A 115,343-nucleotide genomic window follows, 5' to 3' on the forward strand; every position below is an offset into this window, starting at 1 on the left:
CTATCTCTAATAGAATACGAAGAAAAGTGGCTGTGATGCTTCCTTTTCAGTTACAAAAAGCATCAGATTCTATTTCCTCAAATGAAGAGCTCTTAAAAAAGAATAACACTATACGCATTGCGCTAGATTTTTATAGTGGTGTTTTAATGGCTGCGGAGTTTGCGAAAGATAAAGGTATTTCAGTAGAATTAGACATCTATGATACACAGGGAAGTACTAGTAAGGTTTCTAGCATATTATCGCAAAATAATTTTGAAGAAACCCATGCAATTGTTGGGCCTTTACTTAGTAAAAATGTAGTACAAGTTGCTTCGAAAGTAAAAAGTAAAGATGTTCCTGTGTTTTCTCCATTGAGTAATAAGAATATTAAAATGACATCAAATTTATTTCAAACTTTGCCTACAGATGCAATGCTTGAGGATAAAATGATGAATTTTATTACCGAAAATACTGTTGGTAAAAACGTATTGCTTATCACAGATGCCACAAGGAATACTCAAAAACAACGAATACTTTCTGCATTACCAAACACTAAAACAGTTTCTTTACGAAAAGACTCTTTCTTGTATGTTGCAGATATAGAGAACAAGCTAGATAAACTAGGTGAAAATTGGATATTGCTAGAAGCAACAAATCCAGTTTTAGTAAGTAATGTGGTTGCTTTACTTAATGGTTTGCCTAGTCGTTATAAGGTTAGGTTATTAACTTTAGATAAAAACGATTCTTATGACTATCACGATGTTTCAAACCTTCATTTAGCAAAATTAAACTTCACATTTCCTTCAGTAAATAAGAGTTATAATTATAAAGATAAAACACCATTTTTGGTGAGTTATAAAAATAAATATGGAGTGCTACCAAACAAGTATGCAGTTCGTGGTTTTGATATTATGTATGATGTTTTACTTCGATTAGCATCAGCAGATGATGTTTATGACGCTTCTAACAACGAATATGAAACAGAGTATATAGAAAATAAGTTTATGTATAGTAAAAAGTTATTTTCTGGCTATCAAAACAATGCATTGTATATACTTAAATATACTAACGACTTACAATTTGAAGTAGTAAAATAATGAGCACCTCAAAAGTCACTTACTTAGGAAACCTCCGAACGGAAAACGAACATCTTAAATCTGGAAATACCTATTTTACAGATGCCCCTACAGATAACAATGGAAAAGGAGAAGCTTTTTCTCCTACAGATACGGTTGCAACTGGATTAGCAAATTGTATGCTAACGGTAATGGGTATTAAAGCAAATAGTATGGATGTAGTATTAGATGGTAGTACTGCAGAAGTAACTAAAACTATGGCTTCAAACCCCCGTAGAATTTCAAAAATTGAAATTGTACTTTCTTTGCCAATTGGGATTGATGCAAAAATTCAGAAAATTCTTGAGAATACTGCTAACTCATGTCCTGTGCATCATAGCTTACATCCAGATATTGAAAAGGAAATTACTTTTAATTGGGGGTAATCTTTTTCATTCAACTCTTAAGAGAGGAGTAAAAAATAAACCTAACTATTTTCCGTTATTATTACCATGAAGTTTTTGGTAGTATTATTTTGTTTGCTCTATGCATTACCAGCTCCTAATGACAATATTAAAATGCGATGGAGAGAAGACCGGAAGTTAACTTGGGATGATTTTAGAGGGCGTCCATCCGGTAGTCCAGAGTATGTTGCAAGCACCAATTCTGGTATCTCATTCTCTTATAGTTACTCGACTAGAAATGGCGATATAATTTTAGAGTATAGTGTGCAAAGTAATTTTTATCCAGAACTTTCTTGGTACCGTAGCGGAATTGTTACAGACTACATCTTACAACACGAACAAACGCACTTTGATATTTCAGAGTTATATGCTAGAAAACTCAGGCAGAAGATAGAAGAAGCTACATTTACCAAAAATATTAAATTGGAGTTAGAGGCAATTTATTCTGAAAACGAAAAACAAAGGCAGCAAACCCAACATAAATACGACAAGGAAACAGAACATTCTAAACTTGCTGAAAAAGAATTCCAATGGCGCTTGTTTATTGCTCAAAAATTAAAAAAACATGAATATTGGAAATAGTATAGAGTATAAATTTATTAGTAATTAAAGACATAATATTTATATCAAAGCGAAGCTTTGAACTCCTTTTCAGCAGAATAGAGAGATAAACTCTGAGATTCAGGAGTTCCAAAATTGGAACGACGCAGAGTTTATTGATTGGTTTTTAGCTTTGCTGAAAAATTCCTCAGAAATCGAAGATTCACGAATACTTTATTTGTATTTTATTAATGAATGAGTAAAAGGTGTCTTTTCTTTTGTTTCATTTTCTTTGGACAAGCAAAGAAAATGAAAATCAATAAACCATTCTCAATGAAACCTAACAACAAAGCACACCTTGTAGAACTTGCCAATTATAAAATGCCCTTTGGGAAATATAAAGATCAATACCTTGTAAACCTGCCAGAGGCTTATTACATATGGTTTAAACAAAAAGGATTTCCCGACGGTAAGCTAGGTAGACTTATGCAAGAAATGTATGAAATAAAAATTAATGGTCTAGAACATCTTATAAAACCATTAATACAATAAGCAACCAAATATATACTTTCACATCTATTTTTAAATTAACTCTATGAAAGCCTTAAAGAAAATTTTAAAAATTTTCCCTGAACTATTTTTAATTTTATCTACATTATTTTATTGGATAAGTGCTGGGCTAGCCATTAATTATATTGCTATTGTATTAATTACAATAGTAGTTTTGCAGCTCATTTACAAGAAACAAGGAACAGGTATTGCACTAGGAGTTATCTTTTCTCTCATTTTTTGTTATATGTTTTTAGCATTACTATCTGATGTAGTAAAACTAGAATCAATCTCTTCAAAAAAGTGGCAAACTATACTAGCTTTTGTGCTTTATTTTGGTAGTGGTCTTGTAGCTGGGATTGTAATGACAATAAAATACATTAGCCAAAATAGAAATAATAAAGAATTATCATTTTAAAAAGAGACTCTTCTTAAACGACTTTTATAATTTTATGTATTGCCATTGGTAATAAATCCCTAACTTTGCATCCCGTATAGCTAACAAAGCAAAGTCACTCATGAGTACTACAAAATACATCTTCGTTACGGGCGGGGTTTCATCATCTTTAGGAAAAGGAATTATCGCGGCCTCTCTCGCTAAGTTATTGCAAGCTAGAGGATACCGAGTGACCATTCAAAAGTTAGATCCATACATTAACGTAGATCCGGGAACACTTAACCCTTATGAGCATGGTGAATGTTATGTAACCGATGACGGAGCAGAAACCGATCTTGACCTAGGCCATTATGAACGTTTTCTAAATGTCAATACTTCACAAGCTAATAATGTTACTACAGGACGTATTTACCAAAGTGTAATAGATAAAGAACGTCGTGGTGAATTTCTTGGCAAAACAGTTCAAGTAGTACCTCATATTACCAATGAAATTAAAGAACGAATCCAAATCCTCGGGAATAGTGGTGATTACGATATTGTTATTACTGAAATTGGAGGAACTGTAGGAGATATTGAATCGTTACCTTACATAGAAGCTGTACGTCAATTAAAATGGGAATTAGGCGATGACAATGCACTTGTAATTCACTTAACATTAATACCTTACTTATCTGCGGCAGGTGAATTAAAGACAAAGCCCACACAACACTCTGTTAAGACATTAATGGAAAGCGGAATTAAAGCTGATGTTTTAGTTTGTAGAACCGAACATGAGTTAAGTGAAGATTTAAAAGTAAAACTTGCATTATTCTGTAATGTAAAGAAAGAAGCTGTGATACAGTCTATTGATGCTTCTACTATTTACGATGTCCCTAATATGATGTTAGAGGAAGGACTAGATAAGGTAACATTAGAAAAATTAAAACTTTCTGATGCATCTGAGCCTAACTTAGAACGATGGAATCAGTTTTTAAATCGACATAAAAACCCAAAAAGTGAAGTTACTATTGGGTTAATAGGAAAATATGTTGAACTCCAAGATAGTTACAAATCTATTTTAGAGGCTTTTATTCACGCTGGTGCAGAGAATGAAGTAAAAGTACACGTGGAGTCTATTCATAGTGAATATATCAACGAAAAGACTATTAAAAATAAGTTTACCAAACTTGATGGTATCTTGGTTGCTCCAGGTTTTGGAGAACGTGGTATTGAAGGTAAAATAGACGCAATACAATATGCAAGAGAAAACAAGATTCCATTTTTGGGTATTTGTCTAGGTATGCAAATGGCTGTTATAGAATACAGCCGAAATGTTCTAGGATTAAAAGACGCAAACTCAACGGAGATGAATGCAGATACTCAAAACCCTGTAATTGGGCTAATGGAAGAACAAAAGAGTATTACAGATATGGGTGGAACTATGCGTTTAGGCGCATGGGCGTGTGAGTTAAGTGAAAATAGTATTGTTTACGAAGTGTACAAAAATAAAAACATCGAAGAACGCCACAGACACCGCTACGAGTATAATAATGAATATAAAGAACAACTTGAAAAGGCTGGACTAATCGCTACAGGAATAAACCCTAAAACTGGGTTAGTAGAAATTATTGAAATCCCTACACACCCTTGGTTTGTAGGAGTGCAATATCATCCAGAGTATAAAAGTACGGTAGCAAATCCACATCCATTATTTGTGGCTTTTGTAAAAGCAGCACAAGAGCATGCTTCAAAATAAATAAGACAATTTGGCGTATTGCATTTGCAAGGCGAGATTGTTGCTTAAGACTAATTAATAAATTACTTCGGAGAAAAAAAATCCGAATCAAAATATATGGAACAAAAAAAGTTTGACTTAAACTCATTAATCGGGTTTTTATTAATTGGAGGAATTTTAATTTGGATGTTATATCTAAATAAGCCTTCAGAAGAAGAAATTCAAGCAGAAAAAGCAAAAACTGAAGCAGCTGCTAAGGAGAAAGAAAAGGAAGTAGAACAAGGAGCAGACAGTAAAGATGTTACCCTGACAGAAGCTACTACAGAGCTTGCTAATACAAACCCAAACGATTCTTTAGCACTTGAAGGTCTTAAAAATAGATTAGGTTCTTTTTCATACTCAAGCACACTACCTTCGGCAACCGATGCAACTACTGTTTTAGAAAATGATGTAGTTTCACTTACAGTTAGTAATAAAGGAGGATATATTTCAGAAGCAAAACTAAAAAACCATACAACCTATACAGGAGAGCCTGTATATCTTATTAAAGATGGGAATGCTTCTTTCAATCTTCAGTTTACTTCAGAAAACAGATTATTAAATTCTGAAGAACTTTATTTTGAACCTTCTTTAACAAAAAATGGAGATAATAACGTATTAACTATGCGCTTAAAAACATCTCCTACTGCTTATGTTGAGTATCGTTATGAGGTTTCTCCTGGCGAATATATGCTAGATTTCAGCATTAAATCGCAAGGGTTAGAAGGTGTTATGAACACTTCGCAACCAATATACTTAGATTGGAATTTAAAAGGCTATCGCCATGCAAAAAGTATTATGTACGAGAACCGTTATACGCGGTTAACGTATGAGCATGAAGACGAAGACTTTAGTAAACTTTCTGCTACGGGTGAAGATGATGAGGTAGAAAAAAATGTAGATTGGATGAACTTCCGTCAGCATTTCTTTAGTTCTATGTTATTAACAGATACTCCATTTAAAGAAGTTTCATTTACTTCAACAGACTTGGTGGAAGATGAAGCAATAGATACAGTCTATACTAAGAAATATGGAGCAAAAATGCTTTTAGAACCTAAGGGTGGAGGATTGGCATATGATATGAATATGTACTATGGACCAACTGACTATAAATTATTTAAAAAATATGATAGAAATCTAGATGAAGCTATGCCGTTGGGGTGGGGGATTTTTGGGATGATTAATAAATATATAATTATTCCATTATTTGGGTTTTTAAGTGGGTTCTTACCTGCTGGATTAGCAATTATATTACTTACGGTTTTAATAAAGTTGGCCTTATCTCCAGTACAGTACAAACAATATTTGTCACAGGCAAAAATGAAGGTTTTAAAGCCAGAGCTTGATGCCATTCGCAAGAAACATGAAGGAAACCAAATGAAGATTCAACAAGAAACAATGAAGCTTCAAAATATTGCTGGCGCCAGTCCATTAAAGGGTTGTTTGCCTGCATTATTACAAATTCCTGTTTTCTATGCTTTATTTACATTTTTTCCTACAGCTTTCGATTTAAGACAAAAAAGCTTTTTATGGGCAGAAGACTTATCAAGTTATGATACTATTGCAGAGCTTCCATTTAATATTCCTTTTTATGGAGACCATGTGAGTCTTTTCCCAATTTTGGCATCTATTGCTATCTTTATTTACATGATGATGACAATGGGGCAAAGCATGCAGGCACAACAGCAACCTGGAATGCCTAACATGAAGTTTTTAATGTACCTGTCTCCACTATTTATGCTAGTATTTTTTAATAATTATGCGAGTGGATTATCGGTGTATTATTTAACTTCAAACCTTATTACTATTGGTATTATGCTTGTTATCAAGAAGTTTGTGATTGATGAAGAGAAAATAAAAGCTAAGATTGAAGTAAACAAAAAGAAGCCTAAAAAGCAAAATCGTTTTCAGCGTAAAATGGCAGAAATGATGGAACAGGCAGAGCAACAAAAAGCAGCACAGAAAAAGAAGAAGTAGGATTACTGCTAAGGCAGGAATCTCTTTTGCAATACTTTTTATTGAAATACCATACAATCAAAAACACTTAGCTTCGTTTTTAATTAAAAATAAACACTAATGAAAACTTTGTTTTTATTTTTCTTCGGAATAAGTACTGCAGCAACACTTTTAGCGCAGGATAAAGTAAATCAGTTTGATGAAAATGGAAAGCGTCATGGTGTTTGGGAAAAATACTACGACGGAACTAAGCAACTTCGATACACAGGCCAATTTAACCATGGAAAAGAAGTTGGAACATTTACATTTTATTGTGAAAAATGTAAAGATCAGCCTAGTGTTACTAAAGAGTTTTCTAAAAATGATAATATTGCACTAGTGACCTTTTATAATAACAAAGGTAAAGTGGTGAGTAAGGGTAAAATGGATGGCAAGAAGCGAGTAGGAGAGTGGCTTACCTATCATAAAAATAGTGATATTGTAATGATGCGTGAAAACTATGTTGATGACGTTTTAAATGGTAAGAAAACCACCTATTTCCCAAATAAACAAATCACAGAAGTAATTACTTATAACAAGGGAATTAAAAACGGTGAAAACCTTGTGTACTCTGAAGAAGGTATTCTTCTTAAACGTCTTAACTATGCAGAGGATAAACTACATGGACCGGCTGAATATTTTGAAGGATATGGTAACATAAGTATCAAAGGGCAGTATAAACAAGGTAAAAAAGATGGATTGTGGCGTTATTATAAAAATGGTAAAGTAGAATTTGAAGAAACGTACCCAATCCCAGTTAAAAAGAAACAGTAATAGTAGATAATTACATAAGATAATTTTATAAAGCACTAGAAAACTAGTGCTTTATTATTTTGTAATTTTGCAATCAAATGAAACAAAAACGCGTCATAGTAGGTTTAAGTGGAGGCGTAGACTCCAGCGTAGCTGCATACCTTTTAAAAGAACAAGGTTATGAGGTTATTGGACTGTTTATGAAAAACTGGCATGATGACTCAGTAACTATATCTAACGAGTGTCCTTGGTTAGAAGACAGTAATGATGCCATGCTAGTAGCTCAAAAATTAAATATCCCTTTCCAAACGGTAGATTTAAGCGAAGAGTATAAGGAACGTATTGTAGATTATATGTTTCATGAATATGAAATGGGAAGAACCCCTAATCCAGATGTACTTTGTAACCGTGAGATTAAGTTTGATGTGTTTATGAAAATTGCAATGGATTTGGGAGCAGATTACGTAGCTACCGGGCACTATTGTAGAAAAGGAGTTATAGAGAAAGATGGTACGGAAATCTATCAATTACTATCTGGAAAAGATAATAATAAAGACCAGTCGTATTTTTTATGTCAATTATCACAAGCCCAGTTGTCAAAAACTTTATTTCCAATAGGGGAGCTTCAAAAATCTGAAGTTAGAAAAATTGCAGCTAACCAAGACTTAATAACTGCAGAAAAACGTGACTCACAAGGGCTTTGTTTTATAGGTAAAGTTCGCCTACCTGAGTTTTTACAACAACAATTAGCACCAAAAGAAGGAGTTATAATCGAAGTTCCAGAAGATTATTCTGGATATCAAAAAAACATCCCTAACTTTTCTTCGGAAGAAGAGCGTTTGGCATTTCTTTCTGAAAAAAATAAATATTCAAAACAAGATGGTACTGTAGTTGGAAAGCATCAAGGAGCACACTATTTCACAAAAGGACAGCGTAAAGGACTTGCAGTAGGAGGTACAAAAGAGCCACTTTTTGTAATTGACACAGATGTTTCTGAAAACATTATCTATACAGGGCAAGGAAAACAACACCCAGGGCTTTATCGTCATGGCCTTTTTGTAACACAAGAGGAAGTGCATTGGGTACGTCCAGATTTACAATTGCAAGAAGATGAAACTTTAGAAGTCCTAGCACGCATTAGATACCGTCAACCTTTAGAAAAGGCAACCTTACACCAAACATCAACAGGGCTGTATGTGATATTTGAGAATGCACAATCTGCCATTACCGAAGGACAATTTGTTGCTTGGTATCTTGAAGATGAATTAGTGGGTAGTGGTGTTATTTCTTGATTTTGTTAGTAAATTACAAAGCGATTTCAAATTCTAGATTCAAGAAAGTTTTCACCTTTACCTTCGTCTTTGTCTTCAAAAAACATTAACACTATTTAAGTTTTAGTGTATTGTTTCTCAGTTAGTTGTTTCGTAATTTTATACTGAAAAAGAAAAACCTATGAAAAAATTACTACTCCTTTTTTTATTAGTTTCAATTAGTATATCCCATGCCCAACAAGATGCACTTGTATATTTTACTGATAAAGAAAATGTTGAAGCAGCCATAGCAAACCCTATTACTATTTTAACACAAGAGGCAATTAACCGAAAGCAATTGCATAATACCACTATCGATGAACGCGATGTTCCTGTAAATGAAACGTATATTTCTCAAATTAAAAACACCTCAGGTATTTCGGTTCACGCGAAATCAAAATGGATGAATGCAATTTATGTAAGAGGTACGCAAACTAATATCGATAATTTAACAAACCTCTCATTTGTAGAAAGTGTGGAGTACATGGATAAAAGTTTAAATTTCAGCACTCCAGTAACTACAACCACTAACAAATTTGATTTTTACGATACCCAAGAGCGTATTATCTATAATTATGGAGATGCTACAAATCAAGTTGAAATGTTAGCAGTAGATTATCTACATGAACAAGACTTTGCAGGTGATGGGATGATTATCGCTGTTATGGATAGTGGGTTTCCAAACGTAACAACCAATCCAGCTTTTGCTGCTATTAATGGTGAAGGAAGATTATTAGGTACTTATGATTTTGCCGAAAGACAAAACAATGTGGATGGAACTGGCTCACATGGAGCAAGAACCTATAGTGATATTGCAGGTCTTTTGGATGGAGATTTTGTAGGTACTGCACCACTAGCATCTTTTTATTTATTTAGAACAGAATTTGCACCAACCGAGAATCCAGTTGAAGAAGCTTGGTGGGTAGAAGCTCTAGAAAGAGCAGATAGCTTAGGGGTAGATGTTGTAAACACTTCACTAGGATATCAAGATTATGACAATCCTAATTATGATCACAGTTACGAAGATCTTGATGGTCAAACTACTATAGGAGCCAGGGGTGCTAATCATGCTTTTGATAAAGGAATGTTGTTAGTAACATCTGCTGGTAACGATGGTGGAGGGTTTACCTTTGTAGGGACGCCAGGTGATTCCCCTGGAATGTTGACCGTTGGTGCTGTAGATAACGATGGAAACTATGCATCATTTAGTTCTATTGGTCCAACAGTAGATGGAAGAATAAAACCAGATGTAATGGCAAAGGGGTTAAGTGCAGCTGTAGTTGACGAAGATGGATTTGTAACCACAAGTAGTGGGACTTCTTTTAGCTCTCCCATCATGGCAGGCGCAATTGCTAGTTTATGGGAATCTAGACAAGAAGCAACCAATGCGCAAATAATGCAAATAGTAAGAGAATCATCACACCTTTTTGAAAACCCAACAGATCAAATGGGGTACGGAATTCCAAATTTTCAAAAAGCTTATAATAATCTTCAAATACTTGGTGTTGAAGAAGTAGCATTAAAAAATAATTTTGCGTTATTTCCTAACCCAATTGACACATTTGTAAATGTGTCTTTTCCAAAACATGAAAATCAGGCCATTTTTACTATTCATAATGTGATTGGAAAAAAAATAATTGATACTAAGGTTTCAAGAAATGATAATCAAGTTGACACTTCTAATTTGACCTCTGGTGTGTATATTGCAACTGTAAAAACAGAAACTAGTACTAACAGTTTCAAACTAATTAAACGATAGTGCAAAATAAAATAACGCAACTTTTTGATATTGAATACCCTATTATTCAAGCTGGAATGATATGGAATAGTGGTTGGAGATTAGCAAGCGCAGTAAGCAATACTGGTGGACTTGGATTACTTGGAGCTGGATCTATGTACCCAGAAGTCTTAAGAGAACATATTGTAAAATGCAAAAAAGCTACTAATAAACCATTTGGAGTTAATGTTCCCATGCTGTATCCTAACCTTAAGGAGATTATAGAAATAATAATTGAAGAAGGAGTCAAAATTGTTTTTACTTCAGCCGGTAACCCAAAAACATATACACAACATTTAAAAGATAATGGTATTACTGTAGTGCACGTGGTTAGTAGTGTAAAGTTTGCTTTAAAAGCACAAGAAGCTGGGGTTGATGCTGTTGTTGCCGAAGGCTTTGAAGCTGGAGGACACAATGGGAGGGAAGAGACTACTACCTTTACACTAATCCCAATGGTAAAAGAGCAGTTAAAAATTCCTTTAATTGCTGCAGGAGGTATTGCCAACGGAAAAGGAATGTTAGCAGCAATGGTATTAGGAGCAGATGGGGTGCAAGTTGGAAGTCGTTTTGTGGCTTCAGAAGAGTCCTCTGCACATCAAGCCTTTAAAAAGATGGTAGTAACTGCTAAAGAAGGTGATACTCTGCTAACCTTAAAAGAACTGGCCCCTGTTAGAATGCTGAAGAATAAGTTTTTTGAAGAAGTAATGGAGCTCTACAGGACTAACCCAACCAAAGAACAACTTATTGAGTTATTAGGGCGTGCTCGAGCAAAACGTGGTATGTTTGAAGGAGACCTAGAAGATGGAGAACTGGAAATAGGACAAATCGCTGGATTAATACACGATATAAAGCCTGCTGCCCAAATAGTTAGAGAAATGGTTTCTGAATTTGAAACTGCTAAAGAACATATTAATTCTTTATAGTTTATTGAGACTAAGATAAAAACTCAATTTCCATTTGTTATGAAAATCCATATCGAAACCAATAGACTTATTTTAAGAAGACTTATAGATACAGATGCTGAAGGTATCTTTAAACTAGACTCAAACCCTAGAGTACATGAATACTTAGGAAAAAAACCAATAAGTATTCTAACCGAAGCAAAGGATATAATAATTAATATACAGCAACAGTACGAAAAATACGATATTGGTAGGCTGGCTATCATTGATAAAAGCACAAATGACTTTATAGGTTGGGCTGGTTTAAAATATGAAACAGATCTTAGAAAAGAGTTTCATTATTATGATATAGGTTACCGGTTAAGAGAAGAATATTGGGGAAAAGGTATTGGAACAGAAGCAGCCATTGCTTCACTTTATCATGGATTTAATGATTTAAAACTTAATAAAATTTGTGCTGCAGCCGAAATACCCAATATAGGCTCCAATAAAATCCTTCAAAAAATTGGATTAAAACCTTCAGGGCAATTTATATATGATGATACTTTGCTCAATTGGTATGGATTAACTAGGAAAGAGTGGCTTTCTAGTAACTAAAAAAGCAGCTTGGTTTCAAGCTGCTTTTTTATATCTAGGTTTTAATTTAATTATTTTAAATCAAAACGGTCTGCATTCATAACTTTGGTCCAAGCGGCGACAAAGTCATTCACAAACTTTTCTTGGGCATCATCTGCAGCATACACTTCAGAAACAGCTCTTAATTCACTATTAGAACCAAAAATTAAATCGGCTCTAGTACCTGTAAAAACTACTTCTCCAGTTCTTCTATCTTTTCCTTCAAAAAGAGTATCGTCATTAGAAGTTGTACTCCAAGTATAAGTCATATCCGTTAAGTTCTTAAAGAAATCATTGGTTAAGCTTCCAACGTTATCTGTAAATACTCCGTGCTTAGAGCTATCATAATTAGCTCCTAAAACACGCATACCACCAACAAGTACTGTCATTTCTGGAATTGAAAGTGAAAGTAAATTTGCTTTATCAACTAGTAAGTCTTCAGCAGCTATATCGCCAATATTTGGATTTACATAATTTCTAAACCCATCTCCAACTGGCTTGAGATAATTAAACTGCTCAACATCTGTTTGTTCTTGAGTAGCATCACCTCTTCCTCCTGTAAATGGAACAGAGATATTATGTCCTGCATTTTTAGCAGCTTCTTCAATTCCTGCAACACCACCCAAAACAATAAGGTCTGCAATAGAAATTGTACCGCTAAATTCTTTCTGGATACCTTCATATACGTTAAGAACTTTATCCAACTCTGATGGATTGTTTACTTTCCAACTTCTTTGCGGCTCTAATCGTAGGCGACCTCCATTTGCTCCACCTCTTTTATCAGAATCTCTATACGTTGAAGCAGAAGCCCAAGCAGTCCTAACCAATTCTGAAATTGATAGTCCAGAAGCTAAAATCATTTTCTTTAAAGAGGTAACATCTGCCTCACTTAATGTGTAATCCACTTTTGGAATTGGATCTTGCCATATTAATTCCTCATCCGGAATTTCTGGTCCAAGATAACGATCAATTGGTCCCATATCACGGTGTGTTAACTTGTACCATGCTCTAGCGAAAGCATCTTCAAAAGCTTTGTGATCTTTATGGAATTTTTGAGAAATTTTTAAATATTCTGGATCTGTTTTTAGTGCAATATCTGCAGTAGTCATCATTAAAGCTTGTGTTCCATTTGGATCACCCGCTTTTGGAGCCATCTTAGCTTTAGATGCTTCAGTTGGAGTCCATTGGTGTGCACCAGCTGGGCTTTTAGTTAATTCCCAGTCATAATTTAATAGAACATCAAAATAATCAGCGTCCCACTTTGTAGGGTTTGGTGTCCAAGCACCTTCAATACCACTAGTTATAACATCGTCTAACACTCCACTTTTGTATGTGTTTTTCCAACCCATACTCATTTCTTCTATTGGTGCTCCATGTGGTTCTGCACCAACATATTTATTAGGGTCAGCTGCTCCATGTGCTTTACCAAATGTATGTCCTCCTGCTACTAAAGCAACCGTTTCTTCATCATTCATTGCCATACGTCCAAAGGTTTCTCTAACATCTTTTGCGGAACCCATAGGGTCAGGATTTCCGTCTGGGCCTTCTGGATTTACATATATCCAACCCATCATTACTGCTGCAAGTGGATCTTCTAAATCTCTTGTGCTATAATCTTTACCATCATAACGGTCTTCATTAGCACCCCATTCTGTTTCACTTCCCCAATACACATCTTGTTCTGGTTCCCAAATATCTTCACGACCTCCAGCAAAACCAAAAGTTGGGAATCCCATAGATTCTAGAGCACAGTTTCCTGCAAGAATCATTAAATCTGCCCATGATAATTTTCGTCCATACTTCTTTTTAATAGGCCATAGCAACAAGCGTGCTTTGTCTAAGTTTCCATTGTCTGGCCAACTATTAATTGGTGCAAAACGTTGATTTCCAGTACCTGCTCCACCACGTCCATCTCCAACTCTATAGGTTCCAGCACTATGCCAAGCCATACGTATCATAAAACCTCCATAGTGTCCATAATCTGCTGGCCACCAGTCTTGAGATTCTGTCATTAAATCTATCACCTCTTGTTTAAGAGTTGCATAATCTATACTGCTAAATTCTTTAGCGTAATCAAAACCCTCTTCATAAGGGTGTGATTTTGATGCATGTTGTCTTAAGATATTAAGTTTTAATTCGTTGGGCCACCAATCTCTATTTTTAGTACCACCACCTGATACATTATTTTGATTACCACTTAAAAAAGGACATTTTGAAGCATCATTTATTTCAAAATTTTTTCCGTTGGGATTTTCATTTTGGTTTTTGTGATCCATAGTTATTTATTTTTATTTTCTTAGTTTAAAGATATAAAGCTACATATTTACACTCTACATCTCAGTAGTTTATCATTATAATAAGTTAGTGCAGTATAGATAATACTTATACAATCTTTTAAACCTATACCTGTATCACGCCAAGATTAAAAGGTTTTTCAATGGGTGCATGGTTTGCAGCTTCTATACCCATACTTATCCAAGTTCTTGTATCCAACGGATTTATAACCGCATCTGTCCAAATTCTTGAGGCAGCATAGTAAGGTGATATTTGTCTATCATACCTTGCTTTAATCTTGTCGTACAATTCTTTTTCTACCTCTGGAGTAATTTCTTTTCCTTGCTTTTTTAAAGAAGCAGTTTCAATTTGTAGTAATACTTTTGCAGCACTATTTCCACTCATTACAGCAAGCTCTGCACTTGGCCATGCAACTATTAATCTTGGGTCATAGGCTTTCCCACACATAGCATAATTTCCAGCTCCATAAGAGTTACCTATTACTATAGTAAATTTTGGCACCACACTATTGCTTACTGCATTAACCATTTTAGCACCATCTTTAATGATACCGCCATGTTCACTTTTACTTCCTACCATAAAACCGGTTACATCTTGAAGAAACACAAGTGGGATCTTTTTTTGATTGCAATTGGCAATAAAACGAGTGGCTTTATCTGCACTATCACTATAAATAACTCCACCAAACTGCATTTCGCTTGGTTTAGTTTTTGCTTTAGTTGTTTTTACCAGCTTGCGTTGGTTCGCAACAATACCAACTGCCCATCCATCTATACGAGCATACCCTGTAAGAATGGTTTGTCCATAGCCTTCTTTGTACTCCTCAAAATTACTATCATCCACAAGGCGGTTAATAATTTCTCGCATATCATATTGGTCTGCTCTGGACTTAGGTAAAATTCCAAAAATATCTTCTGGATTTTCTTTTGGTTTGCTCGCTTTTATACGATTGTAACCCGCTTTATCAAAATCTCCAATTTTAGAAACAATGTTTTTAATAGTATCTAAGGCATCTTTGTCGTCTTTAGCTTTATAGTCTGTTACACCACTAACTTCACAATGTGTAGTTGCCCCTCCTAAAGATTCATTGTCTATACTTTCTCCAATTGCAGCTTTTACTAGATAACTTCCTGCAAGAAAAATACTTCCAGTTTTATCTACAATAAGTGCTTCATCACTCATAATAGGTAAATAAGCGCCACCCGCAACACAACTTCCCATAACAGCAGCAATTTGGGTGATTCCCATACTGCTCATTACTGCATTATTTCTAAATATGCGCCCAAAATGCTCTTTGTCTGGAAAAATTTCATCTTGCATAGGTAAATACACACCGGCACTATCTACTAGATAAATAATTGGAAGCTTGTTCTCTATAGAAATTTCTTGAGCTCGTAAGTTTTTCTTTCCTGTGATAGGAAACCAAGCCCCAGCTTTTACAGTTGCATCATTTGCTACTACAATACATTGTTTTCCTTGCACATATCCAATCTTTACAACAACACCTCCACTTGGGCAACCTCCGTGTTCTTCATACATTCCTTCTCCAGCAAAAGCACCAATTTCAATAGATGGTTTTTTGTTATCTAATAAGTAATCAATACGTTCTCTAGCGGTCATTTTTCCTTTAGCGTGGTGTTTCTCAATGCGTTTTTCACCACCGCCTAGTTTTACTTTTGCTAGTTTTCTTTTTAATTCTGAAACTAATAACTTATTATGATCTTCGTTTTTGTTGAAGTTGATATCCATTTATTGTAATTTTTAAGGAACTCGTTTAAAGAATTTTTATGTAAAAATACGAAAACATACCTTTTTTTCTTGGTTAAGCTTCTCCTAATTTATACCGAAAAAATAGATTAATTCACGATATTTGTTCCTTTTGTAATTTGAAATAAACGCAACAGGGATTGCAACGACATCCACAGAAAAGCTTTGGTTTTTCTGTGATATAATGTAAAGCCCGGTTTTTAAGTTTAAAGAATTTTAAAGCTTAAAAAGTTGCCATAAAAGATATACGCAATGATGAATAAAAATACAGTTTTGGCTTGGGCCACTTTTATAATGATACTTGTTGGATGCCTATTAATTGCACTTGGAGCGTTTAGATATGATGATGTTGCTGGATGGGGATTTGCAGCGGTAGGAGTAGGGTTCTTTGCAATCGCATGGGTGTTTAATGCGTTGAAGGGAAGAGTTTAAATGAATAATGTTTAATGAATAATAACCCATGCGGTGGGTGCTTGTTTCATAAAAATTGATATGTTGTGTAACAACAATTTTTTGAAACTTTGCGTAAAACTGAAATTAAGGAAGAGTTTAAATTTGAAAAACGAAATTAGAAATAGTTATAAGAACATTAATTATTCTTAATTATCTACAACTAACACTTAATACTTAAAATTAATTATGTCTGACGATAAAAAAGTAATCTTTTCAATGTCTGGAGTCACAAAGACTTTTCAGAGTGCACAATCTCCAGTACTTAAAAATATATACCTAAGTTTTTTTTATGGAGCTAAAATTGGGATTTTAGGTCTTAATGGAAGTGGTAAATCTACCTTGCTTAAAATTATAGCTGGGGTAGATAAAAACTATCAAGGAGATGTAGTTTTTGCTCCCGGATATACTGTTGGTTATTTAGAACAAGAACCACAACTGGATGATGAAAAAACAGTTATGGAAGTTGTGAAGGAAGGTGCTGCCGAAACGGTTGCTATTCTTGACGAATACAATAAAATTAATGACATGTTTGGGTTAGAAGAAGTCTACAGCGACCCAGATAAAATGGAAAAGCTAATGGCAAGGCAGGCAGAACTTCAAGATGAGATTGATGCAGCAAATGCTTGGGAGCTAGATACCAAATTGGAAATTGCTATGGATGCCTTACGTACTCCAGAAGCCGATAAAAAAATAGGAGTACTTTCTGGTGGTGAACGTCGTCGTGTGGCTTTATGTCGTTTATTACTTAAAGAACCTGATGTGCTTCTTCTGGATGAGCCTACTAACCACTTGGATGCAGAAAGTGTACATTGGTTAGAGCACCATTTAGCGCAATATAAAGGGACAGTTATTGCTGTTACGCACGATAGATATTTTCTAGATAACATTGCAGGTTGGATTTTAGAACTGGATAGAGGAGAGGGGATTCCCTGGAAAGGAAACTATTCTTCTTGGTTAGACCAGAAGTCTAAACGAATGGAGCAAGAAAGTAAAACAGCATCTAAACGTCAAAAAACTTTAGAACGTGAGTTAGAGTGGGTACGACAAGGAGCTAAAGGAAGGCAAACAAAGCAAAAAGCACGTTTAAAGAATTATGATAAGCTAATGAGTCAAGATCAAAAGCAACTTGACGAAAAATTAGAAATCTATATTCCTAATGGTCCACGATTAGGGACTAATGTGATTGAAGCTAAAGGGGTTTCTAAAGCATTTGGTGATAAATTATTATACGAAGATTTAAATTTCACTTTACCACAAGCAGGTATTGTTGGCGTTATTGGACCTAATGGTGCAGGTAAGACTACAATTTTTAAAATGATTATGGGAGAAGAAGCTCCCGACAAAGGTAGTTTTGAAGTAGGAGAAACCGCAAAGATTGCTTACGTTGACCAATCACACTCTAATATAGATAATAATAAAACTATATGGGAAAACTTTAGTGATAGTCAAGAGTTAATCATGATGGGCGGACGTCAAGTAAACTCTAGAGCGTATTTAAGTCGTTTTAACTTTAGCGGAAGTGAACAAAACAAAAAGGTATCCCTACTTTCTGGTGGAGAACGTAACCGTTTACACCTTGCCATGACACTTAAAGAAGAAGGTAATGTATTATTGCTTGATGAGCCTACTAATGACCTTGACGTGAATACATTACGAGCGTTAGAGGAAGGATTAGAAAACTTTGCAGGATGTGCTGTGGTTATTAGCCACGACCGTTGGTTTCTTGACAGAATATGTACCCATATCTTAGCTTTTGAAGGTGATAGTCAAGTGTACTTCTTTGAAGGTGGCTTTAGTGATTATGAAGAAAATAAGAAAAAACGTTTAGGAGGTGATTTACTACCTAAACGTATCAAGTATAAGAAGTTGGTGCGATAGCCAATCCATAATCAAAAAGAATAGGTTGTCATTCAAAATGGAACAAAATGGAGTGAAGAATCTCTTTAATAGATTCTTCGGTCGTCCCGACGTTTCGGGACTCCCTCTGAATAACAATTTTATTATCTAACAATAACCTTTTTTGTTATTCTTTTATTACTGGTTTTAATATGTAGCATATACATTCCGCTTGAGATGTTTTCTACTGAATACCTACTTACTTGAGTTCCTTCTAATGCTCCGTTAAAAAATTCTGCTACTAACTTTCCAGAGGTATCATATAAAGTAATACTTCCATTACCTGAAATTTGATGATTTATATTTAATGTTTCTGATGTTGGATTAGGATAAACAGTTATTTCGGTAGCCGTAGCTATAGTTTCATCAACACCTAAGACTAATCCATTTAAATCATAACTATGAATAGAACGACCAAAAGTTCCGGCATAGAGTGTATTGGTTGGCTCATGGATTTTTAAATCTCTAATAATAGTAAGTGGTAAATTATTACCTACAATTCCCCATGAAACACCATCATTAGTTGATGCCCAAACATTAAGGTCTGTAGCCACAAAAAGAGTGCTTTCATCTCTTTTAATCACAATATCATTCACAGGGATGCTTGGTAGATTACTAGAAATATCTGTCCAATTTTGCCCTCCATCTATTGTTTTAAAAACATGAGGTGTGTAATCCAATTCACTAAAGCCAGAAAAAGTTACATAGGCTGTGTTATCATCGCTTGGAGAAATTGCAATAGAAGTTACGTATCTATCTGGTAAGTCATTGCTTATGTTGCTCCACGTAGTTCCACCATCAAATGTGACATTTACATTTCCATCGTCGCTACCAGTATATACAACATCTAGATTATTATAAGAGGAGGCAATAGCTGTTAAGGTCCCATAGGACCCTGCACCACTTGGATGTTGGCCATCCGTTAAATCTGGACTAATAGCGTTCCAAAATACAGCTCTATCTGAAATATAAAGCCTGTTACTTCCATAGTACACTTTTTCGCTATCAAATGGAGAGATAATTACTGGTGTATTCCAGTTAGTCCTATCATTACCGTCAATTCCAGCGGTAGCATTTGTAAAACTAGCACCACCGTTGGTTGAGCGGCCTAGATTACCAAATTGCGACTCGACATAAATAAAGTTATTATCATCATAATCGACATTTACATGAAATCCATCTCCTCCCCAAATTGGGTTCCAATCATTACTCCCTGCTGTTAGTGTACGTATAGTATTATTATCTTGTGTACCACCATAGATTCCATTTGGAGCTAAATTGTCAACCTCAATATTATAGAATTGTGTAATAGGCAGATTTTCAAATTTTGTCCAAGATGTGCCGCCGTTTGTAGAAATATATGCACCTCCATCATTACCTGCTAATAAAAAGTCTGGATTAGTTCTAGAGAATTCCATAGCATGATGATCTACGTGCATTCCATTTATAAACTGCCACGAGTTTCCACTATTGTTACTTCTAGCTAATGTTTGACCCAACACAATTATATCATTTTCATCTTGTGGATTTACTCTAATATTTCCGAAGTACCAACCAAAAGAAAAATCAATATTCGAGATATCTGAAGTATTAATTTCTGTCCAAGTATTACCACTATCTGTAGACTTATAAATAGCATCAAAAACATTGGTGATTTCGTTTGTTGTATATCTAGCATACACAACATCTGGATTAGATTCGGATATAGCTAACCCTATTCGACCTGTTTGTGAATTTGGAGCAGGTAATCCATTAGCCGCGCCTAATACAGACCAAGTGTCTCCACCATCTGTAGAGCGATGTACTAATGAGGTGACGCCTGCATAATCTCTTTGCCAAGGCTTTCGAGTACGCTCCCAAGTAGCAGCAAACAAAATGTCTGTATTTACAGGATTCATTACAACATCAATGGCAGCCGTAGAGTCTGTTACAAATAATACGCGCTCCCAATCGTTTCCGCCATTAGTAGTTCTATACACACCTCTATCTTGGTTTGTACCATATAATGTTCCAGTTGCAGCAGCAAAAACTCTGTCTTTGTTGTTTGGGTCAACGACAATTCTACCAATATGGTCTGTGCCATCAAGCCCTATGTTTGTCCATGAATCTCCAGCATCATCAGAGCGGTAAACACCATCACCATAAAAAGCTCCAGAAGTAGCGCTTCCGTTAGCTTCACCTGTACCAACATAAATTCGTTGTGAATCTGATGGTGCAATGGCAATATTACCTATTGAAGGTTTCCCTATTTCATCAAAAATAGGGGTCCAGTTAGCGCCTCCGTCTATTGTTCTAAAAACACCTCCTACTGCTGTAGTAACATATAGTACATCATCACTACCTGGCGATATAGCTACATCAGTTATTCTTCCTCCTGTATTAAGCGGCCCAATAAAAGTCCAGTCTCCGCCTTCTTGTGGGTTTCTTGCATCTAGTATTGTTCGGGTTTGAGTAATTGCTTCGGCAATAGCATTCCTATTAATATAGTTGTCAGGATAAGCACGTTGCCAATACATCCATTCTTGTGGGTATTCTTTTTTTCCTTCTGAAATAATTTCTTGCTCTATTTTTTCTTCAGAATAAAAATACAAGGCTCCTAGACATACAATGGCAAAGACACCTATTAGTTTGAGATACAGATTTTTCATAGCTTTCTTTTTACTCAAATATACTGGATAGCAACGAATTGTAAAAGGGGTATAAAAGAAGTATCTTTAGTTTTCTAAATAATAGACTATGATTACAAAATTAACTTCCTTTTTATTTCTTTTTACTTTTTTTATTTCAACTATCGTTCAAGCTCAAACTCAAAAGAATTTTGAGTACTTGGATGTGTTTCAGTTAGAGTACGCATCAGACCCTCAAATTTCTCCTAATGGAGATTTTGTAGTGTATAAGCGTATGGGGTTTGATATTATGGATGATAAAAGCCGAGGAAATCTTTGGATAGTTTCAACTAAGGATAAGAATAAACATTACAAGTTAACGTCTTCAGATAAAAATGAAAGCAATGCGCGTTGGTCCCCAGCAGGTGACCGTATTGTGTATTCAAGTCCAACTAAAAATGGTAGTGAAATCTTTGTGTATTGGTTAGAAAATGGAGTGACAGCTAGATTGACACAACTTGATGGTAGTCCATCTAATTTAAGTTGGTCTCCAGATGGAAAAACGATTGCTTTTACTATGAAAGTAAAAGAAAAAGCACCCGTTATTGCTTCAATGCCATCAAAACCCAAAGGAGCAAAATGGGCAAAAGCCCCTAGAATTACTGACCGTTTAAAACATGAAGCAGATGGTTCTGGGTACATTGATCCTGGATTTACTCATATTTTTACTATTCCTTCAGAAGGAGGTTCACCAAGGCAACTTACTTCAGGGAGTTTTAACCACTCAAGTAACCTTTCTTGGGCACCAAATGGGAATAAAATATACTTTTCAGCAAATAGAACACCTAATTGGGAATACCAAACCCGAAATAGCGAAGTATATGCTATTTCAACAAACACCTTGCTTCTTGAAACACTCACCGATAGAAACGGTCCAGACTCTAGTCCAAAAGTTTCTCCAGACGAAAAATACATTGCTTACTTAGGGTATGAAGATGAGGTGCAAAATTATCAAGTGACCAAACTACAGCTAATGAATGTAAACGGAAGTGGAAAAAAGGAAGTTTCTTTAAACCTAGATCGTAGTATTAAAAGTGCTGTTTGGGCAAATGATAGTAAAGGATTATATATTACTTATGATGACAAAGGAGCATCAATTATTGCTTATATCTCTTTAAACGGAAAAGTAACAGATATAGTTAATAATATGGGAGGCACTACCTTAGGAAGACCTTATGCAAGTGGTAGCTTTAGTGTATCTAGCAATGGGAAGATTGCTTATACTATTTCTCACCCTGATAGACCTGCAGATGTTGCTGTGGTAGCCAAGGGAGACAATAACCCAACAACTCTTACTGGGATTAACGAAGACTTATTAGGCTACCGAACACTAGGCGCTATGGATGAAATTTGGTATAAATCTTCGGTTGACGGAAGAGATATACAAGGATGGATTGTGTATCCTCCAAATTTTGATGAACGTAAAAAATATCCGCTATTAGTTGAAAATCACGGAGGACCTGTGCTTAATTATGGAAATAGGTTTTCTACTGAAATCCAATTATACGCAGCAGCGGGATATATAGTTTTTTATCCTAATCCTAGGGGTAGTACTAGCTACGGAGAAGAATTTGGGAACCTATTATATAATAATTATCCTGGCGAAGATTATAATGATGTAATGGATGGAGTAGATGCTGTCATTGCACAAGGAAAAGTAGATCCAGATAAGTTATATGTTACTGGTGGTAGTGCAGGAGGTATCATGACTGCTTGGATTATTGGAAAAAACAACAGGTTTAAAGCTGCTGTTGTTGCAAAACCTGTAATGAATTGGATAAGCAAAACTTTAGTTGCTGATAATTATTTTTATTATTCAGATTATAGGTACCCTGGACAACCTTGGGAGAATTTTGAAAATTATTGGAAGTTCTCACCTATTTCTTTGGTGGGCAATGTGGAAACACCAACAATGGTGATGGTTGGATTAAACGATTTACGAACGCCACCTAGTGAAGCAAAGCAATTGTATCACGCGCTAAAAATTAGAAAAAAGGAAACTGTTCTTGTTGAAATACCTGAGGCTTCACATGGAATTGCTGCCAGACCTAGTAACTTGATTACTAAAGTGGCACATACCTTGGCTTGGTTTGAGAAGTATAAATAGCTCTATGAAGATGAACATTAAGATGAAACCTTCGAAGTTACGTTTTTAGTTCGAGCCTCTTTAGTTCGAGTGATTCTGCGTTAGCAGAATTGTATCGAGAACCCTAAATTTTGACTAATTTTGTGTTTCTATGAAATTTAAACTCAAATCAGAATTTACACCTACTGGTGATCAACCACAAGCTATACTATCTCTAGTTGAAGGGTTACAAGCATCTGAAAAATACCAAACACTTTTAGGAGTTACAGGTAGTGGTAAGACATTTACCGTAGCTAATGTGGTACAAGAAGTACAAAAACCAACTTTGGTTTTGGCGCATAATAAAACCCTAGCCGCGCAGCTATTTACAGAGTTTAAAAATTTATTTCCTAATAATGCGGTTGAGTATTTTGTTTCTTATTACGATTATTATCAACCAGAAGCTTTTATTCCAACAAGTGGTACTTACATTGAAAAAGACCTTTCAATTAATGAGGAAATTGAGAAAATGCGATTAAGCACAACCTCTTCTTTACTTTCAGGTAGGAGGGATGTATTGGTTGTCGCATCTGTTTCATGTTTATATGGTATTGGAAATCCTATCGAATTCCAGAAAAGTGTTATCAAAATAGAAAGCGGTCAAATAATTTCAAGAACTAAGCTTCTTCATAGTTTGGTACAAAGTTTATATGCAAGAACTGAAGCTGAATTTAATCATGGGAATTTCAGAATAAAAGGAGATACAGTTGATGTCTATCCAAGTTATGCCGATGACGCTTTCCGCATTCATTTTTTTGGAGATGAAATAGAAGAGATAGAAGCATTTAATGTACAAACCAATGAGGTAATAGAAGTCTATGACAGGCTTACTATTTATCCAGCAAATATGTTTGTTACTTCGCCTGATGTATTGCAAGGCGCTATTAGAAATATTCAAGATGATTTGGTAAAACAAGTTGAGTATTTTAAAGAAATAGGAAAACACCTTGAAGCAAAACGGCTTGAGGAACGTACCAATTTTGATTTAGAAATGATACGTGAACTTGGCTATTGTAGTGGTATTGAGAATTATTCACGTTATCTAGACCAACGAGAACCAGGAACGAGACCTTTCTGCTTATTAGATTACTTTCCAGATGATTATTTAATGATAGTAGACGAAAGTCATGTTTCTATCCCACAAGTAGGAGCAATGTATGGAGGTGACCGCTCTCGAAAAGAGAATTTGGTTGAATACGGTTTTAGATTACCAGCTGCTATGGACAATAGACCGTTAAAGTTTGAAGAGTTTGAAGCACTACAAAATCAAGTAATTTATGTAAGTGCTACTCCAGCAGATTATGAACTTGAGAAAACTGGTGGGGTATATGTAGAACAAATTATCCGTCCTACAGGATTATTGGATCCACCTATTGAAGTACGCCCAAGTTTAAATCAAATAGATGATTTATTAGAAGAAATACAACAACGAGTTGAAAAAGACGAACGTGTTTTGGTAACTACGCTTACTAAACGTATGGCAGAAGAACTTACTAAGTATATGACACGTATTCAGATACGGTGTCGCTATATACATAGTGATGTTGATACATTAGAGCGTGTGGAGATTATGCAAGATTTACGTTTAGGATTGTTTGATGTATTAGTTGGAGTAAATTTATTGCGTGAAGGACTGGATTTACCAGAAGTATCGCTTGTAGCGATATTAGATGCAGATAAAGAAGGTTTTTTACGAAGTACTCGTTCGTTAACCCAAACAGTAGGGCGTGCAGCACGAAACCTAAACGGAAAAGCAATTATGTATGCGGATAAGGTTACAAAAAGTATGCAAGCTACTATAGATGGTACAGAGTATCGTCGTGAAAAGCAAATTGCTTATAATCAAGAACATAATATTACTCCAACTGCGATTAAAAAGTCTTTTGAAAACTCATTAACCAAAGCAAAGCAACAAGCTTACACCTTTGAAAATGCAGAAAGTCTTTTGGCTGCTGAACCTGAAAATGAATACCTTACTAAACCTCAAATAGAAAAGAAAATTCGTGATACACGTAAGTCAATGGAAAAAGCGGCCAAGGAACTAGATTTTATGCAGGCTGCACAATTACGTGATAAAATTAAAGGGTTACAAAAGCAATTGGATAAAGTTTTATAACTGCCTTAACATACATTTACTATAATATTGTTTAGGTTTAATTTTATGCTTAAACCTACTCTTACTTTAGATAACAAAACTATTCCTTCTAGTATTCGAGAGGAGGCAATTAAAGCACTTCAGTATTTTCCAGAATTATACGATTGTGAGATTACATTTAAGTTCAAGGAAAACATAAAAAAGTCTACCATGCAAGCGCAACCAATAATATCAAGCTTGTTTGGGAAAAAAGAAGACAGAAAATATATAATTCTAATAAGTAAGAAAATTCAAATAGATACTGAAGAGTTATCAATTTTTGATATCCCTTCTAAAGTTATGGTTGGTTGGCTAGGTCATGAATTAGGACACATTATGGACTATAGGTCGAGAGGGTTTTTTAATATGCTGGTGTTTGGATTTAAATATCTATACTCTGATGCGCATATAAAAGAAGTAGAACGAGCTGCGGATGTGTTTGCAATACAACACGGTATGGTAGACTATATTTTAGAAACTAAAAACTTTATACTCAACCACGCAAGTATCTCTGAAAAGTATAAAGCAAAACTTAAGCGCCTTTACTTATCTCCTGAAGAAATCATGCACATTGTTAATGAAAGTGCTTAGCTGTTGTCTTTAACAAAAGCTTCCCATTCTTTAAATTTTTCCTCTTTCATTACTCTCGCCATTTTTACTTGACCGCCTTTCTTTTTATTTTTTCCATTCCATTCATAAAAAATATTTGGGGAGACAGTATTTACACAAATCCCTTTTAAGGATTTAGAACGCGCTACATTATAATTTTTATTGGCATCTTTCAAGCATTTATCTAAATACTGAGCAATCTTTTGGGATTCTATTTTGCTTTCAGTTCCTAAATACCATGAATGATAAAATTCACCATCAATCTTTACTGCTGAAAGTGTAAATTCTGGAACTTCGATATCAAATTCTTGCTCTACTTCTCTCAATGCCGTTTCCATTTTATTCACCGAAAGTTGAGAGCCAACCACATTTAGAAAAAACTTAGTTCTACCTGTAATAATAATCTCTGCACGTTTCTTATTTGTAAAAGAGATCGTATCTCCAATAATATATCGCCATGCCCCTGAAACGGTACTTATAATTAATACGTAATCTTTGTTTTCCTCAACTTCATCAATCGTGATAGATGGTGCGTCTTCGGTTAACGATCCATCTTCTTTAATATATTTTGGTTCAAATGGGACAAACTCAAAGTAAATTCCATTATCTGTCACCAGCTTCATTGCTGTGGTTTCTGGTCTATTTTGAAAAGCGATAAACCCTTCAGAAGCTAAATAGGTATCAATTACTGTAATAGGGTGTCCCAATAATAAATTAAAACTTTTTTCATAGGGTTGAAACGCCACGCCCCCACTTGTATAGACTTGGAGGTTTGGCCAGATTTCATGAATATGCTCAAGGTTATTGTAGGCTATGACCTCTTTAAGCATTAGCTCAATCCATGATGGAATACCACTTAACGCACCAATATCCCACTCATTAGCTTTTTTTGCAATCGATCTAACACGCTCATCCCAGTTATCGATTTTTGCAATGTCTTCACCGGGTTTATAATATCCTTGAAACCAAAAAGGGATATTACTAGCACTAATACCACTAATTTCTCCTTCTAGAAAAGAGCCTCGTTTGTTGAGGTCTGTAGAACTACCTAACATCATGATTTCTTTTTCAAAAAAATCGGTTGGAAGTTCAAAATTAGATAAAGCGCCCACTTGTTTTATTCCTGTATTACGGATGGCTTCTATCATATCATCTGTAACTGGGATACGCTTACTAGTCTTACCAGTTGTTCCGCTACTTAAAGCAAAATAGGAGGGAACCTCAGGCCATGTAATATCTTTTTCTCCTTCTATAACTTTATGCCACCACTCGTCCTTTATTTTGTTGTAGTCATGATAGGGTATTGTAGCGGCAAATGTTTCTGTTGGAGAAGTACTATTTAGAATAGCCTCAAAATCATAGTGCGAACCAAAAGCAGTATTTTTTGCTTTTTGAAGTAACTGCTGTAATACTTTTTCTTGAGCTTCTTTTGGTGAGGGTTCTGATACGACTGCTCCTCTTAAATCAATTGCACTTTTAATGATAGCTCCTAGTATTGCCATTTCTATAGTTTTGGGTTTCTATAAAGATAAATTGATTTTAGTTTTTTCTAAAAGAACAGCAGTATAATTAATATAGATTTAAGAAACATTGGTTGGTGTGAAGATGTAGCGTTGCTATTACATGTAAATTATAGCTACCTAGTTCTTATATGATTGCTAGTGTTTTTTAAGAATTATTGATATTGTTTTGTTTATTCTAAACGAACTCTTTTAAAGTTATAAACTTCCCTTGTCGCTTTGTGTAATGCTTTCATGCACTAATTCTAGCGTTTCTACTAGAATTTCATTATTTGTTGTTTCTTCGTCAACGATTCCTATTTTTATAGGGAATGCATTGTTAAGCACCCATGTCATTATTGGACTACCCATTTCATCGTTTAATACAATAGTAACGGTTTCTCTAGTTATGGTATTCATTTTTACGGAACCATACCATTCCCAAAACGCATCATCACTATTAAAAACACCCTTTTTTAGTGTGACATTAATAGACTTTACCATTCCAGGCATTTTTGAGGTTGAAAACCGAGGATCATTACCTGCTCTGTATTCAATGATTTGAGATTCTATATCCATTCCTGAAACCTCCATAAAGGGGACTGGATGCTCAAGGGAGGCAAACGTAACGGTAAAATAAAATTTAGGAACAGACCACATAGGGTCATTAGATGATGATGCTTCTTCTGCCATGAGTTAGGGTGTTATAGTGTATATTTTTGTTTTGGGTTTACTTTAATTCTTGGTTTATGTCGTTAACAATACTTAAAACTATTATGATACAAAGTTTATTCATATATCTTGATTTTTATAAATGAAATTTTCTTTTAATAAATTATAACCGTTCACATATGTGACTTAGTGGAGCATAGCTGCTATTGCTATGGCCGATATATAAATTGTTAGCAACAGTATCCCTTATTGTTTAATAAATTTTACAGGCTCTGATTGTATCTCCAAAGTTAATGAGCTGATGTTTCCATCAAAATCAATTTGAAATGATAGCCCAAAATATGGCAATCCAAATACTTCTGGAATTTCATAAGTATTAACCATTACAAAATTATTGAAATTTCTATGTTCCAAAACGAACTCATACTCCGGGAACTTTATAAATAGCATATCATTTTCGGTTCTGATATGAATTGTTCCATGCCCTTCCTCACTATAAGTTCCACAGTATTCTCGATATGGATGAGTTGGCTTTTGTTTATTATTCTCAGGATTAATTTCTCTGACTTTATTCCAAATTTCAGAAATTTGCACATCGTAATCTTCAATTGCAGTTCTTGGAAGACGAAACATTCTATTTGTTATAAGGTCTTCTACTAAATAAGGTAAAGCTGAATTATTTTGGTTGGTTATTACAATTATTCCAACTTTTTCATTTGGAAATGTAGCCATTTGAGTGCTAAATCCAGGCACATTTCCTCCATGTTGGACCTTGTAACGACCTTTCTGACTTTGAACAAACCAACCATATCCATAGCCACTAAATTCTCTATTGGACTCAGTATAATTTTGTGGGATTATATTCTTTATTGAGGTAGCCTCATTGATGAATTCTGCGGGGATTACTTGTTTTCCTTTATACTTTCCATTATTTAACCAAGAAATTAAATAATTAGCCATTTCATTAACCGAACTTATAACCGCTCCTTCCGGTTTGGAAAAGGTGAAATTTCTGTTTAGTAGTTTCACTTGAGCTCCTTCTGATAATCCATATCCAATACCATGATTCATATCTTTTTCCATATTCTGGATATTTGTTGTAGAACGTGTCATATCCAATGGTTTGAAGATTTTGTTCTGTATTGCTGATTCCCACGTTTCTTTACTTGCCTTTTGAATTATTAATCCCGCTATACCAAAACCAACATTGGAGTATATAAAACTATTTTTGATCGCTCCATTTGGTTTTAAGTATCTAAATCTTGGGATAAATTCTTCTGGTTTTTTTGTTGGAAAAAATGTGTTACTCCCATCGAAAGATCCCATTCCGCTTTTATGACAAAGTAGGTCTTCAATTGTTATATTATTATCCATTTCACTATTAAAGAATCGCAAATTTGAAATATACTTAACGGGCTTATCCTTTACTGAAAGTTTGCCCAGGTGTTCTAATATCCCTAAGACCGTTGATGTAAATGATTTTGTAGCTGAACCAATTGGCAATAGTGTTTCGGAATTCATTTTTAACCCCTTCTCTCTGTTTCGAAAACCAAATCCTTTTGAATAAATTATTGAATCTTCTTCGACAACTGCAACTGCAAGCCCCACAGCTTTATATCTAGAGATTAACTTTTCAATATCTTGATCTAAGTTTTGTAATCGATCATCATTTACTTGCCCTATAACCGAATAAGTAATTAAAAAGCAAATGTATAGTATCAATTTTATTTTATTCATTTTTATCTAATTGTTGCCATCGGTTTGGGGTATTGCTTGTTAGGTGTTTTAAACACCTAATTTAGCAAATAAATCACAGATAGAAAATCCGCGAGGATTTTCAGAAATAGGCGAGAACAAGCAATTACTTATAGCCATTGTTATGTGCTGGGCTTTTTTCAATTCGGACTAAATCGGTTAAATGATTGCCAATATTTGTCTTTATAAATGTCAAAGTCCAGTTCAATTTTATTTATATATTCTTTTTTAATTTCGTGTAATATTTTTGATGGATTTCTGAACTCAACACAAGCGAAATAAATTTCTCGAACTGAATCAGCCGTTTGTCTACCAATATTTAAATAGCCATCTGAATCTTTTAATTCAGTCATTATTTTATCTTCAATTTCATTGAGAAGTTGATAAGTAGAATCGTCAGGCATTCCATTGTTATTTTTCCCATCGTATTTTATTTCCATTACTGCAATCCAAGGATGAGAAGCTTTACTGTCCCAATTCAATAAATCTGTGTTGATAACCGCAACTAATGGAAGTCCGTTTTTTAAAGTCGCTTCGAGTCCAGAATAGTTATCGTTTTCTGTATTGTGTCTGAAACCTTTATATTTTTCGACAAACTCTTTTTCTCGCCAAGTCAAAAAGTCCTTAAGTTTTTCTAATGGGATTAAGTCTGAAGTGGCATCTTTCGAGTTAATTATATTCACGTTGTCAATCGTGGTAACTGAATTCAATTCGCCAAGAGAATTATCTAAAGCAAGATAAACTCCATTTGTCATTACAGCTCTGTTTTCTTCGCTGAAATCTTTATGAGTAATTGTAATGTCAATCTCGTCTGGCATTTGGTTATGGTCAGTTGAATAGAAGTCCATTTTACTTTCGTCAAATTTATATCCGTCCATTTCAATTCCGTATTGATTTATGTCAGACGGTTGTTTGAGTGCAGTAATTTTCCAATTATTCATTTTTGGTGCTGATTGAACTAATTCCTCAACAAATACAATATTTTTTATTATTCCATCGGCTGTCAATATTAATTCCGCTGTGTTGTCATCATACATTCCTGCAAGAAACCAAAATCCATCTTTCAATTCATTGAGTTTTGGTGCGAGTTTGTCAAAAAAAACCTTGTTGATATTGCCTTGTTCTTTAAGAACTTTATGAAATTTCTTTTCGTTCTGTTCAAACCAATTCCAAAAGTCAGAGTATGAATCTATAGGTTTCTCTTTTGCATTAAATATTGATTTTAAAAAACTCATATTCTTATTAGTTCGGATTTTTTTTTCGCCTTGCACATAACGGTCTTGTATATGGCTCGTAGCGTGCAAATTAAAAAATTATTTTCGGTTGAGCACAAGCCAGATTTTTAAATTTTACTATTTATCTTTTTTATTGGAAATCGTCAAATTTAAAAATTTGGCGACTTTCCAAATATACCTTAACTTCGTTTAAGCAATTGATTAGCTATGAGCTATATACTTTGTTAGCTGTAGTGCTTATTCTTTATACATTCTCGCACCAATTCTTTCTTCTATAATTAACTTTTCATTCTCAATATTTGTCCAATAATTTAATTCAGAATGATAACTAAAGATTTCAAGCTTAGGTTCAGACAATGCGTTTGTTACAACACACAATTTATATTTGTTTTTATATTCATTCGATTTTTGATATTCGTTAGGACTTAATTCAATAGAAACTATTTTTCCAGAAAGTCCTTTAACTTCTAATAGCAAAGTTTCTTTATCATTCGATGCTTCTAAATCCCAACCAACATTATCCTTTTCTTTCGAAATTACAATATAATCTAACTCCTCATAATATTGAATAGTTTTTTCGACTGCGGAAATTTCCACTTGCTGCCTTTTAAAAACATCTACTTGTCTTTGTAAAGGTCTTTTACTTTTGTCATTTCGTTCAATATAATAATCTCTGAATTTTGTGAATGCATTAAAATGACTTGAGTAATCTTTATGCCAATTTTCGGGCTTATCTATTAATTCTCGAATTTTATGTAAATCAGTATCAATGTCATAAATTCCATCTCCAGCTAAATTTAAGTTTCTATTTAGAGCATTTAGTCCAGTTACATATTGAGTTCCTGTAGTCAATGGTTTTCCTGTTTTTTTTGAAACATAAATCGTCTCTAACCAAACTTTAAATTTTTCCGATGTTGTCATTTAGTTCGTGAAGTTTTTTTGCATTACAGCTAACACCTTATATAGTTATAATTAGTAACGATATCCCGTATTTTATCCGGGGTACCACTAGTTTTTTTATTATATAACATGTTATTACTAAACTAGCTAACTTGCAAAACCCTCGCAATACGTGTACCTACTTATTTTCTTTTTTTGCGGAGCAACCACAACTTTGCATAACGCATAAACACCACATAACCTTGTATGTAGCCAATGGTAAGACCCACCACACCATCTCTAAAACCGCTTTGTATAATGTAATGCTTAAAAAAGCCCCAAAAAGGTTTTATAATAAAGTGGTAGGGGGTAAGGGTGCCTACTTTTTTATCGTAGTCTTGGGCTTGCCAAGTAGCATATTTGTTCATTTTCTCTATGTAGTGGTCTAAGCTTATGTAGCTGTAATGCAATAGTTTGTGTTGTAGTTTTAAGACCGTTCCATCTGTTGTGATTTCCTCGTGGACAAACTTATCTTCGTACTTGCATTGGTCTCTTCTAAAAAGCCGTATCACCTTATCGTTGCGCCAACCACTATAATTAACACGTTGCCCCATAAAATGGTTAATGCGCCCTATCCAATAGCCCGCTACGTCTTGACTTGGTGGATTATTAAGTACGTTTTGTACTTCTTCTTGGAGTTCTGGAGTTACGCGTTCATCGGCATCTAGTAATAAAACCCATTCGTGTTTGGCTTGAGGGATTGTCCAATTTTTTTGAGAAGCTGGGTAATCAAATTCTCTTTGAAGTACTCGTGTGGCTAGTTGCTTCGCTTTTTCATACGTGCCATCTGTACTAAAACTGTCAACTACTAAAATTTCATCAGCAAAGTGTAGGGAAGCAATAACTGCTTCTATATTATGTGCTTCATTTCCAGTAGGGATAATGGCAGTAAGTTTTTCCATAGAGGATTATTCTTTTTTTAGTGTGTAAGGTTTGTTATAGCTTTTAAATGTAAAATGCCCCAATCGTTTTCTTATTTTAAACTTGCGTATAAAATTAAAGGGTCTATTTTTTATGTCTTTTTTAGGTGCATGTACATAAGAGATGCAAGTTTCTATAATACGTTGGCTCGAAGCACCATCAAAATAGGGATGGAGGTTTATAATAAACTCCGAAATATTTTCCAACAAACTTTGAGAAGGAGAAAGAGCTTCGGTTAATTTTTCATCAATAGCTTCGGCAGTAGTTGTATGTATTAAATACCGATGCGGGAAGGTATGGTTAAAGGTAACAACAGGTTTTTTTTGTAATAAAAATTCTTGGATTGCCGAGGTTGTGTCTGCAAATAATACTGCACTCTCTCTAAAAATAGGAATTAGGTTGGTAGTATCGTAATAGGTAAAATAGTTGCCTTCTAATGTTTTCCATTTTTCAATAATATGTTGCGGAATTTTAGGGTGCAATACCATTTTAAAGTTATACTTTCCAGTAGTGGCTAGCCTTTTAATTTCTTGGAAGACGTCTTCATTATAGGCTAGGCTTAATCGTTCTGTAAAGGTAGAAGCAATCATAATGGTTGGGATAGCTCTATGTGTAGTTTCTGTTACAGGAAACAAAGGGTCTACTTTACTCCAGCCTGTTTCTATTACTTTAAAATGTCCGTGTTTTTGTTCTAATTGCTTAAATATAGAAGTAGTACTTGGACCTTGTGTGCAGTATAAATCAAAAAAACCACGAATCCTAAACTCACTAAAAATATGCTTTTTTGAGGGTCTTTTTTGTGCTAAAAATCCATGAAACACTTGTACTTTGAGTCCGCTAATAAAATCGGGCACCATATTGGTGGCAGTTAATACAATATGCGGTTTGTAATCTATTACCTGTTTAATGCTCGTAAGCGTGTTAGGTCGTTCTTTAATTTTTAGCGCACCTTCATCTTCATCTGCAAACCATTGTACCGTATGCCCACACTTTATAATCTCCTTTTCTAGCGGTTCTCCCACAGGAATAGAGTAACTATATGATATGTAAATTAAAAAGCGGTATTGCATTACAGCGATTGTATAAACGCATTCAGTTTTGGAATAATAAAGGTAGGTTTAAATTTTAAATAATAGTTTTTTGGGTCTTTTTTGGCAAGTTTTCTATCTGCTGCAGTATGTTTTACATCTTCATCAAGATGTACCCCAGTATGTGGAGGATGTTCACTACTACCAAACCAATTTACCTTATTAAGATGTGGCGAGAAAATAATAAATGAAGGAACTCCAAGGGCCTTTGCCATATTTACTCCACCTCCTTCATTACCAATCATAGCATCACAACGCGAAGTAATTGCTAGAAATTCTCGTAAACTTTTACCAAAGACATCAAAGAAAATTTGTTGTTGCGTAGCTTCTTTTGTAGCAGTATAAATGGCTTTTGCATCTTCTTTTTGATTAGGGATATAATTAAACAGAAGTTGTGCATCTGGTTTTACAGAAATAATCGCATCTAGCAAGCTAGCCATATATTCAAATGGATAGGTTTTAGAAGGATTACTCCCTAAAACACTTATCATATATAACGGTTTTTTTTCTGAAATACCACTTTCTGAAAGAAATGTAGCTGCTTGTTCTTTTTCTGAAGGTTGTAGAAAAATATCTGGTGTTACAACTTCAAAAGGAACATTCAAAGGGGCAACTAACTTCAATCTATTTTCAATAGCTAAACTCACCGAAGTAGAAGGAACTTTTGTTCTATGAATACTGTTTGAATAATAAAAACTTGAAAGCTTCTTCTTGTACCCAATTTTAGTCTTTGCTCCAGAGAATTTGGTTATTAACTGACTACTTAATTTTCCATAGGCATCAATTACCGTATCATACTTTTCAGATTGAACTTTTTTAATTAATCCATTTAGTTTTATGCTATTTTTTTCAATCTCAGAAGTAAAAAAAATAAACTCATCAATTAGAGGGTTACCTTCTACAACTGGATAGGTATGTGTATTAATGAGATAATGAAGTATTGCATCGGGGTATTTTTTTTTAAGCACTTTGAAGAGTACTGTGGACGTTAGGACGTCGCCAATCATTTTTTGTTGTATGATAAGTATCTTCATTTGTTCTTTTACCCAGTAATCAGTTATCAGTCTTAGTATTCAAATTTATAATTTGCATCCTACTACCTGCTACCTAATTTCTATTCCCTAATACTCTTAAACTGCTACATCATACTCACGTAGCGCATCGTTAAGCGAGGTTTTTTTATTGGTGCTCTCTTTGCGTTTTCCTATGATAAGAGCACATGGAACATTATATGACCCAGCAGGGAAATTTTTAGTATAACTTCCAGGGATTACTACAGATCTAGAAGGAACAACACCTTTTCTTTCCACCGGAGAATCTCCTGTTACATCAATAATTTTAGTAGATGCAGTAAGAACTACATTGGCACCAAGTACCGCTTCTTTTTCTACACGTACACCTTCTACAACAATGCACCTTGAGCCAATAAAAGCATTGTCTTCTATAATTACAGGAGCTGCTTGTAATGGTTCTAGAACACCTCCAATACCAACACCTCCACTTAAATGCACATTTTTACCTATCTGTGCACAGCTTCCTACAGTTGCCCATGTGTCAACCATAGTGCCTTCGTCTACATAAGCGCCAATATTTACATAACTTGGCATCATAATAACACCTTTAGAGATGTAGGCTCCATGTCGCGCTACAGCATTAGGAACTACACGTATACCTTTAGCTTCATACCCTTTCTTTAATGGAATTTTATCATGATATTCAAAAATACCAGCTTCAAGAGTTTCCATTTTTTGAATTGGAAAATACAATACAACCGCTTTTTTAACCCATTCATTTACTTGCCATCCATCCTTGGTTGGAGCTGCACAACGTAATTTTCCTTCGTCACATAGTGCTACAACTTCTCGTATTGCTGAAATTATTTCAGGTTGTGATAGTAAGGAACGATCTTCCCATGCTTTCTCTATAGTTTCTTGTAATGCTGTCATGCGTAGTATAATTTTTAACAAAGATAAGCCGCCTGTTTAAAAACTACTACTTTTTGGTTTACTAATATGTAAAGCCTTATTTTTGCAGCCTGTATGGGAAGAATCATTGCAATAGACTATGGAACCAAGCGAACTGGTATTGCAGTAACAGACGAGCTACAAATTATTGCCTCTGGTTTGACAACTGTAGAAACTCCAAAATTAATGTCTTTTTTAAAAGACTATTTTGAGAAAGAAAACATAGCATTAGTGCTGGTTGGTGAACCCTTACAAAAAGACGGGACACCAAGTGATGTGGAAGAAGAGATTCAGAAGTTTTTAAAAAAAATTGCTAAAGAGCTCCCATCATACCAAGTTAAAAGAGTAGATGAAAGATACAGTAGTAAACGTGCCTTTCAAACAATGATAGATAGTGGCTTAAAGAAAAAACAGCGTCGTAACAAAGCTTTAGTTGATGAAATTGCTGCGACTATTATTCTTCAAGATTATCTATATAACTTATAATAAAGTTGTCTAGTCGAGTACTCCAAGTTTTTTTGGCGTATCGAAAACTAATTAAATAAGCAAAATTCTATTCTGGATATTTTGTAGAATAAGAATCACTCGAATTGTTGAATTTTGCAAAAAGAATACAAATAGAAAAAATTATTAAAAATTAATAAATGGTTTTACCAATAGTAGCATACGGAGACCCTGTATTACGAAAAAAAGGAAAAGAAATTGATAAGGATTACCCTAAACTAGATACTCTTATAGAGAACATGTTTGAGACTATGTATGGTGCTAGAGGTATTGGTCTAGCAGCACCACAAGTAGGTTTTCCTATTCGTTTATTTTTGGTAGATGCAACACCTTTTCATGATGATGAGGATTTAACAGAAGATGAAAGAGCTTTTGTTTCAGATTTTAAAAAGGTTTTTATTAATGCTACTATTTTAAAAGAAGAAGGTGACGAGTGGGCTTTTAATGAAGGGTGTTTAAGTATCCCAGATATTAATGAGGATGTCTTCAGAAAATCTACAATCACTATTGAGTATTACGATGAGAACTTTAAAAAACATACAGATACTTTTGATGGGATTGTAGCTCGTATCATTCAGCATGAATACGACCATATTGAAGGGATTTTGTTTACAGATAAGCTTTCGGCTTTAAAAAAGCGTTTTATAAAAAATAAGCTTACTAATATTTCAAAGGGAAAAATAGAGCCTAAGTACCGTATGCGTTTTCCTTTAGCTAAAAAGAAACGTTAAGACCCTTGCATAAAACAAACAAAGCAAAGATATTTGCCACCCAAATAAAAAATTGAATAAAAATATTTTATGAGTTTAGAGAAGATTTTATCTATTGGAGGGAAACCAGGATTATATCAACTAAAGACACAAACCCGTACAGGTTTTTTAGCAGAATCTTTATTAGATGGAAAAAAGATAAGCGTTAATGCAAGACACAATGTGAGTTTGCTTTCTGAAATTGCTATTTATACCTTAACAGAAGAAGTTCCTTTAGGAGATGTGTTCCAGAAGATTTCAGAAAAGGAAGATGGTAAAAAAACGATTTCTCACAAAGTACCAAAAATAGAATTGGAAGAATTTTTCTTTGAAGTTTTACCAGAGTATGATGAAGAGCGCGTGTATGCAAGTGATATTAAAAAAATAGTACAATGGTACAACTTACTTACAGAAAAGGGAATCACAGATTTCTCTAATGCCCCTAGCGATGCTAGCGAAGAAGAATAAAAGTAGTACTTTAAAACATTCTAAGCCTTTCAATTATTGAAAGGCTTTTTTATTGATAACTCCTTAATAAATTTATTTAATTATTACATCTTAGGTCAGGGTATTATTTAGTTTTATACTATGAATTCTAGACAAGAACAACTTGCCGCTTTTGATAGATTGTTAACCATCATGGATGAACTTAGAGAGCAATGTCCATGGGATAAAAAACAAACTATGCAAAGTTTACGTCACCTCACTATAGAAGAAACTTACGAACTGGGTGATGCTATTTTAGATAATAATCTACAGGAAGTAAAAGGGGAATTAGGAGATTTACTTTTACATATTGTTTTCTACTCTAAAATAGGTAGCGAAACTAACGATTTTGATATTGCAGATGTTGCTAACCGGATTTGTGAAAAACTTATTTCCAGACACCCTCATATTTATGGCGATGTAAAAGTTGCTAATGAAGAAGAAGTAAAACAGAACTGGGAAAATCTAAAATTAAAAGAAGGTAAAAAAAGTGTTCTAGAAGGAGTCCCAAAATCTTTACCAGCTTTAGTAAAAGCTAGTAGAATACAAGATAAGGTTGCTGGAGTTGGCTTTGACTGGGAAAAACCGGAACAAGTTTTTGAGAAGCTACAAGAAGAGCTAGGAGAGTTGCAAGTAGAGATAACAAATAATAACCAAGATAATATTGAAGCAGAGTTTGGTGATGTTTTTTTCTCTATGGTTAACTATGCTCGTTTTTTAAAAGTAAACCCAGAAGATGCTTTAGAAAGAACTAATAAAAAGTTTATAAAGCGATTTCAATATCTAGAAAAAAAAGCGAAAGAACTTGGTAAGTCTTTAAAAGAAATGACCTTAGCTGAAATGGATGTATATTGGAATGAAGCCAAACTTCAATAGTTAATAATGTATTAGCAAAAAGCCTAAAAATTTATACAGACAATACAATCAATCTATCATCAATCAAAGCTTCTTTAAACCTGAAGGTGTCTTTAATGTAGTTTACAGTCGCTTCCGAATAGAAAAAAACGTGCGTAAAATCGCGTAGATAATACCAGTTTTTTAGGCTGTTTAACTTGGGGAGTAAATGCGTCATGCATATAAGCTTTCCGCCGGGTTTTAATAATTTTTTCAACAACTCAAACTCCTTTTTTGGGTAATTGAAATGTTCTATAACCTCACAGCAAATAATATAATCATAAGTTTCAGTTAGAACATTCTTGTTAGAATGGAAAAAGGGGTCATAAAGTTTAGTCTTATAACCTTTTTCTTTTAAAATTGTAGAGATTACAGGACCTGTTCCCGCTCCAAAATCTAATCCTTTAGCCGATTTTGAAAAACTTGTGAGTACAGTATTAATTATTGGTGATACAAAATTTTTATACCCTAGATCAGTTACATCATTTTGATGTTTAAGATATCTTTCTTTCTCCTTTTCTGGACTTGCGATAAAATCTGGGTGCATAAATAAACCAGCACAAGTTTTGCAGTAAAAATAAGGGACTTTATTAATGGTTTTTTGTGGCTGTGTATTTTGTGTATTACATAACGGACAAGAAACCATTACACTTTATTTTAAAGGGCTTTAATCTTTTTAAGCTTAGCTTTCCAAACATCCAATTGATCTTTGTGCTTTTGGATGTTATTATGCACTTCCTTTACTAATGGATTATCATCGTCTACATGTTGAAAAAACCCAAGATTATTTTCCAATTGATTAATTTCGGCTTTAGTTTCATCAATCTTTTTTCTAATAAAAAAGTGTTCGTTTCTAAGTTTACGCTCGTCTTCTTGAGAGGCTATAGAATTAAGTTTGTTATCATACTTAATTAACTCAACTTCTCTTTTCGCTATATCTAGTTTGCCAAAGAGACTATCTAACTTTTTATTAAACTTTTGTTCAATGTTTTTCTTATTGTAAGGGACACGGCCTACTTCTTTCCAATTTTTTATTTGATTTTTAATTGTTGCTAGATCTGCTTTATGGTCTCCACTTAACTCAAGGCTATCAAGTGATTCTAGAAGTTTTGTTTTCTCCTCAAAATTAGCTACTTCTTCTTTGTTTGCTTCATTTTTCTGTGCGTGTACTCTATCAAAATAGAAGTTACATGCGGCTTTAAACTCCTTCCAAATTTTATCACTATCTCGTCTTGGTACATGACCAATCTTTTTCCAGTCTGCTTGTATTTTCTTCATTAAAGGAGTAACTACTTCAAAATCATCACTCTCTTTATTTTCTTGTGCTATTTTAATAAGCTCTTTTTTCTTTTCAAGATTGGCAAATTGCGCTTTCTTTTGGTCTTTATAAAACTTATTTTTTTCTTTATTGTAAGCACTTGTAGTTTCTTTAAAGAATCTCCAGATTTCTTTGTTTTTTGTTCTTGGTACTTTTCCAATTTCAAAAAATTTATCACGAAGTTCTTGAACTTTTTTCATGCTAGCCTGCCAGCCTTTATGACTGTTAGGTTTTTCGTTTTCTAAAACGGCAGCTATTTTGTTTACGATTTCAACTTTTTTGTCAAAATTTTCTTCAAATTTTTTCTCAAGTTCAGCTTGATGCGCATGACGTTTATCATGAATTACTTTAGTAGCAGCACTAAATTTCTCCCAAACTTCTTCCCTATATTCTTTTGCCACAGGGCCTAGTTCTTCTTTCCAAACCTTGTGAAGCATTTGTAACTCTCTAAATGCTTTATCAATATTTTCTTCAAAACTTAGCTCTTCGGCACGATTAATAAGTTTTAACTTCTGTTCTAAATTGTGTTTAAAATCTAAATCTCTAAACTCTCTATTTAAATGTAAGAAGTCATAAAAATTCTCTACATGATGGTGGTAAGTATTCCAAACAGTATTGTATTTGTCTCTTGGAATTGCACCCGCCTCATGCCATTTTGATTGTATTTCCTTAAAATGATTGTAGGTAGTATTTATATTTTCTTCGGCAGTAAGTAGTCCTTTTAATTCCTCAATTAGTTCTTGACGCTTACTTAAGTTAGCTTGTAAGTCTTTTTTGAGGTTTTTATAATAGTTATTTCGCTTTTCTTTATAATCAAAATATAACGAGTTAAATTCCTTTTTTAAAGGAGTGGAGAAGTGAAAGTCTATAATATTACCACCTTCAGCAAGAAACTCTTCTTTCTTTTCTTCTAGTGCCTCAGTAAATTTAGAATTAAACTCAGCTTTAATTTCTTCAACTTCATTTTTTATACTTTTTACTGGTTTTGAGCTTAAAAGGGTTTTAAAGGTGTTTATTAATTCTTTTTTTGATAGGCTACTATAATCAATTGTTTCTTCTTTTTCCTCCTCATCTGTATCATCTGATGAAGATATTTCTTCTTCATCATCATCATCATCATCATCTTTGGTATCAGAATTTTCTTTTGATACAGCTTCTTTTTTATTTTCAGTAGCTTTTTCTTCTGAAACTATTTCTTCTTCCTCAACTTCTTCTTTTTCTGAAGGTTTAGCTTCTTCAGTTGCTATTTGTTCGTTCTCTTTAACAAGGTCTTTGTTTGAGGTTTCTGTAGTAGTTTCTTTTGTGTTTTCTGAAGCTTTAGTTTCTTCCACTTCAGAATCTTTTTTTAAATCTTTGTCAGACATGTCTTTCAATGTTTAGGTTCATTATGTAGGTTTGTCAATATACTATTAACTCTTATAACTGCAAACTTAGTATGAGTATTTTAGGATATTTTGTAGGAAATTTAAGATTTCCAAATTTTCCAAGATTTTTTAGCTTGATATTCTAGCATTTTTAGACCATTTTCAATTTTAGCTCCTTTTGCAAACCCACGTTTTAAAAATTCGGTTTGTTTTGGGTTGTAAATTAAATCAAATAGAACATGGTTGCTGGTAAGATATTGATATGGAATGTTAGGACAATCATGCACATTTGGAAATGTACCTAATGGAGTACAATTTACAATTAAAAAATGTTGACTTATAATTTGCCTATTAAGTTCTTGGTAGGAAAGGCAGTTTTCCTTTTTTATTCTTGAAACAAATTTATAGTTAAACCCCATAGCTTCAAGTACATATCGCACAGCTTTTGAGGCTCCACCAGTACCTAAAATAAGAGCCGTTTTCTCGTGAATAGGCAATAAGTTTGCTAATGCTTTTGCAAAGCCATAATTGTCAGTATTATAGCCAATTAGCCTCCCGTCTCTATGAAATTTAATAGTGTTTACAGCTCCAATTTCTTGTGCTTCTTTGTTTATGGTATCTAGGTGTGGTATTATTTCTTCTTTATATGGAATAGTAATATTAAGACCTTTTAAATCAGGGTTGTTTTTAATAATATCACATAATTTATCAAGACATTCGATATCAAAATTGTGATATGTGTCTTTTCTTTTTTCATTTTCAAATTTAATTGTGAAAAATGTTTTTGAAAATGAATATGCTATGTCTTTACCAATTAATCCATACTTAGCCATTGGTTTTTGTCTTTAATTTGTGATACCAATCTAGACTCAAAACTATAAGTATTCCTACAAAAATAAATAATATAGCAAGAAACGTTTCGAAAGAAAATTCTGAGGGAATATATCTATCAAACCCCTGTATTATTTCTCTTCCATTTGCGTCTATTAAAATATTGCCATCGTTGTCAAGGCTATATTTTTTAATCTTCCAGGGCCATACAACACCAAGCGAGCCAGTTATAAACCCTATTATTACAGCATATGTAGCTTTTTTATACCGTTTAAGAACATACCCAAGTAGATGAGATAAAGAAACTAATCCGGTAAGTGACCCTAAAGAAAATATGGCTAATACTTTTAATAAACGTATGCGTTCAGTATTATCTATGAAAGTAAAATCTCCTTGAAAAATATTGGCAACTGTGTCGTATAGTGCGTTTACTGCATCAACTAATAATAGCACATAATTACCCAATAGAATTAAAATAAATGAGCCTGATAGACCTGGTAGCGTCATTCCAGAAACTCCAATAATGCCACAGATAAAAACAAATATAAGGTTGTCATTTTCTTTTGCGGGCTCTAGAAAACTTATACTAATTCCAGCAATTACTCCACAGAGTAAATAGGCAAGATATTTTCTATTCCATTCACCAAAGTCTTTTGAAATGTAATAAATAGACCCAATTATCATCCCAAAAAACGCACTCCAGACGTAGAGTTCAAAATGCTCTATTAAATAGTCTAATAACTTGGATACACTAAAGTAGCTAATAATCATTCCAAGGATTAATGCTAAAAGAAACTGGCCATTAATATACTTGTAAAAACTTTTAAATCTTCCTTTACTAAGTAGTGCAAAGGCTTTTCTATTAATTTTTTGAAGGGAATAGATAAACTCTTCATAAAACCCAGCTACAAAAGCTACCACTCCTCCTGATACTCCAGGTACTTTATTGGCAGCCCCCATTCCTAATCCTTTAAAGACAAGCCATAGTTTATCTGAAAAGGATCTTTTTTGCATTTTTTATTCTGTTTTAGTTTTGTTAGCTACTTTTTCTAGAAGAAATATGGTAAGAAAGCCAATAACCATAAATAGTATTGCTGTTAAGACCATTGGCTCCCCTTCATACGCGTTAGGAAGAATACTTTTTTCCAAAAAAGGAACCTTGTCTCCATCATGAGAAACCCTAAACTCTAGTACTTTTTTCCATGGCCAAATTTTGTTAAGTGCTCCAATCATAAAACCAGTAAGAGTAGCTAGAATGATATTTTTGTGATTTTTAAAAAGCCAGTTTAGCACACTAGAAAATGCTTTTAAACCCACAATAGCGCCTAACATAAATACGCCTATCTTGACTACTGCCTGAGATATTATACCCCAATCCATGGTTGAAAGCCCCGTGCTTAAATCATCTAGTGCTCCTATAACAGGTTGGTACGCTCCTAAAAGTAATAAGATAAATGCGCCCGAAATCCCTGGTAATATCATTGCTATTATTGCAATAAAGCCAGCAAAAAATAAAAACCAAATACTCTCTGGAGAGCCAATAGGTTTTGCTAGAGTTATATAATAGGCAATACCAGCTGCAAGTACTATTGCGATAACAACCTTTATATTCCAAACTGTAATTTGTTTTCCAACATAAAGAATACTGGCGATAACCAACCCAAAAAAGAAAGACCACACCAAAACTGGTTTATTTTCAAGCAGCCATGTAATTACCTTTGCTAAGGATAAAATACTTATTGCTATACCTAGAAATAGAGCAACTAAGAATGATAGATTATACTGCTTCCAAGCAATTTTTAACCCTTCTCTCTTCCAAACTTTAAACAGTTTAAAATCTAATTTATGAATGGTTTCTATAAGCTCTTCATAAATACCAGAGATAAAGGCAATTGTTCCACCAGAAACTCCTGGAACAACATCTGCAGCTCCCATAGCCAGTCCTTTTGCGGTAATAAGTAAGTATTGAATAAAAGATCTTGGTTGCATAGTTATTTTAGACTATACACCAAAAGTACGTATTTTAAATGGATGGTTTTTTGTGTTTTTTAATTATTTCTTTAACCGAATTTCTAACAAATACAGTTGGGAATAATTCTTCAATAATCATCACAAACTCATCATTAAAGGATAGCGCATTTTTAAGGTGATATTCAGCTTTTCTATCATCTGCTAAGTAGTAGTATAAACCAGCTAATCTAAATTCTATCTCTGCATTTTCTGGATAAAATTCAGTTGCTTGAAAAAGATTCTTGACACATGCTTCATACTCTCCTAAATGAATTAAAATATCTGCTCGTTGTAACCAAGATTCTAACTCATAATTGCCTAGCTCTAGAGTCCTTCTGTACCCATGTTCTGCTTCTTCAAAGAGATTGAGACGCGTGTTTATTTTAGCATAACGCTTCCAATAGAGTACATTTTCGCTATCAATGTTAAGCGCTTTTTCTATAAAATAAAGTGCTTTTTTGTAATTCTTATTTTTTAAGTAGTAATCTGTTATTGCAATCCAGCCTTTATCTAACAATGCATCTTCTTCTACACATTTTGAGTAAAATTGTAATGCGAGCTCTGTTTCTCCTAGTTTTTCATAGCATTTTCCAATTCGTAATAAAGCGAATGAAGTTGGGTCATCTAATCCTAAAGTAATAGTATAACTTTCTATAGCTTCACTGTATTTACTAAGCTTTTCAAGTACTTTACCTTTTTCAAGGTAAGCGCCAATAAATCTATCATCGCTAATAATTGCAAAATCAAAAGCAGCGAGCGCTTTGTTATAGTCTTTTAGGGTGTAGTATTGCTTTCCTACTTGATGCCAAGCAACTTCACAATATGGATTTTTATTTAAAAAGTCGTTTAAGTAATCTATAGCAGCTTCGTATTGCTCTAAATACTCAAAGCAATAAATAATATTGTAAAGAGCAGAATAGTCTTGTTCGTCTTCTTCTACACATTTCATGAAAAAGTACTTTGCATTTTCAAAATCTTCTAGAAATAAGTACTCCATTCCTATTAAGGATAATACATCTGATGCATCTTCTGTAATTTCAAGTGCAGCTTCTAGTAACTTGATAGCATCTGTATGTAGATCTCTTCTAGAGAAAATATTAGCTTTCTGAATGTAGATTTCTTCATTAGATGGCTCCAGTAAGTATAATTCGTCCAGTAATTGGTCTGCAACGTCTAGTTTATCTTCAAAAATGTACATCTCTACCTGAAACAATTTTAAGTTAGTAGAGGTAGGGTGCTGCTCTAATCCTAATTTTGTTGCCTTTTTTGCAAGGGCAATCTTCCCGTTTTCTAAATAATGCTGAATAATCTCCTCGAACTCTTCAGAATCAAAGAAGAGGACATTATTAGTCTTAAGCATAGATTCAAAACGGGTTAGCGGAAAGTTGTTGTGCTCGTTAGAAGGTAATTGCATACAAAGCTATTTACTGTTCAACTATTTTAAAGATACTAATGTATTGAGGGTTTCAAGAGTTGTGCCGTCTTTGTTGTTAACAAGATTATTAACAAATTGTAAACTTTTATAAGATTGATAGACAACTAGTTATGTGTGTTTTTTTCTGTGTTAATTTCAGTAAGTACTTGTGTCAGGATGTCGCAGCCTTCTTTAATTTCGGTAATTGAAATGGTAAGTGGGGGTGTAATACGTATGGCTTTTCCTTCAAAAAGCAACCAGAAAAGGATTAAACCCCGGTCTTTACATCGTAGTATTACTTCGGAAGCGATTTCAGCAGATTCAACTATTGCAGCAAGCATTAAACCACGACCTCTTATTTCTTTTATAAGTGGGTGTTGTAACTTTTCTCTAAAAACTTTCTCTTTAGTTATTGTTTCAGAGATTAATGAACTTTCAGTAAGGACTTTTAGTGTTGCTAATGCTGCTGAAGCTATTACAGGATTACCACCAAAGGTTGTAATATGTCCTAATTTTGGGTTATTTTTAAGTAAATCCATGTGTTTTTTTGAAGCCATAAAAGCTCCAATAGGTAATCCTCCACCCATGCCTTTGCCCATAACAAGAATGTCCGGAACTACATTATAATGCTCAAAACCAAAAAGTTTTCCTGTACGTCCAAACCCTGGCTGAATTTCATCTAATACCAGTAATGCGCCAACCTTTTCACATTTAGCTTTTACTTTGTTTAGATACCTATTAGTAGGCTCAATAAATCCAGCGCCTCCTTGTATGGTCTCTAAGACTACTGCTGCTGTAGCCTGTGTAATTTTTTCAAGACCTTCTTCATCATTAAAAAAAATGGGATGGCAATTAGGTAGTAATGGTCCAAAGGGGGTTTTGCGTTCTTCAAAACCCATAATACTCAATGCTCCATAACTATTGCCATGATAGGCGTGATGTGCGTATAATATTTCACTTTTGCCAGTAACTCTTCGCGCCAGTTTTATAGCACCATCTATAGCTTCAGTACCACTATTTACGAGATAAACAGACTCAAGTGTAGGTGGAGTATGAGTGGCTAATAATTTTGAAAATGCAACAGCTGGTTCTTGAATGTACTCGCCATAAACCATTACATGCAAGTACTTGTCTAGTTGCTCTTTTACAGCAGTAATAATACTTGGGTGTCTATGTCCTAAACTACATGCAGAAACTCCTGCAACAAAATCTAAATGCCTCTTTCCTTGTTTGTCAAATATATAAGAACCTTTAGCGTGAGATACTTCCATTGCTAAGGGGTGAGGTGTAGTCTGCGCCTGGTATGTAAAGAAATCACTTTTCATTTTCTGTTTCACTTTCGTCTTCATCTTCTTCATCTTCTCTTGTCCTTGGCTTTGGGTCGTCTTCTCTATTTTGTATATCCCTAGGTTTTAGTTTTGAATTCTCTGGTAATTCAACTTCATCTAGCGGGATGTCTTCAAAGAAAGTACCTTCGTCTTCGGGTAATGGAATCCCTTTAATTTTAGGTAATACAGGAGCTGGTTTTCCTTTAAATAAATCTTCTTTGCTAAAAAGCCGTTCTTCTCCACGCCAATTAAAATCTGGAAGAATTCTAGCATTTTCTGGAAATTCTGAAGGAGGATAGATTTTACCAGGGACTTGTTTTATAAAACGTATGCCATATATCTGCTGATTTGCTAAATACATCTCAAGGTTACTGGCTGTGGTATTATCTATACCTATCAATTCATCTTTTTCATCTCTCATAAAAAAGATAACTTCCACATTTTTATCAATGTTAACGGTATCTAATTGATTTTCGGTAAAGAGACCAATTAAACGTTCCCCTTTTACTTGATTATATCCTGTACCTAATGTGTCTTTTTGAATTAAAAAAGCATTATTAAATACTTTGAGAGTGTCTAGCTTTTCAGTAGTAGTATTAGATAAAATATGGATGGTATCGCCTGTCATCTGGCTATCACCATTCCATAAGATAGGATTTCTCAAAAGCTTTGTAATGCCTGTTTTTTCATCTACATAAATGGAATCACACTTTCCACTTGTAGGTTGTTCTCCAGGAAGCCCTCTTTTAAACATTCGTGCTCTGTAATATCCCTTGAGTATTCTATTTTCAGGTTTTCCAGTAATTCTTAATGTGTCTGCATGTACAAAAATAGAGTCATTATCTCGTAGTGTGGCTGCTACGGCTCTTTTGGTTATAAAAACTGAATCTTTTTCTCTATATACTTCGGCATAGTGCCCCGTAACAGTACTTTTATTTATAGTGTCTAGTACTTTAATGTTATTGGTAGCAGAAGCGAAGCTTCTATTTCTATCAAAGTAAATACTATCACCATAGAGTGTTCTATTTTCGTAATCTACTCTGGAGTTTTTCACAAAATAGCCTGTATCACCACGCGTATCATAATACCCACGCTCACAGTATACTGTACTCGTTTCACTTACAATGGTAGATTCTCCATACAAATACGCACCTCCCGTTTCTGAATAAAAATCTAGTTGTTCGCTATTTACAGTATATTTTGGGTTAACAATTTTTACTTTGGACAAAAACTGATACTTTTTGGTTTCAGCATAATATCTACCCACACGACTTGTAAGTGTGCTTGATGTGTCTATAACGGTTCCGCCACTTCTGTAATAGGCTTGTTGCTTGGTTCTATCAAAGTAAAGAGTGTCTGTTCGTAAAGTGGTTTTGGGCTCAGTAAGGACAACATCACCACTCGCAAATGCAAATGAAGTATCTCCATTATACTCTGCGTATTTACTATTCATTGTCACAGTATCTCCCTGCGTTAACCGAACATTACCATATGCTTTTACAAAATTGTCATCAATATAGACATAGGCTTGGTCACACCACATTTCTACACCTTCATGGACGATATATACTTGATTGTTTTGTTCTTTAGTATAGATAACTGCATCTGGAAATTCTGGTTTAATTTCTAAATAACCAGATTGTATATCTACCTTTCTTGTTTGAGTAGTGTCTGTTTGCGACCAAGAAAGGTTAACAAACAGAAAAGTAAATAGTAGTATGAAGAAACTTGTTTTCAGCTTTCCCATGTTATATAATCCAAAATCCCATTTTGATTAATTTTCAAAACTAAAAGCTGATTGCATGGCTCTCCTTGAATATCAATCGAATAGTCGAATGTTGCAAAACAAGAATCTTGCGGATAAATCCCAACCCTTATTAAATTCAGTTGTTCCATTAAAAGAGTATTCTTTGATTTTTTTTGATTTTTCAAATCAATTATTTCCGATAATTCACTTTCATCAAATTCGTCAAGGTAGAAGTTCAGATAGTCAGATGTCATACTTACATTTTGCTCAGAGTCAGCTTTTATATAATTACGATTTTGATTATCAAATACAGGTATCTTTTTTACAAATCCAAGTATTTCATCTGTTTTAGATTGATTGATTGATTCAGTTTCAAAATTTAAATCAAGGTTAATTTTTCTATTTCCAAATTTTAAAGTCCAATCGTAGTAATCTTTTAATTTATTGGTGTTAATTTCTGAAAAATCTAGTTTCTCTAAAACTGGAGTTTCTTCATTGGGGTTTTCAAATTCTTTTTTATTTTTTTTTAAAAAATTGAACATTCCCATTTTAAATAACTTTAATCAGATTATAGTTGACTACCTATGAATAGTTTGCGTTCTATCGGGTCCTACCGAAACAATTTTAATAGGGATTTCTAATTCTTTTTCTAAAAACGAAATGTATTCATTAAGTGCTGGTGGGAACTCACTCGCATCTCTCATTTTTGTTAAATCCTTTTTCCAGCATGTAAACGTAGAATAGATAGGTGTTACGTTTTCTGTTTCTATATTATAAGGAAGGTGTTTTATCGTTTCTCCTTTATACTTATAAGCCGTACATACCTTTAATTCATCAAAGCCAGAAAGCACATCTCCCTTCATCATCATTAATTGCGTTACTCCGTTTACTTCACACGTATATTTGAGTGCAACAAGATCCAACCACCCACAACGTCTTGGTCTTCCTGTTACTGCACCAAATTCATTTCCAACTTTTGCCATTTCTTCACCTACTTTATCAAAAAGCTCAGTAGGGAAGGGACCAGAACCAACTCTTGTGGTGTATGCTTTAAAAATACCATATACATCTTTCACCTTATTAGGTGCAATACCTAAACCTGTACAAGCACCAGCCGCAGTAGTATTGGATGAAGTTACAAAAGGATACGTTCCAAAATCAATATCTAATAAAGAGCCTTGAGCACCTTCTGCTAGTATAGTTTTTCCGTTTTTAATGGCTTGATTTAAATATTCTTCACTATCTATAAATGTAAGTTCTTTTAATCTCTTTATAGATTCAAAAAACTCAACTTCCATTTCTTTTAAATCATACTGAATATCTACATCGTAAAATGCAATCATAGCCTCATGCTTGTTGGCAAGGGAACGATATTTTTTCTTCCAGTTATCTAATTCTAGATCACCCACACGAATACCATTTCTACCAGTTTTGTCCATATATGTTGGGCCAATTCCTTTAAGGGTTGAGCCAATCTTGGCTTTACCTTTTGAGGCTTCGCTTGCAGCATCTAGCAATCTATGAGTTGGTAGAATTAAATGCGCTTTTCTAGAAATAATGAGTTTCTTTTTATAGTCTATATCAAATTGGTCTAAACCATCTAATTCTTTTACAAAAACTACTGGGTCTATTACAACACCATTACCAATAACATTAATAGATTTTTCATGAAATATACCTGAAGGAATGGTTCTTAAAACGTGCTTTATGCCATCAAATTCAAGTGTGTGTCCAGCATTGGGACCTCCTTGAAAACGCGCTATTATATCATAATTTTGTGTAAGTACATCGACGATTTTTCCTTTTCCTTCATCGCCCCATTGTAATCCAAGTAGTAAGTCTACTGCCATAATTGTTTAGTTGGTAGGTTGTTTTTTATTTCCGTAAAAATAAAGTGAATGATTAGTGATTTCAATATCAAAAACTTCTTCTATAGTCTTTTTTATAGATTGTATTCGAGGATCACAAAACTCGATTACCTCTCCGTTAGATAGTATTACGTGATCGTGTTGTTTGTCAAAATAAGACTTTTCATAATGGGCTTGATTTTGCCCAAATTGATGCTTACGAACTAAACCGCACTCCAGTAATAATTCTATAGTATTGTATAGGGTAGCTCTACTTACACGATAGTTTTTATTTTTCATGTTAATATAGAGTGATTCTATATCAAAATGATCATTGTGATCATAAATTTCCTGTAGAATAGCATATCGCTCTGGTGTTTTGCGATGCCCTTTTTCTTCTAAAAAGCCAGTAAAAACATTTTTTACAATGGCTTGATTATTTTTATCTGTTTTTGAACTCATAATAACTTGGCAAAAATAGCGATTTAAAGGCGTGTAACTTTATCAATTCCATTTATTTTTTTAATGTTATCCACCAAATTATTAAGAATGGTCTTGTTTTTTACAACGACTATTATTTTTCCGCTAAAAGTACCATCATCTGTATCAAAGTGAACACTTTTCATATCTATGTGAAGGTTATTTGAGACAACTTTTGTTAATTCATTTACAAGTCCTACGCTATCAATACCTGTAATAAGTAATTCTGTTTTAAACTCATGCTGGCTAGAGTCTATCCATTTTGCTGGCATAATTCTATAGCTATAACTACTTTGTAGTTGTATAGCGTTAGGACAGTTTTGCTTATGAACTTTAATACCTTCATTAACTGTTAAAAACCCAAAAACATCATCGCCCGATATTGGATTACAACAATTTGCCATTTTGTAATCTAATTTTTGTTGGTCTTTACCAAAGACTAGCTGGTCATACTTTTCAGTAATTTCATCTTTATGTATGTCTTCTGGAACATTAGGCTTTCTAATTTTATTTTTAAAGAAACTAACTAGTGCATTACTTCTAGAGGCAGCATATTCTTTTAGTTTTTTATTATCAATAATACCAGCGCCAACTCTATAAAATAAGTCTTGACTAGTTTTAACTTTAAAATACACGACAAGTTGATTTATGGTTTTTTCGTCAAGTGTGATTTTTAAAGACTTTAGCTTTCTTGCTAAGACTACTTTTCCTTCTGCTGCAAGTTGTTTTTTCTCTTCCTTTAATGATGATTTTATTTTAGAGCGAGCTCTTCCGGTAGTGGCATAATCTAACCAGCTGGCAGATGGTTTTGATTTTTCTGAAGTAATAATTTCTACCTGGTCACCACTTTTGAGCACATGGCTTAAGGGTGTTAATTTACCATTAACCTTAGTACCGCGGGTGTGTAAACCAACTTCAGTATGCACGTGAAAAGCAAAGTCTAAAGCAGTTGCTCCTTTTGGTAAGGAGTATAAATCTCCCTTAGGGGAGAATACAAAAATCTCTTTTGCGTATAGATTAAGTTTAAATTCCTCTACAAAGTCAACTGCGCTTATATCTTGGTTTTCTAGGGTGTCTTGTAGTTTATTTAACCAGTTTTCTAGACCTCCATCATCTTTTTCTTTGTTTTTGTATTTGTAATGGGCTGCATAGCCTTTTTCGGCTATTTCATTCATACGTTCACTTCGTATTTGTACTTCTACCCAACGCCCTTTAGGTCCCATTACTGTAATGTGTAGAGCTTCATACCCGGTTGACTTTGGAGAGGATATCCAATCTCGTAATCTAATAGGATTAGGTCTAAAGTGATCTGTTACAATGGAGTATATTTTCCAAGCAATAAACTTTTCACTTTCAGCATCTTTACTTTTATAAATAATTCTAACAGCAAACTTGTCGTATACTTCATCAAAAGAAACATTTTGAGCCAACATTTTTCTTCGTATAGAAAAAATAGATTTGGGACGTCCTTTAATTTCGTATTCAAGTTCTTCAGAATCAAGAGAGTCTTTAATAACTTTAGAGAAGTCTCTAATGTAAGCATCTTGTTCTTCTTTACTCTCTTTAATTTTGCTTAATATATCGTTGTAAACATCAGGCTCTGTATATTTTAGTCCTAGATCTTCTAATTCGGTTTTAATATTATAGAGCCCTATTCTATGTGCCATAGGAGCATAGATGTATAGCGTTTCTGAAGCTATTTTTACTTGCTTATGTTCTGGCATAGAATCCATCGTTTGCATATTGTGCAAGCGGTCTGCAATTTTGATAATTATTACTCGTATATCTTCATTAAGAGTAAGCAGCATTTTTCTAAAATTCTCTGCTTGCAAGGATACATCACCATCGTATGGCATTTTGGAGATTTTAGTAAGGCCATCTACAATACGAGCAACAGTTTCTCCAAAGAGTTGTTCTAAATCAACTAATGTATAGTCTGTATCTTCTACAACATCGTGTAGTAAAGCAGCAGCGATTGAAGTAGCATCTAGTCCTATTTCTGAAGCAACAATCTTTGCTACAGCAATTGGGTGAAAAATATATGCCTCACCACTTTTGCGACGCTGCTCTTTATGAGCATCTACCGCAACATCAAAAGCGCTTCTAATTAGTTTTTTGTCTTTCGGTGAAAGGGTTCGATAACTAATTTTTAAAAGCTCTTTATACTCTTTTGTGAGTTGTTTTTTTTCTTCTGCTAAAAATGCTTCAGTCATAAATTAAAAGTACGTTTTACTTAGATAAGAAACAAGAAAAATGCCATTTGCTCAATTACAACGCATATAATTGTTAATTTTTTTAAAAATAAGAAGGGTGTTATAGGCAAAAATAACTTTACACATTATGCTTCCCTAAATGTATTTATCCAATCTTTTATAGTTTCTATAGATTGAAACTTGATTCTTTAGAAAAAAGAATTATATTATTTCATTAAATTTTGATAGCGCTCCAGTAGGGTAGGGTGTGAATAGTGCATAAATACATAAGCTGGGTGTGGTGTTAAATTACTCAAACTGTTTTTAGACAGTTTTTTTAAAGCAGAAATAAGAGGGCCTCCTTTATAAGTCTGCTTTGCATAATTATCTGCTTGATACTCAAATGCTCGTGAGATATAATTCATTACTATCCCAATAATTTCTGAAATTGGACTATATAAAACTCCAAAAGCAATTAATCCAATGTGAAAAGATGGCTGGTTAACAGCTAATGCCTCTGAAAGTAATGGATTTCCAATAAATAAGGATAATAGCCAAAGCATAACCCCGGTTGTAATTATTGAAGACAAGAGATTGGTAATTATATGTTTCTTTTTATAGTGACCAACTTCATGCGCTAATACAGCAACAATTTCTTCGTCTTCTAAATCATTGATTAAAGTATCGTATAATGTGATACGTTTTTCACTTCCAAAACCTGAAAAGTAGGCATTTGCCTTAGTGCTTCTTTTAGAACCATCTATCACAAAAATGTTTTTTAATGTAAAACCAACTTTATTTGCATATGCTTCAATTTTATCTCTTAGCGTACCTTCTTCTAGCGGAGTTTGTTTATTAAATAGTGGTACAATTAGGCGAGCGTAAAACATATTCATAAAAATGGTAAAAAAGGTAATTAAGCCCCAAGCATAAAGCCAAAAGTTACTTTTTGTTTCTTGATAAAACCAGATTAACAAAGCAAGAATTCCACCACCAATTATACCCATTACTAACCAACCTTTTAGCTTATCTAGAAAAAATGTAGCTGTGTTTGTTTTGTTGAAACCATATTTTTCTTCAATTACGAAGGTTTTATAATATCCAAATGGTGTGCTTACTAAATCACTAGCGAGCATAATACAACCAAAAAAGATAAGACCAACTACAATTTCATTTTCTGAATAACTTCTTGCAAGCTCATCTATATAGGCAAACCCATCAAAAAAGAAAAACAGTAGGGTAGCTATTATAGAGACCGTTGAAGTAATTAAGCCAAACCTATAGTTTTCTTTTTTATAGCGTTGGGATTTTTTATATTCTTTATCATCATAAACATCATTTATTGGAGAAGGTACTTGGTCATTAAAGTGCTTTGCATTTAGCGCGTCTACTATTTTATCTAAAATAAAGTTGAAAACTAAAATTCCGATAATTATATAAAAAATATGTTGTGGATTCATTTGTGTTTATTACTTAAAAGCACGTTGTCTCTTTGCCTCAAAGATAAGGATTCCAGCAGCGACTGAAACATTCATAGAATCAATAACACCTTGCATAGGTATGATTATATTTTGTGTACTATTTTTAAGCCAATCATCAGAAAGGCCATCTGCTTCAGTACCTACTATAATTGCAGTTGGAACTTTAAAATCACAGGTGTTATATTGTTTAGAGGCCTGCAAGGCAGCACAATAAATGTTTATAGATTTATTATTTAAAAATGATATTATTTCTTGTGTGCTTCCCGTTGCTATTGTATTTGTAAAAATACAACCTACACTACTACGTATAATGTTAGGGTTGTATATGTCTGTTTTAGGATTTGCAATAAGTACCGCATCTACATTTGCAGCATCTGCAGTTCGTAATATAGCTCCAATATTACCAGGTTTTTCTGGCGCTTCGGCAACTAGGAGTAATGGGTTTTTTGAAGTAAATGAAAGTGAGTTTAATTTTACTTCCTTTACATTTATAATAGCTATAATTCCTTCAGTAGAAGTTCTATATGCTATTTTTTTATAAACATCGCTGCTAATGTTTATAGCTTTCTTTGCATTAGAAATAAAGTCAATATTATCTTCAGTAATTATTTCAGAACAAAATAATAAGGTTTCAATATTATAGCCACCCTTTAGTGCAAGTTTTACCTCTCTTATTCCTTCAACAATAAATACTCCACTTTTTTTACGCTCTCTAGAACTAGATTGTAATTGCACAACTTTTTTTACAAGAGGGTTTTTTACACTAGAAATGGATTTATTCATACTGCAAAAATATCACAAATATTTGGAGGACTCTTTTACGTATCTTTGAAAAAAAGACAAAATGAAAAACATTTTATTTACAATAATTCTATTAAATTCATTTTCAATGTTAGGTCAAGTAATGGCTGGACAACCTGACCCAATAATTTTATGTGATGTAAATAACCCGGGAGATGAGATGGAAGTTTTTGATATGACAATAAGGGAAGCCCAAATTATTAATGGACAAAACAATGTTTCTATTTCTTATCATCCCACTTCTGGAGACGCTTTAGGTAATGGTGCTGTAATTACAAACCCCGAAAGTTTTGTAAACGAAGTAAATCCTCAACAAATATTTATTAGATTACAAAGCACTACAAGTAGTGATTTTGATATTACAATTTTAGAATTGAGAGTTCCAGTAGAACCAGAAGTTCAACAACAACCAGATGATATTGAAGTTGAAGATGATAATAATGATGGTTTTGCAACATTTAATCTTACAGAAAATGAATCTCAAGCAGTTGGAACACAAGATCCTTTCCTTCTTGTGTTTAACTATTATATAACTTTACAAGATGCTGAGTCTAAAACAAATCCAATTATTAATCCAGAGTTTTTTGTAAACACAATTCCAAATCAACAAACAATTTTTGCTCGTATAGAGCCCATAGAAGAAGAATGCGAATTTTTAGTTTATGATTTTGAAATACGCACACAAGAAGTTCTCGACATTTCTGAAAGTGTATTTAGCCGTTCTGTTTTTGTTTACCCTAATCCATCTTCGGAAATCTTATTCATAAAAACTAAATCAATATTACAAATTGACAAATTAGTTGTATATGACACTTCTGGGAAATTAGTGGAAGAACTAGCAAGTACCTCTCAATTAGATGTGTCTAATTATGCTAATGGGGTTTATTTCTTGAAGGTTATTAGTAAAGCAAAAACCACAACACTTAGTTTTATAAAAAAATAGAAAATTTTATTAAGGTTTTGTGAAAGCTCTCGTCCTAAAGAGTGCTTTTATTATTTTTAATCAACCTAAAAAATAAAACAATGAAAAAAATAACCGTACTAGTATTTCTTACATTTTCACTTATAGCTTGTAAAGAGCAAAATAAGGAAGTAGAAGTAGTTGATAACTCTCAAATAAATAGTGAAGAAATAACTACAACATCCTACCCAGAAGATATTGATAAAGTTTTTACAGCTCATGGTGGTATTTCAACATGGAATAAGATGAATAATCTATGTTATGAAATGGATGGACGAGGAGGTAAAGAAACACATACTATTTCTTTAAAGGATAGAAAAGTTAAAATTGAAAATAAAAAATGGTCTATTGGACATGATGGAAATAACGTATGGTTATTACAAAATGAAAAGGGTGCTTACAAAGGAAATGCAAGGTTTTACCATAACCTAATGTTTTATTTTTACGCGATGCCTTTTGTAGTAGGAGATGAAGGAATTACATATACCTCCATTGAAGAGACAGAGCTAGATGGTAGCATGTATAATGGCGTTAAAATATCTTATAGTGCTGGCGTAGGGGATTCTCCTGAAGATGAATATATTATCTATTATAATCAAGAAACTAATGAAATGGAATGGTTAGGATATACTGTTACTTTTAGAAGCGGTGAAAAAAGTGATGATTGGCACTTTATTAAATATGATGAATGGATAACAAAAAACGGATTAAAATTGCCTAAGAAGTTAACTTGGTATAATGTTGAAGACGGTAAACCTACAGATGAGCGTAATGATTTGGTATTTGATAATATTATTGTTTCTGAAACAGAGCTGCAAGACAGTATGTTTAAAAAACCTCTTGATGCTGAGGTTGTAGAAAAGTAAACTAAATATTTATAAAAAGAAGAAGCGGCAAATTGCCGCTTCTTCTTTTTATAAACATACTATCTAATTACTGAATAATTCCTCCACAACTCACACGAGCTCCTGCAGCTCCAGATGGTTGCGATGTAAAATCATCTACACCTTGGTGTACAATAATAGCTTTCCCAAGAATGTCTTTCTTTTCATCTCCACAACCAATACACCATTCATCTGTTGTTATTGAAACCATTCCTGTACCATTATCATCTGCTTCAAAATTTCCAATGTCACCTTTGTGATACCCATTTTCGTCTCCCCATTTACCATGCGGTTCCATAGTTGGGTTCCAATGTCCTCCTGTAGATTTACCATCTTCTGAAGAGCAATCTGCTTTTTCATGAATGTGTATTGCATGTGTACCCGGAGATAATCCGGCAATCTTTGCTTTCATTGTTACTTTTCCATCGGTTTCAGTAAACTCAACTTTTCCTCTTGCTTTACTATCACTTTTAGGTTCAAGTTCAAAATTTATTTCTTTTGATGTTACCTCTTCTACTTCCTTAACGACTTCTGTAACTTCTTCTTCAATTTCCTTTTCGGCTTCTTTTGCTTTTTCTTTACAGCTAGTAAAAGCTGCTAGAAATATTACTGTTGTTACTATTGCTAATTTTCTCATTGTGTAGTTTTGTTTGATTATTATCCTAAAGGTACTATGATTACTACTCAATCACAAAACTTTAAAAAAATCTTAAGTTTTTTCTCGTTATAAATTATTCAAAAAAGAATAAAATAAACATTAAATAAGCTTAGTTATAATTTGAGTTTGACTATGTAGTGTTTTATGAACAGGGCATTTGTCTGCTATTTGTAGAAGCCTTTTTATTTGCTTTTCGTCTAACTCACCAGTAAATTTAATTTCTCTATTAAATGTATCAATCTTTGCAGAGTCATCTTCACAGTTCTCACAATCTACAGCATGTTTCTTACTATAGCTAGTATGTACTTCTACATTTGCTATATGCCATCCTTTTCTTCTTGCATACATTTGTATAGTCATAGCTGTACATGCTGATAAACCAGCTGAAACTAGTTCGTATGGTGTTGGACCAAAGTTATTACCACCCACAGTTTCTGGTTCGTCTGCTACGGCATAGTGATCACCTAATTTTAATTGTGTTAAAAATTGATCTTCTTGATCTAAACTTGCAACTACATCGTGTTTAGTTTTTATTTTACCAGAGTCTTGCATTTCAACATATCTTGTTGACCAGCCTGCAATTACTTTACCTGTATATTCAGAGTCTTTTTTATCAGTTAATAAGTGATCTGCTCCATCTAATGAAACAAAGCTCTTAGGATGGTGAGCAGCAATATATATTTCTTCTGCATTGTTAATACCAACAAGGTTATCTTGAGGAGAATGCATCACGAGTAATGCCTTCCTTAAGTTTTTGGCTATTTCTGGGAGTGAAACAGATTCTAAATCATCTAAAAATTGTTTTTTTATTGTGAAACTTCTTCCACTAAGCTGTACTTCTGCAACTCCTTTCTTTTCAATAGTTTCTAAATCACTTTTAAACAAGTGTTTTACATGTTTTGGGTTGCTTGGTGCTCCTATTGTAGCAACCGCTTTTACTGTATCAAGTTTTGATGCAGCAAAGATGACCGCAGCACCACCTAAAGAATGGCCTACAAGAAGGGTAGGAGCCATATATTTTTCTGAAAGAAAATCACTTGCAGCCACCAAGTCTTCTACGTTTCCAGAAAAATTAGTGTCCTTAAAATCTCCTTCACTATCACCTAATCCGGTAAAGTCAAAACGAAGTACTCCAAAACCTGCTGAAGTTAATGAACGGCTAATGTTTTTTACTGCAGATAAGTTTTTTGTACATGTAAAACAATGAGCAAATAGTGCAAAATTATGTGGATGTCTATCTACAGGTAATTCTAAACGCCCTGAAAGATTTTGACCTTCTTTATTTTTGAATGATACTTTTTCTATGTTCATAGGTATTGTTTTAGGTTTCTATTAGGTCGGAAACTATTGTTATAACTAACTATGCTAAAGTTACAAAAGAATACTTGAGAGTATAAAAAAAGGTGAGCAATTTGCTCACCTTTATTAGTCTTTAAATGTAAAAATTTTACTCTTCTCCTACATGTTTTTTATAAAACTTAAACGTTTCATGCGCAACATCTCTACCTAGTTTTAGACCAGCAACATTGTCTGCTTGAATATGATACCCACCAAGAACTCTTGATTGACCAGCCATTTCTGCAGTTTCAGTAAATGTTGGGAACTCAAGTACTACTTTCTCACCTAAATTATCAGGTTCTGTTAATGCTCCAGGAATAAGCTCTACAGACTCACCAAATTCATCACTTCCAGTCCATAATTTTAAGGCTTCGGCACAACCACCACTTATGGTACTGTGTCCAGATGTGTAACTTGGGAATGGTGGGCATAAAAAGGTGTCAGGAGAATATGGCCTCCATTGGTTCCCATCCATGTCTACTATCCCTTTTCCAGGACCTCCCCAAGCTTTTATTTTTTGCTCGTCATAGTATTTGTGCACTAGTGCAAATGGGCGCGCAAAATCATAATACATTTTAGAATCCCAAGAAGCTATAAATGCATCCATGGCAACTACTTGGTTTAAAAAGAACATTTTAACGTCTTGATCTAATGTATGGTTATCTCTTCTTGAAACATCTTGTGCAAATTTTAGCCAATGTCCCGCTTGTTGGACAGATTGAGGGCCATCTCTCATAAACTCAACTAATGCTTTTTCTTTATCTGTTAGTTTTGCTTGAAGCTCAATTACTTCCTTTACCTCTTCTTCTAATTGTTTAGAGCCAATCATTGGTGGTGGACCAGGTCTAAATTGGTCTCCAGATTTTAATGAAATAGGGGTTACTTTGTTCCAATAAGGAGTCAAGCATTGAGGAGCAAAACGTCCTCCTTGTCCATCAGAAAAATATTTAGGTTGCCAACGGTTTGGGTCCACATTGTTCTCTACGTCATTAACTGGTTTGTAGCCTGTATAATCAAAATATGGAGTCCCATCAGATCCTTCTTCATCTCCATATTGATTAGATCCATCTTTTTTTCTGGCTTCAATAACAGCTTTTGCGGCTAGATTTCCTATACCTTCTGGAGTAGTTGGGTCTAGACTCTCATTAGTTGGGTCTAATCCCAATTCTTTCATATAATCTGTAAAAAGAGCTTTGTCGCTATAGTAATACTCATTCATAGTTCTGTATGCAGCATAGCTTATTGCGATTTCTTTGTTTTTAAGTGTTTGCTCTTCTGAAGGTCTTCTTTCAACTCCGTTTAAATAAACTGGAGTTGCTTTTTCATCGTATCGAGACCACGCATCAAAAACTGAAGTAAAGATGAGTGCGAGATATCTAGAAGTTATAGTAGGTCTTGGTTTAAACTTATCAGTATCATTTGCAGTAGCAGTTATTGCCATTTCGCTCCACTTATAAGCCATGTTTTCAATACCTGTAGGTTCTTTTATTTCTACCGTTTCAGTATTTTTTTTATCAGAATTTTTACAACTTAATACAATACTGAGCGTAAGCAGAATAAATAATAATTTTTTCATAAGAGTTTAATTGTTTGGTTGTTAGAACAAAACTCTATAAAATTATAGTAATAACAAAATAAAAGAGCTTGCAAATTATAGCAAGCTCTTTTAAAATTTATCCTTGTTTTTTTTATTTTTCTGCTTCTATCTCTTGACCTTCAACTTTATTTGAATCCATAGTGGCTTCATTTTCACCTTTTAAATATTTATCTAAAAAGCCTTTAATTTTACTATAGGCTTCAATTTGGTTTTCTTTCTTTACAAATCCATGCCCTTCATCTTCAAAAAGTACATATTCTACAGGAACCCCATTTTTGCGTACACCTTCTACAATTTCATCACTTTCAACTTGTAATACTCTTGGGTCTTGTGCTCCTTGTAAAACCATAAGTGGTTTTGTTACTTTTTCAGTATGAAATAAAGGAGAAATAGCTCTCAAGCGAATGGAATCTTCTGTATTAGGGTCTCCCATTTCTTCATATAATGCATCTTTAAATGATGCCCACCACGGTGGAATACTTTTTAGTGTTCTAATCCAGTTAGTAACTCCATAGATATTAACACCTACTTCAAATTCTTCTGGCGCATATGTTAATGCTGCCATTGTCATATAACCTCCATATGAGCCCCCCATGATTCCTATTTTTTCTGGGTCTATTACCTCTTGTTTAGCTAGCCAATCTTTTCCAGCAACACAATCTTTTAAATCTTTATCCCCATGATTTTGGTCATCCATTTTAAAGAATGTTTTTCCATATCCACTACTTCCTCTATTATTTACTGCAAGAATGGCGTATCCATGGTTTACAAAATATTGTGTTCTAGCATTAAACCCTTTTCTAGATTGTCCGCCAGGACCTCCGTGAACTAAAACAATTGCAGGTACTTTATTTTCTGCGCTTGCCTGTTTAGGTTGGTAATAAATTGCTGGAATTTCTAATCCATCAAAAGACTTAAAACGAACTACTTGAGCTTCCACTAAATCATCTGGATTAATTTCTTTATTAAGCACGTTAGTTAATTGATTATACTCCTTAGTTTCCATATTATATGAATATGAATTAGTAGGTTTTGCAGAATTCCCTACATTTAAAATTGCCATACTTTCATCTCTAGAGAAACTGGCACTACTAATAGCTTGATCTTCAATTTCAGGAAACTCAACCTCTTTTCCAGTTGCTACATCAATCACACTCATAACCGTTTCTGCATCTTCATTAGTAAACATTACTCTATATGTTCCGTTTTGAGTGTAGTAGTAATTAAATAAGTCCCATTTATTATCTGTTACTCTTTCAATAGCTCCTGTTTCTATGTCGTATTTTGCAGCATAACTAAACTCAGAGTCTACATCTGTTGCAAAATATAATGAGGTGCCATCTGGAGAGAAATCAAGATGTTGATTACTGCTTACTTGAGTATTGATTTTCTTTTTATCTCCTGTTTCAGTATTTACAATATATAAATCTGAGTCATTGGTTGTGATAGCTTCAATAAGTGTGATATACTTTCTATCATCACTCATGCCACCAAACGATACATTATCTTCTAATTTGTAAAGTAGTGTTGAAGAGAAATCATCTATGTTCATTTCATAATGATCCATAAATTTAGGGTCCCTCTCGTTGCTTCCATAAAAGAAACTCTTTCCATCCTTCGCCCATCCTCTAAATACAGCTCTTACATTTTCAGTAGGAGTAAGGGGTTCTATTTTTTCTCCGTCTTTCATGTAAATTTTATAAATCTCATCCCCATTTCCGTCCATTCTAAACAACATTCTATCATCTTCCGGGAAATATGAAATACCAAATACTGAAGCGCTATCGCTTTTTGTAATTGTTGTTAATTCTCCTCCAGTTGAGGGACTTGTGTAAATGTTATAAATACCAGAACGATTACTAGTAATCATTACTTTAGATTTATCTGAAGAATATCCATTTGCAAAGGCATTTTCGTTATCCATAAATTGCTCTATGGTGTATTGCTGAATTTCTCTTTCAGCAACCTCTTCTTTTTTGGTTTCCTTGCATCCCCATAATAGTGAAGTACAAAGGAAAAGTAACAGTAGTTTTTTCATATTGTATAGTTATTGGTTGTCTTCTTTTTTTCTGAAATCATTTGTAAGAGTAAGCCCTACTATTAATCTATCAAAGTCTGGTCCGTCTAAGTGGATACGTTGATATCCAAGACGTGCCTTAAATGCTTCTGAAATTTTATAACTAACTCCAGTACCTAGCCAGTTTTGTGCAAATGTTGGCTCATCTCCAATATTTAGCCAGATCTCATCGTATAAATCAATAGACCACTCTTCATTAATAGGGTATACAAGCTTGGCTTCATGTCTGTACCAATTTCTAAAATCGGTATCTCCATTTCGAACAATAAATCTATTTTCTAATCGCGCTCTCTGAAAGACCTTAACTTTCCCAATATTATGGTCAAATAAGATGTCTTCAACAATACGATGCTCATCAAAAGCGGCTGGAGTAGTAGATTGATAGCTAAAATCGTTTCTGAAGTAAGCATATCCTACTGCTACACGTAAACCAGGCATAATACGCAAAGTACCACTTGTTCTAATTTTAAATTGTTGTATTTCACTAGTTAATTCAAAATACCTGAATTGTGTTTGCGCTTGAATGCTAAATTTATCTGTTATTTTATTATTTGTTGCAAAAATGTACCAAGCTCCAAACTCATCTGAAGGGTCATTTTGTGCAAAACTATTTTTTGTGATTAAAGTGATTAAAAAAATGAATAGGATACTTTTTGTAATCTTCATAAAACTTGTAATTTCTAATTTTTGAGGGTAAATGTTTTAATTTCTTTAAAAGGTGAAAGTGATACAGCTTCCATTTTGGTTCTATAGGCAGCCCATTCGTTATTAAAAAATGTATTGGTTGCAGAAAGCGCTTCTTTTAAATCTGTTTTAGCATGCTGTATCAATAATTGTTCTGTTTTAGTTAAACCGTTTGGACGGCTACCACTATAAAAACGAGCATTTCCTATACGTTGCATTACAGTAACTTCGGGATTTCTAGTAATTCCTTGGCGCTTGTCTACTTTACCAATGTATAGAGCAACAACAGAATCTATAGACTTTGTAATTTCCTTAGATAGTTTGATCTGTTCTTCATATTTCTCTTTGTCTTCTTTTTTCATCTTAGCACTATAGTCGTTTGCTGCATTTTTACTTTCAATTAATTGTTTTACAGCATCTGCAGCTGTTTGTGTCATTTCTTCTAATTCTTTTGAAGCTAAATAACTTTCATTAATTGCTTTTTGTGAAATTTGAAGTCTTGGATCGCTGGCAACAGTAATATTTGTAGTTGAAATGTTATCTAAATACTGAATTTCAACCTTGTATGTCCCAGGTTTAACTTGAGTTCCACCAGGTTCATTGGTTCTTTTTCGTATTCTTCTGGATGGTCTATCTACTCCAGCTTCGTCCATAAACCAAGTCCATTTGTAAAGCCCTGTACTATCTGGAATTTTATTTTTTAAGGTTCTTATTAATCTAGTGCCATCATATACTTTCATGTATAATGAATCTTTAGAGGGGCCTTTATCTTTTGCTTCATCAGTTACTTCTTTTTCTTCATCCTCATCTTCGTCTTTGCTTTTAGTATCATCTTTAGTTTCATTCTTCTTAAAATAATACGCTATTTGAGCACCATACCCTCTGTTTTCTCCATTGTAAAGGGCATCTCCACCAAATCTACTTCCTGTAGGTTGTTGGTATGCCGCTTGATAGGCAGTTGGTGGGTTAAATACTTTTATAGTTTCAGAAAGAATGCTTTTATTTTTGGCAAGTGCTCTTAGAGGCCTAATATCATCTAGTACCCAAGCAGCTCTTCCAAAAGTTCCAATAACTAGATCATGTTCTCTTTCTTGAATAACTAAATCTTTAACCGAAGTTGTTGGAAAGCCTTTGGTCCATTTTTGCCAATTGGCTCCAGCATCTATTGAAATATATAATCCGTCATCTGTTCCTAAGAAAAGTAGATTCTTTTCAACTGGGTCTTCTATAATACATAAAGCATAACTTGTAACATCACTAGCATCCACAATACGTTGCCAAGTTTTACCATAATCTTTTGTTCTGTATGCATAAGGAGTGTAATTGAACCTTCGGTAATCATTAGCAACTAGTAATGCTTCTCCTTTATTTTTATTGGATGCTTTAATTTGAACAATCCAGCTTCCCTCAGGTAATCCTTTAATGTTTTTGGAAACATCTGTCCAATCTGTCCCACCATTTTGCGTGTAATGTACTTTTCCATCATCTGTTCCTACCCATAACATATTTTGTTCTAGGGGAGACGGTTCAATTACTAAAATGGTAGTATGGTTTTCTGCTCCTGTAGCATCCATAGTTAGACCGCCACTTTCACTTTGCTTTTGTTTTTCTGGGTCATTGGTTGTTAAGTCTGGAGAGATAACTTCCCAAGTAAGCCCTTTATCAATACTTTTATGCACAAATTGACTTCCAAAGTAAATAGTATTGTTACTAAATGGATCAATATTAATGGCAGCATTCCAATTAAAACGTAATTGTACGTCTGGGTCTGGGTGGGTAGGGCGTACTGTATAATTATTTCCTGTTATCCAGTCATACCTACTTACAAATCCCTGCTGACTCATGCTCCATCCATACCGACTATCATCTCTATCTGGTACGACATCAAAACCATCACCAAAGCTAATTTCTTGCCAATAACTATTACGTATGCCTTGTGCTTTCCAAACATACGCTGGACCTCGCCAGCTTCCGTTATCTTGCATACCTCCATAAACATTATACGGAAATTCATTATCAACATTTATATGATAAAACTGTGCAACAGGTAAATTACCAATAAAACGCCATGACTTTCCACCATCATGTGTGATGTTCATTCCTCCATCATTCCCATCAATCATAAAACTTCCGTCTTCTGGATGTATCCACCATGCGTGATGATCTGGGTGAACTCCATTATCTACACCATAAGCTGGCATCAATTGCGTGAAATTCTTACCACCATCTTCAGAAACATTTACGTAGGTAAATACCGAGAAAACTCTATTTTCATTCTGTGGATCTACATAAATTTCAGAATAATAAAACGGACGATTACCAATATCATTTTTGTCATTTATTTTCTTCCAGTTAAAACCTCCATCTTCAGACTTGTAAAGTGCATTTTTTTTGGCTTCTACTAGTGCATAGATAATATTTGGTTTGTTCCTTGCAATGGCAATACCTATACGTCCTAACTCTCCTTTAGGAAGCCCATCGGCATCTGTTCTTTCTTCCCAAGTGTCTCCACCATCATGCGTTACATATAATCCAGAACCTTCACCACCAGACTTAAAAAACCAAGGGTCTCTTTTGTGTTCCCACATTGCTACTAATAGCTTGTTTGGATTAGTAGGATCCATCACCATATCTGCTACTCCTGTTTTATTATTGTTAAACAGAATTTTCTTCCAGGTTTTACCGCCATCGGTTGTCTTAAATACACCACGCTCTGGATGTTCTCCCCACGGGGAACCTATGGCACCAACATATACTGTGTTAGGGTCTGTAGGGTCTATAATTACACGATGAATATGACGAGTTTTTTCAAGCCCCATTAACTGCCAAGTTTTACCAGCATCTAATGATTTGTATACTCCGTATCCACCATTAAGACTATTTCTTGGATTTCCTTCTCCTGTTCCTACCCAAATTACAGATGGATTGGATTGCTGAATTGCAACGGCACCTATAGAGGCTGTAGCTTCATTATCAAAAATAGGAGACCATTTTATACCACCACTTGTAGACTTCCATAGCCCTCCAGAAGCTGTTCCAACATACATTACATCTGGATTAGTAGTAACAACGTCTATCGCAGTTACACGTCCAGACATTCCGCCAGGACCAATGTTCCTTGGTTGCATGTCTTTTAAGATGTCCATTGAAATTTTTTGAGCAGAAAGGGTTGTAGCAATTGATATAAAAGCTAAGAGGAGAATTTTCTTCATTTTTATTATTTTTTGATTGGAAGCTAAAGTTAACAAAATGTAAATATACAACTCTTAAAAGCCTGTTAATACCGCATTCTTTTTATTGATAATTGTAGTATCTTTAGGGTATGAAGAAGAATAATGTACCAACGGGGTTTGTTTTTACTAAACATACTCCAAAGGAGCAATCTCCTTTTGAACGTCTTTTCGATATTTTTCAAGAACTTATAACACATACCTCTGGTGATTTTGATGAAGCTATAGATTGGCTTAGACAACTTGATGAAGAGTATAATCTTACTTCTGAAGAGTACACTATTGATGATTTTATTGAAGACCTTAAAAAGAAAGGATACATACGCGAAGAATTTAAACCTGATGGAAAGGGCGGCAAGAAAGGAAACGGTAAATCTACAATTACTGAAAAACTAGAACGCTCTTTACGAAGAAGGGCTTTAGACCAAATTTTTGGTAAGTTAAAAAGAAGTGGTAGCGGTAATCACAAGACAAAATATACAGGAAGGGGAGATGAGCAAGGAGGTGAGTTTAGAAACTATCAGTTTGGGGATGCATTAGATAGAATTTCGATGACTGAAAGTTTACGAAATGCCCAAATAAATCATGGTGTCAATGATTTTCATCTTACTGAAAATGATCTTGTAGTAGAAGAGACCACTTACAAGGCACAAATGAGTACGGTGTTAATGATAGATATAAGCCATAGTATGATATTATATGGTGAAGATAGAATTACACCTGCCAAAAAAGTAGCCATGGCGTTAAGTGAATTAATTACAACTCGTTACCCAAAAGACACATTAGATATTTTGGTTTTTGGGAATGATGCTTGGCCTATTAAAATTAAAGATTTACCCTATCTTAATGTAGGACCTTATCACACTAATACTGTGGCTGGCTTACAACTTGCAATGGATATGCTTAGAAGAAAACGAAATACCAATAAACAAATCTTTATGATTACAGATGGTAAACCAAGTTGCTTGAATTTACCAAATGGAGAATACTATAAAAATAGTGTAGGCTTAGACCCACATATTGTAAATAAGTGTTATATGATGGCCGCACAAGCTAGAAAGTTACATATCCCCATAACTACCTTTATGATAGCTAGTGACCCATATTTGCAACAGTTTGTTGATAACTTTACGGAAGCAAACCAAGGAAAAGCTTTTTACACGGGACTCAAAGGCTTGGGTGAAATGATTTTTACAGATTATGAAAATAATAGAAAAAAGAAATTGAGATAAAACCACCCAAAGAAGGTGAATTTAGTTTAATACAATATGAAAATAAAAAATATTAAGACATTAGGCCAGCTCAAAGAGGCTGGATTTGAATATAAAACAGTAAAAGAAGAGTTGCGTCGTAACCTACTTCAGAAGTTGATGAAAAAGGAAACAACTTTTAAAGGCATTCATGGGTATGAATATACGGTAATACCAGAATTAGAACGAGCTATACTTTCAAAACATAATATAAATTTATTGGGACTTCGTGGACAAGCAAAGACCCGTCTAGCAAGACAAATGGTAACATTATTAGATGAATATGTTCCAGTTGTTGAAGGAAGTGAGATTAATGATGACCCTTTTATGCCTATTTCTAGATATGCTAGAGAAATAATAGAGAGTAGAGGAGAAGACACCCCTATTTCTTGGTTGCATAGGGAAGATAGATTTGCTGAAAAATTAGCAACTCCAGATGTGACTGTAGCCGATTTAATTGGTGACGTTGACCCTATTAAGGCTGCCAACCTAAAATTGACTTATGCAGATGATAGAGTAATACATTTTGGTATGATACCAAGAGCAAATCGATGTATTTTTGTAATAAACGAGTTACCAGATTTACAAGCAAGAATACAAGTTGCTTTATTTAATATACTTCAAGAAGGTGATATCCAGATTAGAGGGTTTAAATTGCGTTTGCCATTAGATATTCAATTTGTATTTACTGCCAACCCTGAAGATTATACCAATAGAGGAAGTATTGTTACCCCGTTAAAAGATAGAATTGGCTCGCAAATTTTAACACATTACCCGGAGGATATTGAAACGGCAAGAACAATCACTCAACAAGAAACTGCAGAAGCTGCTTCAGAAAAAAATAATATCTATGTTCCAGAACTAGCAAAAGATATTTTAGAACAAATTAGTTTTGAAGCACGTGAAAGTGAATTTATAGATGCTAAAAGTGGTGTTAGTGCTAGATTAAGCATTACTGCATTCCAAAACTTATTAAGTACCGCAGAGCGACGCGCTTTGCAACATGGCACAGATAAGACAACTGTTAGGTTAAGTGATTTTATGGGAATTATCCCAGCAGTTACAGGAAAAGTAGAGTTGGTTTATGAAGGAGAGCAGGAGGGAGCTTCACAAGTAGCACAACAATTAATATTAGATGCTATAGCTAGTCAGTTTTTACATTACTTCCCTAAAATTGAAAAATTACAAAAAGAAGGTGAAGAGGACCCGTATCAAGACACTATTGCTTGGTTTTTTGAACAAAGTGGTTTTGAATTATTAGATTCACTTTCAGATGAAGACTATCAATTACAACTAGATAGAATAGAACCTTTAGACGAATTAATTAATACCTACACTCCAGATATCTCAGATGTAGATAAACCCTTTTTTAAAGAGTTTATTCTTTGGGCACTTGTTGAGTTTAAAAAGTTAAGTAAATATAACTTAAGCGAAGGAATTCGGTTTAAAGATGTGTATGGGGGATATATAAGTGGGTTATAAATTTGAAACAGCCCTTACAATTAATACTATACCGCTTATCACCATTATAGCAATAACCCATTTTCTAAAAGCTAATTTGCTCATTCTTTTAAGTAAAATTTTACCAAAAAAGTTACCAAGTGTCGCTCCTAGCCCTGTAGCTACTCCAAATGCAATTAGCTTTGGAGTAAGCAGTCCAAAAAATGTATAACTACTTATTTGTGCAATTCCTAAAGAGAAAGCTTGTGCTGCTTTAGTGCCAATAAGTTCTTCTTTTTCAATACCAGCATTTAGTAAAAAAGGATTTAGAATAGGACCCATGCCTCCTGTAAACGTCCCTATTACAGCAATAAAAAAACCTAATGGAATAAAAAACCAATAGGATACATTAAAAGAGCGTTCTTTCTTTCCAAAATGATATTGAAAAAAGGTACTTACAAGAAATAGACCCACAATAACTTGTATCCAGACTATTCTAACTTCAGAAAAAAGATAGCCAGCTACAATTGCGCCTAACATCGCAGAAGGAACATAATACCAAAATATTTTCCAATTTATGTGTTTCCAAAATAAAATAATCCTAGATGGACGACTTATAAAAGTGCCTAAATTAATTACTTGTGCAGTTTGTGATGTGCCAATTAAAAAATTAAGAATTGGTATTTGCATCAATGCACCGCCTCCACCACTAATCGTAGAAAGCGTAAATGCAGCTGCTCCTAAAAAAAATAGAACAGCAAATAACCAAAGAGGTGTTTCAAAAAAGATTTCAAGCATAAAAAAATCCCGGCGTTACTTATGCAAGCCGGGATCAAAATTACAATTTATATGTTTTTATAAGTTAGGGATTACTAAATCTTGTCCAGGATGAATCATATCTGGGTTATCTAGCTTATCTCTATTTGCTTCAAAAATTGCATTGTACTTCATAGGATCTTTGTAGTAGTGTTTCGCAATTTTACTTAACGACTCTCCACTAGATACAGTATGTCTTGCATATACAGAAGTGTCTGCTACTTTTATATCCGCAACTAAATCTGAAGGGTTTTCACCACCAACTTCTTTAATTTTATCCCACAGTAAATTTTTCTCGTACTGTGTATTTGCAGTACCATGTATATGTAATTGTCCGTTTTCTTCTTTTACATCACCGTTTTGAATTTTAAGTTCTTCTCCTAAATCCAATACGCTTTGATATTTTGCTTTAACCATTTTTAGTGTTTTTTAAATTAATGTTTTAAATATACATATAAATGCTTATTTAATGAAGTTAACAAATTGTTTATTTTATATAAAAATCACGTTTTCGACCTAAGTATTAGATATTTAGATTATAACATTATTTAACTAAACATTAAATAATTTTATTACAACTTTAGTTTTTAAGCTTATACTTTTGAAAAAACAAAAAATCAACATATTATGAAAATTACAAAATTGTTATTATCGTTTGCAGTTGTAGGTTTATTATTTGCCTCTTGCGACGATACGAAAAAGAAAGAAGCTGAAGCAAAAGCTGAAGCTGAAAAAACGGAAATGGAAGCAAAAGCTCAAGCTGAAAAAGAAGAAGCTATGGCTAAAGCTGAATTTGAAAAAAACACCATTGCTGCGGTAGCTATGGGTAATGAAAACTTTACAACATTAGTTTCTGCCTTAAAAGCCGCTGGTTTAGCAGAAACCTTTATGGGAGAAGGTGAGTTTACCGTATTTGCACCAACAAACGACGCTTTTGCTAAAGTACCAGAAGCTACTCTTAAAAGTCTTTTACAAGAAGAGAATAAAGAAACTTTACAAAACTTACTTAAGTATCACGTAGTTGCTGGAGAGTGGAAAGCAGATGCAGTAATCAAAGCTATTAAAGAGAATGACAATAAATACAATGTAACTACTTTACAAGGTGAAAATGTTGTGTTATCTCTTAAAGATGATAAAGTAATGATTACAGATGCTAATGGAAAAACATCAACTGTTGTAATGGCAGATGTAGATGCTTCTAACGGAGTAATACATGCTATTGACACAGTAGTGATGCCAAAGGCATAAGAAGTAATCGAAACGCTAATAACAACCTAAGAAAAAGCCTCGCAATGCGAGGCTTTTTTTATTTACTTAGTTGCTACTAATTTTGAAATTTTTACAATCACTTCAATTGCTTTTTGCATACTTTCTACTGGGATGTATTCATATCTTCCATGAAAGTTGTGTCCTCCAGCAAAAATATTTGGACATGGTAGTCCCATAAAACTAAGTTGAGAACCATCTGTCCCTCCTCTAATAGGCTTAATTAAAGGTGTAATGCCTGCTTCCTTCATTGCTTCTTCTGCAATGTCAACAATATGCATTACGGGTTCAATCTTTTCGCGCATGTTAAAATATTGATCTTTAATTTCAACAGTAATAATTTCTTTCTCAAACTGACTGTTAAGCTCACTTGCCAATTTCAACATCATTTCTTTTCTAGCTTCAAATTGTTCTCTGTCATGGTCTCTAATAATATACTGTAGCTTAGTACTATCAACCTCTCCTTTTATACTGTAAAGGTGGAAAAAACCCTGTCTGTCTTCAGTATGTTCTGGTGTTTCAAGTCTGGGCAGCGAGTTTATATAGTCTGTAGCAATGTACATGCTGTTTACCATTTTACCTTTAGCATAGCCCGGATGCACTATTTTCCCTTTTACTGTAACGACAGCACCAGCAGCATTGAAGTTTTCATATTCTAATTCTCCAATTTGGCTTCCATCCATAGTGTATGCCCAATCTGCACCAAACTTTGAGACATCAAACTTATGAGCTCCGCGACCAATTTCTTCATCTGGTGTAAAACCTACCCGAATTTTCCCATGTGGTATTTCAGGATTCTTTATAAGATACTCCATTGCCGAAATAATCTCTGCAATACCAGCTTTGTCATCTGCTCCTAACAGCGTTGTGCCATCTGTTGTGATAAGTGTTTGTCCTTTGTATAGAAGTAAGTCTTCAAAATCATTAGGTGAGAGAATTATGTTTTCTTTTTCATTAAGTACAATATCCTGGCCACTATAATTCTCTATAATCTGTGGATTTACATCTTTGCCCGTAAAGTCTGGAGTGGTATCAAAATGAGAGATAAAGCCTATCGTGGGCACTTCTTTATCAATGTTACTTGGTAAGGTGGCCATAATGTAGGCATTCTCATCTATGGTAACATCTTGCATCCCTATTTCTTTAAGTTCCTCAACAAGTGCATTGGCAAGGTCCCATTGTTTTGCAGTACTCGGTGTTGTGTTACTTTCTGGGTCGCTCTCTGTATCTACAGTCACATAACTTATAAAGCGGTTAATGAGTTTTTGTTTGTCTATCATTTTTGGGTAGATATTTTTGTTTTTTAGTAAAAAAAAGAGGTTTATGTATAGTAGCCTACAAAATAAAACATATTCAAAATAATAGTTACAAGTTTAGTGTTATTTTTGCAGCAGAAATTAATTTTCATGTACAAATCTATTCTTAGGCCTTTACTTTTTTCGGTTGACCCTGAAAAAATTCACCATACTACTTTTTCAATTATAAGAATGCTTTCGGCACTTGGTTTTGGTAGCATTTTCAGAAGTATGTACGCTAAAAATAATCCTTCACTATCACGAGAGGTATTTGGGCTTATATTTCCTAATCCTGTGGGTTTAGCTGCCGGTTTTGATAAGGATGCTAAGCTATATAAAGAACTTTCTAATTTTGGATTTGGTTTTATTGAAATTGGTACAGTAACTCCAAAACCTCAAGCTGGAAATCCTAAGAAAAGACTTTTTAGGTTGAAAGAAGATCAAGCACTTATTAATAGAATGGGTTTTAATAATGGAGGTGTTGTAGAAGCTGTAGAGCGCTTAAAGAAAAATAAAAAGACTGGAGAAAAAGGGCATGTGATTATTGGTGGAAACATTGGAAAGAACAAGGTTACGCCTAACGAAAGTGCAGTACAGGATTATCTTATCTGTTTTACTGAATTATATGATTACGTAGATTATTTTGTAGTGAATGTTAGCTCTCCAAACACTCCAAATTTACGGGCGTTACAGGATAAAGAACCACTCACTAAATTATTACTAAGACTACAAGAAGAAAATAAGGCAATTTCTATCCAGAAAGGGGAAAGTAAACAGAAACCAATTTTATTAAAGATTGCTCCAGATTTAACTAATGAGCAGCTATTGGATATTATAGATATTGTTTCAGAAACAAAAATAGATGGTGTAATTGCGACAAATACCACAATTTCTAGAGATGGTTTAACTTCAGAAAATAAAATAGAAGTAGGTGGAATGAGTGGAAAACCACTTAGAGAAAGAGCTACAGAAGTTATTAGGTTTCTTTCAGAAAAAAGTAACAATGCGTTCCCTATTATAGGAGTTGGAGGTATACATAGTGCAGAAGATGCTTTAGAAAAAATAAAAGCCGGAGCAAGTTTAGTTCAACTTTACACCGGCTTCATTTACGAGGGCCCATCATTAATTGGGGATATTAATAAGGCACTTCTTTAACGCTTTACTACTTTTTTGGTATGGATTGTATTGTTTGCATCTGTAATTTGCATAATGTAAACTCCGCTTGAAAAATCCTCCATATTTAATTCTACAGCTTTGCCATTATTAGCAAAAACAGTTGTTACTTTTTTACCCAAAACATCAAATAAGGAAACTGTTTTTAATGATACAGTAGCACTTGATACTGTAATTTTTGATGTGGTAGGATTAGGGTAGACGGATATTTTTGGAGTTTGGTTAAGCACTTCAGAAACACTAGAAATGTGCAACAAACTATTATTTAATTCATTAAGGTTTTGGTTATTAGAAAATCCTAAAAAACCAATACCTATGCATATTGTAAGAAGTATAATTTGTTTCATCTTTTTACTTTTTTATAATAGACAACAATAACTGTGCCTTCTTACATAAAAAACACATATTTTTAAAAAATGTTTGAAACGCTTTTGTCTTTTTCGCTAGCAACACTTGCCTTGGCTGTTTCTCCTGGACCAGATAACATCTATGTACTCACACAATCTTTGGTAAATGGTACTAAAAGTGGTATTGCTACAACCGCTGGTTTAATAAGTGGTTGTATTGTTCATACAACGTTATTGGCTTTTGGTATTTCTGCAATAATTATAGCTTCTCAAGCATTATTTTATGGTATTAAAGTGATAGGAGCATTGTATTTGTTATTTCTTGCCTATAAAGTATATAAAAGTGATGCTTCTATTATTTTTACTGAAGACGCTCCTAAAAAATCCCATTGGAGTTTGTTTAAACAAGGTGTTTTTATGAACTTGGTAAACCCAAAGGTTATGATTTTTTTCTTGGCCTTTTTCCCTGCGTTTATTTGGAATACCTCAGATAGTACCGTCTACCAAATCTTTATTTTAGGAGGCACTTTTATGGCAGTTTCTTTTTTAACTTTTAGTACAATTGCCATTTTAGCGGGTTCTATTTCGAGCTTCTTAAAAACGAATAAGCAAATAGGAGTTGTTTTAAAATGGCTTCAAATAGTTGTTTTTGTAGGAACTGCAATCTATATATTAATTCCTTGATTTTTTAAAAAGTACACTCGCAAATCGTAAATCAAAAATGTATCTTTACAGAGATGCAAAAAATTAAACTTATAGAGTGTCCTCGTGATGCGATGCAAGGTATAAAAGATTGGATTCCAACTGAGAAAAAGGTACAATACATCCAGTCCTTACTACGCTGCGGATTTGATACTATAGACTTTGGTAGCTTTGTTTCACCTAAGGCTATTCCACAAATGGTAGATACTGCAAAAGTACTTTCACAATTAGATTTATCTACTACGCAAAGTAAGTTATTGGCAATCGTGGCAAACGTAAGGGGTGCGCAAGATGCTGTAAAACATCCCGAGATTCAGTATTTAGGGTATCCATTTTCTATATCTGAAAATTTCCAGATGAGAAACACTCATAAAACCATTGCACAATCTATTGAGGTATTAAAACAAATACTGGAACTTGCTGAGGCAAACAATAAAGAAGTTGTCACTTATCTTTCAATGGGATTTGGAAATCCCTATGGAGACCCATGGAATGTAGATATTGTGGGTGATTGGGCAGAAAAACTTGCTGCAATGGGAGTAAAAATTTTATCCCTTAGTGATACTGTAGGGACTTCAACTCCTGAGATTATAGATTATTTATTTTCAAATTTAATTCCGAAATATCCAGCGATAGAGTTTGGAGCACATTTACATACAACTCCTACTGCATGGCATGAGAAAATAGATGCAGCCTACAAAGCAGGGTGTTATCGTTTTGACGGAGCAATACAAGGTTTTGGTGGATGCCCCATGGCAAAAGATGATCTTACCGGTAATATGCCTACTGAAAAAATGCTCAGCTATTTTACTACTGAAAAAGCAAATAACGATATTAACCCTATGTCTTTTGAAAGTGCTCATAACGAAGCAACAAAAATATTTACCAAATATCATTAAAATGAATTTTCTTAAATTTTTACTATTATCACTTCTTTTTATTGGATGCTCAACAACTAAAAATGTCGTCCAAAAACAAAAGGATGATGGTAGTATAACCTTAAAGTTTGTACAAGTAAACGATGTTTACGAAATAGCGCCACTAAGCGGAGGTAAATATGGTGGGATGTCCCGCGTAGCCTATGTAAGGGATTCAATTAAAGCAGAAAATCCTAACACCTATTTGTTTATGGCTGGTGACTTTTTAAACCCCTCTTTATTAGGTACTGTAAAGTTAAATGGAGAGCGCATACATGGAAAACAAATGATTGAAGTAATGAACGCCATGGATTTTACATTAGTCACTTTTGGTAATCATGAATTTGATATTGATGAAGCAGATTTACAAAAACGATTGGATGAATCTACTTTTCAATGGATGAGTTCTAACACATTTCAAAAAAAAGATAGTGTTGCTCAATCTTTTGTTTCAGGTAGGGGAAATGTTGCGTTTAATTACACACTAAATGCAGTTGATGAAGACGGAACAAATATAAGTATTGGTTTTGTTGGGAGTACAATCCCATCAAATCCTAAGGACTACGTTTTTTACGGAGATATTTATGACTATTCTCAAAAAGCCTATACAGTCATTAAAGATTCTGTTGATATTACTGTAGGACTTACGCATTTGGAAATAGAACAAGATGTAGCACTTGCTAACAAAATCCCTGAACTAAAGCTTGTAATGGGAGGGCATGAACATAATAATATGCTAGTTCCTACAAACAATGGAGTTGTTGCAAAAGCAGATGCTAATGCAAAAACTGTATATGTTCACACATTAGTTTATAACACTATTACAAAACAATTAAATGTTGATTCTCAATTAGTACCAATTGATGATACAACACCTTCAAACCCTCAAGTTAAAGCAATTGTCGATAAATGGAATGTAATACTTGAAGAAAAAATAAAAGAAGTAATAGCAGACCCTTACGAAGTTATTTACAGAGCAACAATACCGCTAGATGGAACAGATAGCGCGAGTAGGGGAGTGCAAACCAATCTTGGAGAAATTATTACTCATGCTATGGCACTCTCATTTAATTCAAAAGTAGATGCAGCTATAGTAAATGGAGGTTCTATACGTATCGATGACCAATTGAGTGGTGATGTTACAAGTATGGACATATTTAGGGTGCTTCCCTTTGGAGGGCATGTTTTAAAAGTAAAAATATCTGGAGCTTTACTTAAAGAAGTATTAGACTATGGTAAATCTAAAGGAGGGACAGGTGCTTACTTACAACGCTATAACATTACTGAAAATGAAACGTATGGTTGGAATGTAGGTCCAATGGAAATTGATACTGAAAAAGTATATACTATCGCTATGAGTGATTTTTTATTGAAGGGTTTTGATATTCCCTTTTTAACAAAAGATAACGTTGGTATTCTTGAAGTATATGAACCTTCAGAAAATGAAGCAGCTGCAGATGTTAGAAAAGCTGTAATTGAATATTTAAAATCTATTAACTAAAATTTAATTAGAATAATTCTAAATAAATTTTATTTTTGCGTTTATTAAATATGTAAACCATGATTAAAAAAATAGTAAAGTACTTCTTATTAGTTGCGCTTGCAGCACTTGTTGTAATACAATTTATAAGACCAGATAAGAATGAACAAGGTTATGATACTGTTATGGCTTTTGAGAAAGACACAAAGCCTTCAGCAGCCGTAGCCACTATTTTAAAAGAAAATTGTTACGATTGTCATAGCAATCAAACTAGATATCCATGGTATGCAGAAATTGCACCTGTTTCATTTTGGTTAGAAGAACATGTAGAACATGGCAAAGGCGATTTTAATGTGTCAGAATGGGAGAGCTATTCAGTTAAAAAGAAAGATCACAAGTTAGAAGAACTTATCGAAGAAGTAGAAGAGGGTCATATGCCCTTAGATAGCTATACTTGGATTCATGGCACACTTAACGAAGAAGAAATGACCCAGTTACTTCAATGGGCAACAGTTGCTAGACTTCAATACAAATCCGAATTGGAAGTTTCATCTAAGTAATTTATAATCAGACACCTTCAAATTTTAACATTAAGTTTATTTAAATTTATTCTAAATAGTCTTGTGTAAACTAGAAAGGGTTTTTATTTTTGCTGAAAATTAATATACTATTTATATTCAGTCTAAATAAAATTTAAATGAAAAAGATACTATTATTCTTAGCTGTTCCAACGCTTTTTTTAACCTCATGTTCGTCTGATGATGACAATAGCGATGATATTAATCAAGTTGAAGCGCCATTAACTTATACATTTACTCGAAACGGTGAATCAACAGTTTCATTTAGTGGTCAAACTACACGTATCGCAATGTCTGAAGAAACTGTAAGCGCATTTAACGATTTTGGTGTATCTACAGAGACATCGTTATTAAACATGTTTAATCATCAAGAAGGAGCAAACGATTTTAGTGATACTGAGCTTAATGCTAGTGATAAAAGTATGAGAAGTAAAACCGCTGCATCTAGAGACTACTTTAGTGCTAATACTTCTGAGGCTGCATTAATAAAAGAAACTTTTGATGGATACATTTCTACTCAGATTAACGAAGTTTACCCTAATGAAATGACAAATGCGTCTCCAGGAGTTGCAGGACAAATTGCAGATGGGTCTTCTACACGTTATGTAACTGGAAAGGGATTAGAAATGAACCAAACCTTTGCTAAAGGTCTTATTGGAGCTCTTATGGTAGACCAAATGCTAAATAATTATTTGAGTACTTCAGTTTTAGATGAAGCTACTAATGTTTCTGACAATGATAACGATATTCCTGCTGAAGGTAAAGTGTATACAACTATGGAGCATAAGTGGGATGAGGCATATGGTTATCTTTTTGGAGCATCTACAGATACTGCAAACCCTATAACAACTGTTGGAGATGATGATAGCTTTTTAAATAAGTATTTGGGTAGAGTAGAAGGTGATACAGATTTTGCTGGAATAGCACAAGAGGTATATGATGCTCTAAAACTAGGAAGGGCAGCAATAGTAGCCAAAAACTATGAAGTTCGTGATGAGCAAGCAGCAATTGTTAGACAAAAGATTTCTGAAGTGATTGCAATTAGAGCTATTTATTACCTTCAACAGGGAAAAAACGCTGTTCAAAATGGGGATATGGGAGCTGCTTTCCATGACCTTTCTGAAGGTTATGGCTTTGTGTATAGCTTGCGTTTTACAAGAAACCCAAATACTAACGAACCTTTCTTTACAAGAACCGAAGTAGATAGTTATATATCTCAATTAATGAATGATGGTGCAAACGGTCTTTGGGATGTGACACCAGCAACACTTGATAGTATTTCTGAGGCTATTGCAGCAAAGTTTGACTTTACTGTAGCACAGGCAGGAAGTACTAACTAATAAAAACCGAATTAGTCATAAAACTAACTAGTAATTTCAAACCAAAATGCTAGCTAGTTTTAATAATTTTGCAAAAAAATTGAAAATGAACAATACGTTTAAAATTTTAATACTGTTTCTTGCTGCTATTGTTGTTTATGCTTGTTCCTCTGGTGATGATAGTAATGATGCACAACAGGATAATTTTGATAGAGGAGCGATGCTAGTGAACTGGGCAGATAATATTATTATCCCGTCTTACACTAATTTTAAAACAGCTACTGAAAATCTAAATTCTGAAGTTATTTCTTTTACAGATGCTCCTTCAGTAAGTAGATTACAATCATTAAGAGCTGAATGGTTAAATACATACCTAGAGTTTCAAAAAGTTTCAATGTTTGAAATTGCCAAAGCAGAAGAAATTAATTTTCGTAATAGATTAAACGTATATCCCACTAATACTTCAGAAATAGAACAATTAATTGCAGATGGTAATTATGATTTTTCCTTACCATCTACAATAGATGCGCAAGGTTTCCCAGCAATGGATTATTTATTACATGGACTTGGAACAACAGATGAAGAGATACTTTCGTTTTATACTACAAATGCTAATGCAAGTAACTACAAAGCCTACCTTTTAAACCTTTCAACTGCAATAGTTTCACTTACAACAACAGTTTTAGACGATTGGGTTACAAATTACAGGACTACTTTTGTTTCTAACACGGGATCTTCTGCAAATGGTTCTGTTGATAAATTAGTAAACGATTATCTTTTTTATTATGAAAAGGCTTTAAGAGCCGGTAAAGTTGGGATTCCAGCAGGAGTGTTCTCTGGTGAGCCACTTCCAGGAAATGTAGAAGCTTTTTACAGAAAAGATATTTCTAAACAATTATTGCTTGAGGCATTAACAGCAACACAAAACTTCTTTAACGGAAAAAGCGCAAATACTAATACTCAAGGAGAAAGTTTACAATCTTATCTTGATTTTTTAAACACTATTAAAAATGGAGAAGATTTAAGTGCATTGATTAATAACCAATTTGATACTGCTCGGAATGCTATAAATGGTTTGGATAACAATTTTGTTACTCAAATTCAAACAAACAACGGTCAGTTTCTTTCAACTTACGATGAGTTACAGCGTAATGTTGTTTTACTTAAAGTAGATATGCTACAAGCACTAAGTATTGATGTGGATTTTGTAGATGCAGATGGTGATTAATGAGTAAAACAAAGAATACATACTTTAACACCTATACGAAGGCCGCTCCTCTTGCGGTCTTTCGTATTTTCTTTGGTGTCATGATGTGTGCTAGTATTGTACGTTTTTGGAGTAAAGGTTGGATTGATAAACTGTACATTAATCCTACTTATTTTTTTAAGTACTATGGCTTTGAATGGGTTCAATCTCCTGGCATATATACGTATTTATTATTTGCCCTTTGTGGTCTTTCGGCACTTTTTGTTGCGGTTGGATATAAGTATAGAATAGCAATAATCACTTTCTTTCTTAGCTTTACATACATAGAGTTACTTGATAAAACTACCTACCTTAATCACTACTATTTTATAAGTATTCTTAGCTTTTTACTTATTTTTTTACCTGCCAACGCTTACTTTTCTTTAGATTCAAAAATAAATCCTAAGATTTTTTTTACACATGTCCCAAAGTGGACAATAGATAGTATTAAACTTCTTCTTTTTGTTGTTTACTTCTATGCAGGCCTTGCAAAACTTAATAGTGACTGGCTTTTTAATGCTATGCCTTTAAAAATTTGGTTGCCGTCTAAATATGATATTCCATTACTAGGTAGCGTATTACAGCAAGAGTGGTTGCATTATACCTTTAGTTGGAGTGGTGCATTGTATGATTTATTAATTCCTTTTTTATTGCTATGTAAACCAACACGTTGGTTTGCTTTTGGTTTGGTAGTAATCTTTCATGTATTAACGCGAGTTTTATTTCCAATTGGGATGTTTCCTTACATCATGATTGTAAGTGCGCTTATCTTTTTTGACAGTAATGTACATGATAAAATATTAAGATTTATAGCAAAAACTTTTATGATAGGTGCTAATCAACTTAAAACTATTTCAATAAAAAAATATCAGCTTAAAAGTAAAGGAGTGATCCTTATAGTATGTTGTTTTTTTATAGTTCAATTAATATTTCCCTGGCGATATTTAGCTTATCCGGGCGAATTATTCTGGACGGAAGAAGGGTACCGTTTCTCTTGGCGAGTGATGCTTATGGAGAAAGCAGGGTATGCACAGTTTAAAATTAAAGACACCGTAAGTGGGAAACAGTTTTTTGTTGACAATTCGGATTTTTTAACACCTTTTCAAGAAAAGCAAATGAGCACGCAGCCCGATTTTATTTTGCAATATGCTCAATTTTTAGGAGACCATTTCAACAAAGAAGGGCATGAGAACATTGCTGTTTTTGTTGAGAGCTATGTAGCACTAAATGGTAGATTAAGTCAGCTATATATAAACCCAGAAGTTGACCTTTTAAAACAAAGAGAGTCCTTTAAACATAAGGATTGGATTTTAAAATTTAATGATGAAATTAAAGGATTGTAATATGTACAACATCACAAAAAGATTATCTTTTTTACTGCTATTTTTCTGGCTTTCTTTACCATGTTTTGCTCAATTTTCTATTACTGGAAAAGTACTTTCAAAAACAGATAATTCTTCTATTACTAATGCTGAAGTATTTTTAACCACGCTTGGTATTTCTACAAAGACAGACGCTTCAGGAAACTTTAGTTTTAATAATCTTTCAGAAGGTAGTTATACTATCGCTGTTTTTTCTTTTGAGTATGAGGTTATAGAAAAAGTTATTTCAATTTCAGAAAATACAACTGTAGTTTTTGAGTTACCGCTTTTAGCCGCTCAACTTTCAGAAGTTGTAATTACAAAACGAAAAGAAAAGATATTTGCATTAAAGCAGTTACGTCAAGTAGAAGGAACTGCGGTATATGCAGGTAAAAAAAGTGAAGTTGTTGTGGTAGATAACTTAGTAGCCAACTTAGCTGTTAATGCACCACGACAAGTATACAGCCAAGTAGTTGGACTTAATATTTATGAAAATGGTGATGCTGGTTTACAATTAAATATTGGAGGAAGAGGTTTAGACCCCAATCGATCTGCAAATTTTAATATTAGACAAAACAATTATGATATTAGTGCAGATGTATTAGGGTATCCTGAAAGTTATTACACACCTCCTGCCGAAGCACTACAAGAGATACAAATTGTTCGTGGAGCAGCATCACTACAATACGGAACGCAGTTTGGTGGACTTATTAATTTTAAAATGAAGCGCCCCAATCCTACAAAAAAGATAGAGTGGACATCACGGCAAACACTTGGTTCATATAATCTAATTACTTCTTTTAATAGTTTAAGCGGAACAGTAGGTGATTTTAGTTACTACACATACTTTAATTATAAAGAGGGCGATGGTTGGAGAGATAATTCAAATTTTTCAGCGAGAAATTATTTTGCACATGTTGGGTACCAACTTTCAAGCAACACAAAAATTGAAGGAGAACTAACATTATTTAACTATTTAGCACAGCAAGCAGGTGGACTTACAGATGTTCAGTTTAATGAGAACCCAAGCTTTACAAATAGAGACCGAAACTGGTTTGATATAGATTGGAAAGTTTATTCATTGCGATTGGAACATAAATTTTCTTCTAAAACTAATGCTAGTTTTCAAGTTTTTGGGTTAGATGCTACTCGAAGTGCTGTAGGATTTAGACAAAATAGAGTGTCACAACCTGATGATAATGGTGCTAGGGAACTGTTAGTAGATAACTTTTCTAATTGGGGGTTAGAAGGTCGTGTGCTTACTAGATATAACCTTTTTAATGACGAGTCAATACTTCTATTGGGTTCAAAGTACTATAATGCAGAAAATGATCAGCGTCAAGGTCCTGGAAGTGATGGTGTAGGCCCTGACTTTACGTTTCAAGATGAAGAATTTCCTAATTTTGAAAGACAAGCAAGTTTCACCTTTCCAAATAAAAATCTAGCATTCTTTGCTGAAAATGTTTTTAATATTTCTAATAAATTCTCTGTAACACCAGGAATACGTTGGGAAAAAATTAAAACTGAAAGTGAGGGTTTTTTTAAAAATATTGTATTGGACCTCGCTGGTAATGTAATTTTGAATGAAGAAATTCCGGATAATAGAACCTTTGATAGAGATTTCTTCTTGTTAGGTTTAGGAACTACGTATAAAGTAAATAAATCTTTGGAGGTATACGCCAATTTGAGCCAGAATTACCGTTCAGTAACTTTTAATGATATTAGAATTGTAAATCCATCTTTTGTAATTGATGAAAATATAAAAGATGAAGAAGGATTTACTATGGACTTTGGAACTAGAGGAACTTTAAATGGTCTTTTGTCTTATGATGTTAGTGTTTTTGGATTACGTTACGATGATAGATTAGGAGAAGTATTATTTGAAGATACAGATGGTAGTATAAAACGAAAAAGAGGCAATATTGGAGATGCTTTTATCTATGGTTTAGAGTTTTTTGCAGATTGGAATATTCAAAAAATTTTTTTTAAAAATAGTACTGCTACTCGAACTAATTTTTTCACAAACCTCGCTCTTACAAACTCAGAGTACTTAGCTTCTGAAGAATCAAATGTGGTGGGCAATAAAGTAGAGTTTATTCCCACAATAAACTTGAAAACTGGAGCTACATTTGGATTTAAAAATTGGCTTGCTAGTCTACAATATTCTTACATAGGAGAGCAATTTACAGATGCAACAAATGCTCCTCAAGATGTTAATGACAATCAACGCGGTATCGAAGGAAGCATCCCTGCGTATGGAGTGCTGGACTTTTCTACTTCTTATACTTATAAAAAATGGAAACTAGAAGCTGGTGTAAGTAACTTATTCGATGAATCTTATTTTACAAGAAGGGCTACTGGATATCCAGGGCCTGGTATTATTCCAGCAGAACCTATTACTTTTTATACTACGTTACAGTTTAAATTATAAAAAATTAGGCATTTGCTTGTGTTTGTGGTGCCCAAGAAGCGCATAACATTCCCGGTGCAGCCTTGGTAGGGTTTGCGCAATCGCTTTCCTCATACCTAGAGCATGTTACACAATTGCGTTCATCTAGTGATTTCATTTCAAAATTATTACAAGTGTAATGTGCGTTTACAATCACTTTATGTTTTGTACAAAGGTTTCCGTCTAATAAGTTTTCACAATTACTACAGTTATTTGCAAGTCTAATAGCCATTTTTTTAAGTTTTAATTTATCTAAAACTACTAAGCAAGTCTTTAAGAAACAATCTAAATTGCTCTTATAGTGTATTTTATATTTAGATTTATTAAGAATAGAGCAAAATGTTGCAACAGTATTAATAAGTGCTTATTCCATTATTAGTTGTATATTTGCACGCAATTAATACTTAACTACTTTCGGTTCTTCGGAAGATAATTTAATTGCGATGACTGCACACGAAAATAAAATTTTAGGAGAAGGATTAACTTACGATGATGTATTATTAGTTCCTGCCTATTCTGAAGTTCTACCCAGAGAAGTTTCTATTAAAACCAAGTTTACAAAAAACATTACCCTCAATGTTCCTATTGTTTCTGCAGCAATGGATACAGTTACAGAAAGTGCTATGGCTATTGCTATTGCCCGTGAAGGTGGTATAGGTGTTTTACATAAAAACATGACAATTGAGCAACAAGCAGCTCAAGTACGTAAAGTAAAACGTGCTGAAAGCGGAATGATTCAAGATCCTGTTACTCTTACAAGTAAGCATACTGTTAGAGATGCCCAGAATACAATGCGTGAGTATAGTATTGGAGGAATCCCAATAGTGGACGATGCTGGTATTTTAATTGGAATTGTAACAAATCGTGATTTGCGTTTTGAGAAAAACTACAGCCGCTTGCTTAGTGAAGTTATGACTTCAGAAAATTTGGTCACGGTTGGTAAAGGAACATCTTTAAAGCAAGCTGAGGTTATTCTTCAAGAAAATAAAATTGAAAAGCTCCCTGTTGTAGAAGATAATGGAAAGCTACTTGGTCTTATTACATTTAGAGACATAACAAAACTTACACAGAAACCTAATGCCAATAAGGACCAATATGGTCGTCTTAGGGTTGCGGCAGCTCTTGGAGTAACAGGCGATGCGGTAGATAGGGCAGAGGCACTAGTAAACGCTCAAGTAGATGCTGTAATAATTGATACTGCACATGGGCATACTAAGGGTGTGGTTTCTGTTTTAAAATCAGTAAAAGAAAAATTCCCAGAATTAGAAGTTATAGTTGGAAATATAGCGACAGGTGATGCTGCAAAATATTTGGTCGAGGCTGGGGCAGATGCAGTTAAGGTGGGAATTGGACCTGGTTCTATATGTACTACTAGAGTCGTGGCTGGAGTAGGCTTTCCTCAATTCTCTGCTGTGTTAGAAGTAGCAGAAGCAATAAAAGGAAGTGGTGTTCCTGTTATTGCAGATGGAGGTATTAGATATACAGGAGATATTCCCAAAGCTATTGCAGCTGGTGCAGATACAGTAATGTTAGGGTCATTGCTAGCTGGTACTAAAGAGTCTCCGGGTGAAACAATTATTTATGAAGGAAGAAAGTTTAAATCTTATAGAGGTATGGGTTCTGTTGAAGCAATGAAACAAGGGTCAAAAGATAGATACTTTCAAGATGTAGAAGATGATATTAAAAAACTGGTACCAGAAGGTATTGTTGGACGAGTTCCTTATAAAGGTGAATTACTAGAAAGTATGACACAATTTATAGGTGGATTACGTGCCGGTATGGGGTATTGTGGTGCTAAGGATATAGAAACACTTAAAACAGATGGGAAGTTTGTAAAAATCACATCATCTGGAATTCATGAAAGTCATCCACATGATGTGACTATTACTAAAGAAGCTCCTAACTATAGTAGGTAGATTTTTTAGTTTTTATTTTCTTCAGAAGTAGGAAGTACTATTCCCAGGTCTTGTATAACTGCAAGTGTTAAGTCAAAATTAGGGTCAAAATACGCAATAGTCTCGTTAGACTGTAATACTTGTGTGTAATTACCTGCTTGAGCAACCTTTTCTAAGGAAATTCCTATTTTTTGGTATAATGGGCGTAGTAACTCATCTTGCTTAATATTAATTAATTGCGCTCCGTTTTGACGGAATTTATTAATATCAGATTCTTGAGCTAATATCTCTTTTTGTTTTTGCTTTTTTACTTCATCTGTAAATGTTGCTAGACTATCTTGATAGTCTTTAAGTGCTTTTTGGTAAGCATCAACTTTCACCTTTAAATCTGCATCTAGCTCCTTACTATACTTATCCAAATCTGCTTGTACAGCTTTAAGCTCTGGCATATTAGATAATATGTAATCTACATTTATAGTGCCTACTTTAGATTGTGCAAAACCTGTAATACAGACAAATAGAAAAAGTACTTTAATAATTTTCATAAGATATTTTTTAATAATGGATGCAAAACTACAAATATTCTAGATAAAGACTTTATAATTAACCAGATGTTGCAATAAGATTATTTTGTTTCCTTATATACTTGGCCACGATGGGGCTTTAAAGCGTTTTTTAATTTATCAAAGTATTGTTTTCTAGTAATAATAAAAGCAATTGCATACATATTAGAAACATCTTCAAAAGAGGCGGTTGTATCTTCTAGCTTTTCTAGTGTTATGTATTCTTTTAAATGAACTACATGATGCTGTGCAATTTTTTGCGCATTGGGACCTCTAAAGTCCCAAAGGAGTTTGATTTTTTCCTTCATTAGCTCTCTTCGGAAACAGATGTTCCTTTTTCAGCAAAGTTTTTAAAATCTGTAAGATATTTAAGTGACTGTTTTTTAAAAGCTCCAGGCATTAAAAAACCCATCAATTTCATTCCAAAACCAGCAAATTGAAATTCACTTTTAGATATCCATTTTGTTTTGCCATTTTCTAATTCTGTAAAATAATTCTGTTGGATATTATGAACACCTTTGGCGTCATACGTGGCATGAAACTCTTCAGGAAACTTATTTTTAAGAATGGTTTCAGTTAAAACCATATCTCTCTTACCCATTTTATATTCAAGTTTCATTTGTGCGCCCTCTTTTCCTGGCGTGCCTTTTAGTATTTCGTACTTAATTAGCCCTCTTTGCCAATGTTTCATATTTTCGGGACTATCCAATTTTTTTATAACCTCCTCTCTGGGTAAGTTAATTACAATCTCTGTTGTGTATTTCATAATTTAAAACTTTAGTATTTGCAAGTTACATTTTTTATAAATACTAGTTATTTAAACGTAACAATTAAAAACTCTTATCGTTAGTATAATAGTTTTGCATAAGGCATGCTTTTTGTTAGTTTTGCAAACTCCTTACATCCATTAAATAATATTGTAATGATAAGAAAATTCATAGTAATTATTTTGCTAACTTTTTGTGTCTCGAGTATTTATTCTCAAAACAAAAAGGAAGAGTTATTAACTATAGACAATAAGCCTGTTTATGTAAGTGAATTTAAAAGAGTATACCAAAAAAACCTTGACTTAGTAAAAGATGAATCTCAAAAATCGGTCATGGGGTATTTAGATTTGTTTATTGATTACAAGTTAAAAGTTGCAGAAGCGTATGCACAGGAATTACACAAAAAACAATCATATAGAAGTGAGCTTTTAATATATCAAGAGCAATTATCAAGCAATTACCTTTATGAAGATAAAGTTGCAGAGGATGTAGCTCGCGAAGCTTATGAAAGGAGTTTAGACGAAATTGAAGCTTCTCATTTATTAATACGCATAGAATCAAGTAGCCCACAAGATACTTTAGCGGCCTATAATAAAATAAAAGAGCTTAGAAAGAGAGCAGTTAATGGAGAAGACTTTAATGAGTTAGTAAGAAAGTATTCAGAAGAACCTAACGCTGATAAACAATCTGGTTTTTTAGGATACTTTAGTGCGCTAGTAATGGTTTACCCTTTTGAAACTACTGCCTATAATACCAAAGTTGGAGAAATTTCAGATATTGTAAGAACCCGTTACGGGTATCATATAATTAAGGTTACTGATAGAAGAAAAAAGGCTCCAGAAATTTTAGTTTCTCATATTATGATTTCTGAAAAGAAAGGACCTAAAACCTTTGATGCAGAACAGCGTATTAATGAAATATATCAACTAATTCAGCAAGGAGAATCTTTTGAAAGTCTAGCTAAGCAATTTTCAGATGATAGAAATTCAGCAAAAAAAGGAGGAGAATTGAAACCTTTTACAAAAGGGGAGTTAAGATCAAAAGAATTCGAAACTGAAGCCTATAAGCTATCAGTTGACAATAAAATATCTAACCCATTTAAAACTGAATTTGGGTGGCATATAATTAAGTTTAAAGAAGAACTTCCAATCAAAACTTTTGAAGAGAGAAAGGTTGAAATAGAAAAGAGAGTAAGAAGTGGTAATAGAGCCAAAATAATTACAAATACGGTAAATAACAGCATTAAGCAAAAATATGGGTTTAAAAAAATTAATAGTTATTTGCCCTTTTTTAGCGAATATGTAACAGACTCAGTTTTAAAAAGAAGATGGAGAAAAGAGCCAATTTCAAAAGAGGATGATAAGAAGCTATTCATTATTGGAGATCATGAAGTTTTTTATTCTGACTTTGCTGATTTTATTTATGAGAGACAGTTGAGAATACGTCCACATAGTGAGAAGAATGAATTATTAAAGTCTTTTTATGATGAGTTTGAAACACAAGAACTTAAAATTTATTTTAGAAAAGACCTTGAAAAACAAAACGAAGAATATGCAGCTACAATTTCTGAATATAGAGATGGACTATTAATTTTTGATGTAATGAACAATAATGTATGGGACAAAGCAAAAAAAGATAGTGTTGGTCTTGAAAACTACTTCAATAAAGTAAAAGATAATTATAGATGGAAAAAAAGAGTAGATGTAGATATTATTACTGCTCAAACTGAATCATTAGCAAAAAAAGCTCAAAAATTACTTGAAAATCAAACTGGAGAGCAAGTAAAAGAGTTAATGAATAATGATAAAGTTAATGTTATACTTACCTCAAATGTATTTGAAGTAGATAATGCTAGCCTTCCCAATAACTATAAACCATCTATTGGTATTTCAGACATTATTGAGGAGAATGATGCCTATATTGTGGTAAAAACAAAAAATATTATCCCATCAAGCCAAAAAGAGCTTAGTAAAATTAGAGGTAAAGTTATGAGTGATTATCAAAACTATATAGAAGAGCAATGGCTTGAAAAACTTAGAGATAAGTACAAGGTTAATATCAATAAAAAGGCATTAAAAAAAATTATAAAAGAGTATAAGTCATAATGAGGTTTTTTGTACTTTTTTTAACTGCTTTACTATTACAATCTTGTGACTATCTTAAACAAGATGAAACTAGAATTCCTGTAGCTAGAGTTAATGACTCTTACTTATATCAAGAAGATATAGAAGCGTTAATTACAGACAATACCTCAAGAGAAGATAGTACCCTTATTGTGAGTAATTATATTAATAGGTGGGCTACCCAAAAATTACTCATAGATCAGGCCAAGATTAACTTATCACCTCAAACTCAAGATGAGTATAATAAGTTAGTAAACGATTATAGGAATGACTTATATACAGAAGCCTATAAAAACGTAATTGTAAATAAGCAATTAGACTCAACAGTATCTAGTCAAGAATTTCTAGATTATTATGAATTAAACAAAGAAAATTTTTTGCTTAATGACGAGTTACTAAAGATTAGATATATAGTATTACCACCTAATTATTCAGATATTTCTGTAACGAACCAAAAATTTACTCGTTTTAATACTGAAGACCAAGAAGAACTAATTAACCAAAGCATTCAGTTTAAAGACCAAAATTTTAATGACTCTATTTGGGTAAAAAAGAAAGTGATTTCAGAAAAGATACCTTCTTTGGAAACTCTTAACTCTAGTGATTTAAAAAAAGGAAATAATTTACAATTAAAAGACTCATTAGGGGTATATTTGATTCATATTAAAGATGTTTTAAATAACAATGATATTGCTCCGTTAGAGTATATAAAACCAACAATAGAACAAATAATAATTAATAAGCGAAAATTAGAGCTTATTAAAAAATTAGAAGTTGATATAAAGAAAGATGCGATTAAAAACAGAAAATTTGAAACATATTAAAATATTAATAACAAATGTTATAACTCTAGTAGTTTGTGTAGGACAATTACTAGCGCAAGAAGTTGTAGTTCCAGATAGTACTGGGGTAGCAAAATCTACTACAGAAACTTTAAATTCAATAACCAAAAAAGATACAGTTAAAGCTCCCTTTAAAAGATATAAAGCTGAAGGAGTTACTGCCGTTGTTGGTGATTACGTTGTATTAGATACAGACATTGATAAAGGGTATATTGAGTTACAATCTCAAGGTATATCTATTGAAAATGTATCACGTTGCCAACTACTTGGAAAATTATTAGAAGATAAGTTGTATGCGCATCATGCTAAACAGGATAGTATTGTAGTAAGTGATGCTGAAATTAATGCTCAAATAGACCAACAATTAGATTATATGATTAGTGAGCTTGGTGATGCAGATAAAGTTGCTAAATATTATAGAAAAAATAATATAGCAGAACTTAAATCTGAGTTATTTGAAGTAAATAAAACAATCAAACTTGCAAGCGAAATGCAACGTAAAGTTGTTGAGGATGTAGAAATTACTCCAGAAGAAACTAGAGAGTTTTTCTTTTCCATACCAGAAGATGAAAGACCCATATTTAGTGCCGAAGTAGAAGTAGCGCAAATAGTTATAGAACCAGAAGTTACTAAAGAAGCGAGAGATGCTGTTATAGAAAGACTCCGAGAAATTAGAGCAGATATCGTTGATAATGGAGCTAGTTTTGCTACAAAAGCTGTTTTATATTCCAAGGATGGTACTGCTCAAAAAGGTGGCTTAATAGAAGGGGTTACTAGAACATCACCACTTGCCAAGGAGTTCAAGGATAAGGCATTCTCTTTGCTAGAAGGAGAAGTAAGTGAGCCTTTTGAAACTGAATTTGGTTTCCATATTCTTTATATAGATAAAGTAAGAGGTCAAGAAGTAGATGTAAGACATATTATTTTATTTCCAGAAGTAACACAGATAACTATAGACAAAGCTAAAGATGAAATTGAGGCTATTAGAGAAAAAATCGTAAACGGAGAGGTTACTTTTGCAGAAGCTGCTAGAAATTCATCAGATGAAAAAGAAACTAGAAATAATGGAGGCCAGTTAGTAAATCCCGTTACTGGAGATACTCGCTTTGACTTAACAAAAATGGATCCTGCATTAAGCGCTTATGTTTATAACCTTAAAAAAGGAGAAGTATCAAAAGTGTATTCAGATAGAGATTACACAGGAAAAAGTAGCTTTAAAATCCTTACGTTAACCAATAGATATGAAGAGCATAGAGCAGATTACTCCAAAGATTACGAGAAGATTAAAGAACTTGCATTAAAAGAAAAACAAATAGAGGCAATCAAAGAGTGGCAAGATAAAAAAGTAAAAGAAACATATATCAATGTCAATGAGGATTACCATGATTGTGAGTTTTCTAGTAATTGGTTAAATCAATAATACTACACTATGTCAGACGTTACCGCTGTAGAACAGCTTGTAAATAAATATACTTTCTTAAAAAAAGAAATTAGAAAAGTAATAGTTGGTCAAGACCAAGTAGTTGATGAGGTATTGCTATCTATTTTTTCTGGAGGCCATGCTTTATTAATTGGAGTTCCCGGCCTTGCTAAAACACTATTGGTAAACACAATAGCACAGGCACTTGGTTTAAAATTTAAAAGAATTCAATTTACTCCAGATTTAATGCCTAGTGATATTTTAGGGTCTGAAATTTTAGATAATAATAGAGAGTTTAAGTTTATTAAAGGGCCAATATTCTCTAATATTATACTAGCAGATGAGATTAATAGAACACCACCAAAAACACAAGCTGCGCTACTAGAAGCTATGCAAGAAAGAGCAGTTACTGTAGCTGGGCAACATTACAAATTAGATTTGCCTTACTTCGTTTTGGCTACACAAAATCCAATAGAGCAAGAAGGAACATATCCTCTGCCAGAAGCACAATTAGATAGGTTTATGTTTGCGGTAAACTTAGACTATCCATCTTTTTCTGAAGAAGTAGAAGTGGTAAAAACTACAACAACTGGAGAGACCAAAAAAGTAGATTCATTATTCACGGCACAAGAAATAATCGATTTTCAAAAATTAATTAGAAAAATACCAGTTGCAGATAATGTAATTGAGTATGCTGTTACTTTGGTTGGTAAAACACGCCCTAAGAGTCAAGCAGCTCCAGAAATAATTAAAAATTATGTGGATTGGGGAGCAGGGCCTAGAGCATCTCAAAACCTAATTTTGGCCGCTAAAGCACATGCGGCTTTGCATGGCAAATTCTCACCAGATATTGAAGATGTGCAACGAGTTGCTACGGGTATTCTTCGCCACAGACTTATTAAAAACTATAAAGCTGAAGCCGAAGGACTCTCTATTGAAGAGATTATACACAGTTTATTTTAATTTAGTACTTTAGATGACTACTCATAATGCGTAGTTAATGAATATTGATTATTCAAAAAGAAACTTTGGTTTAGATGTATTAAGGGCTACTGCCAGCCTTTTTGTTCTTTTTGGACATACACTTTGGATTGGAGATAATTACCCAAATTTTTTAGAAACAATTTTTCGTATTACTCCTACCATTGGTGTAGAGATATTTTTTGTTTTAAGTGGTTTTTTGATTGGTATGCTTGTACTTAAAGAAATTGAAAAACCTAGCTTTTCTTTTAAGAATATTAAGAAGTTTCTAATTAGAAGGTGGTTTAGAACTCTACCCAACTATTACTTAGTGCTCTCTATCAATATTCTGGTTTGGTATGTTATTTTTAATAAGATACCAGAGAAGTTATACCAGTACTTCTTTTTTATTCAAAATGTAAGTGAACGTACAAACTCCTATTTTTACAGAATCTCTTGGACACTTTCTGTAGAGCAATTTTCCTACCTTTTGGGACCTTTACTGCTTTACTTTTTAATACTAATAGCTCCAGCTAAAAAAAGATCGCAACTATTTTTATGGGTTACACTTTTAATTATCTTGATTTTTAATTTATCTAGGCTATACTTTTACCTGAATGAAACCTTGACCGATTTAGAAGATTGGAATGAAACCATAAGAAAAGTATTAATCTATCGTCTAGATGCTATTTATTATGGATTCTTACTTTATTACTTATATAAAAAATACAAAAACCAAATTGCTAAATACAGTTTAGGCTTATTTTGGGTAGGCCTAAGTTTACTACTATTTCTATATATTTTTAGAGGCTTTTTTGGATTAACTATTGAAACCGTTCAAGGTTTTATGATATTGCTTTTTTTACCAATTAATTCAATTGGTTTATGTTTATTGTTTCCTCAATTATTAAAACTGAAAACAACTAGCAATTCAATTAGGAAAACAATTACTACGTTAAGTATTATTTCTTATCCCGTTTATTTACTTCATTATACAGTAATCTTACAATGCTTAAAAGTAATTTTCCCTTCTGAAAGTTTAGTGGGGTTTCAATTATGGGCGTATACGTTTTTATATTGGGGTATTACTTTTTTACTTTCATATCTTTTGTATCGCTTTTTTGAAAAACCAGCAACAAACCTTAGAGATAATCCAAGAATAAAACGTTTTTTAAAAATTGATTGATTTTCAATTTCTTAAAATCACACACTCTTTTTTTGACATTTGTTAATATTTGCGCCCTAAAAGTGCTGGTTATTGAATTATTTTCAATAAAAATTCATTTTTGGTAATTATTTTTAAATGATTTCTAATTTTTGTAGTTTTGCAATACTTCAAAACAATCAAAAATAGACACTATGGCTTTCGATATAGACATGATAAAAAAAGTGTATTCTCAAATGGCAGAGCGTGTAGATAAAGCACGTGAAGTTGTTGGAAAACCTTTAACCCTTTCAGAAAAAATATTATATAATCACCTATGGGATGGAATGCCTTCAGAAGCATTTCAAAGAGGTAAAGATTATGTAGATTTTGCTCCAGATAGAATAGCATGTCAAGATGCAACGGCCCAGATGGCATTATTACAATTTATGCAAGCTGGTAAGCCTAAAGTTGCTGTTCCAACAACAGTACATTGTGACCACTTGATACAAGCAAAAGAAGGAGCTGCAAAAGATTTAAAACATGCTAACGATATAAGTAGTGAGGTTTTTGATTTTCTTGAATCGGTTTCTAATAAATATGGAATTGGATTTTGGAAACCGGGTGCAGGGATTATTCACCAAGTAGTATTAGAAAATTATGCATTTCCTGGAGGAATGATGATAGGTACAGACTCACATACCGTAAACGCTGGTGGACTAGGAATGGTAGCTATAGGAGTTGGAGGTGCAGATGCAGTTGATGTAATGGCAGGAATGGCTTGGGAATTAAAATTCCCTAAATTAATAGGAGTAAAGTTAACTGGTAGATTATCTGGATGGACAGCTCCAAAAGATGTAATCTTAAAAGTTGCTGAAATTCTTACAGTAAAAGGAGGAACAGGAGCAATTGTAGAATACTTTGGACCTGGAGCAACAGCAATGTCATGTACAGGAAAAGGGACAATTTGTAATATGGGAGCTGAAATTGGAGCGACCACTTCTACTTTTGGATATGACGACTCTATGGAACGTTACCTTAGAGCAACAGATAGAGAAGATGTAGCAGATGAGGCTAATAAAGTAAGACAACATCTTACCGCAGATCCAGAAGTATATCAAAATCCAGAAGCTTACTTTGACCAAGTAATAGAAATTAATCTTTCTGAATTAGGACCACTCCTTAATGGACCATTTACTCCAGACTTATCTACTGAAGTAGGAACGGCAATGACAGAAAAGGCAACTAAAAATGATTGGCCAATAAAAGTAGAGTGGGGACTTATAGGTTCTTGTACAAACTCTTCTTATGAAGATTTATCAAGAGCATCTTCTATTGCACAACAAGCACTTGACAAAAATTTAAAAACAAAAGCAGAGTTTGGTATTAACCCAGGTTCTGAACAAGTACGTTATACAGCAGAACGCGATGGAATTTTAGATGTGTTTGAAAAACTTGATGCCACTATTTTTACCAATGCATGCGGTCCATGTATAGGACAATGGGCAAGATATAATGACCCTAAAAATGCACCTAAAAATAGTATTGTTCACTCCTTTAATAGAAACTTTGCTAAACGTGCAGATGGTAACCCAAACACACATGCCTTTGTAGCTTCACCTGAGTTAACTGCAGCAATTGCTATTGCTGGTAGGTTAGACTTTAACCCTTTGAAGGATAAACTAATTAATGAAGATGGAGTAGAGGTAATGCTAGACGAGCCTACTGGATGGGAATTGCCACCTAAAGGTTTTGACGTTGAAGAAAATGGATACCTAGAACCAGTTAAAGATGGAAGTGGAGTAGAAGTGGTTGTTAATGATAATTCAGAAAGACTAGAGCTTTTAACACCTTTTCAACCAATTCAAGACTCTGAATTACAAGGAGTCAAATTATTAATTAAAGCATTTGGTAAATGTACTACAGACCACATATCAATGGCTGGACCTTGGCTTCGTTTTAGAGGTCACCTAGATAATATCTCAAATAATACACTTATTGGTGCAGTTAATGCATATAATAAAAAGACAAACTTTGTTAAAAACCAATTAAATGGAGAGTATGGTGGTGTTCCAGATACGCAGCGTGAATATAAAGCTGCTGGGATTAAAACTATAGTTGTTGGTGATCATAATTATGGTGAAGGTTCTTCTAGAGAGCATGCAGCAATGCAACCAAGACACTTAGGAGTGGCTGCAGTTTTAGTTAAGTCTTTTGCTCGTATCCACGAAACAAATCTAAAGAAACAAGGGATGTTGGGGTTAACTTTTGCTAATGAAGATGATTATGATAAAATACAAGAAGATGATACATTTAACTTCTTAGATATATCAGATTTTGCACCTAATAAACCCCTTACAATAGAAGTTGTTCATAGTGATGGCAGCAAGGATACTATTATGGTAAATCATACGTATAATGATGCGCAAATAAAATGGTATAGAGAGGGTTCTGCTCTTAATTTGATTAAAAAGCAAAACGCTTAATTCACCAAAATAAAACAAAACAAACGGAGCCTTTTGTATCACAAAAGGCTCCGTTTTTAGTAACAATCTATAAAACAATTAATAGTTATCGTATTTGGTAAATAGTAAATTGACTATCTATATCAGAACCTATTATATCTAGTGATCCTATTCCACTACCTTCAAGTTCAAAAGTAATTGTATCTCCCTCTGAAAGACGAACTAGCGTTTGTGTTTGTCTTGTTGGTGGTGTAACATTTATGGTTGTAACAACAACTGTAACTCCTATATTTGCAAAGCTATTTCGGCTAATTACTGTTCCATTGTGTAATATTCTAACACCAAAGTTTGTAGCAACACTTATAGTACTACTCGCTTTAATTTGTGTTGAAACAGAGTAGATACCATCTTGTTTAGCAGTAAATGTATAAGTACTAGTGTCATACTCATTATTTTCGTCAAAATCTTCGCTGTCAAATGGTAATACTGCACTACCAGATAAAAGAGATAGACTTACTAGCCCACCACTCGAAAAACTTCCTTTAACTGCAGTTGGAACAGCTGCCTTAATAACTTTTTTTGCTGGCATTGATTTTACTGTTCCGTCTCTAGAAATAACTAATACAGAATCTTTTGCAACGTCAGGAACAAGTTCTTCAGTAATAGTACGAATTCTTAAATTACCATTAATATCTAATGAGGCTGTAGGGCTTTGCGTGTTAATTCCAACTTGAGAAAAAACAGATGTAGTAGTAATGAAAAATAAAAAGTAGAATAAATTCAAATTCATAATCAAAGATTTAGAGGGATTATTAAATTTGGGGATATTCTATGATGTTAGGTAGTGCTAATATAGAACTTTTTATCTTTTAAAAGCATAAAAAATAGATTAAAAACACAAATAGTTAATATTTAACAAAAATTTAAGAATAACATAGTGAGATATTTAAAAAAAAATTGGCTAACCATATTATTTTTATTATTTATTGCTTTGCAGTTTATACCGGCAACTAGTTTCCCTATAAAAGTCTTTTTAAATAAATTAATTTCTTTCGCACCGTCTGAAGTTTTAGCAGAAAAGAGAGAAAAGTTAGAAGACTATACTTGGGAATTAACTTCTACAGATGATAAGTATACAAATTTAACTAGCTCTAAGGGAAATGTAATTGTTATTAACTTATGGGCAACTTGGTGCCCTCCTTGTGTTGCAGAAATGCCAGCTTTTCAAAACCTATATGATGTGTATGGTGAAAACGTAGATTTTTATTTTGTTACTAATGAATCAAAAGAAGTAATCGATAAGTTTATAAAAAAGAATAATTACACATTTCCTGTTTATATATCTAATTCGTTACCACCCTCTATGTTACAAAGTAAAAGTTTACCTACTACCTATATAATTGATAAAAAAGGAAGTATTGTAATTGAAAAAACTGGAGCTGCAGATTGGGATAATGATTCAGTAAAAGAAACTCTAGATTCTCTTTTAAAATAAACCATAATTAATTTTAATATTACCGTAGAAAATTAAAAGCAAATTCATATTTTTGCAACCCATTTTCGGGGTGTAGCGTAGCCCGGTTATCGCGCCACGTTTGGGACGTGGAGGCCGCAGGTTCGAATCCTGCCACCCCGACAAAAGCCACTTTCTAAGTGGCTTTTTAATTATTATATTTTACGGGATGTGGCGCAGTCCGGTTAGCGTACACGGCTGGGGGCCGTGTGGTCGCAGGTTCAAATCCTGTCATCCCGACAAGCTAAAGCTTCTAAGTTTTGTAGAAAGTTTACTTTCTTAAGAAATTTAGAGGCTTTAATTTGAAACTAAAGCAATGTAATAGAATTCTCTAAATCCAAAGAGTTAGCTTTTTAATAAATCTTATTCCATAAATTTCACTCATAAATTGATTATAAAACTTGATAACTTTTAGTATAAGTTTCTATTAAAAGTTCCTACTTTTACATAAATTAATACAAGTACAAAAAGAAGATATGGCAGATACAATAGAAAGAATAAAATGCCTAATTATAGGTTCTGGCCCAGCTGGATATACTGCAGCCATTTATGCAGCAAGAGCAGATTTAAAGCCAGTTATGTACACAGGTATGGAACCAGGTGGACAGTTAACTACAACAACAGAAGTTGATAACTTTCCTGGTTATCCAGAAGGTATAGATGGGCCAACTATGATGGTTCAGCTTCAACAACAAGCAGAGCGCTTTGGTACGCAAGTAAGAATTGGAATGATAACTTCAGTTAAGTTTAGTACCGAAGTTGGTGGAATTCATAAAGCAACCGTTGACAATAAAACTCAAATTGAAGCAGAAACTGTAATTATTTCTACTGGGGCAACAGCTAAGTATCTAGGTTTACCAAGTGAACAACGTTTACGTGGCGGTGGCGTTTCTGCATGTGCTGTTTGTGATGGTTTCTTTTACAAGGGACAAGATGTAGCTATTGTTGGAGGAGGTGATACTGCTGCAGAAGAAGCAACATACCTTGCCAATATCTGTAATAAAGTTACTATGCTGGTTAGAAAAGATCACATGAAAGCTTCAAAAGCAATGCAACATAGAGTTACAGGAACCAAAAATATAGACCTACGCTATAATACAGAAGTTGATGAAGTGCTTGGAGATATGGTTGTAGAGGGCTTACGTATGAAAAATAATGAAACAGGCGAAAAAGAAACTATAGAAATCACAGGACTTTTTATTGCTATTGGTCATAAGCCTAATACAGATATCTTTAAAGGGCAACTGGACATGGATGATACTGGGTACTTAATTACTAAGGGAAAATCTACCAAAACTAATATTCCAGGTGTATTTGCTAGTGGAGATGTACAAGACAAAGAGTACAGACAAGCAGTTACGGCTGCAGGAACAGGTTGTATGGCTGCATTAGATGCAGAACGTTATCTAGCAACTATTGAGACTGAAGTAACGGCATAAGCTTTTAAAAAAAAAATATGCACAAGGTGTTTGTTTCTTAAAGAAGTAAACACCTTTTTTAATTTTCAACTTTAGTATATTTACGTAATAGCAATAAAGCACTATGAATTATATTTTATTTGATGGGACTGTCCGTAATCAACTTCTTCCATTTACTTATACAAGACCAGTAGCAGATATTAGAGTAGGGATTTTAACCATTAGAGAGAAGTGGGAACACCTATTGGGGTTCACAACAACTACGGTGACCGAAGAATACCTTTCTGAAAAATATCCTATGGTAGAAATGGAACAGAACATTCTTATCAATGCATCCTTTTTACCTTCAGAAAATTTAGCAAACCTTGTAAAAGGACTCTCTGAAAATCAAGCTTTGTTTTATAATAATGAACCTTTAGCTTTTTTTAGTACTGAAGGACAAGAAATAGACTTTGATGCTTTTGAAGTTATCCAATATTCTTATGATGATGTATTGCGTATAGAACACACATGGGATATATTTTCTAAAAACCACGAAGCCATTAAAAGAGATTTTAAAATGCTTACTAAGGATAGAAAATCACAGTCTATACCAGAAACCACAGTAGCTTTTAATCCTAAAGATATATTTATTGAAGAAGGTGCAAAGCTCCCATTGTGTAGCCTTAATGCTACAGATGGTCCTATTTATATAGGAAAAGATGCCGAAATCATGGAAGGCTCTATGATTAGAGGTCCATTTGCATTATGTGAAAACGCTACAATAAAAATGGCCGCAAAAATTTATAGCGGGACAACAGTTGGACCACATAGTAAAGTAGGAGGAGAGGTAAATAATAGTGTAATTATGGGGTATTCTAACAAAGGACATGATGGCTTTTTAGGAAATAGCGTACTAGGTGAGTGGTGTAACATTGGAGCCGATAGTAATAACTCTAATTTAAAAAACAATTATGCTGAAGTTCGTCTTTGGGACTATGAAACACAGCGTTTTGCTAATACAGGCTTGCAGTTTTGTGGCTTAATGATGGGGGACCACAGTAAGTGTGGTATAAATACTATGTTTAACACAGGAACAGTAGTAGGAGTAAGTGCTAATATATTTGGTAGTGGATTTCCAAGAAACTTCATTCCTAGTTTTAGTTGGGGGGGAAGTGCTGGAATGACTACCTATAAAACAAACAAAGCTTTTGAAGTTGCTAAGGTAGTCATGGCACGTAGAAAAGTTGAGTTTACAGCACAAGATGCAACTATTCTTGAACATGTCTTTGCAGAAACCTCTCAATGGCGTAAAGGATAATTATAAATTTGGGATAGTATTAGTTATATGGTTATCATCAAATATAAAACCAACTAAAAACGGAAAAAGAATTATAAGCAACACTAACACTACTATAGTCCCTAAGATTAGTTTTACCCGTCTTCTCTTTTGCTCTCTTTTATATTTATAGAGCTTTTTCTCTAAAGACACTTCATCAAACATAGAAAGTTCTCTGTGTTTCTCTAGTTTCCCATAGCTGCTTTTAGTCACAATATTCTCCTTATCAAACAAACTTCTGTGGTTTCCCAACTGCTGCCTGTTGTACTTTAGAGAGTTTATCATGTGACTTATTACACCCATATAAGAACTTTATATATAAGTCTAAATTTTAGGAGAAATGTTACCTAGAAAAAATTACGTGGTTTAATTCCCAATCATAACCTGATACACGGGAGAGCTAGCTTTACTTTCAGATACTTCTTTTAGCACTCTAAAGTCTCTATTGATTTTGTTTCTAGTTGGGAAAATCTCATTAAGTGCAGCAGCTAGTAGAGGTTCATTTTCATTTCCTAGTACACCAAGGTTTGTATAATCTTCAGCTAACTCAACATCTGGAAATAAACCATCATCATAATCTGTATTTCCATTTACATTAGCAGTTTTAAATACTAACGGTAGCATGGCATAGGTATGATTAGGGTTGGCTTGGCTTCTGCTAAAGTTTGGTGCAGGCGCATCATATAATAAAAAAGAAGCCTGGTATTTTCCAGCGGTGGCAGTACCTATTTGGTTTACTGTAATGTATGGGTCTAGACTATTAATAGTTAATTCACTTGCAGAAGCAGTACTCCCGCTAGTAATTACATAAACACTATTTAAATTAAGGCTGTTAATAGGATCTCCATTACTTATAGTAGTATTAAATAAACCATCATCAGCATATTCATCTTGACGTTCTGCATTCCATTCTTCAGTATAAAAAACTTGCCCGTTAAATTGCCCTGTTATCATTGCAGATAAATCTACTGCAGTTTCTACAGAGCCCCCGCCATTGTATCGCAAATCTAAAATAAGGTTTGTAATACCATCTGCTTGAAACTGCGCGAAAGCAGCATTTAATTGTGGGTCAAAATCACGAGTATATCCATTATACATAAGATACCCTACATTTTGTCCTTCTATAGTTAATGTTCTTGCTAAGTACACAGGATTCTCTGTGTATTGTTGTTTTGTAAGACTTACACTTTCTCCAGTTGGAGTTACATTGGTGCCATCGTAGTCTGCTAGTCCAATTGTATAGGTGTCTTGAGAGAGTAAATCATTAAAATTGGTTTCGGTAATCTGTTGCCCATCTATTGTGTTAAAAATGTCACCACGCTGTAAGTTTGTTGAAGACGCGCTACTATTAGGAAGGATATATCGCACGTAGCCAAATACGTTTCCACTATTATCCGGGTACAGTATTAATCCAAATTCCATCCCATTGTTTAAAGTGATTCCATTAAGTGCATTTTCTAGTGAAACGTAATCACTCTCCAGAAAACTAAATCTATCTTGTGGTGATCTAAAATATTCAAATAAAGACTCAGGTGAATCATAATTGCTTAAAAACTCATTAAGTTCTGCTTCATTTGCAAAGGCATCATCAGCTAGCTCTGGAGTATCTGCTTTATATAAGTAAAAGAAATTAAGCCCACGGTAAATAAAGTTCTGAATTTCTTGTGTGGAAGCAGCTACAGAATTATCATCTTGATCTTCAAAACAAGAAGTAAATAGAAGTGATACTATTGTTATACAAAGGAAAAAGTACTTTTTCATATTATTTATTTTTTCAGCAATTATCTTGTAAACCTCTAAAATAGGCACATTATTGTAATCTGTCGAAGAAATATGCAAATTTTTACAGAACTTTAAAAAAAGTAATGTAACAAAAAATAGCGTATCTCGTCGTAATGATAGAACGGCATAGAAAAAGCACTAACCAAAATGAAACAAGAAGACTTTATAGCTACAATACTGCCAAGTAAAGATAAACTTTACAGGCTAGCTAAAAGATTGCTTGTATCTAGCGACGAAGCCGAAGATGCTGTTCAAGAAGTTTTTTTGAAATTATGGAAAGGGAAACACAAAATTAAAGAGTATAAAAACCCTGAAGCATTTGCAATGACAATGACAAAAAACTATTGTTTAGATAGATTAAAGTCGCGTCAAGCTTCAAATTTGAAGATTGTACATAGTAATTATCCAACTACGGGTAATCTTCAAAAACAAGTGGAAGCAAATGATGGGGTTAGTTTGGTTTTTAAAATAATGGAAACCCTTCCAGAAAAACAAAAAATAGTTTTGCAATTACGAGATGTAGAACAATTTGAATATTATGAAATTGCTGAAATACTCGAAAGTAACGAAACAGCCGTTAGGGTTGCTTTGTCAAGAGCACGTAAAGCAGTTAGAGAAGAATTATTAAAACAATATAACTATGGAGTTAGCTAAAGTTAAAAAGCTTTTAGACAACTATTTTGAAGGGAAAACAACATTACAGGAAGAAAAAGCCCTACAGTCTTATTTTACTAGTGATTTTGTTTCGCCAGAGGTAAAAGCATACAAGCCATTATTTAAAGGCTTTGCAGATGCAGCTCAAGAAACATCAAACCTAAAAGTAAATTTGCCAACTGCCAAGAAGAGAAGTTTTAAAGCATGGTATTCTGTTGCTGCTATCTTGTTAGTTACACTTACTTTAGGTGGAATCTATTTTTCTCAACCAACATTGAGTAAAGAAGAACAAGAAGCACTAGCAGCATATCAAAAAGCACAAGATGCTATGTATTTACTTTCTCATAGTCTAAATAAAGGAACCCAAAACCTTACATATATTAATAAGTTTGAAGAGGGAGCCGAAAACCTAGCCATCATTAATCAATTTACTAAAACCAAAAACAAAATTTTAAAATAAACCTTTAAATAAATACAAAATGAAAAAGTTAGCAATCATATTAATTTTATTAGTAGCTCCATTAGCTACATCTGCACAGGGATTTTTTGATGCCTATGAAGATGAAAAAGATGTAACTGCTGTAGTTGTAACAAAAAATATGTTTAAACTATTAGCAAAAATAGACATAGAGTCTGATGACCCAGAAGTACAGGAGTATATGAATCTTGTAAACAATCTTGAAAATATAAAGATTTTTATTACAGAAAATCCTGCGACTGGAAAGCGTATGGCAGGCGATGTAGAAGCATATATCTCTAAAAATAAGAGTTTGTCAGAATTAATGCGAGTTAAGGATGATGGGCAAAATATTAAGTTTTACTCAAAAGAAGGTAAAAACGAAAACTTTGTAAGTGAACTATTAATGTTTCTAGAAGGAAGCATGGATGGTAAAGATGGTACCGTAATTATGAGTATTACTGGTAATATAGATTTAAAGCAAGTATCAAAGCTTACTAAAGATCTTAATGTGCCTGGAACTGAAGGCTTAAAAAAGCTTGACAAAAAAAACTAACCTAAAAAAATAACCAGATGACTATTATACGATATATTATGGGTATTGGCATAGCAGCTTTAAGTATGTTAAGTTGTACTAATGATGCTTCTTTACAGCGCTACCTTGTTGATAAGCAAGATGACGAGAACTTTGTAAAAGTTGATTTAGCAACTAGTTTACTAGAAGGCCAAAACAATACCATGACACAAGAACAGAAGGATATACTGGCAACTATCAAGAAAGTTAATATAGTTGCATATCCTATTAAAGATGACAATAAAGTAGCATTTGAAACAGAAAAATCTAAACTAAATGCTATCATAGATAATGATACCTATAAAACATTATCTAAAATGAAATCTAATAATACTAAAATCACTTTAAAGTATGTTGGCGAAGAGGATGCAATTGATGAAGTAATTGTCTTTGCAAGTGACGATGATAAAGGGTTTGCAGTATTTAGATTAATAGGTGATGATATGAAACCTGGAGATATGATTAAACTCACTCAATCAATACAAAAAGGGGACTTAGACATATCAAAATTAAATAGCATTGGTGAGATGTTTGATATGTAGTAAACTACATAATTTATATATAAAAAAAGCTTCCGTTTAGGGAGCTTTTTTGATTTTGGTCGAATAAAATTGAACTAATTTGCAAGAAGCTAACTTTGATGTTACTTTTACTAATAAGAAGCGGATATGTAATCCCCATTTATACTACATATTCGCTTTTGATTAACTCTCTGACTTAATATTAGGAAAGTTGATTCTACGATGGGCTCTCGTTTAACGGGAGCCTTTTTTTATTTTATCGAAAACCCATTTTTAAATTGTTATTAAACTAGAAAGGCTCCTTACTTTTGAGACATAGTAATTTTGTGAGAAGTTAGTAATACATGTTTATCCAGAGATCCATTTGGTTATTGGTTAGGGTAATCAACAAAAAAGGCAGTTGTGTACACAACTGCCTTTTGAATTTATAGTGTAATTATTACTAAATACCAGTATAGTTTGCTGGAGTAATTAATTTCATCTCTTCCTTTATTTCTTTGCTTACAGTAAGTGTTTCTATAAAATGATGGATAGAAGCCTGAGTGATAGCCTCATTAGTTCTTGTAAGTCCTTTTAAAGCTTCATACGGATTAGGATAGCCCTCTCTTCTTAAAATAGTTTGTATTGCTTCAGCAACAACAGCCCAATTGTTTTCTAAATCTTCTTCAAATTTTGAAGTATTTAATAATAATTTATTTAACCCTTTTAAAGTAGATTGTAAAGCGATTAAAGTATGGCCAATTGGTACGCCTATATTTCTTAAAACGGTACTGTCTGTAAGGTCTCTTTGTAATCTGCTTATTGGTAATTTTGAAGCTAAATGTTCAAATATGGCATTTGCAATTCCTAAATTTCCTTCGCTATTTTCAAAATCAATTGGGTTTACTTTATGAGGCATAGCAGAAGAGCCAACTTCTCCTTTTTTAATTTTTTGCTTAAAGTAATCCATAGAAACATACGTCCATATATCTCTATCTAAATCTATGATAATAGTGTTTATTCTTTTTAAACAATCAAACAAGGCTGCCATGTGGTCATAATGCTCAATTTGAGTAGTAGGGAAGGAGTGGTACAACCCTAGCTTTTCTTGAACAAATTCACTTCCAAAAGTTCTCCAATCAACTTCTGGATACGCAACTTTATGAGCATTAAAATTACCAGTAGCACCACCAAATTTTGCGGCACTTTTAATGTCGTTTAATAAATCAAATTGCTCTTCTAGTCTTACTACAAAAACTTCTATTTCCTTACCCAATCTAGTAGGTGAAGCCGGTTGTCCATGTGTTCTAGCAAGCATTGGTATCTCTGCCCATTCTGTCGCAAGCTCTTTAAGTTTGTTTTTAACTTCAAAAAGTTGTGGCACATACACCTCGTTCATTGCTTCTTTTAATGAAAGAGGAATAGCTGTGTTGTTTATATCTTGAGAGGTAAGTCCAAAATGGATAAACTCTTTATACTTTTCTAATCCTAGCGCATCAAATTTTTCTTTAATAAAATACTCAACTGCTTTTACATCGTGATTGGTTACTTTCTCAGTATTCTTTATATGCTGTGCATCTTCAGAAGAAAAACTACTATATAGCTTTCTTAACTCTGAAAATAAATTGGTATCAAAATCGTTGAGTTGTGGTAATGGTAGTTCTACTAAAGCAATAAAATATTCAATCTCAATTTGAACTCTATATTTTATAAGTGCTTCTTCAGAAAAAAAGGGAATCAACTTTGAAGTTTTTGAAGCGTACCTACCGTCTATTGGAGAAATAGCTTGTAAAGAATGGCTAGACATAGTATTAATTTTAAGAGCGCAAAGATACTAAATACTGCAAGATGTCCTATAGGTATTAGTCTTTATCTTTGCTCATTGAATTTTTCTATATAAGCTAAAGTTTGTTTCCCTCTGGCTTTATATCCAGCACTTCCTGAAGACATATTTTGTATAATTATTTGTTGTAATTCTGGGTGAATCCAATCATATTCAGTCCCTAAAAACTGTAGTGCTGTCATTGCTCGAGCTTGACAGGCTACTTTTTGGTTTGTAATCATCCAATCAAAACAACACTCGGTTATTATTTTTTTATGGTTTGGTTTTAAGAGTTTAAGTATACCTGCTTCTTTTTCTTTGTAGTATGCAATTGTAATCATTTCACAAAATAAACCTAAAGAACGAAGTTGTCCATCACTTTTTGCCGTAGATAGATTCTTAAAAATATAATTTAAAAAAGGGTAAAGCTCTTTTATGTTTTTCCTAAAAACAAACTCTAAAACCCAAGTGGCTTTAGTTGCCAAAGTTTGGTCTTCATGAAAGCAATATTGCAACAGTTCTTTTATAGTTTCTGGGTTTTCTAACACCCAATTTGCTGCATTTAACCTATTTTTTCTGTAGGCTTTATCGTAACTTATATGTTTATATAAAGCTGAATTATTCATCTTTTAAAATCTCTTGAATTACCCTTGGAACTCCAATTGTAGCTTTTTCTGCAATGACTTTTATTTGTTTTGACGAGGCTATGGATGGGTTTGGGTCTACAAAATAGGCTTTAGCACTTGGAGATGCATATTGTATTAAACTTGCAGCAGGATACACTTGCATTGAGGTGCCAACGATAACTATAATATCTGCCTCTTCTACATATTGTATTGCAACATCTAGCATAGGTACTGCTTCGCCAAACCAAACTATATGTGGCCTCAATTGAGAGTTGTGCTCACAGAAGTCACCAAGCACGAGGTCATTTCTCCAATCCATAACTAAATTTTCATCAAACGTGCTACGAACTTTCAATAATTCACCATGTAAATGCACCACATTTGTACTGCCAGCTCGTTCGTGTAAATCGTCTACATTTTGTGTTATAATTGTAACTTCATAGTGCTTTTCTATGTCTGCTAAAGCTATATGCGCTGCATTAGGTTTAACTTCTAGTAACTGTCTTCTGCGTTGGTTGTAAAACTCTAAGACAAGTTCTGGATTGTTAGCAAATCCTTGGGGGGTTGCTACCTCCATTACATCATGACCTTCCCATAATCCATTACTATCCCTAAAGGTCTTTAACCCACTTTCGGCACTTATTCCTGCGCCAGATAACACTACAATTTTCATAAGTGAAAGATATAAAAACTAACTCATTTTATTTTATTAGTATATTAGCTTAAAAAGATAATTTGGATACTGAGTTATTAACGTATTTACAAGGATTTTTAACCGAAAGACGCATCTCTCTTTTTCAGAAAATTTTACAAGAGCGAACCCGTCATTTTACTATTGCAACCGAAGATGTATATCAATTACACAATACAAGTGCTGTAATGCGTAGTTGTGATGTTTTTGGCATTCAAGATTTGCATATAATTGAAGAAATTGGTCGTAAAAAGATAGATAAAGAAATTGCAATGGGGGCACAGAAGTGGGTAAGCTTACATAGATATTCTTCTGTTAAAGAAAGTATTAAAACACTAAAAGAAAAAGGGTATCAAATTGTAGCAACTACTCCTCATAAAGAATCTACTTTTTTACATGATTTTGACGTCAATGAGAAGGCTGCGTTTTTCTTCGGAAAAGAAAGTGAAGGATTAAGTGATTTTGTTATGGAAGAAGCAGATAGCTATTTAAAAATACCAATGTATGGTTTTACTGAAAGTTTAAACATATCTGTATCTGCAGCTATTACAATGCAGCACGTTATTACAAAATTGAAACAATCTACTATAAATTGGCACCTTACTGAAGCTGAAAAACAAGAAATTACATTAGAGTGGACAAAGAAAACTATAAAAAATGCAGATGAAATTGTTGAAAGATATTATCTAGAAAAAAAATAAACTTTGTACATTGTTACGCAACAACCTTAAATTGAAGTAAATATGTTTATTCTCACTATTATTCTTTGGATACTTCTTGGAATTCTTATTGTATTAATAATACTAGCGTTAATTGTTCCTAGAACTTATCACGTAGAACGTAGCATTATAATTAACAAACCATTACCTGAAGTTTTCGCTTATATCAAAAAAGTTAAAAATCAAGACGATTGGTCTCCTTGGAAAAAAAGAGATCCAGGTATGAAACAAACCTTTACTGGAACAGATGGGACAGTTGGTTTTATATCAAAGTGGGAGAGTGATCACAAGCACGTTGGGCATGGTGAGCAAGAGATTATTAACATTGAAGAAAACAAAGTAATGGAAAGTGAACTTCGATTTTTAAAGCCTTTTAAAAGTCAAAGTACTGGGTTTTTACAAACAGATACTGAAGGTGAAAAAACAAAAGTTACTTGGGGATTTTACGGAAAACATAAAATACCACTAAATGTGATGATGCTATTTTATAATATGGATAAAGCAGTAGGGAAAGATTTTGAAGAAGGTTTATTAGATTTAAAAACTGTTTTAGAGAAATAAATTATGGAATATAATATGGTCGCATGGTTCGAGATTCCTGTTACAGATATGGATAGAGCCAAAAAGTTTTACGAAACGGTTTTTAATATTACTATCCAAGTCATGGATTTTAAAGGCATTTTAATGGGCTGGTTTCCATTTGCCGAAGAAAAGGCCGGTGCAGCCGGAACACTAATCAAGCAAGAAAGTTATATTCCAAGTGAAGAAGGCGTATTGATTTATTTTGGCTCAAATAATGTACAAAACGAGTTAGATAAAATTAAAGCTGCTGGTGGAAAAATCTATCAAGAAAAAACACTTATTTCTGAAGAACATGGTTACATGGCAGCTTTTATTGATACCGAAGGAAATAGAGTGGCGTTGTATAGTAAGCAGTAATTAGTAAGCAATAAAAAGGAGTAAGTGCTAAGTTGTAGTATTACTCGAAGTTGATTATTCTCCAAAACCACAAACCCAAGAATGAAACTTGTTTTCGCAACCCACAACCAAAATAAATTTAATGAAGTCAAAGCATTAGTACCTAGTAATATTGAGTTATTAAGCTTAAATGATATTGGTTGTTTTGACGAGATTCCTGAAACCGCAGCTACAATCGCTGGTAATGCAGCTTTAAAATCCACTTTTGTAAAAGAGAAATATGGGTATGATTGTTTTGCAGATGATACAGGGCTAGAAGTAAAAGCTTTAAATAATGAACCTGGAGTTTTTAGTGCACGTTATGCTGGAGCTGCAAAAAACGCAAATGATAATATGAATAAACTATTATCAAATCTTAAAAACAAGAATGATAGAACAGCACAATTTGTAACAGTTATCTCACTACTGTTTAAAGGAAGGCAAATGATTTTTCCGGGAATTTGTAAGGGAGAAATTAGTAAAGAAAAAATAGGAACCAAGGGTTTTGGTTACGACCCTATTTTTATTCCAGAGGGTTTCGATAAAACATTTGCAGAAATGAGTTTAGAGCAAAAAAGTGAAATTGGACACAGAGGGAAAGCAATGCGTCAACTAATTGATTATTTATCCAAATCATAAATATCTCACAATAAGTAGTTACACTACGAAACTAAAACCTATCTTTGCGCCTTCAAATTCTCAGAGAGAGAATGTGCTAGGTTGAAGCCTTGGGTTTAATTGTCGTCCGCTTCCTTATAGCACGATATTAATTTAAACCATTTTAATGGCAACATTTAAAGAACTAGGCTTAGAAGCAAACTTGCTTCAAGCAGTTACAGACATGGGGTTTGAAACCCCAAGTGAAGTACAAGAAAAAACAATTCCAATTTTATTAGAACAAGAAAGCGATCTTGTTGCATTAGCACAAACAGGTACTGGTAAAACAGCTGCCTTTGGTTTTCCTATGCTTCAAAAAATTGATGTAGATAGTAGAACTACACAAGGCCTTATTCTTTCTCCTACACGTGAATTGTGTTTACAAATTACAAATGAAATGAATAGCTACGGAAAGCACCTAAAAGGTCTTAACGTAACTGCTATTTATGGAGGAGCTAGTATTACAGAGCAAGCAAGACAAATTAAGAGAGGAGCACAAATTATTGTTGCAACACCGGGTAGGATGAAGGATATGATTGGTCGTAAAATGATTGATATCTCCAAGATTCAATACTGTGTACTTGACGAAGCAGATGAAATGCTTAATATGGGATTTTATGAAGATATTACTGAAATATTATCTTATTCCCCTAAAGATAAAAGCACTTGGTTATTTAGTGCTACCATGCCTAAAGAAGTGGCTACCATTGCAAAAAAGTTTATGCATAAACCAATTGAGGTTACTGTAGGTTCTAAGAACGTAGGGTCTTCTCAGGTTTCTCATGAGTATTATGTAGTTGGAGCTAGAGATAGATATCAAGCGTTAAAACGCTTAGCAGATGCTAACCCAGATATATTTTCGGTAGTGTTTTGTAGAACAAAGCGAGATACACAAAAAGTAGCAGAGCAATTAATTGCAGATGGTTATAATGCAGGTGCAATACATGGAGACCTGAGTCAAAACCAACGTGATATTGTGATGAAGCAATTTAGAACACGTCAAATACAGATGTTAGTAGCTACAGACGTTGCTGCACGTGGGATTGATGTTGATGATATTACACACGTTATAAATTATCAATTACCAGATGAGATTGAAACATACACCCATAGGAGTGGTCGTACTGGAAGAGCTGGTAAAACGGGAGTTTCTATGGTTATTGTAACCAAAAGTGAAGCTCGTAAAATTCGTCAGATAGAGAAGATAATTCAAAAGCAATTTGAAGCAAAAGAAATTCCTTCAGGGATGGAAATTTGTGAAAAACAGCTGTATCATCTTGCAAATAGCATCAAGGACACAGAAATAAATCATGATATAGATGGGTATCTTCCTGCGATTGAAGAAGTATTAAAAGACTTCACTAAAGAAGAATTAATAAAGAAAGTTTTTTCAGTAGAATTTACACGCTTTTATAACTATTACAAGAAAGCAAAAGATCTTAATGTTTCTGCTGGAGACATGAGTGATAGCAATTCAGATTCTATTCGATTCTTTGTGAATTTAGGTAGCAAAGATGATTTTGACTGGATGAGCCTAAAAGATTTCCTTAGGGACTTATTGGAGCTTGGGAAGGATGATGTGTACAAGGTAGATGTAAAAGACTCCTACGGTTTCTTTAATGTAGATAAAAAGCACAAAGAACTTGTTGAGGGAGCCTTTAGTGATTTTGAACTAAACGGCAGAAAAATAACAGTTGAGGTTTCTACAGATAGATCAGGCGGCAGAGGTCGTGGACGAAAAAAAGGACGCGGTAGAGATAATAAAGGTGGTGGCAGAGGTCGTGGACGTAGAGATACTAAGAGCTTTGGAGGAAACGACAGCGGAAAATTTAAAGGAAAAAGCAGGAGACGAAGCGGTAACAAGCCTACTGGTGGTGGTACCGGAGGAAGACGTAGACGTAAAGGATAATTATTTTTTGGTTTCTAATGAAACTTTGGCACAATATTGACGTCTATTATGTAACTTTACGTTTATAATTGCTATGAGAGTATTTTTCACCATTTGTTTACTTTTTTTATGTACTTACCTTTCAGTAGGTCAAGAATCTATTGCACAACCTCCAATTATTGAAGGTAAAGTGCTTAACGATGCGAATGATGAACCTCTTGAGAACGTAAATATTGTAAACCTAAATAGTGTAATTGGAGCAACATCTAACAAAGATGGTAGCTTCAAAATACGTGCTGTAGTTAATGATACTCTTTACTTTTCATATTTAGGTTTTAAGTCTATACGTGTTCGAGTAACAAATGACTGGATGAAATTTGGTGGAGATATAAAAATAAAAATGACAGAGCTGAGTATTGCACTTGAAGAAGTAGTAGTAAAACCTGTACAACTTACAGGATATGTAGAAGTAGATGCTAAAACTATCCCAATTTACGATAATTACAGATATAGAATATCTGGATTAAGCACAGGTTACGAAGGAGGAAACCAGCAACCAAGTGCTGTTAATAAAGTCTTGAGTGCAATATTTAACCCCGCCGACTTCCTCTATAACGTGTTTGGAAAACGACCCAAACAGATGCGAAAACTTCGTAAAATGAAGGATGATGATGAAATTAGAAACCTACTCCAATCTAAGTATGATAGAGAAACCTTAATGGCTGTTTTACAATTAGAAAAAGTAGATGTAGATGAAATTTTAAATAAATGTAGCTACTCTGCCGATTTTATTCGTACGGCAAATGATTTACAAATCCTTGACGCGATAAGTGAGTGTTATGAGGAGTATAGAGTCTTAAACCGAAAAAAGGATAAGAAGTAATTTGCAAACCATTATTCATTATTCGTTACATTTTTTACTACCAGGCATTATTGCTTGGTTTTTTTATAGAGAATATTGGGTAAAAGTTTGGTTACTACTACTAGCAACTATGTTAATTGATTTAGATCACCTATTAGCCACTCCTATTTTTGATGCTAACCGCTGCAGTATAAACTTCCATCCGTTGCATAAGTATTACTCGCTAGGAATTTATATACTCTTTTTATTTTTTAAACGAACCCGTATCATAGGAATTGGATTGGTGTTACATATACTTACGGATTGGTTAGATTGTCTTTCAATGTAAAGCCCTAAAATTTAAAAAGCCCTTTTCATCAAATGAAAAGGGCTTTAAAGTGTATAATCAACTTTATTTTTTACTTCACTTCTACAAGCTCAATTTCAAAAATAACATCTGAGTTAGGAGGTATTACATTTCCTGCACCTCTTGGACCCCAACCTAAATGTGATGGTATGTACGCTATTATTTTGTCACCTACATTCATAGTAAGCAACGCTTCTTTAAACCCTGGTACTAGATTAGCATCTGGCCCATACTTAGTTGGAGCTGGGCTATAACCATTTTGAGCTACTTTTTGAGGATTTAACATTTCATACTTTTCCTCTTTTTCACGAATATTAGAGTCAAATAGCTTTCCGTCTTCTGCTAAGTATCCAGCGTAATTCATCGTTACTGCCGAACCTTCAGCAGGCTTAGCTCCGTCACCTTTTTCAATAGTAACTATTTGTAATCCAGACTCAAGAGTCTCTGCATTTTCTTTTTGTTCAAGTAAGTACTTTAAAGTTTCGGCACCAACTTTTGCAATACGCTCTTCCTTTTCTTTCTTTTCTTGTTCGAGCTCTGTCATTGCATCTTCAAAAGCAGTTACCTTTACATTTCCTTTGTTTATGATGTTTACTTCGTTAATAGTTACAGCATCAACAGGTTTATTACTTGGCTTTTGTACTTCTACACTTCCAATAGAATCTACAACTTCTTGACCCATAACAATTTCACCAAATACTGTGTGCTTTCCGTCTAACCAAGGTGTTTCTTTTAGAGTAATAAAAAACTGACTTCCATTAGTAGCTGGACCACTATTTGCCATAGATAAAATCCCTTTACTCTTGTGAGTTAAAGAATCTACAAACTCATCTGGAAATGTATATCCAGGGCTCCCAGTACCATCTCCTTTGGGGTCACCACCTTGAATCATAAAGTCCTTAATTACTCTATGAAAGGTAAGACCATTAAAATATTTTTTACCTGCTAATGTTGAGTCTACCATTGTATTACTTCCTTCGGCTAGTGAAACAAAATTTGCAGTTGTAAGTGGGGTAGCTTCATTATATAACTTAGCTACAAACGTTCCTTTGTTAGTTATAAACTCTGCATATACTCCATTATCTAAATCTGGATATTTACTTTGGCATGAACCTAAAGCAAGGGTTGCGACTAATATTGCAAAAACAATTTTCTTCATTCTAATTTAATTTTCTTCGGTTTGATTTATTGATTTTAATGTAATTGTACTTTTTACAGGGACGTTACTCCCTAATTTTCCTTGGATACCATAATATCCATAGGCTTTGTATGATGGAAACAAGAAAGTAACTTGTTCTCCTTCTTGCATTAATTTTATTCCTTCTCGTATCCCTGAAATAAGGTCTTGATTTGTTTGTTCTACTTTATAAAATTGTAGCCCTGTTTCTTCTTCTGAAAGAATTTCCTTTCCGTTAAAATCTTCAATATTATAGGTAAAGGTTACTTCATCCCCAAAAACCGGTTTGTTGGTAACAATGCTATCTTTACTATTATAATAATACCAGAAACCATTTTCTGAAGTGATGTAATTTCTTGTGCTGTCTTTATCGATGATAGACTGGATAGCTGCTTTCTCCTGCTCATATAGTTTTTTATTTCTCTCTACAGAATTTTTTATGAAGGTTCCAGAATTAGATTGAACAGGTTTCCTTGCTTCAGGAGATTTACATCCAAAAACAAAAAAACAACTTAATATAAAAACAGTTCTAATGAGCATTTATCAACTTCTCTTTATAGCTTGACAAGATACTAATAAATT

Annotated in this window: 105 protein-coding genes and 2 tRNA genes (2 of these 107 only partly in view); 58 read left to right on the forward strand and 49 right to left on the reverse strand. The window is 33.7% G+C overall.

Translation table 11 applies throughout. The annotated features are described in order from the left end of the window. The 12 genes from RM538_RS01330 to RM538_RS01385 all read left to right on the forward strand — a co-directional run. Positions 1–1,076, forward strand: the 3' portion of a protein-coding gene (locus RM538_RS01330; protein ID WP_311331589.1) for a LysM peptidoglycan-binding domain-containing protein. The gene continues 832 nt to the left of window position 1, outside the view; 1,076 of the gene's 1,908 nt are visible here — the last part of the coding sequence; the start codon falls outside the window, past its left edge; the stop codon is at positions 1,074–1,076. After that, the gene (locus RM538_RS01335; RefSeq protein WP_311331590.1) at positions 1,076–1,480 is read left to right on the forward strand and encodes an OsmC family protein; all 405 of its coding nucleotides are present in this window, start codon (positions 1,076–1,078) and stop codon (positions 1,478–1,480) included. Before RM538_RS01330 ends, RM538_RS01335 begins: the two co-directional genes overlap by 1 nt. A 66-nt stretch (positions 1,481–1,546) precedes the next feature. Beyond that, positions 1,547–2,080: a DUF922 domain-containing protein gene (locus RM538_RS01340; protein ID WP_311331591.1), complete on the forward strand. Its 534-nt coding sequence runs from the start codon at positions 1,547–1,549 to the stop codon at positions 2,078–2,080. A 267-nt stretch (positions 2,081–2,347) separates the two neighbouring features. Continuing rightward, on the forward strand, positions 2,348–2,590 hold the full coding sequence (locus RM538_RS01345; protein WP_311331592.1) for a DUF3820 family protein: 243 nt from the start codon (positions 2,348–2,350) through the stop codon (positions 2,588–2,590). Positions 2,591–2,633: 43 nt separating this feature from the next. After that, a complete protein-coding gene (locus RM538_RS01350; protein WP_311331593.1) occupies positions 2,634–3,005 on the forward strand; it encodes a hypothetical protein in 372 nt (123 codons plus the stop codon). 100 nt (positions 3,006–3,105) lie between these two features. Next, positions 3,106–4,719, forward strand: coding sequence for a CTP synthase (gene pyrG / locus RM538_RS01355; RefSeq protein WP_311331594.1), 1,614 nt, complete (start codon positions 3,106–3,108; stop codon positions 4,717–4,719). 96 nt (positions 4,720–4,815) lie between these two features. Beyond that, positions 4,816–6,714 carry a membrane protein insertase YidC gene (yidC, locus tag RM538_RS01360; protein ID WP_311331595.1) on the forward strand — a complete coding sequence of 633 codons (1,899 nt, stop codon included), beginning with the start codon at positions 4,816–4,818 and terminating at the stop codon, positions 6,712–6,714. Positions 6,715–6,813: 99 nt separating this feature from the next. Then, complete coding sequence (locus RM538_RS01365) at positions 6,814–7,506, forward strand: toxin-antitoxin system YwqK family antitoxin (protein ID WP_311331596.1); 693 nt, start codon at positions 6,814–6,816, stop codon at positions 7,504–7,506. Between the two features lie 77 nt (positions 7,507–7,583). Beyond that, positions 7,584–8,777, forward strand: a complete 1,194-nt coding sequence (gene mnmA, locus RM538_RS01370) for a tRNA 2-thiouridine(34) synthase MnmA (protein ID WP_311331597.1) — start codon at positions 7,584–7,586, stop codon at positions 8,775–8,777. A 160-nt stretch (positions 8,778–8,937) separates the two neighbouring features. Further along, positions 8,938–10,554, forward strand: coding sequence for a S8 family peptidase (locus RM538_RS01375; protein ID WP_311331598.1), 1,617 nt, complete (start codon positions 8,938–8,940; stop codon positions 10,552–10,554). Beyond that, entirely contained in the window at positions 10,554–11,495 is a 942-nt protein-coding gene (locus tag RM538_RS01380) for an NAD(P)H-dependent flavin oxidoreductase (protein WP_311331599.1), read from the forward strand. The genes RM538_RS01375 and RM538_RS01380 overlap by 1 nt, the downstream gene beginning before the upstream one ends. 39 nt (positions 11,496–11,534) lie before the next feature. Continuing rightward, complete coding sequence (locus tag RM538_RS01385) at positions 11,535–12,071, forward strand: GNAT family N-acetyltransferase (protein WP_311331600.1); 537 nt, start codon at positions 11,535–11,537, stop codon at positions 12,069–12,071. 50 nt (positions 12,072–12,121) lie between these two features. Here RM538_RS01385 and katG read toward each other — a convergent pair whose 3' ends face one another. After that, the gene (gene katG / locus RM538_RS01390) at positions 12,122–14,365 is read right to left on the reverse strand and encodes a catalase/peroxidase HPI (RefSeq protein ID WP_311331601.1); all 2,244 of its coding nucleotides are present in this window, start codon (positions 14,363–14,365) and stop codon (positions 12,122–12,124) included. A 124-nt stretch (positions 14,366–14,489) separates the two neighbouring features. Continuing rightward, on the reverse strand, positions 14,490–16,133 hold the full coding sequence (locus RM538_RS01395) for an acyl-CoA carboxylase subunit beta (RefSeq protein ID WP_311331602.1): 1,644 nt from the start codon (positions 16,131–16,133) through the stop codon (positions 14,490–14,492). A gap of 273 nt (positions 16,134–16,406) precedes the next feature. Here RM538_RS01395 and RM538_RS01400 point away from each other — a divergent pair, with 273 nt between their 5' ends. Both RM538_RS01400 and ettA read left to right on the forward strand, forming a co-directional pair. Continuing rightward, entirely contained in the window at positions 16,407–16,583 is a 177-nt protein-coding gene (locus RM538_RS01400) for a CAL67264 family membrane protein (protein WP_311332152.1), read from the forward strand. A 207-nt stretch (positions 16,584–16,790) separates the two neighbouring features. Then, positions 16,791–18,482 carry an energy-dependent translational throttle protein EttA gene (gene ettA, locus RM538_RS01405; RefSeq protein ID WP_311331603.1) on the forward strand — a complete coding sequence of 564 codons (1,692 nt, stop codon included), beginning with the start codon at positions 16,791–16,793 and terminating at the stop codon, positions 18,480–18,482. A 122-nt stretch (positions 18,483–18,604) separates the two neighbouring features. Here the strand turns inward: ettA and RM538_RS01410 are convergent, their stop codons facing one another. Beyond that, positions 18,605–21,148, reverse strand: coding sequence for a T9SS type A sorting domain-containing protein (locus RM538_RS01410; protein WP_311331604.1), 2,544 nt, complete (start codon positions 21,146–21,148; stop codon positions 18,605–18,607). Positions 21,149–21,236: 88 nt separating this feature from the next. Here RM538_RS01410 and RM538_RS01415 point away from each other — a divergent pair, with 88 nt between their 5' ends. From RM538_RS01415 to RM538_RS01425, 3 genes are all read left to right on the forward strand, one after another. After that, positions 21,237–23,273, forward strand: coding sequence for a S9 family peptidase (locus tag RM538_RS01415; RefSeq protein ID WP_311331605.1), 2,037 nt, complete (start codon positions 21,237–21,239; stop codon positions 23,271–23,273). 130 nt (positions 23,274–23,403) lie between these two features. Further along, entirely contained in the window at positions 23,404–25,407 is a 2,004-nt protein-coding gene (gene uvrB / locus RM538_RS01420; RefSeq protein WP_311331606.1) for an excinuclease ABC subunit UvrB, read from the forward strand. Between the two features lie 45 nt (positions 25,408–25,452). After that, positions 25,453–26,016 carry a hypothetical protein gene (locus tag RM538_RS01425; protein WP_311331607.1) on the forward strand — a complete coding sequence of 188 codons (564 nt, stop codon included), beginning with the start codon at positions 25,453–25,455 and terminating at the stop codon, positions 26,014–26,016. Here RM538_RS01425 and RM538_RS01430 read toward each other — a convergent pair. The 9 genes from RM538_RS01430 to RM538_RS01470 all read right to left on the reverse strand — a co-directional run bounded on the left by RM538_RS01430 (position 26,013) and on the right by RM538_RS01470 (position 36,089). Further along, complete coding sequence (locus RM538_RS01430) at positions 26,013–27,536, reverse strand: GH3 family acyl-acid amido synthetase (RefSeq protein ID WP_311331608.1); 1,524 nt, start codon at positions 27,534–27,536, stop codon at positions 26,013–26,015. The two genes, RM538_RS01425 and RM538_RS01430, sit on opposite strands and share 4 nt — an antisense overlap. Before the next feature lie 216 nt (positions 27,537–27,752). After that, positions 27,753–28,226, reverse strand: coding sequence for a phage tail protein (locus tag RM538_RS01435; RefSeq protein ID WP_311331609.1), 474 nt, complete (start codon positions 28,224–28,226; stop codon positions 27,753–27,755). Between the two features lie 225 nt (positions 28,227–28,451). Then, positions 28,452–29,942 (reverse strand): serine hydrolase, encoded by a 1,491-nt coding sequence (locus RM538_RS01440; protein ID WP_311331610.1) that lies wholly within the window; start codon positions 29,940–29,942, stop codon positions 28,452–28,454. Positions 29,943–30,100: 158 nt separating this feature from the next. Continuing rightward, the gene (locus RM538_RS01445) at positions 30,101–31,195 is read right to left on the reverse strand and encodes a DUF695 domain-containing protein (protein WP_311331611.1); all 1,095 of its coding nucleotides are present in this window, start codon (positions 31,193–31,195) and stop codon (positions 30,101–30,103) included. Between the two features lie 237 nt (positions 31,196–31,432). Next, positions 31,433–32,116: a protein NO VEIN domain-containing protein gene (locus RM538_RS01450; RefSeq protein WP_311331612.1), complete on the reverse strand. Its 684-nt coding sequence runs from the start codon at positions 32,114–32,116 to the stop codon at positions 31,433–31,435. A gap of 161 nt (positions 32,117–32,277) precedes the next feature. Continuing rightward, positions 32,278–33,036: a glycosyltransferase family 2 protein gene (locus RM538_RS01455; protein ID WP_311331613.1), complete on the reverse strand. Its 759-nt coding sequence runs from the start codon at positions 33,034–33,036 to the stop codon at positions 32,278–32,280. Between the two features lie 6 nt (positions 33,037–33,042). After that, a complete protein-coding gene (locus tag RM538_RS01460; protein ID WP_311331614.1) occupies positions 33,043–34,125 on the reverse strand; it encodes a CDP-glycerol glycerophosphotransferase in 1,083 nt (360 codons plus the stop codon). Then, positions 34,125–35,177: a glycosyltransferase family 9 protein gene (locus RM538_RS01465; RefSeq protein ID WP_311331615.1), complete on the reverse strand. Its 1,053-nt coding sequence runs from the start codon at positions 35,175–35,177 to the stop codon at positions 34,125–34,127. The genes RM538_RS01460 and RM538_RS01465 overlap by 1 nt, the downstream gene beginning before the upstream one ends. Before the next feature lie 96 nt (positions 35,178–35,273). Continuing rightward, positions 35,274–36,089, reverse strand: coding sequence for a 2,3,4,5-tetrahydropyridine-2,6-dicarboxylate N-succinyltransferase (locus tag RM538_RS01470; protein ID WP_311331616.1), 816 nt, complete (start codon positions 36,087–36,089; stop codon positions 35,274–35,276). A gap of 93 nt (positions 36,090–36,182) precedes the next feature. Here RM538_RS01470 and ruvX point away from each other — a divergent pair, with 93 nt between their 5' ends. The 4 genes from ruvX to mazG all read left to right on the forward strand — a co-directional run bounded on the left by ruvX (position 36,183) and on the right by mazG (position 38,722). Continuing rightward, positions 36,183–36,593: a Holliday junction resolvase RuvX gene (ruvX, locus tag RM538_RS01475; protein WP_311331617.1), complete on the forward strand. Its 411-nt coding sequence runs from the start codon at positions 36,183–36,185 to the stop codon at positions 36,591–36,593. A gap of 158 nt (positions 36,594–36,751) precedes the next feature. Continuing rightward, the gene (def, locus tag RM538_RS01480; protein WP_311331618.1) at positions 36,752–37,342 is read left to right on the forward strand and encodes a peptide deformylase; all 591 of its coding nucleotides are present in this window, start codon (positions 36,752–36,754) and stop codon (positions 37,340–37,342) included. Between the two features lie 69 nt (positions 37,343–37,411). Next, a complete protein-coding gene (locus RM538_RS01485) occupies positions 37,412–37,828 on the forward strand; it encodes a DUF5606 family protein (protein WP_311331619.1) in 417 nt (138 codons plus the stop codon). A gap of 120 nt (positions 37,829–37,948) precedes the next feature. Continuing rightward, the gene (gene mazG, locus RM538_RS01490) at positions 37,949–38,722 is read left to right on the forward strand and encodes a nucleoside triphosphate pyrophosphohydrolase (RefSeq protein WP_311331620.1); all 774 of its coding nucleotides are present in this window, start codon (positions 37,949–37,951) and stop codon (positions 38,720–38,722) included. 31 nt (positions 38,723–38,753) lie between these two features. On the opposite strand, the gene RM538_RS01495 is transcribed toward mazG, so the two are convergent. The 14 genes from RM538_RS01495 to RM538_RS01560 form a co-directional block, all read right to left on the reverse strand. Then, on the reverse strand, positions 38,754–39,287 hold the full coding sequence (locus RM538_RS01495) for a class I SAM-dependent methyltransferase (protein WP_311331621.1): 534 nt from the start codon (positions 39,285–39,287) through the stop codon (positions 38,754–38,756). Between the two features lie 110 nt (positions 39,288–39,397). Then, entirely contained in the window at positions 39,398–41,422 is a 2,025-nt protein-coding gene (locus tag RM538_RS01500; protein WP_311331622.1) for a DUF349 domain-containing protein, read from the reverse strand. Between the two features lie 101 nt (positions 41,423–41,523). Continuing rightward, entirely contained in the window at positions 41,524–42,255 is a 732-nt protein-coding gene (locus RM538_RS01505; RefSeq protein ID WP_311331623.1) for a shikimate dehydrogenase family protein, read from the reverse strand. After that, positions 42,248–43,267 (reverse strand): DUF368 domain-containing protein, encoded by a 1,020-nt coding sequence (locus RM538_RS01510; protein ID WP_311331624.1) that lies wholly within the window; start codon positions 43,265–43,267, stop codon positions 42,248–42,250. The genes RM538_RS01505 and RM538_RS01510 overlap by 8 nt, the downstream gene beginning before the upstream one ends. Positions 43,268–43,270: 3 nt before the next feature. Then, the gene (locus RM538_RS01515) at positions 43,271–44,242 is read right to left on the reverse strand and encodes a DUF368 domain-containing protein (RefSeq protein ID WP_311331625.1); all 972 of its coding nucleotides are present in this window, start codon (positions 44,240–44,242) and stop codon (positions 43,271–43,273) included. A gap of 34 nt (positions 44,243–44,276) precedes the next feature. Then, entirely contained in the window at positions 44,277–45,677 is a 1,401-nt protein-coding gene (locus RM538_RS01520; protein WP_311331626.1) for a tetratricopeptide repeat protein, read from the reverse strand. A gap of 125 nt (positions 45,678–45,802) precedes the next feature. Further along, a complete protein-coding gene (locus RM538_RS01525) occupies positions 45,803–47,002 on the reverse strand; it encodes an aspartate aminotransferase family protein (protein WP_311332153.1) in 1,200 nt (399 codons plus the stop codon). Beyond that, the gene (locus RM538_RS01530; RefSeq protein WP_311331627.1) at positions 46,992–48,752 is read right to left on the reverse strand and encodes an OstA-like protein; all 1,761 of its coding nucleotides are present in this window, start codon (positions 48,750–48,752) and stop codon (positions 46,992–46,994) included. The genes RM538_RS01525 and RM538_RS01530 overlap by 11 nt, the downstream gene beginning before the upstream one ends. Beyond that, positions 48,740–49,300 carry a DUF2004 domain-containing protein gene (locus tag RM538_RS01535; protein WP_311331628.1) on the reverse strand — a complete coding sequence of 187 codons (561 nt, stop codon included), beginning with the start codon at positions 49,298–49,300 and terminating at the stop codon, positions 48,740–48,742. The genes RM538_RS01530 and RM538_RS01535 overlap by 13 nt, the downstream gene beginning before the upstream one ends. A 30-nt stretch (positions 49,301–49,330) precedes the next feature. After that, on the reverse strand, positions 49,331–50,602 hold the full coding sequence (locus RM538_RS01540) for an adenylosuccinate synthase (RefSeq protein WP_311331629.1): 1,272 nt from the start codon (positions 50,600–50,602) through the stop codon (positions 49,331–49,333). 6 nt (positions 50,603–50,608) lie between these two features. Further along, entirely contained in the window at positions 50,609–51,061 is a 453-nt protein-coding gene (locus RM538_RS01545) for a Fur family transcriptional regulator (RefSeq protein ID WP_311331630.1), read from the reverse strand. Between the two features lie 23 nt (positions 51,062–51,084). Then, positions 51,085–53,292 (reverse strand): RelA/SpoT family protein, encoded by a 2,208-nt coding sequence (locus tag RM538_RS01550; RefSeq protein ID WP_311331631.1) that lies wholly within the window; start codon positions 53,290–53,292, stop codon positions 51,085–51,087. Positions 53,293–53,498: 206 nt separating this feature from the next. Continuing rightward, complete coding sequence (locus tag RM538_RS01555) at positions 53,499–54,731, reverse strand: M48 family metallopeptidase (RefSeq protein ID WP_311331632.1); 1,233 nt, start codon at positions 54,729–54,731, stop codon at positions 53,499–53,501. A 9-nt stretch (positions 54,732–54,740) separates the two neighbouring features. Then, positions 54,741–55,535: a TrmH family RNA methyltransferase gene (locus RM538_RS01560; protein WP_311331633.1), complete on the reverse strand. Its 795-nt coding sequence runs from the start codon at positions 55,533–55,535 to the stop codon at positions 54,741–54,743. Positions 55,536–55,596: 61 nt separating this feature from the next. On the opposite strand from RM538_RS01560, the gene RM538_RS01565 reads away from it, so the two are divergent. Beyond that, positions 55,597–56,496 (forward strand): T9SS type A sorting domain-containing protein, encoded by a 900-nt coding sequence (locus RM538_RS01565; RefSeq protein ID WP_311331634.1) that lies wholly within the window; start codon positions 55,597–55,599, stop codon positions 56,494–56,496. An 80-nt stretch (positions 56,497–56,576) separates the two neighbouring features. Further along, positions 56,577–57,380, forward strand: coding sequence for a DUF6503 family protein (locus RM538_RS01570; protein WP_311331635.1), 804 nt, complete (start codon positions 56,577–56,579; stop codon positions 57,378–57,380). 67 nt (positions 57,381–57,447) lie between these two features. On the opposite strand, the gene RM538_RS01575 is transcribed toward RM538_RS01570, so the two are convergent. The 6 genes from RM538_RS01575 to RM538_RS01600 all read right to left on the reverse strand — a co-directional run bounded on the left by RM538_RS01575 (position 57,448) and on the right by RM538_RS01600 (position 66,964). Next, on the reverse strand, positions 57,448–58,035 hold the full coding sequence (locus RM538_RS01575) for a superoxide dismutase family protein (protein WP_311331636.1): 588 nt from the start codon (positions 58,033–58,035) through the stop codon (positions 57,448–57,450). Between the two features lie 120 nt (positions 58,036–58,155). Then, the gene (locus RM538_RS01580; RefSeq protein ID WP_311331637.1) at positions 58,156–59,367 is read right to left on the reverse strand and encodes a bifunctional alpha/beta hydrolase/OsmC family protein; all 1,212 of its coding nucleotides are present in this window, start codon (positions 59,365–59,367) and stop codon (positions 58,156–58,158) included. A gap of 136 nt (positions 59,368–59,503) precedes the next feature. Then, entirely contained in the window at positions 59,504–60,970 is a 1,467-nt protein-coding gene (locus RM538_RS01585) for a vanadium-dependent haloperoxidase (protein WP_311331638.1), read from the reverse strand. Positions 60,971–61,082: 112 nt separating this feature from the next. Further along, positions 61,083–63,029: a S9 family peptidase gene (locus tag RM538_RS01590; RefSeq protein ID WP_311331639.1), complete on the reverse strand. Its 1,947-nt coding sequence runs from the start codon at positions 63,027–63,029 to the stop codon at positions 61,083–61,085. A gap of 9 nt (positions 63,030–63,038) precedes the next feature. Continuing rightward, positions 63,039–63,734: a DUF2490 domain-containing protein gene (locus RM538_RS01595; RefSeq protein WP_311331640.1), complete on the reverse strand. Its 696-nt coding sequence runs from the start codon at positions 63,732–63,734 to the stop codon at positions 63,039–63,041. A gap of 14 nt (positions 63,735–63,748) precedes the next feature. Then, the gene (locus RM538_RS01600) at positions 63,749–66,964 is read right to left on the reverse strand and encodes a WD40/YVTN/BNR-like repeat-containing protein (RefSeq protein ID WP_311331641.1); all 3,216 of its coding nucleotides are present in this window, start codon (positions 66,962–66,964) and stop codon (positions 63,749–63,751) included. 110 nt (positions 66,965–67,074) lie between these two features. Between RM538_RS01600 and RM538_RS01605 the strand changes: the two genes are divergently transcribed. Both RM538_RS01605 and RM538_RS01610 read left to right on the forward strand, forming a co-directional pair. Then, entirely contained in the window at positions 67,075–68,214 is a 1,140-nt protein-coding gene (locus RM538_RS01605; protein WP_311331642.1) for a vWA domain-containing protein, read from the forward strand. A gap of 36 nt (positions 68,215–68,250) precedes the next feature. Next, entirely contained in the window at positions 68,251–69,714 is a 1,464-nt protein-coding gene (locus RM538_RS01610) for a MoxR family ATPase (protein WP_311331643.1), read from the forward strand. On the opposite strand, the gene RM538_RS01615 is transcribed toward RM538_RS01610, so the two are convergent. Together RM538_RS01615 and RM538_RS01620 are read right to left on the reverse strand one after the other, a co-directional pair. Then, on the reverse strand, positions 69,709–70,470 hold the full coding sequence (locus RM538_RS01615) for a sulfite exporter TauE/SafE family protein (protein WP_311331644.1): 762 nt from the start codon (positions 70,468–70,470) through the stop codon (positions 69,709–69,711). The two genes, RM538_RS01610 and RM538_RS01615, sit on opposite strands and share 6 nt — an antisense overlap. A gap of 57 nt (positions 70,471–70,527) precedes the next feature. Further along, complete coding sequence (locus RM538_RS01620) at positions 70,528–70,905, reverse strand: LysM peptidoglycan-binding domain-containing protein (protein WP_311331645.1); 378 nt, start codon at positions 70,903–70,905, stop codon at positions 70,528–70,530. 210 nt (positions 70,906–71,115) lie between these two features. On the opposite strand from RM538_RS01620, the gene RM538_RS01625 reads away from it, so the two are divergent. Beyond that, on the forward strand, positions 71,116–71,736 hold the full coding sequence (locus RM538_RS01625; protein ID WP_311331646.1) for a fasciclin domain-containing protein: 621 nt from the start codon (positions 71,116–71,118) through the stop codon (positions 71,734–71,736). Positions 71,737–71,798: 62 nt separating this feature from the next. Here the strand turns inward: RM538_RS01625 and pepT are convergent, their stop codons facing one another. Continuing rightward, positions 71,799–73,034 (reverse strand): peptidase T, encoded by a 1,236-nt coding sequence (gene pepT, locus RM538_RS01630; protein ID WP_311331647.1) that lies wholly within the window; start codon positions 73,032–73,034, stop codon positions 71,799–71,801. 126 nt (positions 73,035–73,160) lie between these two features. On the opposite strand from pepT, the gene RM538_RS01635 reads away from it, so the two are divergent. Beyond that, positions 73,161–74,204 carry a quinone-dependent dihydroorotate dehydrogenase gene (locus RM538_RS01635; protein WP_311331648.1) on the forward strand — a complete coding sequence of 348 codons (1,044 nt, stop codon included), beginning with the start codon at positions 73,161–73,163 and terminating at the stop codon, positions 74,202–74,204. Here RM538_RS01635 and RM538_RS01640 read toward each other — a convergent pair. Next, positions 74,201–74,569, reverse strand: coding sequence for a T9SS type A sorting domain-containing protein (locus tag RM538_RS01640; protein ID WP_311331649.1), 369 nt, complete (start codon positions 74,567–74,569; stop codon positions 74,201–74,203). The two genes, RM538_RS01635 and RM538_RS01640, sit on opposite strands and share 4 nt — an antisense overlap. Before the next feature lie 69 nt (positions 74,570–74,638). Between RM538_RS01640 and RM538_RS01645 the strand changes: the two genes are divergently transcribed. The 8 genes from RM538_RS01645 to RM538_RS01680 all read left to right on the forward strand — a co-directional run bounded on the left by RM538_RS01645 (position 74,639) and on the right by RM538_RS01680 (position 84,603). Beyond that, positions 74,639–75,253 (forward strand): LysE family translocator, encoded by a 615-nt coding sequence (locus RM538_RS01645; protein ID WP_311331650.1) that lies wholly within the window; start codon positions 74,639–74,641, stop codon positions 75,251–75,253. A gap of 53 nt (positions 75,254–75,306) precedes the next feature. Continuing rightward, complete coding sequence (locus RM538_RS01650) at positions 75,307–76,170, forward strand: hydroxymethylglutaryl-CoA lyase (RefSeq protein WP_311331651.1); 864 nt, start codon at positions 75,307–75,309, stop codon at positions 76,168–76,170. Between the two features lies 1 nt (position 76,171). After that, entirely contained in the window at positions 76,172–77,689 is a 1,518-nt protein-coding gene (locus tag RM538_RS01655; RefSeq protein WP_311331652.1) for a bifunctional metallophosphatase/5'-nucleotidase, read from the forward strand. A gap of 59 nt (positions 77,690–77,748) precedes the next feature. Further along, a complete protein-coding gene (locus RM538_RS01660) occupies positions 77,749–78,228 on the forward strand; it encodes a heme-binding domain-containing protein (RefSeq protein WP_311331653.1) in 480 nt (159 codons plus the stop codon). 137 nt (positions 78,229–78,365) lie between these two features. Beyond that, positions 78,366–79,586, forward strand: coding sequence for a DUF4856 domain-containing protein (locus tag RM538_RS01665; RefSeq protein WP_311331654.1), 1,221 nt, complete (start codon positions 78,366–78,368; stop codon positions 79,584–79,586). 85 nt (positions 79,587–79,671) lie between these two features. Next, the gene (locus RM538_RS01670; protein WP_311331655.1) at positions 79,672–80,793 is read left to right on the forward strand and encodes an imelysin family protein; all 1,122 of its coding nucleotides are present in this window, start codon (positions 79,672–79,674) and stop codon (positions 80,791–80,793) included. Beyond that, on the forward strand, positions 80,793–82,154 hold the full coding sequence (locus RM538_RS01675) for an HTTM domain-containing protein (RefSeq protein ID WP_311331656.1): 1,362 nt from the start codon (positions 80,793–80,795) through the stop codon (positions 82,152–82,154). Before RM538_RS01670 ends, RM538_RS01675 begins: the two co-directional genes overlap by 1 nt. Beyond that, positions 82,132–84,603 carry a TonB-dependent receptor domain-containing protein gene (locus RM538_RS01680; RefSeq protein WP_311331657.1) on the forward strand — a complete coding sequence of 824 codons (2,472 nt, stop codon included), beginning with the start codon at positions 82,132–82,134 and terminating at the stop codon, positions 84,601–84,603. Before RM538_RS01675 ends, RM538_RS01680 begins: the two co-directional genes overlap by 23 nt. Positions 84,604–84,607: 4 nt before the next feature. On the opposite strand, the gene RM538_RS01685 is transcribed toward RM538_RS01680, so the two are convergent. Next, complete coding sequence (locus tag RM538_RS01685; RefSeq protein ID WP_311331658.1) at positions 84,608–84,853, reverse strand: hypothetical protein; 246 nt, start codon at positions 84,851–84,853, stop codon at positions 84,608–84,610. 211 nt (positions 84,854–85,064) lie between these two features. Here RM538_RS01685 and guaB point away from each other — a divergent pair, with 211 nt between their 5' ends. Further along, complete coding sequence (gene guaB / locus RM538_RS01690; RefSeq protein WP_311331659.1) at positions 85,065–86,537, forward strand: IMP dehydrogenase; 1,473 nt, start codon at positions 85,065–85,067, stop codon at positions 86,535–86,537. A 5-nt stretch (positions 86,538–86,542) separates the two neighbouring features. Here the strand turns inward: guaB and RM538_RS01695 are convergent, their stop codons facing one another. From RM538_RS01695 to RM538_RS01705, 3 genes are all read right to left on the reverse strand, one after another. Next, positions 86,543–87,061, reverse strand: coding sequence for an OmpH/Skp family outer membrane protein (locus RM538_RS01695; RefSeq protein ID WP_311331660.1), 519 nt, complete (start codon positions 87,059–87,061; stop codon positions 86,543–86,545). 80 nt (positions 87,062–87,141) lie between these two features. Next, entirely contained in the window at positions 87,142–87,387 is a 246-nt protein-coding gene (locus tag RM538_RS01700) for a hypothetical protein (protein ID WP_311331661.1), read from the reverse strand. Then, positions 87,387–87,845, reverse strand: coding sequence for an SRPBCC family protein (locus RM538_RS01705; RefSeq protein WP_311331662.1), 459 nt, complete (start codon positions 87,843–87,845; stop codon positions 87,387–87,389). Before RM538_RS01705 ends, RM538_RS01700 begins: the two co-directional genes overlap by 1 nt. A gap of 156 nt (positions 87,846–88,001) precedes the next feature. On the opposite strand from RM538_RS01705, the gene RM538_RS01710 reads away from it, so the two are divergent. The 6 genes from RM538_RS01710 to RM538_RS01735 all read left to right on the forward strand — a co-directional run bounded on the left by RM538_RS01710 (position 88,002) and on the right by RM538_RS01735 (position 96,821). After that, positions 88,002–89,951 carry a peptidylprolyl isomerase gene (locus RM538_RS01710; protein ID WP_311331663.1) on the forward strand — a complete coding sequence of 650 codons (1,950 nt, stop codon included), beginning with the start codon at positions 88,002–88,004 and terminating at the stop codon, positions 89,949–89,951. Then, the gene (locus tag RM538_RS01715; protein ID WP_311331664.1) at positions 89,951–90,793 is read left to right on the forward strand and encodes a peptidyl-prolyl cis-trans isomerase; all 843 of its coding nucleotides are present in this window, start codon (positions 89,951–89,953) and stop codon (positions 90,791–90,793) included. Before RM538_RS01710 ends, RM538_RS01715 begins: the two co-directional genes overlap by 1 nt. Next, entirely contained in the window at positions 90,780–92,231 is a 1,452-nt protein-coding gene (locus RM538_RS01720; RefSeq protein WP_311331665.1) for a peptidylprolyl isomerase, read from the forward strand. Before RM538_RS01715 ends, RM538_RS01720 begins: the two co-directional genes overlap by 14 nt. Positions 92,232–92,240: 9 nt before the next feature. Further along, positions 92,241–93,194, forward strand: coding sequence for an AAA family ATPase (locus tag RM538_RS01725; RefSeq protein WP_311331666.1), 954 nt, complete (start codon positions 92,241–92,243; stop codon positions 93,192–93,194). 37 nt (positions 93,195–93,231) lie between these two features. Beyond that, positions 93,232–94,377, forward strand: a complete 1,146-nt coding sequence (locus tag RM538_RS01730; RefSeq protein ID WP_311331667.1) for an acyltransferase family protein — start codon at positions 93,232–93,234, stop codon at positions 94,375–94,377. A 173-nt stretch (positions 94,378–94,550) separates the two neighbouring features. Continuing rightward, positions 94,551–96,821 carry an aconitate hydratase gene (locus RM538_RS01735; RefSeq protein WP_311331668.1) on the forward strand — a complete coding sequence of 757 codons (2,271 nt, stop codon included), beginning with the start codon at positions 94,551–94,553 and terminating at the stop codon, positions 96,819–96,821. Between the two features lie 85 nt (positions 96,822–96,906). On the opposite strand, the gene RM538_RS01740 is transcribed toward RM538_RS01735, so the two are convergent. After that, the gene (locus RM538_RS01740) at positions 96,907–97,590 is read right to left on the reverse strand and encodes a hypothetical protein (RefSeq protein ID WP_311331669.1); all 684 of its coding nucleotides are present in this window, start codon (positions 97,588–97,590) and stop codon (positions 96,907–96,909) included. A 147-nt stretch (positions 97,591–97,737) separates the two neighbouring features. Here RM538_RS01740 and RM538_RS01745 point away from each other — a divergent pair, with 147 nt between their 5' ends. The 5 genes from RM538_RS01745 to RM538_RS01765 all read left to right on the forward strand — a co-directional run bounded on the left by RM538_RS01745 (position 97,738) and on the right by RM538_RS01765 (position 101,031). Next, positions 97,738–98,295: a TlpA family protein disulfide reductase gene (locus RM538_RS01745; RefSeq protein ID WP_311331670.1), complete on the forward strand. Its 558-nt coding sequence runs from the start codon at positions 97,738–97,740 to the stop codon at positions 98,293–98,295. A gap of 66 nt (positions 98,296–98,361) precedes the next feature. Next, positions 98,362–98,436, forward strand: a tRNA-Pro gene (locus tag RM538_RS01750). A gap of 42 nt (positions 98,437–98,478) precedes the next feature. Beyond that, positions 98,479–98,553: transfer RNA gene (locus tag RM538_RS01755), tRNA-Pro, on the forward strand. Positions 98,554–98,789: 236 nt separating this feature from the next. After that, a complete protein-coding gene (trxB, locus tag RM538_RS01760; RefSeq protein ID WP_311331671.1) occupies positions 98,790–99,752 on the forward strand; it encodes a thioredoxin-disulfide reductase in 963 nt (320 codons plus the stop codon). A 103-nt stretch (positions 99,753–99,855) separates the two neighbouring features. Then, a complete protein-coding gene (locus RM538_RS01765; RefSeq protein ID WP_311331672.1) occupies positions 99,856–101,031 on the forward strand; it encodes a GlmU family protein in 1,176 nt (391 codons plus the stop codon). On the opposite strand, the gene RM538_RS01770 is transcribed toward RM538_RS01765, so the two are convergent. Continuing rightward, positions 101,032–101,334 (reverse strand): hypothetical protein, encoded by a 303-nt coding sequence (locus RM538_RS01770; RefSeq protein ID WP_311331673.1) that lies wholly within the window; start codon positions 101,332–101,334, stop codon positions 101,032–101,034. A gap of 81 nt (positions 101,335–101,415) precedes the next feature. Then, a complete protein-coding gene (locus RM538_RS01775) occupies positions 101,416–102,810 on the reverse strand; it encodes a GFO_1087 family putative carboxy terminal peptidase (protein ID WP_311331674.1) in 1,395 nt (464 codons plus the stop codon). Between the two features lie 168 nt (positions 102,811–102,978). On the opposite strand from RM538_RS01775, the gene RM538_RS01780 reads away from it, so the two are divergent. Genes RM538_RS01780 through RM538_RS01795 form a run of 4 tightly spaced genes read left to right on the forward strand, consistent with a single transcriptional unit; the run spans position 102,979 to position 105,058 of the window. Beyond that, entirely contained in the window at positions 102,979–103,485 is a 507-nt protein-coding gene (locus RM538_RS01780; RefSeq protein WP_311331675.1) for an RNA polymerase sigma factor, read from the forward strand. Beyond that, positions 103,472–103,945 (forward strand): PG0215 family putative anti-sigma factor, encoded by a 474-nt coding sequence (locus RM538_RS01785; protein WP_311331676.1) that lies wholly within the window; start codon positions 103,472–103,474, stop codon positions 103,943–103,945. Before RM538_RS01780 ends, RM538_RS01785 begins: the two co-directional genes overlap by 14 nt. 19 nt (positions 103,946–103,964) lie before the next feature. Then, positions 103,965–104,498 (forward strand): DUF4252 domain-containing protein, encoded by a 534-nt coding sequence (locus tag RM538_RS01790; RefSeq protein WP_311331677.1) that lies wholly within the window; start codon positions 103,965–103,967, stop codon positions 104,496–104,498. Between the two features lie 17 nt (positions 104,499–104,515). Further along, on the forward strand, positions 104,516–105,058 hold the full coding sequence (locus RM538_RS01795) for a GFO_1091 family lipoprotein (RefSeq protein ID WP_311331678.1): 543 nt from the start codon (positions 104,516–104,518) through the stop codon (positions 105,056–105,058). A 421-nt stretch (positions 105,059–105,479) separates the two neighbouring features. On the opposite strand, the gene purB is transcribed toward RM538_RS01795, so the two are convergent. The 3 genes from purB to RM538_RS01810 all read right to left on the reverse strand — a co-directional run bounded on the left by purB (position 105,480) and on the right by RM538_RS01810 (position 108,137). After that, a complete protein-coding gene (gene purB / locus RM538_RS01800; RefSeq protein WP_311331679.1) occupies positions 105,480–106,823 on the reverse strand; it encodes an adenylosuccinate lyase in 1,344 nt (447 codons plus the stop codon). A 62-nt stretch (positions 106,824–106,885) separates the two neighbouring features. Then, on the reverse strand, positions 106,886–107,464 hold the full coding sequence (locus RM538_RS01805; RefSeq protein ID WP_311331680.1) for a HEAT-like fold family protein: 579 nt from the start codon (positions 107,462–107,464) through the stop codon (positions 106,886–106,888). Then, on the reverse strand, positions 107,457–108,137 hold the full coding sequence (locus RM538_RS01810; RefSeq protein ID WP_311331681.1) for an SIR2 family NAD-dependent protein deacylase: 681 nt from the start codon (positions 108,135–108,137) through the stop codon (positions 107,457–107,459). Before RM538_RS01810 ends, RM538_RS01805 begins: the two co-directional genes overlap by 8 nt. Before the next feature lie 62 nt (positions 108,138–108,199). On the opposite strand from RM538_RS01810, the gene RM538_RS01815 reads away from it, so the two are divergent. The 7 genes from RM538_RS01815 to RM538_RS01845 all read left to right on the forward strand — a co-directional run bounded on the left by RM538_RS01815 (position 108,200) and on the right by RM538_RS01845 (position 113,566). Further along, positions 108,200–108,856 (forward strand): TrmH family RNA methyltransferase, encoded by a 657-nt coding sequence (locus tag RM538_RS01815; RefSeq protein ID WP_311331682.1) that lies wholly within the window; start codon positions 108,200–108,202, stop codon positions 108,854–108,856. A gap of 42 nt (positions 108,857–108,898) precedes the next feature. After that, on the forward strand, positions 108,899–109,435 hold the full coding sequence (locus tag RM538_RS01820; RefSeq protein WP_311331683.1) for an SRPBCC family protein: 537 nt from the start codon (positions 108,899–108,901) through the stop codon (positions 109,433–109,435). 3 nt (positions 109,436–109,438) lie between these two features. After that, a complete protein-coding gene (locus tag RM538_RS01825; RefSeq protein WP_311331684.1) occupies positions 109,439–109,813 on the forward strand; it encodes a VOC family protein in 375 nt (124 codons plus the stop codon). A gap of 81 nt (positions 109,814–109,894) precedes the next feature. Further along, the gene (locus tag RM538_RS01830) at positions 109,895–110,470 is read left to right on the forward strand and encodes a non-canonical purine NTP diphosphatase (protein WP_311331685.1); all 576 of its coding nucleotides are present in this window, start codon (positions 109,895–109,897) and stop codon (positions 110,468–110,470) included. Between the two features lie 145 nt (positions 110,471–110,615). Further along, positions 110,616–112,397, forward strand: a complete 1,782-nt coding sequence (locus tag RM538_RS01835; protein WP_311331686.1) for a DEAD/DEAH box helicase — start codon at positions 110,616–110,618, stop codon at positions 112,395–112,397. 73 nt (positions 112,398–112,470) lie between these two features. Next, complete coding sequence (locus RM538_RS01840; protein ID WP_311331687.1) at positions 112,471–113,259, forward strand: carboxypeptidase-like regulatory domain-containing protein; 789 nt, start codon at positions 112,471–112,473, stop codon at positions 113,257–113,259. A 1-nt stretch (position 113,260) separates the two neighbouring features. Then, entirely contained in the window at positions 113,261–113,566 is a 306-nt protein-coding gene (locus tag RM538_RS01845; RefSeq protein ID WP_311331688.1) for a DUF6122 family protein, read from the forward strand. 70 nt (positions 113,567–113,636) lie between these two features. Here the strand turns inward: RM538_RS01845 and RM538_RS01850 are convergent, their stop codons facing one another. The 3 genes in view from RM538_RS01850 to RM538_RS01860 are tightly spaced (at most 6 nt apart) and all read right to left on the reverse strand, a layout consistent with a single transcriptional unit that may run on beyond the window. Beyond that, positions 113,637–114,743 (reverse strand): peptidylprolyl isomerase, encoded by a 1,107-nt coding sequence (locus RM538_RS01850; RefSeq protein ID WP_311331689.1) that lies wholly within the window; start codon positions 114,741–114,743, stop codon positions 113,637–113,639. A 6-nt stretch (positions 114,744–114,749) separates the two neighbouring features. After that, entirely contained in the window at positions 114,750–115,301 is a 552-nt protein-coding gene (gene gldI, locus RM538_RS01855; protein ID WP_311331690.1) for a gliding motility-associated peptidyl-prolyl isomerase GldI, read from the reverse strand. Next, positions 115,291–115,343, reverse strand: partial view of a DHH family phosphoesterase gene (locus RM538_RS01860; protein WP_311331691.1) — the final stretch only. Its footprint extends 970 nt past the window's final position; the window shows 53 of its 1,023 coding nt (coding positions 971–1,023); its start codon lies off the right edge, out of view; its stop codon occupies positions 115,291–115,293. Before RM538_RS01860 ends, gldI begins: the two co-directional genes overlap by 11 nt.

Origin of the sequence: Patiriisocius hiemis (genome assembly GCF_031846325.1) — a bacterium.
Lineage (GTDB): Bacteria > Bacteroidota > Bacteroidia > Flavobacteriales > Flavobacteriaceae > Patiriisocius_A > Patiriisocius_A hiemis.

Excerpts from the sequence above, each read along its gene's own strand:
- RM538_RS01335 (WP_311331590.1), top strand. The coding sequence starts at position 1,076 with ATGAGCACCTCAAAAGTCACTTACTTAGGAAACCTCCGAACGGAAAAC.
- RM538_RS01340 (WP_311331591.1), top strand. The coding sequence starts at position 1,547 with ATGAAGTTTTTGGTAGTATTATTTTGTTTGCTCTATGCATTACCAGCT.
- RM538_RS01345 (WP_311331592.1), top strand. The coding sequence starts at position 2,348 with ATGAAAATCAATAAACCATTCTCAATGAAACCTAACAACAAAGCACAC.
- RM538_RS01350 (WP_311331593.1), top strand. The coding sequence starts at position 2,634 with ATGAAAGCCTTAAAGAAAATTTTAAAAATTTTCCCTGAACTATTTTTA.
- pyrG (WP_311331594.1), top strand. The coding sequence starts at position 3,106 with ATGAGTACTACAAAATACATCTTCGTTACGGGCGGGGTTTCATCATCT.
- yidC (WP_311331595.1), top strand. The coding sequence starts at position 4,816 with ATGGAACAAAAAAAGTTTGACTTAAACTCATTAATCGGGTTTTTATTA.
- RM538_RS01365 (WP_311331596.1), top strand. The coding sequence starts at position 6,814 with ATGAAAACTTTGTTTTTATTTTTCTTCGGAATAAGTACTGCAGCAACA.
- mnmA (WP_311331597.1), top strand. The coding sequence starts at position 7,584 with ATGAAACAAAAACGCGTCATAGTAGGTTTAAGTGGAGGCGTAGACTCC.
- RM538_RS01375 (WP_311331598.1), top strand. The coding sequence starts at position 8,938 with ATGAAAAAATTACTACTCCTTTTTTTATTAGTTTCAATTAGTATATCC.
- RM538_RS01385 (WP_311331600.1), top strand. The coding sequence starts at position 11,535 with ATGAAAATCCATATCGAAACCAATAGACTTATTTTAAGAAGACTTATA.
- katG (WP_311331601.1), bottom strand. The coding sequence starts at position 14,365 with ATGGATCACAAAAACCAAAATGAAAATCCCAACGGAAAAAATTTTGAA.
- RM538_RS01395 (WP_311331602.1), bottom strand. The coding sequence starts at position 16,133 with ATGGATATCAACTTCAACAAAAACGAAGATCATAATAAGTTATTAGTT.
- RM538_RS01400 (WP_311332152.1), top strand. The coding sequence starts at position 16,407 with ATGAATAAAAATACAGTTTTGGCTTGGGCCACTTTTATAATGATACTT.
- ettA (WP_311331603.1), top strand. The coding sequence starts at position 16,791 with ATGTCTGACGATAAAAAAGTAATCTTTTCAATGTCTGGAGTCACAAAG.
- RM538_RS01410 (WP_311331604.1), bottom strand. The coding sequence starts at position 21,148 with ATGAAAAATCTGTATCTCAAACTAATAGGTGTCTTTGCCATTGTATGT.
- RM538_RS01415 (WP_311331605.1), top strand. The coding sequence starts at position 21,237 with ATGATTACAAAATTAACTTCCTTTTTATTTCTTTTTACTTTTTTTATT.
- uvrB (WP_311331606.1), top strand. The coding sequence starts at position 23,404 with ATGAAATTTAAACTCAAATCAGAATTTACACCTACTGGTGATCAACCA.
- RM538_RS01425 (WP_311331607.1), top strand. The coding sequence starts at position 25,453 with ATGCTTAAACCTACTCTTACTTTAGATAACAAAACTATTCCTTCTAGT.
- RM538_RS01430 (WP_311331608.1), bottom strand. The coding sequence starts at position 27,536 with ATGGCAATACTAGGAGCTATCATTAAAAGTGCAATTGATTTAAGAGGA.
- RM538_RS01435 (WP_311331609.1), bottom strand. The coding sequence starts at position 28,226 with ATGGCAGAAGAAGCATCATCATCTAATGACCCTATGTGGTCTGTTCCT.
- RM538_RS01440 (WP_311331610.1), bottom strand. The coding sequence starts at position 29,942 with ATGAATAAAATAAAATTGATACTATACATTTGCTTTTTAATTACTTAT.
- RM538_RS01445 (WP_311331611.1), bottom strand. The coding sequence starts at position 31,195 with ATGAGTTTTTTAAAATCAATATTTAATGCAAAAGAGAAACCTATAGAT.
- RM538_RS01450 (WP_311331612.1), bottom strand. The coding sequence starts at position 32,116 with ATGACAACATCGGAAAAATTTAAAGTTTGGTTAGAGACGATTTATGTT.
- RM538_RS01455 (WP_311331613.1), bottom strand. The coding sequence starts at position 33,036 with ATGGAAAAACTTACTGCCATTATCCCTACTGGAAATGAAGCACATAAT.
- RM538_RS01460 (WP_311331614.1), bottom strand. The coding sequence starts at position 34,125 with ATGCAATACCGCTTTTTAATTTACATATCATATAGTTACTCTATTCCT.
- RM538_RS01465 (WP_311331615.1), bottom strand. The coding sequence starts at position 35,177 with ATGAAGATACTTATCATACAACAAAAAATGATTGGCGACGTCCTAACG.
- RM538_RS01470 (WP_311331616.1), bottom strand. The coding sequence starts at position 36,089 with ATGACAGCATTACAAGAAACTATAGAGAAAGCATGGGAAGATCGTTCC.
- ruvX (WP_311331617.1), top strand. The coding sequence starts at position 36,183 with ATGGGAAGAATCATTGCAATAGACTATGGAACCAAGCGAACTGGTATT.
- def (WP_311331618.1), top strand. The coding sequence starts at position 36,752 with ATGGTTTTACCAATAGTAGCATACGGAGACCCTGTATTACGAAAAAAA.
- RM538_RS01485 (WP_311331619.1), top strand. The coding sequence starts at position 37,412 with ATGAGTTTAGAGAAGATTTTATCTATTGGAGGGAAACCAGGATTATAT.
- mazG (WP_311331620.1), top strand. The coding sequence starts at position 37,949 with ATGAATTCTAGACAAGAACAACTTGCCGCTTTTGATAGATTGTTAACC.
- RM538_RS01495 (WP_311331621.1), bottom strand. The coding sequence starts at position 39,287 with ATGCACCCAGATTTTATCGCAAGTCCAGAAAAGGAGAAAGAAAGATAT.
- RM538_RS01500 (WP_311331622.1), bottom strand. The coding sequence starts at position 41,422 with ATGTCTGACAAAGATTTAAAAAAAGATTCTGAAGTGGAAGAAACTAAA.
- RM538_RS01505 (WP_311331623.1), bottom strand. The coding sequence starts at position 42,255 with ATGGCTAAGTATGGATTAATTGGTAAAGACATAGCATATTCATTTTCA.
- RM538_RS01510 (WP_311331624.1), bottom strand. The coding sequence starts at position 43,267 with ATGCAAAAAAGATCCTTTTCAGATAAACTATGGCTTGTCTTTAAAGGA.
- RM538_RS01515 (WP_311331625.1), bottom strand. The coding sequence starts at position 44,242 with ATGCAACCAAGATCTTTTATTCAATACTTACTTATTACCGCAAAAGGA.
- RM538_RS01520 (WP_311331626.1), bottom strand. The coding sequence starts at position 45,677 with ATGCAATTACCTTCTAACGAGCACAACAACTTTCCGCTAACCCGTTTT.
- RM538_RS01525 (WP_311332153.1), bottom strand. The coding sequence starts at position 47,002 with ATGAAAAGTGATTTCTTTACATACCAGGCGCAGACTACACCTCACCCC.
- RM538_RS01530 (WP_311331627.1), bottom strand. The coding sequence starts at position 48,752 with ATGGGAAAGCTGAAAACAAGTTTCTTCATACTACTATTTACTTTTCTG.
- RM538_RS01535 (WP_311331628.1), bottom strand. The coding sequence starts at position 49,300 with ATGGGAATGTTCAATTTTTTAAAAAAAAATAAAAAAGAATTTGAAAAC.
- RM538_RS01540 (WP_311331629.1), bottom strand. The coding sequence starts at position 50,602 with ATGGCAGTAGACTTACTACTTGGATTACAATGGGGCGATGAAGGAAAA.
- RM538_RS01545 (WP_311331630.1), bottom strand. The coding sequence starts at position 51,061 with ATGAGTTCAAAAACAGATAAAAATAATCAAGCCATTGTAAAAAATGTT.
- RM538_RS01550 (WP_311331631.1), bottom strand. The coding sequence starts at position 53,292 with ATGACTGAAGCATTTTTAGCAGAAGAAAAAAAACAACTCACAAAAGAG.
- RM538_RS01555 (WP_311331632.1), bottom strand. The coding sequence starts at position 54,731 with ATGAATCCACAACATATTTTTTATATAATTATCGGAATTTTAGTTTTC.
- RM538_RS01560 (WP_311331633.1), bottom strand. The coding sequence starts at position 55,535 with ATGAATAAATCCATTTCTAGTGTAAAAAACCCTCTTGTAAAAAAAGTT.
- RM538_RS01565 (WP_311331634.1), top strand. The coding sequence starts at position 55,597 with ATGAAAAACATTTTATTTACAATAATTCTATTAAATTCATTTTCAATG.
- RM538_RS01570 (WP_311331635.1), top strand. The coding sequence starts at position 56,577 with ATGAAAAAAATAACCGTACTAGTATTTCTTACATTTTCACTTATAGCT.
- RM538_RS01575 (WP_311331636.1), bottom strand. The coding sequence starts at position 58,035 with ATGAGAAAATTAGCAATAGTAACAACAGTAATATTTCTAGCAGCTTTT.
- RM538_RS01580 (WP_311331637.1), bottom strand. The coding sequence starts at position 59,367 with ATGAACATAGAAAAAGTATCATTCAAAAATAAAGAAGGTCAAAATCTT.
- RM538_RS01585 (WP_311331638.1), bottom strand. The coding sequence starts at position 60,970 with ATGAAAAAATTATTATTTATTCTGCTTACGCTCAGTATTGTATTAAGT.
- RM538_RS01590 (WP_311331639.1), bottom strand. The coding sequence starts at position 63,029 with ATGAAAAAACTACTGTTACTTTTCCTTTGTACTTCACTATTATGGGGA.
- RM538_RS01595 (WP_311331640.1), bottom strand. The coding sequence starts at position 63,734 with ATGAAGATTACAAAAAGTATCCTATTCATTTTTTTAATCACTTTAATC.
- RM538_RS01600 (WP_311331641.1), bottom strand. The coding sequence starts at position 66,964 with ATGAAGAAAATTCTCCTCTTAGCTTTTATATCAATTGCTACAACCCTT.
- RM538_RS01605 (WP_311331642.1), top strand. The coding sequence starts at position 67,075 with ATGAAGAAGAATAATGTACCAACGGGGTTTGTTTTTACTAAACATACT.
- RM538_RS01610 (WP_311331643.1), top strand. The coding sequence starts at position 68,251 with ATGAAAATAAAAAATATTAAGACATTAGGCCAGCTCAAAGAGGCTGGA.
- RM538_RS01615 (WP_311331644.1), bottom strand. The coding sequence starts at position 70,470 with ATGCTTGAAATCTTTTTTGAAACACCTCTTTGGTTATTTGCTGTTCTA.
- RM538_RS01620 (WP_311331645.1), bottom strand. The coding sequence starts at position 70,905 with ATGGTTAAAGCAAAATATCAAAGCGTATTGGATTTAGGAGAAGAACTT.
- RM538_RS01625 (WP_311331646.1), top strand. The coding sequence starts at position 71,116 with ATGAAAATTACAAAATTGTTATTATCGTTTGCAGTTGTAGGTTTATTA.
- pepT (WP_311331647.1), bottom strand. The coding sequence starts at position 73,034 with ATGATAGACAAACAAAAACTCATTAACCGCTTTATAAGTTATGTGACT.
- RM538_RS01635 (WP_311331648.1), top strand. The coding sequence starts at position 73,161 with ATGTACAAATCTATTCTTAGGCCTTTACTTTTTTCGGTTGACCCTGAA.
- RM538_RS01640 (WP_311331649.1), bottom strand. The coding sequence starts at position 74,569 with ATGAAACAAATTATACTTCTTACAATATGCATAGGTATTGGTTTTTTA.
- RM538_RS01645 (WP_311331650.1), top strand. The coding sequence starts at position 74,639 with ATGTTTGAAACGCTTTTGTCTTTTTCGCTAGCAACACTTGCCTTGGCT.
- RM538_RS01650 (WP_311331651.1), top strand. The coding sequence starts at position 75,307 with ATGCAAAAAATTAAACTTATAGAGTGTCCTCGTGATGCGATGCAAGGT.
- RM538_RS01655 (WP_311331652.1), top strand. The coding sequence starts at position 76,172 with ATGAATTTTCTTAAATTTTTACTATTATCACTTCTTTTTATTGGATGC.
- RM538_RS01660 (WP_311331653.1), top strand. The coding sequence starts at position 77,749 with ATGATTAAAAAAATAGTAAAGTACTTCTTATTAGTTGCGCTTGCAGCA.
- RM538_RS01665 (WP_311331654.1), top strand. The coding sequence starts at position 78,366 with ATGAAAAAGATACTATTATTCTTAGCTGTTCCAACGCTTTTTTTAACC.
- RM538_RS01670 (WP_311331655.1), top strand. The coding sequence starts at position 79,672 with ATGAACAATACGTTTAAAATTTTAATACTGTTTCTTGCTGCTATTGTT.
- RM538_RS01675 (WP_311331656.1), top strand. The coding sequence starts at position 80,793 with ATGAGTAAAACAAAGAATACATACTTTAACACCTATACGAAGGCCGCT.
- RM538_RS01680 (WP_311331657.1), top strand. The coding sequence starts at position 82,132 with ATGATGAAATTAAAGGATTGTAATATGTACAACATCACAAAAAGATTA.
- RM538_RS01685 (WP_311331658.1), bottom strand. The coding sequence starts at position 84,853 with ATGGCTATTAGACTTGCAAATAACTGTAGTAATTGTGAAAACTTATTA.
- guaB (WP_311331659.1), top strand. The coding sequence starts at position 85,065 with ATGACTGCACACGAAAATAAAATTTTAGGAGAAGGATTAACTTACGAT.
- RM538_RS01695 (WP_311331660.1), bottom strand. The coding sequence starts at position 87,061 with ATGAAAATTATTAAAGTACTTTTTCTATTTGTCTGTATTACAGGTTTT.
- RM538_RS01700 (WP_311331661.1), bottom strand. The coding sequence starts at position 87,387 with ATGAAGGAAAAAATCAAACTCCTTTGGGACTTTAGAGGTCCCAATGCG.
- RM538_RS01705 (WP_311331662.1), bottom strand. The coding sequence starts at position 87,845 with ATGAAATACACAACAGAGATTGTAATTAACTTACCCAGAGAGGAGGTT.
- RM538_RS01710 (WP_311331663.1), top strand. The coding sequence starts at position 88,002 with ATGATAAGAAAATTCATAGTAATTATTTTGCTAACTTTTTGTGTCTCG.
- RM538_RS01715 (WP_311331664.1), top strand. The coding sequence starts at position 89,951 with ATGAGGTTTTTTGTACTTTTTTTAACTGCTTTACTATTACAATCTTGT.
- RM538_RS01725 (WP_311331666.1), top strand. The coding sequence starts at position 92,241 with ATGTCAGACGTTACCGCTGTAGAACAGCTTGTAAATAAATATACTTTC.
- RM538_RS01730 (WP_311331667.1), top strand. The coding sequence starts at position 93,232 with ATGAATATTGATTATTCAAAAAGAAACTTTGGTTTAGATGTATTAAGG.
- RM538_RS01735 (WP_311331668.1), top strand. The coding sequence starts at position 94,551 with ATGGCTTTCGATATAGACATGATAAAAAAAGTGTATTCTCAAATGGCA.
- RM538_RS01740 (WP_311331669.1), bottom strand. The coding sequence starts at position 97,590 with ATGAATTTGAATTTATTCTACTTTTTATTTTTCATTACTACTACATCT.
- trxB (WP_311331671.1), top strand. The coding sequence starts at position 98,790 with ATGGCAGATACAATAGAAAGAATAAAATGCCTAATTATAGGTTCTGGC.
- RM538_RS01765 (WP_311331672.1), top strand. The coding sequence starts at position 99,856 with ATGAATTATATTTTATTTGATGGGACTGTCCGTAATCAACTTCTTCCA.
- RM538_RS01770 (WP_311331673.1), bottom strand. The coding sequence starts at position 101,334 with ATGATAAACTCTCTAAAGTACAACAGGCAGCAGTTGGGAAACCACAGA.
- RM538_RS01775 (WP_311331674.1), bottom strand. The coding sequence starts at position 102,810 with ATGAAAAAGTACTTTTTCCTTTGTATAACAATAGTATCACTTCTATTT.
- RM538_RS01780 (WP_311331675.1), top strand. The coding sequence starts at position 102,979 with ATGAAACAAGAAGACTTTATAGCTACAATACTGCCAAGTAAAGATAAA.
- RM538_RS01785 (WP_311331676.1), top strand. The coding sequence starts at position 103,472 with ATGGAGTTAGCTAAAGTTAAAAAGCTTTTAGACAACTATTTTGAAGGG.
- RM538_RS01790 (WP_311331677.1), top strand. The coding sequence starts at position 103,965 with ATGAAAAAGTTAGCAATCATATTAATTTTATTAGTAGCTCCATTAGCT.
- RM538_RS01795 (WP_311331678.1), top strand. The coding sequence starts at position 104,516 with ATGACTATTATACGATATATTATGGGTATTGGCATAGCAGCTTTAAGT.
- purB (WP_311331679.1), bottom strand. The coding sequence starts at position 106,823 with ATGTCTAGCCATTCTTTACAAGCTATTTCTCCAATAGACGGTAGGTAC.
- RM538_RS01805 (WP_311331680.1), bottom strand. The coding sequence starts at position 107,464 with ATGAATAATTCAGCTTTATATAAACATATAAGTTACGATAAAGCCTAC.
- RM538_RS01810 (WP_311331681.1), bottom strand. The coding sequence starts at position 108,137 with ATGAAAATTGTAGTGTTATCTGGCGCAGGAATAAGTGCCGAAAGTGGG.
- RM538_RS01820 (WP_311331683.1), top strand. The coding sequence starts at position 108,899 with ATGTTTATTCTCACTATTATTCTTTGGATACTTCTTGGAATTCTTATT.
- RM538_RS01825 (WP_311331684.1), top strand. The coding sequence starts at position 109,439 with ATGGAATATAATATGGTCGCATGGTTCGAGATTCCTGTTACAGATATG.
- RM538_RS01830 (WP_311331685.1), top strand. The coding sequence starts at position 109,895 with ATGAAACTTGTTTTCGCAACCCACAACCAAAATAAATTTAATGAAGTC.
- RM538_RS01835 (WP_311331686.1), top strand. The coding sequence starts at position 110,616 with ATGGCAACATTTAAAGAACTAGGCTTAGAAGCAAACTTGCTTCAAGCA.
- RM538_RS01840 (WP_311331687.1), top strand. The coding sequence starts at position 112,471 with ATGAGAGTATTTTTCACCATTTGTTTACTTTTTTTATGTACTTACCTT.
- RM538_RS01850 (WP_311331689.1), bottom strand. The coding sequence starts at position 114,743 with ATGAAGAAAATTGTTTTTGCAATATTAGTCGCAACCCTTGCTTTAGGT.
- gldI (WP_311331690.1), bottom strand. The coding sequence starts at position 115,301 with ATGCTCATTAGAACTGTTTTTATATTAAGTTGTTTTTTTGTTTTTGGA.